This window comes from Marinobacter sp. AL4B, assembly GCF_019916045.1.
Lineage (GTDB): Bacteria > Pseudomonadota > Gammaproteobacteria > Pseudomonadales > Oleiphilaceae > Marinobacter.
In genome coordinates, this window is record NZ_JAILWZ010000010.1 from 346,030 (window position 1) to 461,102 (window position 115,073).

The 115,073-nt window shown below is 53.5% G+C and carries 105 protein-coding genes, 2 tRNA genes and 2 riboswitches (2 of these 109 only partly in view); of the genes, 72 read left to right on the top strand and 35 right to left on the bottom strand.

Annotated features, from left to right (window positions below; translation table 11 throughout):
- Nucleotides 1–199, top strand: partial view of a hypothetical protein gene (locus K5L82_RS03590; protein ID WP_223133291.1) — the 3' portion only. Its footprint begins 176 nt before the window's first position; 199 of the gene's 375 nt are visible here — the last part of the coding sequence; its start codon lies off the left edge, out of view; its stop codon occupies nt 197–199.
- A gap of 62 nt (nt 200–261) precedes the next feature.
- Here the strand turns inward: K5L82_RS03590 and K5L82_RS16720 are convergent, their stop codons facing one another.
- Complete coding sequence (locus tag K5L82_RS16720; protein ID WP_133005024.1) at nt 262–801, bottom strand: cold-shock protein; 540 nt, start codon at nt 799–801, stop codon at nt 262–264.
- A 167-nt stretch (nt 802–968) separates the two neighbouring features.
- Here K5L82_RS16720 and K5L82_RS03600 point away from each other — a divergent pair, with 167 nt between their 5' ends.
- The gene (locus K5L82_RS03600; protein WP_133005025.1) at nt 969–1,187 is read left to right on the top strand and encodes a SlyX family protein; all 219 of its coding nucleotides are present in this window, start codon (nt 969–971) and stop codon (nt 1,185–1,187) included.
- 63 nt (nt 1,188–1,250) lie between these two features.
- Here K5L82_RS03600 and dapE read toward each other — a convergent pair whose 3' ends face one another.
- From dapE to map, 6 genes are all read right to left on the bottom strand, one after another.
- Entirely contained in the window at nt 1,251–2,381 is a 1,131-nt protein-coding gene (gene dapE, locus K5L82_RS03605; RefSeq protein WP_223133200.1) for a succinyl-diaminopimelate desuccinylase, read from the bottom strand.
- A 64-nt stretch (nt 2,382–2,445) separates the two neighbouring features.
- Nucleotides 2,446–3,474, bottom strand: a complete 1,029-nt coding sequence (dapD, locus tag K5L82_RS03610; RefSeq protein ID WP_133005027.1) for a 2,3,4,5-tetrahydropyridine-2,6-dicarboxylate N-succinyltransferase — start codon at nt 3,472–3,474, stop codon at nt 2,446–2,448.
- A gap of 103 nt (nt 3,475–3,577) precedes the next feature.
- Nucleotides 3,578–3,919: an ArsC family reductase gene (locus tag K5L82_RS03615; protein ID WP_223133201.1), complete on the bottom strand. Its 342-nt coding sequence runs from the start codon at nt 3,917–3,919 to the stop codon at nt 3,578–3,580.
- Complete coding sequence (gene dapC, locus K5L82_RS03620; protein WP_223133202.1) at nt 3,916–5,118, bottom strand: succinyldiaminopimelate transaminase; 1,203 nt, start codon at nt 5,116–5,118, stop codon at nt 3,916–3,918. The genes K5L82_RS03615 and dapC overlap by 4 nt, the downstream gene beginning before the upstream one ends.
- On the bottom strand, nt 5,115–7,760 hold the full coding sequence (locus tag K5L82_RS03625; RefSeq protein ID WP_223133203.1) for a [protein-PII] uridylyltransferase: 2,646 nt from the start codon (nt 7,758–7,760) through the stop codon (nt 5,115–5,117). The genes dapC and K5L82_RS03625 overlap by 4 nt, the downstream gene beginning before the upstream one ends.
- A complete protein-coding gene (gene map / locus K5L82_RS03630; protein ID WP_223133204.1) occupies nt 7,761–8,531 on the bottom strand; it encodes a type I methionyl aminopeptidase in 771 nt (256 codons plus the stop codon).
- 250 nt (nt 8,532–8,781) lie between these two features.
- On the opposite strand from map, the gene rpsB reads away from it, so the two are divergent.
- The 16 genes from rpsB (at nt 8,782) to K5L82_RS03710 (ending at nt 23,527) form a co-directional block, all read left to right on the top strand.
- Nucleotides 8,782–9,531 (top strand): 30S ribosomal protein S2, encoded by a 750-nt coding sequence (gene rpsB / locus K5L82_RS03635; protein ID WP_133005032.1) that lies wholly within the window; start codon nt 8,782–8,784, stop codon nt 9,529–9,531.
- 92 nt (nt 9,532–9,623) lie between these two features.
- The gene (gene tsf / locus K5L82_RS03640) at nt 9,624–10,493 is read left to right on the top strand and encodes a translation elongation factor Ts (RefSeq protein WP_223133205.1); all 870 of its coding nucleotides are present in this window, start codon (nt 9,624–9,626) and stop codon (nt 10,491–10,493) included.
- A gap of 194 nt (nt 10,494–10,687) precedes the next feature.
- Nucleotides 10,688–11,422 (top strand): UMP kinase, encoded by a 735-nt coding sequence (gene pyrH / locus K5L82_RS03645; RefSeq protein ID WP_133005034.1) that lies wholly within the window; start codon nt 10,688–10,690, stop codon nt 11,420–11,422.
- A gap of 18 nt (nt 11,423–11,440) precedes the next feature.
- Nucleotides 11,441–11,998: a ribosome recycling factor gene (gene frr / locus K5L82_RS03650; protein WP_133005035.1), complete on the top strand. Its 558-nt coding sequence runs from the start codon at nt 11,441–11,443 to the stop codon at nt 11,996–11,998.
- A 62-nt stretch (nt 11,999–12,060) separates the two neighbouring features.
- Entirely contained in the window at nt 12,061–12,831 is a 771-nt protein-coding gene (locus K5L82_RS03655; RefSeq protein WP_133005036.1) for an isoprenyl transferase, read from the top strand.
- Between the two features lie 19 nt (nt 12,832–12,850).
- Nucleotides 12,851–13,702: a phosphatidate cytidylyltransferase gene (locus K5L82_RS03660; RefSeq protein WP_133007517.1), complete on the top strand. Its 852-nt coding sequence runs from the start codon at nt 12,851–12,853 to the stop codon at nt 13,700–13,702.
- A complete protein-coding gene (gene ispC / locus K5L82_RS03665) occupies nt 13,699–14,883 on the top strand; it encodes a 1-deoxy-D-xylulose-5-phosphate reductoisomerase (protein ID WP_223133206.1) in 1,185 nt (394 codons plus the stop codon). The genes K5L82_RS03660 and ispC overlap by 4 nt, the downstream gene beginning before the upstream one ends.
- Nucleotides 14,884–14,935: 52 nt before the next feature.
- Complete coding sequence (gene rseP / locus K5L82_RS03670) at nt 14,936–16,285, top strand: RIP metalloprotease RseP (protein ID WP_133005038.1); 1,350 nt, start codon at nt 14,936–14,938, stop codon at nt 16,283–16,285.
- Between the two features lie 45 nt (nt 16,286–16,330).
- Complete coding sequence (gene bamA, locus K5L82_RS03675; RefSeq protein WP_133005039.1) at nt 16,331–18,649, top strand: outer membrane protein assembly factor BamA; 2,319 nt, start codon at nt 16,331–16,333, stop codon at nt 18,647–18,649.
- Nucleotides 18,650–18,692: 43 nt separating this feature from the next.
- Nucleotides 18,693–19,190, top strand: a complete 498-nt coding sequence (locus tag K5L82_RS03680; RefSeq protein WP_223133207.1) for an OmpH family outer membrane protein — start codon at nt 18,693–18,695, stop codon at nt 19,188–19,190.
- A gap of 40 nt (nt 19,191–19,230) precedes the next feature.
- The gene (lpxD, locus tag K5L82_RS03685; protein ID WP_223133208.1) at nt 19,231–20,256 is read left to right on the top strand and encodes a UDP-3-O-(3-hydroxymyristoyl)glucosamine N-acyltransferase; all 1,026 of its coding nucleotides are present in this window, start codon (nt 19,231–19,233) and stop codon (nt 20,254–20,256) included.
- Between the two features lie 14 nt (nt 20,257–20,270).
- A complete protein-coding gene (fabZ, locus tag K5L82_RS03690; RefSeq protein WP_207924363.1) occupies nt 20,271–20,705 on the top strand; it encodes a 3-hydroxyacyl-ACP dehydratase FabZ in 435 nt (144 codons plus the stop codon).
- Nucleotides 20,705–21,496, top strand: coding sequence for an acyl-ACP--UDP-N-acetylglucosamine O-acyltransferase (gene lpxA, locus K5L82_RS03695; protein WP_133005043.1), 792 nt, complete (start codon nt 20,705–20,707; stop codon nt 21,494–21,496). The genes fabZ and lpxA overlap by 1 nt, the downstream gene beginning before the upstream one ends.
- Before the next feature lie 18 nt (nt 21,497–21,514).
- Nucleotides 21,515–22,693 carry a lipid-A-disaccharide synthase gene (gene lpxB / locus K5L82_RS03700; RefSeq protein ID WP_223133209.1) on the top strand — a complete coding sequence of 393 codons (1,179 nt, stop codon included), beginning with the start codon at nt 21,515–21,517 and terminating at the stop codon, nt 22,691–22,693.
- Entirely contained in the window at nt 22,693–23,376 is a 684-nt protein-coding gene (gene rnhB, locus K5L82_RS03705) for a ribonuclease HII (protein ID WP_133005045.1), read from the top strand. The genes lpxB and rnhB overlap by 1 nt, the downstream gene beginning before the upstream one ends.
- Before the next feature lie 74 nt (nt 23,377–23,450).
- Nucleotides 23,451–23,527, top strand: a tRNA-Met gene (locus tag K5L82_RS03710).
- Nucleotides 23,528–23,710: 183 nt separating this feature from the next.
- On the opposite strand, the gene K5L82_RS03715 is transcribed toward K5L82_RS03710, so the two are convergent.
- The gene (locus tag K5L82_RS03715; protein ID WP_223133210.1) at nt 23,711–25,465 is read right to left on the bottom strand and encodes a sigma-54-dependent Fis family transcriptional regulator; all 1,755 of its coding nucleotides are present in this window, start codon (nt 25,463–25,465) and stop codon (nt 23,711–23,713) included.
- Between the two features lie 362 nt (nt 25,466–25,827).
- Here K5L82_RS03715 and K5L82_RS03720 point away from each other — a divergent pair, with 362 nt between their 5' ends.
- The 16 genes from K5L82_RS03720 to K5L82_RS03795 all read left to right on the top strand — a co-directional run bounded on the left by K5L82_RS03720 (nt 25,828) and on the right by K5L82_RS03795 (nt 39,024).
- On the top strand, nt 25,828–26,079 hold the full coding sequence (locus K5L82_RS03720) for a phenol hydroxylase subunit (RefSeq protein WP_133005047.1): 252 nt from the start codon (nt 25,828–25,830) through the stop codon (nt 26,077–26,079).
- 58 nt (nt 26,080–26,137) lie between these two features.
- Entirely contained in the window at nt 26,138–27,139 is a 1,002-nt protein-coding gene (locus tag K5L82_RS03725; protein WP_223133211.1) for an aromatic/alkene monooxygenase hydroxylase subunit beta, read from the top strand.
- On the top strand, nt 27,136–27,405 hold the full coding sequence (locus K5L82_RS03730; protein ID WP_133005049.1) for an MmoB/DmpM family protein: 270 nt from the start codon (nt 27,136–27,138) through the stop codon (nt 27,403–27,405). The genes K5L82_RS03725 and K5L82_RS03730 overlap by 4 nt, the downstream gene beginning before the upstream one ends.
- Before the next feature lie 14 nt (nt 27,406–27,419).
- The gene (locus tag K5L82_RS03735; RefSeq protein WP_223133212.1) at nt 27,420–28,964 is read left to right on the top strand and encodes an aromatic/alkene/methane monooxygenase hydroxylase/oxygenase subunit alpha; all 1,545 of its coding nucleotides are present in this window, start codon (nt 27,420–27,422) and stop codon (nt 28,962–28,964) included.
- Nucleotides 28,965–29,028: 64 nt separating this feature from the next.
- On the top strand, nt 29,029–29,388 hold the full coding sequence (locus K5L82_RS03740) for a phenol hydroxylase subunit P4 (RefSeq protein ID WP_133005051.1): 360 nt from the start codon (nt 29,029–29,031) through the stop codon (nt 29,386–29,388).
- Between the two features lie 10 nt (nt 29,389–29,398).
- A complete protein-coding gene (locus K5L82_RS03745; protein ID WP_223133213.1) occupies nt 29,399–30,460 on the top strand; it encodes an NADH:ubiquinone reductase (Na(+)-transporting) subunit F in 1,062 nt (353 codons plus the stop codon).
- A 92-nt stretch (nt 30,461–30,552) separates the two neighbouring features.
- A complete protein-coding gene (locus K5L82_RS03750) occupies nt 30,553–30,768 on the top strand; it encodes a 2Fe-2S iron-sulfur cluster-binding protein (RefSeq protein ID WP_316933364.1) in 216 nt (71 codons plus the stop codon).
- A 144-nt stretch (nt 30,769–30,912) separates the two neighbouring features.
- Nucleotides 30,913–31,836, top strand: a complete 924-nt coding sequence (locus K5L82_RS03755) for a catechol 2,3-dioxygenase (protein ID WP_223133214.1) — start codon at nt 30,913–30,915, stop codon at nt 31,834–31,836.
- 26 nt (nt 31,837–31,862) lie between these two features.
- Complete coding sequence (locus K5L82_RS03760) at nt 31,863–32,054, top strand: 2-hydroxymuconate tautomerase (protein WP_223133215.1); 192 nt, start codon at nt 31,863–31,865, stop codon at nt 32,052–32,054.
- 40 nt (nt 32,055–32,094) lie between these two features.
- Entirely contained in the window at nt 32,095–32,988 is an 894-nt protein-coding gene (locus K5L82_RS03765) for a transporter (RefSeq protein WP_223133216.1), read from the top strand.
- 30 nt (nt 32,989–33,018) lie between these two features.
- Nucleotides 33,019–34,476: a 2-hydroxymuconic semialdehyde dehydrogenase gene (locus tag K5L82_RS03770; protein WP_223133217.1), complete on the top strand. Its 1,458-nt coding sequence runs from the start codon at nt 33,019–33,021 to the stop codon at nt 34,474–34,476.
- 9 nt (nt 34,477–34,485) lie between these two features.
- Nucleotides 34,486–35,271, top strand: coding sequence for a 2-oxopent-4-enoate hydratase (gene dmpE / locus K5L82_RS03775; RefSeq protein ID WP_223133218.1), 786 nt, complete (start codon nt 34,486–34,488; stop codon nt 35,269–35,271).
- Between the two features lie 29 nt (nt 35,272–35,300).
- Nucleotides 35,301–36,212, top strand: a complete 912-nt coding sequence (locus K5L82_RS03780) for an acetaldehyde dehydrogenase (acetylating) (protein WP_133005059.1) — start codon at nt 35,301–35,303, stop codon at nt 36,210–36,212.
- Between the two features lie 15 nt (nt 36,213–36,227).
- Nucleotides 36,228–37,256: a 4-hydroxy-2-oxovalerate aldolase gene (gene dmpG / locus K5L82_RS03785; RefSeq protein WP_133007518.1), complete on the top strand. Its 1,029-nt coding sequence runs from the start codon at nt 36,228–36,230 to the stop codon at nt 37,254–37,256.
- The gene (gene dmpH, locus K5L82_RS03790) at nt 37,256–38,062 is read left to right on the top strand and encodes a 2-oxo-3-hexenedioate decarboxylase (protein ID WP_133005060.1); all 807 of its coding nucleotides are present in this window, start codon (nt 37,256–37,258) and stop codon (nt 38,060–38,062) included. The genes dmpG and dmpH overlap by 1 nt, the downstream gene beginning before the upstream one ends.
- A gap of 26 nt (nt 38,063–38,088) precedes the next feature.
- Nucleotides 38,089–39,024, top strand: a complete 936-nt coding sequence (locus K5L82_RS03795; protein WP_223133219.1) for a ketopantoate reductase family protein — start codon at nt 38,089–38,091, stop codon at nt 39,022–39,024.
- 176 nt (nt 39,025–39,200) lie between these two features.
- Here the strand turns inward: K5L82_RS03795 and K5L82_RS03800 are convergent, their stop codons facing one another.
- Nucleotides 39,201–39,824, bottom strand: coding sequence for a TetR/AcrR family transcriptional regulator (locus K5L82_RS03800; RefSeq protein WP_133005062.1), 624 nt, complete (start codon nt 39,822–39,824; stop codon nt 39,201–39,203).
- 332 nt (nt 39,825–40,156) lie between these two features.
- Between K5L82_RS03800 and K5L82_RS03805 the strand changes: the two genes are divergently transcribed.
- Nucleotides 40,157–40,849 carry a TVP38/TMEM64 family protein gene (locus tag K5L82_RS03805; protein WP_133005063.1) on the top strand — a complete coding sequence of 231 codons (693 nt, stop codon included), beginning with the start codon at nt 40,157–40,159 and terminating at the stop codon, nt 40,847–40,849.
- A 183-nt stretch (nt 40,850–41,032) separates the two neighbouring features.
- Here the strand turns inward: K5L82_RS03805 and K5L82_RS03810 are convergent, their stop codons facing one another.
- Complete coding sequence (locus tag K5L82_RS03810) at nt 41,033–41,191, bottom strand: hypothetical protein (protein WP_165950584.1); 159 nt, start codon at nt 41,189–41,191, stop codon at nt 41,033–41,035.
- Nucleotides 41,192–41,421: 230 nt separating this feature from the next.
- On the opposite strand from K5L82_RS03810, the gene K5L82_RS03815 reads away from it, so the two are divergent.
- Genes K5L82_RS03815 through K5L82_RS03825 form a run of 3 tightly spaced genes read left to right on the top strand, consistent with a single transcriptional unit; the run spans nt 41,422 to nt 43,826 of the window.
- The gene (locus tag K5L82_RS03815; RefSeq protein ID WP_223133220.1) at nt 41,422–42,378 is read left to right on the top strand and encodes a sulfurtransferase; all 957 of its coding nucleotides are present in this window, start codon (nt 41,422–41,424) and stop codon (nt 42,376–42,378) included.
- 24 nt (nt 42,379–42,402) lie between these two features.
- Entirely contained in the window at nt 42,403–43,617 is a 1,215-nt protein-coding gene (locus K5L82_RS03820) for a YeeE/YedE family protein (protein ID WP_133005065.1), read from the top strand.
- A gap of 14 nt (nt 43,618–43,631) precedes the next feature.
- Entirely contained in the window at nt 43,632–43,826 is a 195-nt protein-coding gene (locus tag K5L82_RS03825; protein ID WP_223133221.1) for a hypothetical protein, read from the top strand.
- A 522-nt stretch (nt 43,827–44,348) separates the two neighbouring features.
- Here the strand turns inward: K5L82_RS03825 and K5L82_RS03830 are convergent.
- The gene (locus K5L82_RS03830) at nt 44,349–45,749 is read right to left on the bottom strand and encodes a patatin-like phospholipase family protein (RefSeq protein ID WP_262492490.1); all 1,401 of its coding nucleotides are present in this window, start codon (nt 45,747–45,749) and stop codon (nt 44,349–44,351) included.
- A 114-nt stretch (nt 45,750–45,863) separates the two neighbouring features.
- On the opposite strand from K5L82_RS03830, the gene K5L82_RS03835 reads away from it, so the two are divergent.
- Together K5L82_RS03835 and K5L82_RS03840 are read left to right on the top strand one after the other, a co-directional pair.
- Nucleotides 45,864–46,622 carry an alpha/beta hydrolase family protein gene (locus tag K5L82_RS03835; RefSeq protein ID WP_133005068.1) on the top strand — a complete coding sequence of 253 codons (759 nt, stop codon included), beginning with the start codon at nt 45,864–45,866 and terminating at the stop codon, nt 46,620–46,622.
- A 353-nt stretch (nt 46,623–46,975) separates the two neighbouring features.
- Nucleotides 46,976–47,395: a DUF6789 family protein gene (locus tag K5L82_RS03840; protein ID WP_133005069.1), complete on the top strand. Its 420-nt coding sequence runs from the start codon at nt 46,976–46,978 to the stop codon at nt 47,393–47,395.
- 118 nt (nt 47,396–47,513) lie between these two features.
- On the opposite strand, the gene K5L82_RS03845 is transcribed toward K5L82_RS03840, so the two are convergent.
- Both K5L82_RS03845 and K5L82_RS03850 read right to left on the bottom strand, forming a co-directional pair.
- Complete coding sequence (locus K5L82_RS03845; protein WP_223133223.1) at nt 47,514–48,893, bottom strand: DsbA family protein; 1,380 nt, start codon at nt 48,891–48,893, stop codon at nt 47,514–47,516.
- A gap of 291 nt (nt 48,894–49,184) precedes the next feature.
- Complete coding sequence (locus K5L82_RS03850) at nt 49,185–49,595, bottom strand: hypothetical protein (protein ID WP_223133224.1); 411 nt, start codon at nt 49,593–49,595, stop codon at nt 49,185–49,187.
- A gap of 100 nt (nt 49,596–49,695) precedes the next feature.
- Between K5L82_RS03850 and nrtS the strand changes: the two genes are divergently transcribed.
- From nrtS to K5L82_RS03915, 13 genes are all read left to right on the top strand, one after another.
- Nucleotides 49,696–50,058, top strand: coding sequence for a nitrate/nitrite transporter NrtS (gene nrtS, locus K5L82_RS03855; RefSeq protein ID WP_262492491.1), 363 nt, complete (start codon nt 49,696–49,698; stop codon nt 50,056–50,058).
- 323 nt (nt 50,059–50,381) lie between these two features.
- Nucleotides 50,382–52,565, top strand: a complete 2,184-nt coding sequence (locus tag K5L82_RS03860) for an FAD-dependent oxidoreductase (protein WP_223133225.1) — start codon at nt 50,382–50,384, stop codon at nt 52,563–52,565.
- A 91-nt stretch (nt 52,566–52,656) separates the two neighbouring features.
- The gene (locus tag K5L82_RS03865; protein WP_223133226.1) at nt 52,657–53,625 is read left to right on the top strand and encodes a radical SAM protein; all 969 of its coding nucleotides are present in this window, start codon (nt 52,657–52,659) and stop codon (nt 53,623–53,625) included.
- A 128-nt stretch (nt 53,626–53,753) separates the two neighbouring features.
- Nucleotides 53,754–55,157, top strand: coding sequence for a sodium:solute symporter family transporter (locus tag K5L82_RS03870; protein WP_223133227.1), 1,404 nt, complete (start codon nt 53,754–53,756; stop codon nt 55,155–55,157).
- A 2-nt stretch (nt 55,158–55,159) separates the two neighbouring features.
- Nucleotides 55,160–55,588 carry a hypothetical protein gene (locus K5L82_RS03875; protein WP_223133228.1) on the top strand — a complete coding sequence of 143 codons (429 nt, stop codon included), beginning with the start codon at nt 55,160–55,162 and terminating at the stop codon, nt 55,586–55,588.
- On the top strand, nt 55,575–56,531 hold the full coding sequence (locus K5L82_RS03880) for a hypothetical protein (RefSeq protein WP_223133229.1): 957 nt from the start codon (nt 55,575–55,577) through the stop codon (nt 56,529–56,531). The genes K5L82_RS03875 and K5L82_RS03880 overlap by 14 nt, the downstream gene beginning before the upstream one ends.
- 296 nt (nt 56,532–56,827) lie before the next feature.
- Nucleotides 56,828–57,934, top strand: a complete 1,107-nt coding sequence (locus K5L82_RS03885) for a M14 family zinc carboxypeptidase (RefSeq protein ID WP_223133230.1) — start codon at nt 56,828–56,830, stop codon at nt 57,932–57,934.
- Nucleotides 57,934–58,692: an alpha/beta fold hydrolase gene (locus K5L82_RS03890; protein WP_133005077.1), complete on the top strand. Its 759-nt coding sequence runs from the start codon at nt 57,934–57,936 to the stop codon at nt 58,690–58,692. The genes K5L82_RS03885 and K5L82_RS03890 overlap by 1 nt, the downstream gene beginning before the upstream one ends.
- 120 nt (nt 58,693–58,812) lie before the next feature.
- Nucleotides 58,813–59,571, top strand: a complete 759-nt coding sequence (locus K5L82_RS03895; protein WP_223133231.1) for a GNAT family N-acetyltransferase — start codon at nt 58,813–58,815, stop codon at nt 59,569–59,571.
- Nucleotides 59,568–60,371 carry a lysophospholipid acyltransferase family protein gene (locus tag K5L82_RS03900; RefSeq protein ID WP_223133232.1) on the top strand — a complete coding sequence of 268 codons (804 nt, stop codon included), beginning with the start codon at nt 59,568–59,570 and terminating at the stop codon, nt 60,369–60,371. Before K5L82_RS03895 ends, K5L82_RS03900 begins: the two co-directional genes overlap by 4 nt.
- Before the next feature lie 198 nt (nt 60,372–60,569).
- Nucleotides 60,570–60,656, top strand: a riboswitch (glycine riboswitch).
- Nucleotides 60,657–60,755, top strand: a riboswitch (glycine riboswitch).
- Between the two features lie 40 nt (nt 60,756–60,795).
- Nucleotides 60,796–61,395, top strand: a complete 600-nt coding sequence (locus K5L82_RS03905) for a trimeric intracellular cation channel family protein (protein WP_262492510.1) — start codon at nt 60,796–60,798, stop codon at nt 61,393–61,395.
- A 172-nt stretch (nt 61,396–61,567) separates the two neighbouring features.
- On the top strand, nt 61,568–63,316 hold the full coding sequence (locus K5L82_RS03910; RefSeq protein ID WP_223133234.1) for an alkaline phosphatase D family protein: 1,749 nt from the start codon (nt 61,568–61,570) through the stop codon (nt 63,314–63,316).
- On the top strand, nt 63,313–64,482 hold the full coding sequence (locus K5L82_RS03915; RefSeq protein ID WP_223133235.1) for a metallophosphoesterase: 1,170 nt from the start codon (nt 63,313–63,315) through the stop codon (nt 64,480–64,482). Before K5L82_RS03910 ends, K5L82_RS03915 begins: the two co-directional genes overlap by 4 nt.
- A gap of 84 nt (nt 64,483–64,566) precedes the next feature.
- Here the strand turns inward: K5L82_RS03915 and K5L82_RS03920 are convergent, their stop codons facing one another.
- Both K5L82_RS03920 and K5L82_RS03925 read right to left on the bottom strand, forming a co-directional pair.
- Complete coding sequence (locus K5L82_RS03920; RefSeq protein WP_223133236.1) at nt 64,567–65,277, bottom strand: haloacid dehalogenase type II; 711 nt, start codon at nt 65,275–65,277, stop codon at nt 64,567–64,569.
- 8 nt (nt 65,278–65,285) lie between these two features.
- The gene (locus K5L82_RS03925) at nt 65,286–65,738 is read right to left on the bottom strand and encodes an MgtC/SapB family protein (RefSeq protein ID WP_133005085.1); all 453 of its coding nucleotides are present in this window, start codon (nt 65,736–65,738) and stop codon (nt 65,286–65,288) included.
- Between the two features lie 265 nt (nt 65,739–66,003).
- On the opposite strand from K5L82_RS03925, the gene K5L82_RS03930 reads away from it, so the two are divergent.
- A complete protein-coding gene (locus K5L82_RS03930; protein ID WP_223133237.1) occupies nt 66,004–67,320 on the top strand; it encodes a YncE family protein in 1,317 nt (438 codons plus the stop codon).
- 38 nt (nt 67,321–67,358) lie between these two features.
- On the top strand, nt 67,359–69,839 hold the full coding sequence (locus tag K5L82_RS03935; protein WP_223133238.1) for a neutral/alkaline non-lysosomal ceramidase N-terminal domain-containing protein: 2,481 nt from the start codon (nt 67,359–67,361) through the stop codon (nt 69,837–69,839).
- A 23-nt stretch (nt 69,840–69,862) separates the two neighbouring features.
- On the opposite strand, the gene K5L82_RS03940 is transcribed toward K5L82_RS03935, so the two are convergent.
- Nucleotides 69,863–70,804: a sensor domain-containing diguanylate cyclase gene (locus tag K5L82_RS03940; protein WP_223133239.1), complete on the bottom strand. Its 942-nt coding sequence runs from the start codon at nt 70,802–70,804 to the stop codon at nt 69,863–69,865.
- 267 nt (nt 70,805–71,071) lie between these two features.
- On the opposite strand from K5L82_RS03940, the gene K5L82_RS03945 reads away from it, so the two are divergent.
- The 7 genes from K5L82_RS03945 (at nt 71,072) to K5L82_RS16605 (ending at nt 80,936) form a co-directional block, all read left to right on the top strand.
- Nucleotides 71,072–72,958, top strand: coding sequence for a monovalent cation:proton antiporter-2 (CPA2) family protein (locus K5L82_RS03945; RefSeq protein WP_223133240.1), 1,887 nt, complete (start codon nt 71,072–71,074; stop codon nt 72,956–72,958).
- Between the two features lie 250 nt (nt 72,959–73,208).
- Nucleotides 73,209–74,432: a serine/threonine transporter SstT gene (gene sstT / locus K5L82_RS03950; protein WP_223133241.1), complete on the top strand. Its 1,224-nt coding sequence runs from the start codon at nt 73,209–73,211 to the stop codon at nt 74,430–74,432.
- Nucleotides 74,432–74,941 (top strand): shikimate kinase, encoded by a 510-nt coding sequence (locus K5L82_RS03955; RefSeq protein WP_223133242.1) that lies wholly within the window; start codon nt 74,432–74,434, stop codon nt 74,939–74,941. Before sstT ends, K5L82_RS03955 begins: the two co-directional genes overlap by 1 nt.
- A gap of 37 nt (nt 74,942–74,978) precedes the next feature.
- Complete coding sequence (locus K5L82_RS03960; RefSeq protein WP_223133243.1) at nt 74,979–76,100, top strand: exonuclease SbcCD subunit D; 1,122 nt, start codon at nt 74,979–74,981, stop codon at nt 76,098–76,100.
- Complete coding sequence (locus K5L82_RS03965; protein WP_223133244.1) at nt 76,097–78,727, top strand: AAA family ATPase; 2,631 nt, start codon at nt 76,097–76,099, stop codon at nt 78,725–78,727. Before K5L82_RS03960 ends, K5L82_RS03965 begins: the two co-directional genes overlap by 4 nt.
- Before the next feature lie 115 nt (nt 78,728–78,842).
- Nucleotides 78,843–80,312: a succinylglutamate-semialdehyde dehydrogenase gene (astD, locus tag K5L82_RS03970; protein WP_223133245.1), complete on the top strand. Its 1,470-nt coding sequence runs from the start codon at nt 78,843–78,845 to the stop codon at nt 80,310–80,312.
- A gap of 132 nt (nt 80,313–80,444) precedes the next feature.
- Nucleotides 80,445–80,936, top strand: a complete 492-nt coding sequence (locus tag K5L82_RS16605) for a fibronectin type III domain-containing protein (protein ID WP_262492492.1) — start codon at nt 80,445–80,447, stop codon at nt 80,934–80,936.
- A gap of 16 nt (nt 80,937–80,952) precedes the next feature.
- Here the strand turns inward: K5L82_RS16605 and K5L82_RS03980 are convergent, their stop codons facing one another.
- From K5L82_RS03980 to K5L82_RS03995, 4 genes are all read right to left on the bottom strand, one after another.
- Nucleotides 80,953–82,836 (bottom strand): PAS domain-containing sensor histidine kinase, encoded by a 1,884-nt coding sequence (locus K5L82_RS03980; RefSeq protein ID WP_223133246.1) that lies wholly within the window; start codon nt 82,834–82,836, stop codon nt 80,953–80,955.
- Between the two features lie 32 nt (nt 82,837–82,868).
- Complete coding sequence (locus K5L82_RS03985; protein ID WP_223133247.1) at nt 82,869–84,512, bottom strand: FecR domain-containing protein; 1,644 nt, start codon at nt 84,510–84,512, stop codon at nt 82,869–82,871.
- Nucleotides 84,505–85,233 carry a response regulator transcription factor gene (locus tag K5L82_RS03990; RefSeq protein ID WP_133005096.1) on the bottom strand — a complete coding sequence of 243 codons (729 nt, stop codon included), beginning with the start codon at nt 85,231–85,233 and terminating at the stop codon, nt 84,505–84,507. Before K5L82_RS03990 ends, K5L82_RS03985 begins: the two co-directional genes overlap by 8 nt.
- A gap of 104 nt (nt 85,234–85,337) precedes the next feature.
- Nucleotides 85,338–87,509, bottom strand: a complete 2,172-nt coding sequence (locus K5L82_RS03995; protein WP_223133248.1) for a DNA topoisomerase 3 — start codon at nt 87,507–87,509, stop codon at nt 85,338–85,340.
- Nucleotides 87,510–87,629: 120 nt separating this feature from the next.
- Here K5L82_RS03995 and K5L82_RS04000 point away from each other — a divergent pair, with 120 nt between their 5' ends.
- Nucleotides 87,630–87,986, top strand: a complete 357-nt coding sequence (locus K5L82_RS04000; protein ID WP_133005098.1) for a BolA family protein — start codon at nt 87,630–87,632, stop codon at nt 87,984–87,986.
- A complete protein-coding gene (locus tag K5L82_RS04005) occupies nt 87,983–88,606 on the top strand; it encodes an L-threonylcarbamoyladenylate synthase (protein WP_223133249.1) in 624 nt (207 codons plus the stop codon). Before K5L82_RS04000 ends, K5L82_RS04005 begins: the two co-directional genes overlap by 4 nt.
- 34 nt (nt 88,607–88,640) lie before the next feature.
- Here the strand turns inward: K5L82_RS04005 and K5L82_RS04010 are convergent, their stop codons facing one another.
- Nucleotides 88,641–89,303 carry a hypothetical protein gene (locus K5L82_RS04010; RefSeq protein ID WP_223133250.1) on the bottom strand — a complete coding sequence of 221 codons (663 nt, stop codon included), beginning with the start codon at nt 89,301–89,303 and terminating at the stop codon, nt 88,641–88,643.
- A 253-nt stretch (nt 89,304–89,556) separates the two neighbouring features.
- On the opposite strand from K5L82_RS04010, the gene K5L82_RS04015 reads away from it, so the two are divergent.
- Entirely contained in the window at nt 89,557–91,173 is a 1,617-nt protein-coding gene (locus K5L82_RS04015; protein WP_223133251.1) for a methyl-accepting chemotaxis protein, read from the top strand.
- A 16-nt stretch (nt 91,174–91,189) separates the two neighbouring features.
- On the opposite strand, the gene K5L82_RS04020 is transcribed toward K5L82_RS04015, so the two are convergent.
- Entirely contained in the window at nt 91,190–91,837 is a 648-nt protein-coding gene (locus K5L82_RS04020; protein ID WP_223133252.1) for an MBL fold metallo-hydrolase, read from the bottom strand.
- A 171-nt stretch (nt 91,838–92,008) separates the two neighbouring features.
- On the opposite strand from K5L82_RS04020, the gene K5L82_RS04025 reads away from it, so the two are divergent.
- Genes K5L82_RS04025 through K5L82_RS04040 form a run of 4 tightly spaced genes read left to right on the top strand, consistent with a single transcriptional unit; the run spans nt 92,009 to nt 97,975 of the window.
- Nucleotides 92,009–94,948 carry a hypothetical protein gene (locus tag K5L82_RS04025; protein WP_223133253.1) on the top strand — a complete coding sequence of 980 codons (2,940 nt, stop codon included), beginning with the start codon at nt 92,009–92,011 and terminating at the stop codon, nt 94,946–94,948.
- Nucleotides 94,941–96,377: a hypothetical protein gene (locus K5L82_RS04030; RefSeq protein ID WP_223133254.1), complete on the top strand. Its 1,437-nt coding sequence runs from the start codon at nt 94,941–94,943 to the stop codon at nt 96,375–96,377. Before K5L82_RS04025 ends, K5L82_RS04030 begins: the two co-directional genes overlap by 8 nt.
- Nucleotides 96,370–96,975 (top strand): condensin complex protein MksE, encoded by a 606-nt coding sequence (locus K5L82_RS04035; protein WP_223133255.1) that lies wholly within the window; start codon nt 96,370–96,372, stop codon nt 96,973–96,975. Before K5L82_RS04030 ends, K5L82_RS04035 begins: the two co-directional genes overlap by 8 nt.
- Entirely contained in the window at nt 96,962–97,975 is a 1,014-nt protein-coding gene (locus K5L82_RS04040; protein WP_223133256.1) for a hypothetical protein, read from the top strand. Before K5L82_RS04035 ends, K5L82_RS04040 begins: the two co-directional genes overlap by 14 nt.
- On the opposite strand, the gene K5L82_RS04045 is transcribed toward K5L82_RS04040, so the two are convergent.
- From K5L82_RS04045 to K5L82_RS04060, 4 genes are all read right to left on the bottom strand, one after another.
- Nucleotides 97,962–98,930 carry an asparaginase gene (locus tag K5L82_RS04045; protein ID WP_223133257.1) on the bottom strand — a complete coding sequence of 323 codons (969 nt, stop codon included), beginning with the start codon at nt 98,928–98,930 and terminating at the stop codon, nt 97,962–97,964. The genes K5L82_RS04040 and K5L82_RS04045 overlap by 14 nt on opposite strands.
- Before the next feature lie 73 nt (nt 98,931–99,003).
- Nucleotides 99,004–99,080: transfer RNA gene (locus K5L82_RS04050), tRNA-Arg, on the bottom strand.
- A 42-nt stretch (nt 99,081–99,122) separates the two neighbouring features.
- On the bottom strand, nt 99,123–101,960 hold the full coding sequence (locus tag K5L82_RS04055; protein WP_223133258.1) for an insulinase family protein: 2,838 nt from the start codon (nt 101,958–101,960) through the stop codon (nt 99,123–99,125).
- 35 nt (nt 101,961–101,995) lie between these two features.
- The gene (locus tag K5L82_RS04060; RefSeq protein WP_133005130.1) at nt 101,996–102,295 is read right to left on the bottom strand and encodes a hypothetical protein; all 300 of its coding nucleotides are present in this window, start codon (nt 102,293–102,295) and stop codon (nt 101,996–101,998) included.
- Between the two features lie 389 nt (nt 102,296–102,684).
- Here K5L82_RS04060 and K5L82_RS04065 point away from each other — a divergent pair, with 389 nt between their 5' ends.
- Nucleotides 102,685–104,670 (top strand): SDR family oxidoreductase, encoded by a 1,986-nt coding sequence (locus K5L82_RS04065; protein ID WP_223133259.1) that lies wholly within the window; start codon nt 102,685–102,687, stop codon nt 104,668–104,670.
- 73 nt (nt 104,671–104,743) lie between these two features.
- On the opposite strand, the gene rnt is transcribed toward K5L82_RS04065, so the two are convergent.
- Nucleotides 104,744–105,400: a ribonuclease T gene (gene rnt, locus K5L82_RS04070; protein ID WP_114333941.1), complete on the bottom strand. Its 657-nt coding sequence runs from the start codon at nt 105,398–105,400 to the stop codon at nt 104,744–104,746.
- A gap of 37 nt (nt 105,401–105,437) precedes the next feature.
- A complete protein-coding gene (gene pyrC, locus K5L82_RS04075) occupies nt 105,438–106,469 on the bottom strand; it encodes a dihydroorotase (protein WP_223133260.1) in 1,032 nt (343 codons plus the stop codon).
- Nucleotides 106,470–106,624: 155 nt separating this feature from the next.
- On the opposite strand from pyrC, the gene K5L82_RS04080 reads away from it, so the two are divergent.
- On the top strand, nt 106,625–107,551 hold the full coding sequence (locus K5L82_RS04080; protein WP_223133261.1) for a flagellar protein MotY: 927 nt from the start codon (nt 106,625–106,627) through the stop codon (nt 107,549–107,551).
- Between the two features lie 12 nt (nt 107,552–107,563).
- Here the strand turns inward: K5L82_RS04080 and K5L82_RS04085 are convergent, their stop codons facing one another.
- Nucleotides 107,564–108,490, bottom strand: a complete 927-nt coding sequence (locus K5L82_RS04085) for a histone deacetylase family protein (protein ID WP_223133262.1) — start codon at nt 108,488–108,490, stop codon at nt 107,564–107,566.
- Nucleotides 108,491–108,709: 219 nt separating this feature from the next.
- Here K5L82_RS04085 and K5L82_RS04090 point away from each other — a divergent pair, with 219 nt between their 5' ends.
- Entirely contained in the window at nt 108,710–111,454 is a 2,745-nt protein-coding gene (locus tag K5L82_RS04090; RefSeq protein WP_133005135.1) for a GNAT family N-acetyltransferase, read from the top strand.
- Nucleotides 111,455–111,481: 27 nt separating this feature from the next.
- Here the strand turns inward: K5L82_RS04090 and rdgC are convergent, their stop codons facing one another.
- From rdgC to K5L82_RS04120, 6 genes are all read right to left on the bottom strand, one after another.
- Nucleotides 111,482–112,408, bottom strand: coding sequence for a recombination-associated protein RdgC (rdgC, locus tag K5L82_RS04095; protein ID WP_223133263.1), 927 nt, complete (start codon nt 112,406–112,408; stop codon nt 111,482–111,484).
- A gap of 100 nt (nt 112,409–112,508) precedes the next feature.
- Complete coding sequence (locus K5L82_RS04100) at nt 112,509–112,709, bottom strand: DUF2788 domain-containing protein (protein WP_133005137.1); 201 nt, start codon at nt 112,707–112,709, stop codon at nt 112,509–112,511.
- A 44-nt stretch (nt 112,710–112,753) separates the two neighbouring features.
- Complete coding sequence (gene yaaA / locus K5L82_RS04105; protein WP_223133264.1) at nt 112,754–113,527, bottom strand: peroxide stress protein YaaA; 774 nt, start codon at nt 113,525–113,527, stop codon at nt 112,754–112,756.
- A 13-nt stretch (nt 113,528–113,540) separates the two neighbouring features.
- Nucleotides 113,541–113,774, bottom strand: coding sequence for a glutaredoxin family protein (locus tag K5L82_RS04110; protein WP_133005139.1), 234 nt, complete (start codon nt 113,772–113,774; stop codon nt 113,541–113,543).
- Entirely contained in the window at nt 113,774–114,526 is a 753-nt protein-coding gene (locus K5L82_RS04115; protein WP_133005140.1) for a YciK family oxidoreductase, read from the bottom strand. The genes K5L82_RS04110 and K5L82_RS04115 overlap by 1 nt, the downstream gene beginning before the upstream one ends.
- Before the next feature lie 65 nt (nt 114,527–114,591).
- Nucleotides 114,592–115,073: the 3' portion of an HAD family hydrolase gene (locus tag K5L82_RS04120; protein WP_223133265.1), read on the bottom strand. It continues 184 nt past the right edge of the window; 482 of the gene's 666 nt are visible here — the last part of the coding sequence; its start codon lies beyond the right edge, outside the window — the gene reads right to left on this strand; it ends in the stop codon at nt 114,592–114,594.

Sequence of the window (115,073 nt, forward strand, 5' to 3'; positions counted from 1 at the left end):
AAAACGGTTCACGTCGCTGGTGATCGAGGGCGACGAGCTGCCGTGGAATAACGATCTGGAGTGCGCTCGAAGTGCCTGGAGAATGATAGAAGGCGAGATTCGCTGCAGTTTTGGCGAGTGGCAGGAAGGCGATTCAGTGGATGATGAAAAGTGGTGGCGATTAGATCATCGCGGGGAACAGCAGGTGGTATGGAATTAACCGCGCCCTGAACGTAAAAAGGCAGCCGATCAAGGCTGCCTTTTTGTTTTCGCAGGGAACGATCAATCGCTCAGGATAGACACGTTGTCTGCCTGCAGGCCTTTGTCGGCATCAACGACGTTGAAGCGAACCAGTTGGCCTTGGCGCAGCACGCGACGACCACGGCCACGAATGGCACGGAAGTGAACGAAGATCTCGTCTCCGCTTTCACGCACGATAAAGCCGAAGCCTTTTTTGACGTTGAACCATTTGACGGTACCTTCTTCGTCTCCTTCCGGAGTGTTGTCGTCAAAGTCGTCTTCGTCGTCGTAATCGTTCTGTGGCTGGCTGGCACGAGCCGGGCGGTTCTGGGTGCGAGCGGGGGCAGCAGGCGCTGCTTGCTTACCGGCAACTAAAACAGCGATAAAACCCACAATGGCGAAAACAGCAAACGCCATCACATACGCGGCAATACCACCTTGGCTACCCAGGGCTTCAACACCTTCGCCCATGGCGAGCAGTTTCAGTGGTGCCGGGGTGGCCGACAGTAACAGGCCCAGAACAAACGGTGCCGGAATTGCGATCAGGATAGCAACAAGGATCGCTTTGGCTGGATTACGCATTGGTTGGTTATTCTCCATAATTAAACACTAACGATAAAAAGCCGCACATCGGGTAAAATGGCATGTCCGGCAGTGAACACCGCCGCTGAATTCTGCGTTTAGAATATCTGGCGTTGGCGGTAAAAGGCGCCATGATACCAGATTAGAGAAAGGGCTGACCAAACCTCATGAGTAAAAAGACTCTCGAAGACCGAATTGCAGATCTGGAAATGCGACTTGCATTCCAGGATGACGTGATCAACACGCTGAGCGAGCAAGTAACCAAGCAAGAAATGGACATTCGGGAGCTATGGGAAGCGAAGCGGCTGATGCATCAGCAGCTAAAGGATGTGGCGCCTTCCCACATTCGGCGGGAGGATGAGGAGACCCCGCCGCCGCATTACTGAGTGTGGCGTTTGATTTCAAAATCGGGGTCAGACCTGCACGAGGTCCTGCCCCCTCATTTCAAATTACCCTAGCAGTTCTACCAGAATCTGTTCGTAGATGTCTGACAGTGTATCTAGATCTTCCGCCTTCACGCACTCGTCTACTTTGTGAATGGTGGCATTGATGGGGCCGAGTTCGACCACTTGGGCTCCGGTAGGGGCGATAAAACGGCCATCTGACGTGCCACCTGAGGTAGACAGTTCGGTTTCGCGCCCGGTAACGGTGCGAATAGCTTCCTGGCTGGCAGATACCAGAGCGCCTCGGTCGGTCAGGAACGGGCGACCGCTCAGGTTCCATTGCAGGTCGTACTTGAAGTTGTGGTGATCCAAAACCGCCACTACACGTTCTTCCAGGCTTTCGGCGGTGTTTTCGGTGCAGTAACGGAAATTAAAATGCACCAGGCATTCGCCGGGAATGATGTTGCTGCCGACGCCTGATTCAATTTTGGTGATCTGGAAGGTTGTGGGCGGGAAGAAATCGTTGCCGTTATCCCAGAATTCTTTTGCTAAGGCATCGAGTGCAGGTGCAACGGTGTGGACCGGGTTCTCGGCTAGATGCGGGTAGGCCACATGGCCCTGAGTACCGTGTACGGTCAGGTAGCCGTGCAGTGAGCCGCGGCGGCCGTTTTTGATAACGTCGCCCACTTCGTGGGTGCTGGAAGGCTCGCCGATCAGGCACCAGTCGATTTTCTCGTTTCGGGCTTCCAGTGTTTCAATCACTTTGACCGTACCATCGTGAGCCGGGCCCTCTTCATCACTCGTGATGAGCAGGGCGATAGATCCACGATGATTCGGATTCTTGGCGACAAAACGTTCGCAAGCTGTGACGAATGCCGCCAGGCTGCCTTTCATATCGGCTGCGCCCCGGCCGTACAAAAAGCCTTCCTCAATGACCGGCTCAAAGGGCGCGTGAGCCCAGTTTCGCTCGGGGCCGGTTGGCACCACATCGGTATGGCCGGCAAAGGCCAGTACTGGGCCGTCAGCGCCTTTTCGTGCCCAAAGATTGTCGGTTTCGCCAAATCGCAGGTTCTCGCCGGCAAAGCCGAGTGGGGCGAGGCGGGACATCATCAATTCTTGACAACCGGCATCGTCGGGTGTGACCGACTGGCGGCGAATGAGATCCATGGCGAGTTCGAGGGTAGGCGATAAGGTCATAGGGTGGCTCTTGCTTGGTCTGACATGGCCCCTCTCCGCCGCGGAAGAGGGGCTTGTGCGGGTCTTAGTTGTTGGCGTGCAGTTCTTCGTTCAACTCAATGGCCGTTTTGTTGGTTTTGCATTCAACCGCGCCGGTCTGGCTGTTGCGGCGGAACAGCAAGTCGTTCTTGCTGGCCAGATCGCGAGCCTTAACCACTTCAACCAGATCGTTGTTGTCATCCAGCAGTGCAACTTTGGTGCCCGCGGTGATGTACAGGCCTGCTTCTACGGTGCAACGGTCGCCAAGTGGGATGCCGATGCCAGCGTTTGCGCCAAGAAGGCAGTTTTCGCCCACGGAGATGATGATGTTGCCACCGCCAGACAGCGTGCCCATAGTAGAGCAGCCGCCGCCCAAGTCGGAGCCTTTGCCGATCATCACGCCTGCAGAAATACGGCCTTCGATCATGCTGGTGCCTTCGGTACCGGCGTTGAAGTTGATGAAGCCTTCGTGCATCACGGTGGTGCCTTCGCCTACGTAGGCGCCCAAACGAACACGAGAGGTGTCCGCAATACGTACGCCTGTTGGCACCACGTAGTCGGTCATCTGCGGGAACTTGTCGACTGATTTCACTTCCAGAGTACGGCCTTCAACACGAGCTTGTAGCTGACGAGCTGGCAGTTCATTCAGATCAATGGCGCCTTCGTTGGTCCAGGCCAGGTTTGGTAGCAGACCGAAGATACCGTCCAACTTCAGGCTGTGGGGCTTGGCCAGACGGTGAGAAATCAGGTGCAGCTTCAGGTACACCTCAGGCGTGCTGGACGCGGTATCGTCGGTTGCCAGTGCGGTCACAACGACCGGGCTTTTGCTTTCAGCCGCTTGCTCAGCCAGCTTGGCCTGTGCGGTTTCGCCCAGTTGGCGAAGGGAGGTGGCGAACTGAGTCAGTTGCTCTGCGCTCGCTTCGATGGCCTGATTGCCGCCTTTGTAGTTCAGCGCGGTTTCAACCACGTCGATCAGGTCTTTGCTTGGGGTCATAACCGGTTGCTGATAGAACACTTCCAGCCATTCGCCTTGGTTGTTCTGGGTGCCGATGCCGATGCCGAATGCAAAACTCATCTGGTGGTTGCTCCTATTTATAAAGTTTAAAAACTGAGTTCTTTTCCACCGCCTTTTGCCCCCCCTTTTTTTGTTTAAGGGGGCTCGGGCAGAGGTTAATCTGTTAGTTCGTCCACGCAGCCCATTCGTCTGCGTTAAAGCCCACAGTAACGGTTTCGCCGCGTTCAATAACCGGGCGCTTGATGATGGAGGTGTTCTCCAGCATGACCTCGTGAGCACTTTGGGCGGTCATGGTATCACGAACCTCATCCGGAAGTTTTCGCCAAGTGGTGCCACGCTTGTTGATCAGTGCTTCCCAATTCAACGCCTGCTCCCACTCGGTCAGCTTTTCACTGGTGAGGCCGTCTTTTTTGAAATCGTGAAATTCGTAGGCGATGCCGTTTTCATCCAGCCATTTGCGGGCTTTTTTGACGGTGTCGCAGTTTTTAATGCCGTAGAGCTTCATGCCTTGAACCCTTTTACAAACTCGACAATGCGGTGAGCGGCTTCTACGCACTCTTCTACGGGGGCTACCAGTGCCATGCGCACCCGGTTTTCGCCGGGGTTGTGGCCGTCGACGGTGCGGGATAGGTAACGGCCGGGTAGAACGTGTACGTTCTGCTGGGCCGACAATTCCCTAGCGAAGGTTTCGTCGTCGAACGGTGTTTCCGGCCAAAGATAAAAACCGGCATCCGGGAAGTCGACGTTCATAACTTCGCGCAGGATGGGTACCACTGCTTCAAATTTGGCGCGATACGCCGATCGATTTTCTTTTACGTGTTCTTCATCGTTCCACGCAGCGATGCTGGCCAGCTGATTGTGAATGGGCATGGCGCAACCGTGGTAGGTGCGATATTTCAGGTAACCCGCCAACACGTCGGCATCGCCGGCGACAAAACCGGAGCGCAGGCCGGGCAGGTTGCTGCGTTTTGATAGGCTGTGAAACACCACGCAGCGTTTGAAGTCATGCCGGCCAAGGGCTGCACAGGTTTGCAGAAGGCCTTCAGGCGGGTTGGCTTCGTCGGGATAGAGTTCGGAATAGCACTCGTCAGACGCCACAATAAAATCGTGACGGTCGGCCAGTTCGATTACTTTGGTCAGAGTTTCCCGGCTGACCACGGCTCCACTGGGGTTGCCGGGGGAGCACAGAAACAGTACCTGGCAGTTGGCCCACACGGACTCCGGAACCTTGTCGAAATCCGGAATGAAACCGTTGCTGGCATCGCAAGGCAAGTAAACCGGATCGGCGCCCGCGAGGAAGGCGGCTCCTTCGTACACCTGATAAAACGGATTCGGGCTGACCACGGTAGCGGGTTTGCTCGAGTCAACAACGGCCTGCACCAACGAAAATATGGCTTCTCGGGTGCCGTTGACCGGGACGACGTTGCGCGCCGGATCGAGTGAGCCTCCGCTCAAGTTGAAGCGGCGGGTCGCCCAGCTGGCAATGGTTTCGCGCAGCTCGTCGATGCCCTTGGTGGTGGGGTAGTTGGCCAGTTTATCCAGATTGTCGGCCACTGCCTGCTTTACAAAAGCCGGAGCTGGGTGTTTGGGTTCACCAATGCCCAGTGAAATCGGTGCGAGGTGCTCTGGCACGGTGATGCCGTTTTTCAGCTTCGCGAGTTTTTCGAATGGGTAAGGGTGCAGTCTTTCTAAGTTGGAATTCATTGAATCTCGTCCAGCATTTTGCAGAGGTGCTGTTGCAGGGCTTCGCACTCGGCGGGATCGCTTAGCGGCCGGCCTTGTTCGTCGGTAATGAAGAAAACGTCTTCTACTCGCTCGCCCAGGGTCGCGATTTTGGCATTGGTTAGCCGAACCCGGTGTTCGAGTAGGACCTGGCCAATCCGGGCCAGCAGGCCGGGACGGTCGGGTGTGATGACTTCCATCAACGTTCTTTGGTTGATGGTGTCATTGGAAAAAGTGACTTCGGTCGGGAAGGCGAAGTGTTTGAGTTGCCGCGGAGTACGCCGGTGAATGATGTCCGGATAGTCTTCCGGATCATCCAGCTCTTCAATCAGGCGTTTGCGCGCGCGCTCTTTGCGGGCCGGGTCGATGCCCAGCGGTTGTCCTTGCTCGTCCAGCACAATATAAGAGCTGATCGAGTGAGGCCCCTCGCTGGAATTGATGCGAGCATCGACAATGTTCAGGTTGAGCTGTTCGAGCACAGCGGTAGTCGCTGCGAACAGGGCAACCCGGTCCCGCATGTAGATGATAATCTGGGAGTAGCCGTCGGTTGGCCCGCCGCGGGTGTCTCGTATCAGCACCAGTGGGTCCGGGTTATCGCCATGGCGGATGATGGCCGCAGTCTGCCAAGCGATATCGACGGTGGAATCCTGAAGAAAGTATTCTTCGTCAACCGTGTCCCAGATCTGATCGATTTGCTCGTCGGTCATATTCTGGGCGTTAAGAATTCCCCGGGCTTCTTCGCGGGTAGCGTCAATCCACGCCTGCCGGTTGACCGGTGTGTCTATGCCTCGGCGCAGTGCCCGTTTTGCTTCGATGTAGAGCTGGCGCAACAAGGAGGCGCGCCAAGTGTTCCAAAGCTTTGGGTTGGTGGCGCTGATGTCGCACACGGTTAGAGTGTACAGGTAGTCAAGGTGCGCCTGGCTTGGGATGGCTCGCGCAAACGCCTGAATGATGTCCGGGTCTGAAATGTCTTTGCGTTGGGCGGTCATCGACATAAGCAGATGGTTCTCCACCAGCCAGGCAATCAGCCGGGTGTCCCGCTCACTTAAATGGTGTCGTTCGCAGAAGGCTTCGACATCAATGGCGCCGAGTTCAGAATGGTCGCCCCCGCGGCCTTTGGCAACGTCGTGGTACAAACCTGCGATAAACAGGGTGTCCATTTTTGGTAGGCGATGAATCAAACGCGAGGCGAGGGGGTACTCGGTTCTCGCTTCCTCAGTGGTTAATCTGACCATGTTACGGATAACGCGCATGGTGTGCGCATCCACCGTATAGATGTGGAACAGGTCGTGCTGCATCTGGCCGATGATGTCGCCAAACTCGGGTAGATACCGACCAAGCACATCGTACTTTTTCATTGCAGACAGCGTTTTGTGTAACGCATGGGGGGTGCGCAGGAGCTCCATGAACAGGCTGGTTACCGCCAGATCGGAGCGGAAAACATCGTCAATCAGGTGTCGGTGCGCCCGCAGTGAGCGAATGGTGGTTGCTCGAATGCCCTTAATTTCCGGATGCTGCGCCATCAACACGAATATTTCCATGATGGCGTAGGGCGCGTAAGCAAACACTTGATTGTTGATGGCTTCGATGTAGAAGTTGCGCATTTGGAAGCGCTTGTTCAGGGGTCTGATTTCATCTTCGCTGCCGCTGCCGAGAATCGCTTCGTCGTAATATTGAAGAATAACGTCGGTGAGCTCCGCCAATGCCAAAACAGTGCGGTAGTAAGACTGCATCATCAGCTCGACGCCGAGACGTTTGCCTTCGTCCTTGTAGCCTAACATTGCGGCGAGGGCTCGCTGGTGATCAAACAGCATTCGGTTTTCATTACGATCGGCGATGAGCTGAAGGCCGAAGCGCAAACGCCAGAGAAAGGTTTCGCCTTCCAGTAATACTCGGTGTTCTTCATCGGTAATGATGCTGAAGCGGGCTAGGTCGGCCGTACTTTCCAGCAAAAAGTGGCGTTTGGTGATCCATCCGATCGTTTGTATGTCTCGCAGGGCGCCGGGAGAGCCTTTGACGTTCGGTTCCAGGTTGTATTCAGTGTCGCCGTACTTTTTATGGCGTTTCTGTTGCTCTTCCCACTTGGCGACAAAGTAATCTTTGTCGGACATCACGTCGTCCAGATACACCTGCTCGGTCAGGTCTTCCCGAAGGCTGTCAGGGCCCGCGATCGTCCGGGTTTCCAGCAGGTTGGTTAGAATGGTGATGTCTTGTTTCGCGGCCGAAATGCATTCGTCAACATTGCGAACGCTGTGGCCGATGTCCAGTTTCAAATCCCACAACAGGGTGATGAAGGCGCTTAGGTCGTCTTGCCATGCGCTTTCGGTTCCCTTACGTGTCAGGATAAGCAGATCAATATCTGAGTGGGGGTGGAGTTCGCCCCGGCCGTAACCACCTACGGCAACAAGGGCGATGTCGGGCGAGCTGGAAAGAGGATAACGATTCCAGATCAATCGAAGCACGGTATCGACTGTCGCGGCTCTGGCGTGAACCAGAGCTCTGACGTCAGCGCCTTGTCGAAAGGCTTCGGCATCGGCTTGATAGTGATGCTGTAGAAATTCCTTTGCCGCAACAACCGGCGACGAGTCGTGACTGATGCGGTGTTCCAGCTCGCTTCGGTCCACTTAGAAAGACTCTTCTGAACGTTTGGTCAGAACTTCGTGGCCGTCTGCCGTTACCAAAATGGTGTGCTCCCACTGGGCCGACAATTTGTGGTCTTTGGTGACCGCAGTCCACCCGTCAGCCAGCAACTTGGTGTGGTATTTACCTTGGTTCAGCATCGGCTCGATGGTGAATGTCATGCCTTCTTTGAGTTCAAGGCCAGTACCCGGTGTGCCGTAATGCATGACTTGAGGTTCTTCATGGAATACAGCCCCGATGCCGTGACCACAATAATCCCGAACCACAGAATAACGGTGTTTCTCCGCGTGCTTCTGGATCACGTGACCAATGTCGCCAAGGCGCGCGCCGGGCTTCACCAGCTCAATGCCTTTATACAAGCATTCCTGGGTGATCTGAATCAGGCGCTCTGAGCCGGGCTTGGGCTTGCCGACAACCCACATCTTACTGGTGTCGCCGTGGTAGCCGTCTTTAATGACGGTTACGTCGATGTTGATGACATCGCCATCTTTCAGAACTTTTTTGTCGGTCGGGATGCCGTGGCACACCACATGGTTAACCGAGGTGCAGATGGACTTCGGGAAACCTTTGTAGTTCAGCGGGGCAGGAATGGCCTGCTGTTTATTCACAATGTAGTCGTGGCAGATGCGGTCAAGCTCTTCGGTGGTTACGCCAGGTTTGACGTGCTCGCCGATCATTTCCAGAACGTCGGCTGCCAGGCGGCCGGCTACCCGCATCTTTTCGATTTCTTCGGGGGTCTTAATAGATACTTGCATCGGACTTCCTGTTTATATGCATCAAGCCCGCATTTTAAGGGGCTGGAGCGATAGGTACAAGGAAGGTATTTGCCAAAAGTAATGGCGTTGCGGGAGTTGGATATGGTATAAACGCGCCCGCCGAAACAAAACTCGGTAAATTCACACACGTGTCAGCACGTTGTCCCAGGGTGCCAGCTCCTGCTTTAAGGAGACAGGTTGGGGCAATTGGATGCGTGGAGGCCTAACCCGAAGCTAAAAGGTAAATATCATGGCTCAGGTAAATATGCGTGACCTGCTTAAAGCAGGTGCTCACTTTGGACACCAAACCCGTTACTGGAACCCGAAGATGGGTAAATACATCTTTGGTGCTCGTAACAAGATTCATATCATCAACCTTGAGCAAACTGTTCCTGCGATGAACCAGGCGCTGGATTTCATTCAGCAGCTGACCGAAAGCAAGAACAAGATCCTGTTTGTGGGTACCAAGCGTGCCGCAGCCAAGATCATCAAGGAAGAAGCACTGCGTTCTAGCCAGCCTTACGTTAACCACCGCTGGTTGGGTGGCATGCTCACCAACTACAAGACCATTCGTCAGTCAATCCGTCGCTACCGTGATCTGGAAGCCCAGAGCAAAGACGGTACTTTTGACAAACTGACCAAGAAAGAAGCTCTTGAGCGTACCCGCGAGATGGATAAGCTTGAGCGTTCTATCGGTGGTATCAAAGACATGGGCGGCCTGCCAGACGCGCTGTTCGTTGTTGACGTAGACCACGAACGTATCGCTATCAAAGAAGCGAACAAGCTGGGTATCCCTGTTATTGGTGTTGTTGATACCAACAGCGATCCTGACGGCGTTGACTACGTAATTCCGGGTAACGATGATGCGATTCGCGCTATCCAGATCTACGTGAAGGCTGTTGCTGACACCTGCATGGAGTCTTCCCAGGCTACCGGCGGTGCTGACGAGTTTGTAGAAGTTAGCGAAGATGCCCAAGGCGCTGCTCCAGCTGCCGAGTAATGCTTGACCGTCAGGTTTAAGTTATAAGGCATGCCCCTTTTTATCCGGGCATGCCTTCCCACCGAATTTGTAACTGATTGAGAGGACTGAACATGGCTGCAATTACCGCTGCAATGGTCAAAGAGCTGCGTGAGCGCACTGGTCTTGGCATGATGGAGTGCAAAAAAGCACTGGTTGAAGCTGAGGGCAGTGTTGATGCTGCAATCGAAGAGCTTCGTAAGTCATCTGGTCTGAAAGCTGCCAAGAAAGCCGGTCGTACCGCTGCTGAAGGTGTGTCTTTGGTTAAGGTTTCCGACGACAAGACTGTTGCTTTCATCCTGGAAGTTAACTCTGAGACTGACTTCGTTGCCCGTGACGACAACTTCATGAACTTCGCTAACGACGTTCTGAACGTTGCGTTTGAAAAAGGCGAAACTGACGTTGCCAAGCTGATGGAAGGCGATCTGGAAAGCAAGCGTGAAGCGCTGGTTCAGAAGATTGGTGAGAACATCACTGTTCGTCGTCTGGTTAAGGTTGAAGGTCCGGTTGTTGGTGGATACGTTCACAGCAACAGCAAGATCGCCTCTGTTGTCGCACTGAGTGCTGGCACCGAAGAACTGGCTCGCGACATTGCTATGCACGTAGCTGCGGTTAACCCGCGTGTTGGCAAGCCGGAAGAAATGCCTGCCGACGAGTTGGCTAAAGAAGAAGCCATCATCCGGTCTCAGCCTGATATGGAAGGCAAGCCTGCCGAAATCGTTGAAAAGATGATGGGCGGCCGTATCAAGAAGTTCCTGGCTGAGAACAGCCTGATCGAACAGCCTTTCGTTAAGAACCCTGAGCAGAAAGTGGATGAGTTGATCAAGGCCGCCGGTGGCGAGCTGGTTGGCTTTACTCGTCTGGAAGTGGGTGAAGGCATCGAAAAAGAAGAAGTGGATTTTGCTGCTGAAGTGGCTGCGGCCGCTGGCACAGGCAAGGCCTGATCCATTTTTTGAGTGCATCTGTCGAAGACAGTAGCGCTACCTAAGTCTGCCACGTCAGCCGGGTTCGCCCGGCTTTCGTGGCGGGCTTGTATCTGAGATACCCCTTTTTTTGCGCTAGGATGAGAGGGATATGTCAGATACAAGCCTGCGAAGGGTTTGAAGCCGCACAGCCAAAAGACGAAAAGGGGATCACCATGCCGACACCGACATCTTCAACCAATCAACCTAGATATAAGCGTGTTCTGCTGAAACTCAGCGGTGAGGCCCTTATGGGGGAGCACGAGTTCGGTATTGATCCTAAAGTACTTGACCGCATGGCATTGGAGATTGGTGCCCTTGTGGGTATCGGTGTTCAGGTTGCTCTCGTAATCGGTGGCGGCAACCTGTTCCGCGGTGCAGCGTTAAGCGAGGCGGGCTTGGATCGTGTGACTGGCGACCACATGGGTATGCTGGCTACCGTGATGAATGGCTTGGGAATGCGCGACGCGCTTGAGCGTTCAAATATTCGTACCCGGGTTATGTCTGCGATTCCCATGAGCGGTATTGTTGAGCATTACGATCGTCGTCGCGCTGTTCGCGACCTGAAAGAAGGCGACGTGGTGATATTTAGTGCGGGTACAGGCAATCCTTTCTTTACGACTGACTCAGCCGCTTGTCTTCGCGGTATTGAAATTGAGGCGGATGCCGTTCTGAAGGCGACCAAGGTGGATGGTGTGTATAACGCGGATCCCAATCTGGACCCCACCGCAGTAAAATACGATCGCCTGACCTACGATGAGGTTTTGGATCGCAAACTTGGCGTGATGGATCTTACCGCTATCTGTCTGGCTCGTGACCACGGCATGCCGTTGCGGGTGTTTGATATGAACCAGCCAGGCGTTCTCACCCGTATTGTGACCGGTGAGAAAGAAGGCACATTGATTGAGTAACGAATTGAGGGTTTCGACGTGATTGACGATATTAAGACTGAAGCTGAATCAAAAATGCAGAAGAGCCTTGAGGCGCTGACCTCGGCTTTCAACAAAATCCGTACCGGTCGCGCTCACCCCGCGATTCTCGATAGCGTGATGGTGAACTACTACGGGCAGGACACCCCGCTTAAGCAGGTGGCCAGCGTGAACGTGGAAGACAACCGCACGTTGCTGGTTGCGCCTTGGGAAAAGAACATCATTTCAGCCATCGAGAAGGCAATCATGATGTCTGACTTGGGGTTGAACCCTTCCAGCAACGGTGATGCGATTCGCGTGCCTATGCCCATGCTGACTGAGCAGACTCGTAAAGAAATGGCCAAGCAAGCTCGTGCCGATGCAGAGCAGGGTCGAGTGTCTGTTCGTAACGCTCGTCGTGATGCCAACGGCATGCTGAAGGATCTTCTCAAAGAGAAGGACATCAACGAAGATGAAATGCGCCGTGGCGAGGATAATGTCCAGAAGTTGACTGACAAATACATCGCCGAGATCGAAAAGATGCTGAAGGCGAAAGAAGAGGATCTGATGGCGGTGTAACCGTCAGATCGAACAGGAACAGAGTCAGCAGTGGTTGAAAGTGCCACTGCGCAGAGGGTTTCATGACGGATCAAATAACCGCAGAAATCCCGGTGACGGCAAGTAGTCGTCCCCGGCATGTGGCCATTATCATGGATGGCAATAATCGGTGGGCGAAAGCCCGGCGGTTGAAGGGCGTCGCGGGCCATAAGGCCGGAGTGGATGCGGTTAAAGCCGTTGTTGAAACCTGTGCTCGGCAGGGTGTTGAAGTACTTACCCTGTTCGCCTTCTCCAGTGAGAACTGGCGTCGTCCGAAAGACGAAGTGTCGGCGCTGATGCGGCTGTTTGTGATGGCGCTTGAGCGCGAGGTTCGAAAACTTCACCGCAATAACATCCGGTTAAGGATTATCGGCGATCGCACTCCGTTTAACTCCTTGCTCCAAGAGCATATGGAAAAAGCCGAGGCGCTTACTCGCGATAATACGGCGATGACATTGGTGATCGCTGCCAATTATGGCGGGCACTGGGACATCACTCAGGCCACTCAGGCGGTTGCAGAAAAAGTTCGCGCCGGTGAGTTGGCACCTTCCGATATTACCGATGATTTGATTCAGCAAAATTTGAGTATCGGTGATTTGCCGATGCCAGATTTGCTGATTCGTACGGCCGGTGAACAGCGCATCAGCAACTTTCTATTGTGGCACTTGGCCTATACGGAGTTTTACTTCTCCGATGTTTTCTGGCCAGATTTCAAAGCTGAAGAAATGGTGAAAGCGTTGGAGGCCTATGGTCAGCGCAAACGTCGCTTTGGTCAAACCGACGATCAGCTTGACTCCCAAGCCACAAAACAATAACGACATAGCGATTATTACCGTGCTTAAAACTCGAATTATTACCGCTCTTATCCTGGCTCCGATTGCGATCGGCGGCATTTTCTTTTTACCCGCGTTCGGTTTTTCGCTCTTCACCGGTGCAATTATTGCTCTCGGTGCCTGGGAGTGGGCCAACATGTCGGGTATTGAGGGTCAGGGTGGGCGCATTGCATATGCTGCCGGTGTTGCCGTTTTGATGGCGTTGATATCGCAGCTCAATGTGTCTGCTGTGGTGGTTTTATCATTGGCGTTTGCCTGGTGGTTAGTGTGCTTGGGCCTGGTTAGTCGTTATCCGGGAGGTTCAGATACCTGGGGTTCTACGGCGGTCAGGGCGCTAATGGGGTTGTTTGTGCTTCTGCCAGCGTGGGTCGGTTTGAATCATCTGCGCACCGGCGGTTTTGAATTTGGCGCTTTGACCAACAGCTTGTTGGTGATTCTCTATATCTTCCTCATGGTTTGGGTAGCCGACATCGGTGCATACTTTGCGGGCCGGGCGTTTGGCAAGGCCAAATTGGCGCCTCGTGTGAGCCCCGGAAAGTCTTGGGCCGGTGTTTGGGGTGGCTTGGTCGCTGTGGGTGTGTTGGCTTTGGTTGCCAGCTATATCGCCAGTGCCAGCTTGCAAGATACGCTTTTGTTACTCATTGCCAGCTTGTTTACAGGTTTCGTTTCAGTGTTGGGCGACTTGCTTGAAAGCATGCTCAAGCGATTTCGTGGCATCAAAGACAGCAGCCAACTGTTGCCAGGACATGGTGGCATTATGGACCGGATTGACAGCCTCACCGCCGCGATTCCGGTTTTCGCATTGATCATTACGTTGCTTGGTTGGCTGGGCGCGGCCAGCGTGTCTGTATGACCCAGCGCAGCGTTACCGTTTTAGGGGCGACCGGCTCGATAGGGCTTAGTACTCTCGACGTTGTCCGCCGGCATCCGGAACGTTTTTCAGTGTGGGCATTGACAGCCGGCACGCGGGCGCAAGAGTTGGCGGCTTTGTGTCGGGAGTTCAAGCCTGCTTTTGCGGTGATGGCCGATGGTGATGCCGCCCGTGAGTTGGCAGAGTTGCTGGTAGATATGCCGGGAACAACCGTGCTCAGTGGCGAGCTAGGGTTGTGTCAGGTAGCTGCAGCAGAAGAAGCGGACACTGTGATGGCCGCTATCGTGGGTGCAGCCGGGCTTGCGCCCACACTTGCTGCGGTTCGTGCGGGCAAGCGTGTGCTGCTGGCTAACAAAGAAGCGCTGGTGATGTCCGGCAAATTGTTTATGGATGCGGTGGCTGAATCGGGAGCGGAGCTTTTGCCCATCGATTCGGAGCACAACGCCATCTTCCAGTGCATGCCGGCTGACAAGGTGCGTAACCCCGTTGCTGCCGGTATCACTCGCATTTTTCTCACAGCCTCTGGCGGGCCTTTCCGTACATTTACAGCAGAATCACTAAGTTCGGTAACACCGGCTCAAGCCTGTGCTCATCCGAACTGGTCTATGGGCCAAAAGATCTCGGTTGATTCCGCTACGTTGATGAACAAAGGGTTGGAGCTGATTGAAGCCTGTTGGTTGTTCAACACCACCCCGGATCATGTCGAAGTGCACGTTCACCCGGAAAGCATCATTCATTCGATGGTGGAGTACGCCGATGGGTCTGTACTGGCCCAGATGGGAAGCCCAGACATGCGCACACCCATTGCGAACGGTATGGCTTGGCCAGAGCGTATTGCAGCGGGTGTGGCTCCTCTCGATTTGTTCGCTATCGGTAAATTCCACTTCGAACGCCCGGATGTGCAGCGTTTCCCGTGTTTGCGTTTGGCGGCTGATGCGTTCGCAACCGGCGGAACAGCACCTGCCGTTCTTAATGCTGCGAATGAAATCGCGGTTGCTGCATTTCTTGAAGGTAAGCTGTCCTTTACCGATATCCCCGTTATCATAGAGCGAACGCTAGCCGTCACTCATGTGGTCGACGCCGATAGCTTCGAAACCATTTTCGCTAAAGATGCTGAGGCACGCGCGCAAGCCAGCGAGCAGATTGGCTTATTGTCGGCCTGATATCGTGTCGGCGTTTCATTAAGCTGTAGCCCAGACCAACACCGGAAGACCTATGCAGATTATTCAAAGCGTACTGGCATTAGCGCTGACTCTGGGAATCTTGGTTACCCTGCACGAGTATGGGCATTTTTGGGTGGCCCGACGTTTCGGTGTAAAAGTGCTTCGATTCTCGGTTGGTTTCGGTAAACCGCTTTTCTCCTGGTATGACCGCCAGGGCACCGAATACGCCATTGCGGCCATTCCGTTAGGTGGTTATGTCAAAATGCTGGATGAGCGTGAAGGTCCTGTTCCTGAAGAGTTGCGGGACCAGGCTTTTACCTCTAAGCCGCCTTCTCAGCGTATTGCCATTGCCGCTGCTGGACCGATAGCCAACTTTATTTTTGCGATTCTCGCTTATTGGCTGATCAGCGTTGTGGGTGTCACGACTGTCGCTCCTATCGTTGGTGAGGTGGCTACAGACAGTGCTGCTGAACGTGTGGGCTTGCAGGAAGGTATGGAAATACACTCGGTGGATGGCCATCGAGTAACGTCCTGGCGGGATGTGAATATGCGCCTGTTGGAGCGTGCTGGAGAGTACGGGCAGGTGTCATTGCAAATTTCCGAGCAGGGTTCTCGGGGTGTGGTGTCAGGGCCGTTGAATGGTTGGGCGCTGAGTGATGATGCTCCGAACCCGTTGGCAGAGTTTGGTGTGACCCCTTGGCGCCCTGAAGTTCCGGCCGTATTGGGGCAGGTGGTTGAAGACGGTCGCGCTCAGGCTGCCGGACTGCAGGCTGGTGACCGTGTATTCGCCGTAAATGGAGAGCCAGTAGACAATTGGTTTGCCTTGGTTGAGCGGATTCGTAGTGCACCGGAGCAGCCGTTAGTTCTGTCGGTCGACCGAGACAGTGGCCAGCTTGAAGTGGCGGTTACGCCCGGTGCTCGCACTCTGGACGACGGGCAGGTGATTGGTTTCGTGGGTGCGGGTGTGGAAGCTATTTCATGGCCTGACGAAGTGCTTCGGGAAGTACAGTTCGGGCCTTTGGCTGCGATACCGAATGCGTTGCATGAGACTTGGGCTGACACCCGTTTGACTCTGGTCGCCATCAAGAAGATGGTTACGGGACTTCTGTCACCGACGAATCTGAGTGGGCCGATCACCATTGCCCGAGTTGCCGAAGCCAGTGTCAGTTCGGGGTTTGAAGATTTTGTCCGTTTTCTGGCTTATCTCAGTGTAAGTCTGGGTGTACTGAATTTGCTACCAGTACCGGTGCTGGATGGTGGTCACATCGTGTATTACACGATTGAGGCTATTCGCCGGAAACCCTTATCGGAAAGGGCTCAAGAGCTAGGGTTACGAATTGGTATGGCTTTGATCCTGACTTTAATGGTGTTTGCTCTTTACAACGACCTGATGCGGTTGTGAGAATTGCGGGCTCCTTACCGCACATTAACCAGGCGATATAACTGAATGAGACGTTCTCTTCTAGCTGTAGCTGTTGGCCTCGCGATTACCGCAACCGGTATGAAGCCAGCGTTGGCGGACGAATTCACGGTTGCGGACATTGAGGTGGAAGGCCTGCAGCGGGTATCTGCGGGTTCGGTGTTTTCCGCGTTTCCGATTAATATGGGCGAGCAGATTGATGAAGCTCGTTTGGCGGCCGCCATCAAAGACCTGTTTCGGACGGGCTTGTTTACCGATATTGAGGTCAGCAGAGACGCTGGTGTTTTGATATTGACGGTGCGTGAGCGCCCCTCCATTTCGTCGATCGAAATTGAGGGCAACAAAAACATTGAAACCGATATGCTGACAGATGCCTTGGCTGGTGCGGGCCTTGATGAAGGGCAGGTCTTTCGCCGGGCGACCCTTGAGCGTCTGGAGCTCGAAATCCTGCGATCCTATATCGCGCAGGGGCGCTACAACGCACGAGTGAAGGCCTCGGCTGAAGAGCTGCCGCGTAACCGTGTTGCTATCCGACTGGATATCAATGAAGGCTCGGTAGCCGCTATTCAGCATATCAATATCGTCGGTAATCGCGAGTTCGACGATGAGACGTTGACGGATCTTTTCGAGTTGCGCAGCAGCAGTTGGTGGAACTCGCTTACCAACAGCGACAAGTACGCTCGCGAAAAACTCAGCGGTGATCTGGAAACCTTACGTTCGTTCTATTTGGACCGCGGGTACCTGGATTTCAATGTTGAGTCCAGTCAGGTGTCTATCTCGCCGGACAAGCAGCAAGTCTTCATTGCGATGGCCCTCAACGAAGGCCCTCAATACACCATCTCCGACATTCAGTTGCGCGGTAACCTCATTCTTGAAGAGGAAGAGTTGCGCAAGTTTATTCCGGTGGAGGAGGGGGATGTGTTCTCCCGTGCGCAGATGACGGCGATTTCTGAAGCTTTGTCGTTCCGTCTAGGCCGTGAAGGTTATGCCTTTGCCAGTGTGAATGCGGTACCCGAGCCTAACGAAGATGACACTGCGAAGGTAACCTTCTATATAGAGCCGGGCAAACGCGCCTACGTACGCCGTGTTAATTTCAATGGCAACGTATCCACCAAAGACGAAGTGCTGCGCCAAGAAATGACGCAGATGGAAGGGGGTGTTGCCTCTTCCGATCGAATCGAGTTCTCGAAAACCCGTCTTGAGCGCATGGGCTTCTTCAAAACGGTTGATGTGGAAACCGCGCCGGTTCCGGGTTCGGATGATTTGGTCGATGTTAATTACAGCGTCCAAGAACAGCCGACAGGGAGTTTGTCCGCCTCGGTGGGCTTCTCTCAGAACTCCGGTGTGATCCTGGGTGCGTCGGTTTCCGAGAATAACTTCTTCGGCAGCGGCAAGCGGGTTTCGTTCGGGGTGAACTTTAGTGATTCCGTCAAGAGTGCCAACGTTTCCTACATGGATCCGTATTACACCGTTGATGGAGTGAGCCGCGGCTTCAGCCTGTTCGCACGGGAAACGGATTATCAGGAAGAGGATATTTCATCCTACTTGCTGGATGAATACGGCGCCCGGATGACGTTTGGTTACCCGACGGATTCCATCACCCGGCTCAATTTTGGTGTGGGTGTTACCCGTTCAGATATCCAGAAAGGCGTTTTCTCTTCGGAGGAAGTCAGAACCTTTATTGAAGACGAAGGGGATTCATTTACCAACTACTTCCTGTTTGGTAGCTGGCGCCGGAGTACCTTAAACCGCGGTGTGCTTCCGACCAAGGGCTATAGTCACTCTCTGTCATTGGATGTGGCCGTACCAGTTAGTGATCTGACGTTCTACAAAGCCAGCCACCGCACGGACTTCTATTTCCCATTGGTTGACAGTCAGCGCTGGGTTGTTCGAGCGCGAACCGAAGTTGGGTTTGGTGATGGTTATGGCGACCGTTCGCAAATGCCGTTCTTCGAGCACTTCTACTCTGGGGGATATGGTTCGGTGCGCGGTTATCGAGCCAACTCTTTGGGTAACAAAGCGACAAACCAACCAAGCGATTTCTCCGATCCGGATCCGTTTGGCGGTAACCTGCTGACGGAAGCAGGCCTAGAGTTGATCTTCCCGACACCGTTCGCCGGTGATACCCGAAGCATGCGCACGTCGTTTTTCCTGGATGCTGGTCAGGTGTTTGATACGGACCGTGGTTTTGATCCTGAATTGACGGAAGTGCGGACCTCAGCGGGGGTGAGTTTCCAATGGATTACGGCCGTTGGCCCGCTGGCATTCAGTCTTGCTAAGCCGCTGAATGACAAGAGTGGTGATGATACTCAGGTGTTCCAGTTCTCGCTGGGGCAGACGTTCTGACACGTAATATAAAAACGAAAAGATGAAACAAAGGAGAGTTTTAATGAAACGTATTTCAGCAGTTCTAGGCTCGCTATTACTGGCCTTCTCTTTTCACGCCGCGGCAGAGACTCGCGTGGGCGTGGTGGATCTGCGTCAGGCGTTGTTTTCGTCAAATGACGCCCAGGCGTTCAGTGAAAAATTGCAGAAAGATTTCGCCGCCGATGAAAACAAAGTGCGCGAAGCCCAGGAGACCGCTCGCAAACTGAAAGATCGTCTGGAAAAAGACGGGGCGATGATGAATGAAAGCGAACGCACCAAGTTGGCGGCCGAGTTTCAGGAGAAGGTTCAGGAGTTTAACTTCCTTAAGCAGCGTCTTGACTCAACGGTGGCACAGCGCAAACAGCAGTTCCTGGAAAGTGCGCGCCCTGAGGTGGATGTAGCCGTTAAAGAGCTCTTGGATGAGCATGGCTTGGATTTGATTTTGCCGAGCGAGGCTGTTGTTTACGTGAAGCCGGAAATGAATTTGACTCCGCAATTGCTTGAAAAGCTGAACCGTTAAAAAAGCACGGCCTCCCCGTTCCGGATATTTGGAGATAACAATGGCAGAAACATCCTTTCGTCTTCAGGAAATTGCTGATGCGTTGGGGGCCAGCCTCCGGGGAGATCCGGACGCCAGGGTGTCTGGCATGGCAACTCTGCAGGCGGCAGGAGCCAGTCACATTAGCTTTCTGGCGAACCCTTCTTACGGTAAGTATTTGAGAGAGACCCAAGCCGGAGCCGTCATTGTGTCTCCCGCCACGGCTGATCAAGCTCAAACCAATGTCCTGATATTAGACAACCCATACATGGGTTATGCTCAGCTTAGCCATTGGTTCGACCGCACCCCTGTTGCTCCCGCGGGTATCCATCCCAGCGCGGTCGTTGATCCCAGTGCGACGATCTCCTCGACGGCCAGTGTTGGGCCTCAAGTGGTGGTGGAGGCCGAGGTGGTTATTGGTGAACAAGTGGTTGTCGGTGCCGGCTCTGTCGTTGGAGCCCGGTCTCGTATTGGCGACAGTACAGTACTCAACCCCCGGGTTACTCTGGCTCATGACGTTGTTGTTGGACGGCGATGCAGTATTCTGAGTGGTGCTGTCATCGGTGGTGCGGGCTTCGGTTTTGCGAACGACAAGGGCGAGTGGCACCGCATTGCCCAGCTAGGTGGCGTTGTTCTGGGTGATGATGTTGAAGTAGGTGCCAACACGACGATTGATCGTGGTGCATTGGAGCCCACGGTGATCGGTAATGGGGTGAAGCTGGACAACCTCATTCAAGTTGCTCATAACGTTCAGATTGGTGATCACAGCGCTTTGGCAGCTATGACTGCGATCGCAGGTAGCACAAGCGTTGGTAAATACTGTGTGTTCGGCGGCGCTTCAGCGGTAGCTGGACATCTCGATATTGCCGACCAGGTTCATCTGACAGGGATGAGTATGGTCACTAATGATATATCGGAACCGGGTGTGTATTCGTCCGGGCTACCTGCAGATAAAAATCGACAGTGGCGAAAAAATGCAGTTCGTTTCAGGCAGTTAGACGGCTTGGCGCGACGAATTAAAGAACTCGAAAAGAAATTTAAGGGCTGAGGCCGGTCATGACAATGAACATCGAAGAAATTCTGGAATACTTGCCGCATAGATATCCGTTTATGCTGGTCGACCGGGTAACCGAAGTCGAGAAGAATGTATCGATCAAAGGCTATAAGAACGTGTCGTTCAACGAGCCCTTTTTTACCGGACACTTTCCGGATAACCCGATCATGCCTGGTGTGTTGATTATTGAGGCAATGGCCCAACTTTCAGGCATTCTCGGGTTTGTGACAGTAGGACGGAAACCGTCAGACGGCGTGATACAATATTTGGCTGGTTCCGATAAGGCTCGTTTTAAACGCCCTGTGCGCCCCGGAGACCGCTTGGAACTGGAGTCCGAGCTTGTTTCCGCCAAGCGAGGCCTATGGAAATTTAATTGCCGCGCGTTGGTTGATGGCAACGTTGTCTGCGTGGCAGAAATACTAACCGCTGAGAGAGAAGTTTGATGGCGACAAATGACTGGTCGGGTGTCCATCCTCAAGCGATTGTGGACCCATCAGCCAAGCTGGGGGCCAACGTAACGGTAGGCCCTTGGAGCTATATTGGCCCGAATGTGGAAATCGGTGATAACACCGAGATTCTTTCCCACGTTGTTGTAAAAGGTCCAACGGTTATCGGCAAAAATAACCGGATTTTCCAATTCTCCAGTGTTGGGGAAGAGTGTCAGGACAAAAAATACGCGGGTGAGCCGACAACGCTCGTCATCGGCGACAACAACACCATTCGCGAGAACTGCACCATCCATCGCGGCACTACACAAGATCGCGGTGAAACTCGCATTGGTAACGATAATCTCCTGATGGCGTATGTGCACGTTGCCCACGACTGTGTGGTTGGCAACGGTACCATTTTGGCGAACTGCGCGACCTTGGCAGGCCATGTCACGGTCGGTGACTTTGCGATTCTCGGCGGTGGCACCATGGTGCATCAGTTCTGCCACATTGGTGCGCACAGTATGGCGGCAGGCGGCAGTATCGTTTTGAAAGATATTCCTGCGTATGTCATGGCCAGCGGCCAATCTGCTCAGCCGCACGGTATGAATGTTGAAGGCCTGAAACGCCGAGGGTTCAGCAAAGAAGATTTGTTGGCGTTGCGCCGTGCTTACAAGGTTATTTACCGACAGGGTTTAACCAGCGAGCAAGCGCTGGCGGAACTTGAGGAAAGTTACGCTGATACCCCTGTGATGAAGCCTCTGATTGCCTCGCTCCGGGGATCGGATCGCGGCATCATTCGCTAAGTCGGCAGGAGGCTGTCGGTGGCAAATGTTCAGGTTGAATCAGTCAGCTTTCGCAAAGTAACTATAGCGATTATCGCAGGGGAGGCATCGGGGGATATTCTTGGTGCCGGGCTTGTTCGGTCGCTTCGCTTACGATACCCCAATGCTCGTTTTGTTGGCATTGGTGGTGATGAGATGATTGCCGAAGGCTTCCATTCTTTGGTTCCCATGGAAAGACTTTCCGTGATGGGGCTGGTGGAAGTATTAGGGCGAATCCGGGAGCTGTTCAGCATCCGCGCCCGTCTTCTGGATTACTTCTTTACAACCCCTCCTGATGTTGTGATCGGCATCGATTCACCAGATTTCACCATTACTATCGAGCGCCGGTGTCGCGAGGCGGGCATTCCTTCTGTGCATTATGTCAGTCCCTCGGTGTGGGCTTGGCGTCAGAAACGTATTTTCAAGATAGCCAAATCGATCGACTTGATGCTGACGCTGCTTCCTTTCGAAGCCCGATTTTACGAAGAGCACAACGTACCCGTAGCCTTCGTAGGTCATCCGCTCGCTGACCGGGTGCCGATGGAGCCCGATACGTTGGCAGCCCGAGAAGCACTAGGCCTTGATGCAGATAGGCCGGTTTTGGCTGTCTTACCTGGCAGCCGGGGTGGCGAAGTTGAACGCTTAGGGACCTTGTTTTTGGAAGCGTCTCGTTGGCTGCAAGGTCGCAGGCCGGATATCCAGCTGGTTATTCCCTGCGTAAACCGTGACCGCGAGCGGCAAATTGAGGCGTTGGTGGAGTCGCTTGAAGTTAAGCTGTCGGTGACCTTGGTGCGTGGCCGTTCTCGCGAGGTGATGGCGGCCAGTGATGTGGTGATGCTGGCATCCGGAACGGCCACCTTAGAAGCTATGTTACTCAAGAAGCCAATGGTGGTGGGATACCGACTGAGTAATTTTAGTTTTAAGTTGCTGTCGCGTCTGGTCAAAGTGCCTTGGGTCGCACTACCAAACCTTCTCGCCAAGAAAGAGTTGGTGCCCGAATTATTGCAGGACGATGCCACCCCTGAAGCGCTTGGTGCTGCAGTATTGGAGCGGCTTGAAGATGAGGCAGGGCGCGCTCGCTTGAAAGAAGCATTCACCGAACTGCACATCGCTCTAAAACAAGACGCCGACGAGCGCGCTGCCGCGGCGGTTTCTCTGCTAATCGAGAGTAAGCGCTAATGGCTGCGAAAGAATTACCGCCGTTCGAATGCTCTTACCAAGGAAGGCTGTTAGCCGGTGTGGATGAGGTGGGGCGAGGTCCGCTGGTGGGCGCTGTTGTGACGGCAGCGGTTATTCTCGATCCAGATCGCCCGATCGCCGGGCTAGCCGATTCCAAGAAGCTGACCGAGAAGAAACGGGCAAAGCTGTACGAGGAAATTATCGAAAAGGCCGCCGCGTGGAGTCTTGGCCGCTGCGAGCCAGAAGAAATTGATCGCTTGAATATCTATCAGGCAACCATGCTTGCGATGCAGCGGGCGGTCGATGGCTTGGCGATTGCGCCGGAGTACGTTCTGGTAGACGGTAACCGTTGCCCGAAATGGCTGTGGCCATCCGAGCCTGTTGTCAAAGGGGATGCTCGGGTTGAGGCAATTAGCGCTGCATCAATCATCGCGAAGGTGACCCGGGATCGCGAGATGGATGAGCTTGAGGAAAAATACCCGGGCTTCGGGTTTGCCAAGCACAAAGGTTATCCGACCCCGATTCACCAGGAAGCCTTAAGGCGTTTGGGAGCGACCCCGGAGCATCGTCGCTCTTTCCGGCCGGTTCAGCTGGCGATAGAGACGGTAGGTATGTTTTCGCCAGAAGAGCCTCGCAGTGAAGATTTAAGCTATCCGACCGATTTGTTTGAAAATATGGGTTGACGCAACAACTTATCCTCTGTAATATTCGCGCCACGTTGATCGAGGTTGGCCTCGAAATAAAACGAACAGTTTGATGCGGGGTGGAGCAGTCTGGTAGCTCGTCGGGCTCATAACCCGAAGGTCGTTGGTTCGAATCCAGCCCCCGCTACCATATAAAAGAAAGGCAGATCAGTAACTTACTGGTCTGCCTTTTTTATTTTTGCAACTCGAAATTCCTCTGTGTCCCTTTTCTCTTCGCTAGAAGTCTTCGTTTGCCCCCGATTTGTCACTTCCGACCGTAGCTACATTATCTCGGGGAAATTAAATTGTTCCTGTATCGATTTTGAGGAGAAAATTAGACTCTAGAGCTAGGTTCGGACAGCCTTTCACCGCTGTTTTTTTCGCGATTACCTGATTTTTTGAGTCGGTAGGCGAGGGCCGGCCGAGTTAAGCCGAGTAAGCGTGCGGCCTCAGATACATTCTGTCTGCTCATATCCATAGCTCGGTGCATGAGAATCGCTTCTACCTTTTCTAAACTGATGTTGTTGGTAATGATGCTGTCTGCCCAGTGAGTTTTACCATTTGGTGAACCTCCATCCACGACCTGGCCGGAATCGCCAATTATTTGTGGGCAGTCAGACGAAGGCGGTTCGAAGTCGCTATCGGGGAACACCGCAAAAAGCGCTTCTTGACTGATTGTCTCGTTGTTTTCGGTAAGGATTATCCCCCGCTCAATTACGTTTTCCAGTTCTCGAATGTTTCCGGGCCAGCGATAGCGAAGGCAAACCTCCAGCGCTTTGTCTGAAAGGCCCAAGGTGTGTTTGTTATATTCCGCTTGGAACTTACGCAAAAAGTGTTCGGCCAGCAACGGAAGGTCCTCTAGGCGTTCGCGCAGCGGAGGTATGTGCACAGGGAAAACATTAAGGCGATAATAGAGATCTGCTCGAAACTTTCCGGCTTCAACGGCTTCTGCCAGGCTTTCGTTCGTTGCAGCGATAATGCGAACATTGATGGGACGGGTGCGATTATCGCCAACCCGCTCTAACTCCCCTTCTTGGAGCACTCTCAGTAACGAAGCCTGTGCGCGGGGAGTCAGCTCAACCACTTCATCGAGAAAGATAGTGCCATTGTGGGCCCTTTCAAAGCGGCCTGGGCGGGACTGGTTGGCGCCAGTAAATGCGCCTTTTTCGACGCCGAAGAGCTCAGACTCTATGAGATCTGGGGGTATCGCTGCACAGTTGACCGCAACAAATGGGCCCTCAGCTCGTTCGCTCCGGAGATGAACGCTGCGGGCGATGACTTCTTTGCCGACGCCGGTTTCGCCAAGAAGCAGCACTGACACTTTGCCTTGCGCTGCTTTATCAATCATTTTACAGACTTTGTTGTAGGATGCTGATTGCCCAATACCGTAGTATTGCCCCTGTTGCTTTTCGAGGCTACTACGAAGGGAACTGACTTGTGATTGCAGGTCGTAGAGCTCTTCGATGATAGGGTCTGCCTTGAAGTAACGGGCAAACTCCACTGCATCCTCCCATTGTTCTGCCGGTTTTCCGACAATCAGGCATTGCTCATCGCCACAGCCTCGACAATGGGTTTCGCGGAAGATGATTTCGCGCCCCATGAATGAAGATGTATAGGCGCATGCGTAGCCAAGTAAAGCCCAGCATGCTGGTTCCGTCATCTGTCCGAGTTCAGTCTGACAAATCTCTACTTCAAATGAATCAACCCATTCGATTTCCGCATAGAACATTCCTGATTCCTGGTCCAGATCCACCTTAATGGGATTTACTTTTACCATCCCTTTTAGTGCGTGGAGCTGGGGGCCTGCCAAAAAAATATCAATATCATCACAGTGGGGCCTGAGCTTACGGGCTAATTCGGCATCTCGTAGGCCCGATTGGTAACCGAGGCGCAAGAAAAAACCCTTCGCCCTTTCAATTCCCATACTGTTAACCATTTCTCGCCGGAATGCACCCATCGCGTTCACCGCCATTAGCAGCATTCGTTGTTCGCCGAGCCAAATTTTTCCCTCTGAGCTCAAGAAGCGAATTTGGTCTGTAAGATCCTGAAATTGCTTTTCTTTTATTCTCATCTTTTCACTGATTTTCATGCTCGGATCCCCTTTTTGTTGTTGTACGGGGTGAACGTACTCGTACGGAATGTTTGTGAGCATATATCCCCTGATTGGTGAAGGAAATCAACCAAATGCTTAAAAACAAGTGAATTGTCGTCGGTGTCACCAGGGAGTTCAGCAATTGCTCACTTCTTTATTCTTGTTTTATCAAATGATGAATTTTTCAAGTAATTATCTTATTTCAAGAACCTCGTCAGGAGCTTTTTAGATTTTTGGGGTGATTTTAAAGTCCCTTTTAAACAATGAGTTGAGGTGTTTTTGCTTGTTGTTTTTATGGTTTTGGCACAGTCGTTGCTCAAACCCTTTCAGGAAAAACAACAACGACGACGAGGTCACCGATGGAACAACGAAGAAAGACCTTTAACGAGTACACCCGCTATATCCGGGTTCGTAGCGCACCAGAGGATAAGTTTGTCGAGTTCGATTTTGCTATCGGCTACCCCGAGCTTTTTGTCGAGCTGGTGTTACCTCGGGATGCTTTTTTGGTTTTCTGTGAGCACAACAAGGTAGTGCATATGGATTCCGACATGATTCGCGAGGTTGATGACGACATGGTCAAGTGGCGCTTTGGAGAAAATGGACACCGTTAGGCGCACATATCAACAACGCCAACATCCACCTCATAACAACAACGATGGTAGGGCCGTTATGACTATTGAAATTAAAACCACATCAGTGGAACCCATTCGCAATACCTATTCTGCGATCGCGCGCCGATTCGGTGATAAGCCTGCGACCCGTTATCAAGAGGCTAGCTTTGATCTTGAAGCAAGAGCCAACTTTCACTACCGGCCGCTATGGGATCCAAAGCGCACACTGAACGATGCGAGTCGAACCTCTATTCGAATGGAAGACTGGTATGCAGTGACTGATCCACGTCAGTTCTTCTACGGGGCTTACGTCGGAAATAGGGCGAAGATGCAAGAGGCTGCAGAAAGCAACTTTGCGTTCTGTGATAAGCGTAACCTACTGACCCGCCTCCCTGAAAAGACTCAGCACCAACTCCTACGTCTCTTAGTACCTCTGCGCCACGTTGAGCTAGGCGCCAACATGAACAACAGCAAAATAGCAGGCGATGCTATCGCGACCACCGTTGCCCAGATGCACATGTTTGCTGCAACCGATCGCCTAGGGATGGGTCAGTACCTGTCCCGCATTGCTCTGCTGCTCGATGGCAGCACAGGCAAGGCGCTGGACGAATCCAAAACCTTCTGGATGGATGACGAGCTCTGGCAGCCCATGCGCAAACTAGTGGAAGACTTGCTGGTAATCGATGACTGGTTTGAACTCACGCTTGTGCAGAACGTCCTTCTGGACGGTCTTATGTACCCGCTTATTTACGATCATATGGATGCCTGGCTGGGAGAGCAGGGCGCCGAGGATGTGTCTCTGCTCACTGAGTTTCAGCGTGACTGGTACAAGGAATCCCAGCGCTGGACTAACTCTATGATTAAAACTGTCGGCGGTGAAAATGACGGCAATCGCGAACAACTCCAGCACTGGGTAACCCAGTGGGAGCATCGAGTCTATGAGGCCCTAATGCCAATTGCGCAGGCTACAACTGGCCTAGGCGCTCTGGATGAAACCCGCGCTGAGCTTTCCGTTCGGCTAAAGAAGGCAGGCCTTGAAAGTACAGGAGTTCAGGCATGAGCCAGAAAGTATTTATAGCATTTCAGGACAACGACAACGCCCGCTATCTGGTAGACGCAGTTATGCAGGACAACCCTGAGGCCGAAGTGCAGCACCAACCGGCCATGATCCGAATTGAGGCCGAGAAGCGCCTCGTTATCAACCGGGAAACAATGGAAGAAACGCTCGGCCGCGAATGGGATGTTCAGGAAATGTTGATCGATGTGATCAGTATTGGCGGCAATGTCGACGAAGACGACGACCACTTCATTCTTCAGTGGAACTGATTGGGAGATCCAGCATGGCTATCAAAAACAAGAAACTGAACCTTAAAGATAAATACCAGTACCTCACGCGTGATATGGCGTGGGAGCCCACGTATCAGAAAAAAGAAGACATCTACCCGGATGAGCAGTTTGAGGGTATCAAGATTACCGACTGGTCGCAGTGGGAGGATCCGTTCCGCCTGACAATGGACGCCTATTGGAAATATCAGGCCGAGAAAGAAAAGAAACTTTATGCAATTTTCGACGCTTTTGCGCAGAACAACGGCCATCAGAATATTTCGGATGCCCGTTACGTTAACGCGCTGAAACTGTTCCTCTCCGGAGTCTCGCCGCTCGAGTATGCAGCTTTTCAGGGCTATGCACGAGTTGGACGTCAGTTTAGTGGAGCCGGTGCGCGGGTGGCTTGCCAGTTGCAAGCTATTGATGAGCTGCGTCACTCCCAGACTCAGCAGCATGCGATGAGCCATTACAACAAGCACTTCAATGGTCTGCACGATGCGTCGCACCAGCATGACCGAGTCTGGTTCCTCTCGGTTCCCAAGTCATTCTTTGACGATGCCCGGTCTGCTGGTCCATTTGAGTTCCTAACTGCAATTTCATTCTCGTTCGAATATGTGCTGACTAACTTACTGTTCGTGCCATTTATGTCAGGGGCGGCCTATAACGGCGATATGGCAACGGTCACTTTCGGGTTTTCTGCGCAGTCGGATGAAGCCCGACATATGACACTTGGCCTTGAGGTGATCAAGTTCATCCTTGAACAGCACGAAGACAACGTGCCCATCATTCAGCGGTGGATCGACAAGTGGTTCTGGCGCGGCTTCCGCCTGCTGAGTCTGGTGGGAATGATGATGGACTACATGCTGCCTAATAAAGTGATGTCCTGGTCGGAAGCGTGGGAGGTCTACTACGAGCAGAATGGGGGGGCCTTGTTCAAGGACTTGGAGCGCTATGGCATTCGTCCGCCTAAGTACCAGGATGTTGCCAACGCTGCTAAGGATCATGTTAGCCATCAGGCATGGAGCACCTTCTATCAGTACAGTAAGGCGACCAATTTCCATACTTGGATGCCCGAAGAAGAAGAGATGGCTTGGTTGTCCGAGAAGTATCCGGAAACCTTCGACAAGTACTATCGTGCGCGTTTTGAACACTGGGACAAAGAGCATAAAGAAGGACGTCGTTTCTATAACAACACGCTTCCTCAGCTCTGCCAGGTGTGTCAGATACCGGTCATGTTCACAGAAAAGGACGACCCGACCGTGTTTAGCCATCGTCAGATTAAGCACGAAGGTGAGCGCTATCATTTCTGCTCAGATGGTTGCTGCGACATTTTCAAGAATGAGCCCGAAAAATACATCCAGGCGTGGCTGCCCGTGCACCAGATCTATCAGGGCAACTGCGGTGGTGCCGATGTCCCAACAGTGGTTGAAAAGTACTACCACATCAATCTTGGTGTCGACAATTTGGAATATCACGGGTCACCTGATCATGAGCGCTGGCTGGATATCAAAGGCCTGAAACCATTGAAGTCGAGCAGTGCCAAAAAGAGCGCTGCCTGATCTGATTTTCCCGCCCTGCGGGTATCGAGTCGGGGCGGGGTTCTATAACAAGAAGGAGAACATCATGAGTGTTAACGCCATATCTGAGTACCGCGCAGAACCCAAAGACCGCGTTGAGAATTTCAATGGCATGCAGTTGCTGTATGTCTATTGGCCTCATCATCTTATGTTCTGTGCACCCTTCGCCTTGCTGGTTGCGCCCGACATGACGTTTGGGACGTTTGTAGAGGATGTGCTTAAGCCTGCTGTTGCAGCGCATCCGGACGCTGAAAAAGCGGATTTCATGAATGCCCAATGGCGACTCAACGAAGAGGTCTTTACTCCGGATCACGCGGCTACGCTGATCGATAACGGTATTGACCACAAGAGCATGCTGACAATAACCACTCCGGGCCTGGAAGGTATCCGGGGTTCTGCATCCTGAGGGCTGAGCCATGAGCTACACAGTGACCATCGAGCCAATCGGCGAACAGATAGAAGTTGAAGAAGGTCAAACTATTTTGCAGGCAGCGCTGCGTCATGGAGTGTGGTTGCCATTTGCCTGCGGCCATGGCACCTGCGCAACTTGTAAAGTCCAAGTGGTCGACGGTGATGTGGATGTAGGTGAGGCCTCATCGTTTGCGTTAATGGACAGTGAGCGCGAGGAAGGTAAGGTTCTGGCCTGCTGCGCCACACTTGAAAGTGATGTCACCATCGAAGCGGATATTGACGTTGACGAAGACTTTGAGTGCTATCCCGTTGAGGACTATCAGGCGACTGTCATTGATATCGTCGACCTGTCGCCGACCATCAAGGGAGTACACCTCAAACTCGACCGCGGGATGACCTTTCAGGCTGGCCAATATATCAACCTTGACTTGCCAGGCGTTGAAGGGGTGAGAGCCTTTTCCTTGGCCAACCCTCCCAGTCGCCCAGACGAAGTTGAATTGCATGTCCGCCTCGTCGAGGGCGGTGCAGCGACTAGCTACATTCATCAGCAGTTGAAAGAGGGCGACACATTGAACCTTTCAGGCCCTTATGGGCAGTTCTTTGTGCGCGGTTCACAGCCGGGAGATCTTATTTTCATTGCGGGTGGCTCGGGTCTTTCAAGTCCCCAGTCGATGATTCTGAACCTGCTTGAGCAGGGTGATAAACGACAAATCGTGCTTTTCCAAGGTGCCCGTAACCGGGCAGAGCTCTATAACTACGAGCTTTTCGAAGGAATGGCTCGGGATCATGAAAACTTCACCTATGTGCCAGCGCTGAGTCAGGCTGATGAGGATGTCAGTTGGCAAGGATTCAGAGGGTACGTTCACGATGCGGCATCGGCCCATTTTGAAGGGCGGTTCTCTGGTCGGAAAGCCTATATGTGCGGGCCGCCTCCAATGATTGACGCAGCGATTACCGCCTTGATGCAAGGTCGCTTGTTTGAACGGGATATCTTCATGGAGAAATTCCTAACGGCGGCGGACGGCGCGGACGATGTTCAAAAGTCTGCCTTGTTCAAGAAGATATAACGGGGTGCGCCATGGCCGATTCGTACCAAATTACGGAGACGCGCAGTGGAATGACATTCCGCTGCACTGAAGAGCAGAGTGTCCTCGTCGCGATGACGCGGCAGGGATGCAACTGTGTACCGGTTGGTTGCAAGGGCGGAGGCTGCGGTTTTTGCAAAGTTGTGGTTCTCAGCGGGGAGTATGAGTGCGGAAAGATGAGCAAGCTCCATGCGCCGCCAGAAGCCATACAGCAGGGAAAAGTATTGGCCTGTCGCATTTATCCGCTCACGGATTTGGTCATTGAGCATCGCGCTGAGCCTGGTGATTAGACAGACGGGTTAGCTTGGAGTCTTCAAATGCGAGTTTTGGCCCTATTTTACCGGTTAAGGATCGCTATGCTGAGTTGAATGCGAAGTCTTAGTAAGTAACTGATTCACATCTTAAATAAAAACAATAGTAATGAGGTTATTGTCATGAGAAAAGGTGTAATTCGTCCTGGGCACGTCCAAATTCGCGTACTCGATATGGGTGAAGCGATTAGGCACTACACAGACCTTTTGGGTTTGATTGAAATGGACCGTGACGATCAGGGGCGGGTCTATCTAAAAGGTTGGACGGAAGTTGATAAGTTTTCTGTTGTCCTGCGCGAAGCCGATGAGCCAGGTATGGATTTCATGGGTTTTAAATGTATGAGCGAAGAGGTTGTCGATCAACTCCGCGAAGAACTGATCACGTTCGGTTGTGAGGTTAAGGAGGTTTCTGAGGAGGAGCTGAAAGACTGCGGGCGAAGGGTTCGTTTTGTGGCGCCTACTGGTCATACCTTTGAGCTTTTTGCAACCAAAAAGCAAACTGGGAAATGGGGGGTCGGCAATCACAATCCAGAGGCATGGCCCCGTGGTCTGGAGGGTATGAAAGCCACCCGTTTTGACCATTGTCTGTTGTACGGTCCCAACCTGGATGAAACCTTAAATCTTTTCCGTGATGTGCTCGGTTTTGACTTGGCCGAGCAGGTGATGGCACCGGACGGAAAGCGGGCAGCACAGTTCCTAACCGTGAGCATGAAGGCCCATGATGTTGCCTTTATTCATCACGAAGAGCTGGGCAAATTCCACCACGCCTCTTTCTTTCTGGAAACCTGGCAGGATGTTCTCAAAGCCGCCGATCTGCTGACTATGACAGACACCCCGATCGACATTGGGCCGACACGTCACGGGCTGACCCACGGCCAGACTATTTACTTTTTTGACTCCTCTGGAAACCGTAATGAAGTGTTTACGGGTGGAGATTACCACTACCCGGACCACGAGCCCGTAACCTGGGGTGCGGAAGAGCTGGGCAAGGCAATCTTCTACCACGACCGAGAGCTTAACGAACGTTTCCTGACCGTGCTCACTTAACCCGTATGGATTTTGGGGAGAAACTTATGCCGATTGCACAGCTTTATATTATTGAAGGTCGAAGTGATGAACAGAAGGAAGCGCTGATTCGTGAAGTGACGGAGGCGATATCCCGCTCACTTGAGGCCCCTGTGGAGCGAATACGGGTGATGATTACTGAAATGCCCAAGCAGCACTTCGGGATCGCAGGCCAATCTGCAGTAAAGCTCGGACGCTGATTCCAGGCTATTTCCAACAATTACAAAAAAGGAAACATCAATGAAATATAAAAATGCAATCGCTCTTGCCACTTTGTTGGCCGGAGCCACAGGTGGATCCCCTTTGCTCGCTGCCAACGGACACTATGTACCCGGTGTAGAAGGCATTGACGGGCCTGCAGTGCCCCCACCCGGTGCGTACTATCGTGGCTATCTGGTGCATTACGATATAGACAACCTGAGAGGCGGCCAGGGAACCAAAGCCCCAGGGGAAAACACGGGTGAGGTTACGGCGCTGGCTAATCGGTTTATCTGGATCACAGATGAAACATTTTTGGGAGCTAGTTACGGCGTAGAGCTGATTGTTCCGCTGCAGCATACCTCACTTGATTTTGAAGGGTTGGGCGTTCGGGACAGCGACAGCGGTTTGGGGGACGTTTTCGTTGGTCCGATTGTGCTGGGCTGGCACGGACAACAGTGGGATGCGGTTTTTGCGGCGGGTCATTGGTTTGACACCGCAAGCTATGAGCCCACCGAGCCCGCATCCATAGGCAAAGGTTATGGTACTACCATGCTGACGCTGGGTGGATCTTGGCATATTGATGCCGACAAACGCTGGTCTGTTTCAACACTGTCCCGTTACGAGATCAAGACCGAAGTCGAAAACAGTGATGTTACACCTGGAAACAGTTATCTAATTGAGTGGGCTCTGAACCATCGCCTGGATAGCGGCCTGAACGTCGGATTGGTGGGCTACGAAGCATGGCAGTTTGAACAGGATAGTGGCGCTGGCGCGGGTCCAGACAAAGCTGAAAAACATGCCCTGGGCGCGGAGGTGGGATACTTCTGGCCAAGTTACGGAGTGGGCTTTAACGGCGCTTTATATCACGAGTACAACAATAAAACAGGTCCGGAAGGGCAGCTTTTGCGCCTTCAGCTAACCAAGATGTTTTAAGACAGACGACGCTAACAAGAAAGGTGAGCCATGCAAGAGTTTAAGCATTTTATCAATGGTGAATATGTGGCCTCGGCCGCTGGCAAGACATTTGAAAATCGTTGTCCTGTCGATAACAGCCTCATTGGCCAGGTGCATGAGGCGGGTGAACTGGAAGTTGATGCCGCTGTCCGAGCCGCCAAAGCTGCGTTGAAAGGTCCTTGGGGCAAGTTGACCCAGAAAGAACGCTCCACAATGTTGCACAAGATCGCCGATCGAATTAATGAGCGTTTTGACGAATTCTTAGAAGCAGAGTGTCGAGATACCGGTAAACCTCGCTCGATGGCCAGTCACATCGACATTCCTCGTGGTGCGGCCAACTTTAAAGAGTTTGCTGACAGCTTGAATCATCCGACTGAGGGGTTCCGTATGGAGACCCCGGATGGCACCGGTGCCATCAATGTAGGTCAGCGAACCCCTAAAGGCGTGATTGCCGTTGTTTCTCCCTGGAATCTACCGTTGCTACTGATGACGTTTAAGGTTGGCCCCGCGCTGGCGTGCGGTAATACGGTGGTTGTTAAGCCGTCAGAAGAAACGCCTGCTACGGCTACGTTATTGGGTGAAGTGATGAATGAGTGTGGCGTACCGGCGGGCGTGTTCAACGTGGTGCACGGTTTTGGTCCTGACTCGGCAGGTGCTTTCCTGACCACTCATCCCTTGGTTGATGCCATAACGTTTACCGGTGAAACCCGCACCGGAGAAATCATTATGAAGGCTGCCGCGGTAGGGCTGCGCAACGTCTCGATGGAGTGTGGCGGTAAAAATCCCGGCATTGTGTTTGCCGACTGTGATCTCGAAAAAGCTGTTGCTGGCACCATGCGCTCAGCGTTTGTTAACTGTGGCCAGGTTTGTTTGGGTACAGAAAGGATCTATGTGGAACGGCCGATTTATGGTCGGTTCCTCGCTCGAATGAAGGAAGAAGTGGCGAAGCTGAAGCTCGGTCGGCCAGAAGATCCTGACGCTAACTTCGGACCTTTGGTCAGCCTTGAACATCGAGATAAAGTTAAAAGTTATTACGACCTGGCTAGAGAGGAAGGGGCAACGGTTGAGGTCGGCGGTGACATCCCGGATATGGGCGCCGAGCTGAATGACGGTGCCTGGATCGAGCCAACGATATGGACCGGTTTGCCTGAAAATGCTCGCGTTATCCGCGAAGAAATCTTTGGTCCCTGCTGCCATATTCGTCCATTTGATACCGAAGAAGAAGCGATCGCCCTGGCGAACAATACCGATTACGGCCTGGCCTGCGCGATTTGGACTGAAAACTCTTCTCGTGCAATCCGAGTGGCTGAACAGATGGAAGTAGGTCTGGCGTGGGTGAACTCTTGGTTCTTGCGAGATCTTCGTACCTCATTTGGTGGAGCTAAACAGTCTGGACTGGGCCGTGAGGGTGGAGTGCATGGGCTTGAGTTTTACTCCGAAACTAAAAACATCTGCATCAAACTCTGAGGAAGGGAAATGGATAAGCAACAGATTCAGGCCTGTGGTGATGAACTCTACCAAGCTATGCTCACCCGCACGGCTGTGCGCCCGCTGACTGAGCGTTTTAGCGATATCACCATTGAGGATGCTTACAACATATCTCTCCGAATTCTGGAGCGCCGTACCGAGTCCGGAGAAAAGGTGATCGGTAAAAAAATCGGACTCACCTCCAAGGCTGTGCAAAACATGCTTAAGGTTGGTCAGCCTGACTTCGGCCACCTAACAGACAAAATGGCTTTTAGCCAAGGCGAGGAAGTCCAGATATCGGATCGCCTGATGCAGCCCAAGGCTGAAGGCGAAATCGCGTTCATCCTGAAAAAAGATCTGATGGGGCCAGGGTTGACGGCAGCTGACGTACTGGCGGCAACCGATTGTGTGCTCCCTTGTTTCGAGGTGGTCGACTCCCGGATCGAAAACTGGGAAATAAAAATTCAGGACACCGTGGCTGACAATGCCTCCTGCGGCGTTTTTCTGCTGGGCGATAGGGCTGTGAATCCACGTAAGGTGGACCTGGCGACCTGCGGCATGGTGGTTGAAAAAAATGGGTCAATCATCAGCACCGGAGCAGGCGCTGCGGCTTTGGGTAGCCCGGTTACCTGTGTGACATGGCTGGCAAACACTTTGGGGCAATTTGGAATTCCGCTGAAAGCTGGGGAAGTGATTTTGTCGGGTTCACTGGTGCCATTAGAGCCTGTCCAGGCGGGCGACTTTATGAGTGTCAGCGTGGGTGGAATTGGCGGTGCGTCCGTCCGTTTTATCTGACCGGCCCCATTGATAAAAGGAATACGAATATGAACAAGAAACTTAAAGCCGCCATTATCGGCCCTGGCAACATCGGCACCGACCTACTGATGAAAATGCAGCGCTCCGAGTGGATTGAGCCGGTCTGGATGGTTGGTATCGATCCCGAGTCTGAAGGGCTCAAGCGCGCCGCCGAGATGGGCATTAAAATTTGCTCCTCTGGGGTGGACGGTATTTTGGAGCGTATCATCGAGGATGATATCCGCGTTGCTTTTGATGCGACTTCAGCATACGTCCACGCCGAGAACAGTCGTAAGCTAAACGAGCTGGGTGTCATTATGGTTGACCTGACACCGGCTGCTGTAGGCCCGTTCTGCGTACCACCGGTGAATTTGGCAGACCATGCCAAGAACTTGGAAATGAACGTCAACATGGTTACCTGTGGAGGCCAGGCCACCATACCAATGGTTGCAGCCGTAAGTCGTGTTCAGCCCGTGGCCTATGGAGAAATCATCGCAACTGTGTCTTCACGTTCTGTGGGGCCGGGTACACGCCAGAATATTGATGAATTCACCCGCACCACTGCTGGCGGCGTGGAAAAAGTGGGCGGCGCCAAAGAAGGTAAAGCAATCATCATTATCAATCCGGCTGAGCCACCATTGATGATGCGCGACACCATCCACTGTCTCACTGAAAGTGAGCCAGACCAGACCGCCATTACGGACTCCATTCACGCCATGGTAAAGGAAGTGCAAAAGTACGTTCCGGGTTACTCCCTGGTCAATGGGCCAATCTTTGATGGCAATAGGGTCAGTTGTTACATGCAAGTGGAAGGCCTAGGTGATTTTCTTCCCAAGTACGCTGGCAATCTGGACATCATGACGGCCGCCGGATTACGCACCGCCGAGATGTTTGCAGAAGAAGCAGCAAGTGGGACCATCAAACTACCGGCACGCGGCTAAGCGGGAGAAATGACGATGAATCTGAACGGTAAAAAAGTCACGTTGCACGACATGAGCTTGCGCGACGGTATGCACGCCAAGCGTCACCAGATCAGTCTGGACGAAATGGTGAACATCTCCAGGGCCATGGATGAAGCCGGAATGCCGCTGATTGAAGTTACCCACGGTGACGGCCTTGGCGGGCGTTCACTTAACTATGGCTTTCCGGCCCATAGTGATGAGGAATACCTCAGCGCGGTGGTGCCAAAGATGAAGAATGCCAAAGTTTCTGCACTGCTTCTGCCGGGAATCGGAACTGTTGATCATCTGAAAATGGCAAAGGATCTGGGGGTGTCCACTATCCGCGTAGCGACACACTGCACAGAAGCCGATGTGTCGGAGCAGCACATTGGCATGGCAGCCAAGATGGAAATGGACACAGTGGGCTTTTTGATGATGGCGCACATGGTTAGCCCGGAGAAGATACTAGAACAGGCCCGGCTAATGGTTGGCTATGGCGCAAATTGTATTTACGCGACCGACTCTGCGGGCTATATGCTGCCGGATGATGTGACGGCGCACATTGGTTTGCTACGAGCGGAGTTACCTCCCAGCGTTGAGGTTGGCTTCCATGGTCATCACAACCTGGGTATGGGGATTGCTAACTCGTTGGCTGCGATTGAGGCGGGTGCATCCCGAATCGATGGCTCGGTTGCAGGGCTGGGTGCCGGAGCGGGTAATACGCCCCTTGAGGTGTTTTGTGCAGTACTGGATCGCATGGGAGTTGAAACCGGTGTTGATCTGTACAAGATCATGGATGTGGCTGAAGACCTTGTGGTACCGATGATGGATCAACCTATTCGTGTGGACCGCAACGCATTGACTCTGGGGTATGCGGGGGTTTACTCCTCGTTCCTGTTGTTCGCGGAACGAGCTGAGAAAAAGTATGGCGTTTCAGCCCGGGATATTCTGGTAGAGCTTGGCCGTCGCGGCACTGTGGGCGGGCAGGAAGATATGATTGAAGATCTGGCGCTGACCATGGCTAAAGAAAAGGGATTGATCTGATGACTGAAGCATATGAGAACAAACTGACCCAGGCACAGATTGAAGAGCTGGCGGCCCACTGCGAGAAGGCCGAACTCGAAGCCTATGAAATCACCAAGATTACGGACGACTATCCGCAAATGACCTACAAGGATGCCTTCGATATCCAGTGGGAAATGCGTCGGCGCAAGGAAGAGCGCGGCCATAAAATCGTAGGCATGAAAATGGGGCTCACTTCCTGGGCAAAAATGGCGCAGATGGGTGTTGAACAGCCTTGTTACGGCTTTCTGGCTGATTACTTCAGTGTACCTGAGGGTGGCGAAATCAAACATGATGAGCTGATTCACCCTAAGATTGAGGCAGAACTGGCTTTCGTGCTTAAAGATGAACTTAAAGGCCCGGGTGTACACATTGGCGATGTTCTGCGCGCCACCGACTTTGTAATGCCGGCCGTAGAAGTGATTGATTCCCGTTACAAGGATTTCAAATTTGATCTTAAAAGCGTGATCGCCGATAACTCTTCCTCGAGCCGTTTTGTGTCCGGGGGCTGTATGGCAGACATTGCAGATCTGGACCTTAAAAACATCGGGGTCGTGATGGAAATAAACGGTGACGTGGTTCAGACCGGAGCTGGTGCCGCAGTGTTGGGGCATCCGGCTGCTTCCGTCGCTATGTTGGCGAATATGATGGGAGAGCGTGGTGAAAGCTTGCCGGCTGGCAGCTTTGTTATGATCGGTGCTATTACCGCTGCGGTTCAGGTTGAAAAGGGAGACGCGTTCACCGTGCGCTACCAGGGTCTGGGGACCTTGAGCGGCAAATTTGTTTAGGGTTCTGTTTCGGGGGGCCACGGGTCATGCTCAACATACTCATTATCGGTGCAGGCGGTATTGGTGGGTATTACGGTGCCCGGCTGGCTGAGGCCGGCCACCGGGTTATACTGACCGCTCGGGGTGCACATCTTACTGCCCTGCAGGAACGTGGGTTGCTGGTTTATCACGAAAGTCAGCGAATAGAGTGCGTGGCTCCGGCAGTTGATCACGCCACGTTGGTGCAGAACTATCAAGCCCGCGACTTTGATGTAGCTGTGATTGCACTGAAATCAACGGCGACAGAGTCCGTATTGGTTGAACTTGGCCGCTGGCTTCTGGAAGACGATGTGCCGGTATTGTCGTTACAGAATGGCGTCGACAATGAACCAATACTTGCTGAGCAATTCGGTGATAACCGCGTTCTTGGTGGGCTCGCTGTACGTATTGGTGGCCATACTATAGAGCCTGGTGTTATTCAGGCGGAAGGAGCAGCCCAAGTTGTCATGGGCGCGTGGCCATACCATTCGAAACAACAGGATGCCCGTCAGCGACTTCTGACAACCCTACGCAATGCATTTGATGAGGCAGGTATTCCAACGACGGTTTCAGATAATATTCGACACGAACTCTGGCGTAAGCTGGTAATCAACAATGGTGTCAATCCCATCTCCGCACTGACGGGGCTGGATACTAAAAGCCTGACTCGGCACCCGCAATTTAGTCAAATTGTGTATGGAATGATGATGGAAACTGCTGCTTCGGCAAAGGCTGACGGCGTGGATCTTCGCACTAGCGATGTTGATGAGATGTTTGGACTGATTAGCAGTTTTAACGCAATCAAAACTTCAATGCTAGTTGATAAGGAAAAGGGGCGTCCGTTGGAACTGGATAGCATATCGGGGGCGGTACTTCGCCGTTCTGAAGCTCTCGGCATCGAGGCGCCCTATACTGCCACCGTTTATGCTCTTCTGACTCTTTGAAAGATGTCCTAACGAAACGGCGAGAGGAGAAGAGCGTTGCCATCGATGGGCTACGCCAGCAGGATGTAGGTTTCACCTTATAGGTCCGGATACTGCGAATAGTTGCTACTGAGGCCGGTTAAGCGGTCAAATATTAGGCAGGCTAGTCTCCCTGCCATTTCCTGAAGTATGTCTTTTCAGTTCAGGTTGCTTCCATTTATTGGTGCTCGATAGGCATCAAGTATGTGGGCCATATCATCACCTAGTGCGGTCAGATCCGAGGCAGAGAGATTCCGTTCTGCAATCGAGCGTAAGCCCATTATCTGGCTTTGCATCAGTCTGGCCAGGCGGGTGCAATTCGTTGATTCTTTCAGTTCGCCTCGTTGTTTGGCCTCCTCCAGAAGTTCTGAGAAAGATTGTTCGATGGCACTGAGGATTTCCCGGGCCTGGTGTGAATGCCCCTGGTGGGTATTGCTGGCCTCTAACAGGGTTTTGACGATGAGGCAGGCGCGGGAGGGCACGGCGTTTTCGTCGGCACAGCCATTTGCGATTTTCCGGAGGTAGCCTTTGAGACCCTCCAGAATAGAATCGTAACCCGACATATGTGCGGCCAGTTCAGCTCCGCCAGCCTCGGCATAGCGCGCCAAGGCTTCAGAATAAAGCTTGTCTTTGTTCCCAAATGTTGCATAGATGCTACCGGGGCGCATATCCAAAGCCTGCTCAAGTTGCTTTAATGAGCTGCCGTGATAACCCCTTCTCCAAAAAAGGTCCATGGCCTGACTAAGGGCTGATTCGCGTTCAAAACTAGGGGTTCTCGCCATGAGAATTACCGTAAATTGCGACTTTTAATAAGGACTCAATTATAGTTTGAATGATCGTTCATTAATAGTTGTGGTACTCCAGTGTCTGAACGGTCACTCAGAAATGTGAGGGGGGATGAACATGACTGATTTTAAGAAGCACGATTTTCACAGCGCACCGGAAAGAGCCGGACCACTCCTGGAACACTCACAGAAGAACATGGATATGATTCATAGGGTAATGCCGGAATCACCTTATGTGCTGGAGGTGAGTCTGGGGCTGTCCAGAAAACGATGAGTAACAACACAAACCATAACCCATCCGCCTTCAACATGACCTGTAGAATACTCTGATGAACCGTTCCCCATGGGTTTTCCGTCTCACTATTTTGGTCATTGCCGCACTCGTGATGGGGGCCATTTGGCTGGTCCTTCGCCACTTGGGCATGCCCGGAAGCCTGGCGCCCGTTGCGCTGGCTGAATGGCTTAACGAGCAGGGCATGTTCGGCCCACTGTTGCTTATGTTATTGATGATCCTCGCGGTAGTTGTCGGGCCTATTCCGACATTGCCCATCAGCGCTGCATCCGGGCTGGTGTATGGCATGTTTGCCGGAACGGCCATTGCAGTGATTGGCGCGCTCGCCGGGTCGCTTATTGCCTTTTACCTGGCGCGGATGCTTGGGCGCGATGCCGTTCAGAAGAAATGGGAGCACAATCCGATGTTCTCGGCACGGGGCTCGCAACGATTCCTGTTTTTCGCGGTGCTGCTGACCCGGCTGATCCCTCTATTCTCCTTTGCCTTGGTCAGCTATGCAGCCGGAGTCACCGCAATACATCTTTGGCGTTACGCCCTTGCGACTACTCTGGGCATGCTGCCAATGACCTTCGTTTTTGCAGGGCTTGGCCAAAGCTTTGAATTCAATCCGGTGCTGACGGTAATAGCCGCTGTTGTTGTTCTGGTGTTTATGAGTACCCTGCCGATTTATCTTGGCCGGCACCCAAATTCCAGGCTGGCTCGCTGGCTGCATTTGAATAACGTCATTTGAGCGGAAGAGCTTTGCTATCGAAGGGCAAGCCTACAGTTTCAATGAGATGGTAAAGGAAGTTCTGCCAGCGGCTTTCTGTTCTGAACAGCCTGGTCGATTTTCCCGAGTTGCGTTAACCCCGTTCTCGGAAACGGGTACAAAAAGGCCACTAACTCGGAGATTAGCAGCCTTTTCCGTTCCTGATTATTTGGCAGCGACTTTCACATCTACAACCTTGTCAGTGGTTGTTGTCGAAAAGCTCCTTGCTTCGTTGTATCGGTCTGCTTGACCATTCATGGCCAGTGCAGAAGAAGCAGAGAACGACAGGGCAATAGCGGCGAGTATCAGTGTCAGTTTTTTCATGGTTTGCTACCTCATTCGGGGTGATGCACGGGGTCTGTCCGATGCTCGGTCAGGCCGCGCTTACGAGGTATAGACAACCGGCTGGCTCTTTATGTTACAGATTTTTTGGAAGTGGCAAAAAAATCGGGGATTTTCATATAGCCAGACGTCATAGAAACAGGGCTACCCATTACTCAGCATAGAATTCATAATGATCGCTCAAAAACTGATAGTGATTAAGGAGAAGCGTCATGAGCCGCATATTGGCCATTGTCCTGCTGATTGCCAGCTCACTTGCGTGGGCGGACGGTGATAGAACGCCGCCCCTAGTTGATGCCAACTGGCTTGAAGCGAACCTCGAGCGAGATAACCTGGTCGTGCTGGATGTCCGTTCAGGTATTGATAATGGTGGTGACCGAAGCAGCTTTCAGAATGCTCATATCCCCGGAGCTGTTTACAGCAGCTATACCGGTGATGGCTGGCGTGAAAGCCGGGATGGTGTCAGGGGCCTATTGCCTCCTGTTGCGAATATGGAGCGCCTGATTGGTAGCCTGGGGATCAGCAACAACGATACCGTTGTGGTTGTGCCTGCGGGCACGGGCGCAACCGATTTCGGAAGTGCCGCCCGTGTGTACTGGACCTTCAGAGTGCTGGGCCACAACGAGGTGACCATTCTCAATGGTGGCTTTGCGGGCTGGAAGGCTGCTGGTTACCAAGTAGACAGCGGTGAGGGAGAGCAGCGGGATGTAGTGCAGTTTGAGGGTACTCTGCAGCCGGAATTGCTTGCAAATCTAGAGGAGGTTCAGGAAGCCCGAGATAGCCAGGCACAGCTGGTGGATGCGCGCCCGAGCGACTATTTCAGAGGCGAAAACCAATCCCCGGATGCCAAAGCCCCTGGCACGATTCCCGGTTCCCGCAATTTGCCCCATGCCGGCTTTCTTGGTGAGCAAGACGCAGTCTGGTTTTTGAACGAAGAAGGTATCACCGCGCAGGTTAATCAGGCCGAGCTGAATCCCGGCACTCGCACCATTGCTTTTTGCAATACTGGCCATTGGGCGGCTACAGACTGGTTCGTGTTGAGTGAATTGGCAGGGTTCAAGGAAGTGGCGCTCTACGATGGCTCCATGGCTGAGTGGTCTCAAGACAGCAGTCGGCCGATGCAAGTGGCGAAAAAGGGCCTTGGCAAACTTCTCGACCTGTTTAACTAACCCGTTTAACCGAGTGGACTCGTAATGACAGATTCTGCAATTCTCCAGCGCGGGCTTCAGCAGCCCGGCTGGCAGATGGATCGATTTATTGTAGCAACTGCGCTGGCAGGCTTTGCTTTGCTGGGAGGGCTGATATGGTTGGAAACAGCGCCCTTCATGGTGGCGCTGTTTGTAATTGGTACTGTGTTGGGCATAGCCCTGTATCACGGGGCGTTCGGCTTTACGGCAGGTTGGCGCAACCTGGTCGTTAAAAAGCGCGGTGCCGGTATGCGTGCACAACTCATGCTGTTTGGGCTTTCTTCCCTGATTATGGTGCCCATGCTCTACAGTGGGCAGGCCGGGCTTGTGGGTGCTGTTGCTCCGGTAGGTACCTCTCTGGTTGTGGGCTCCTTTATTTTTGGGCTCGGTATGCAACTTGGTGGAGGGTGTGGCTCCGGCACCTTGTTTACGGTAGGTGCCGGCAATATCCGCATGGTGGTGACGCTGGTGTTTTTTATAGCGGGTACTGTACTTGGATCCATCCATCTGCCCTGGTGGCTGGATCAGCCGGGCTTCGACCCGGTGCCACTGGTCAACACCTTTGGGGTCAGTGGAGCCATTATTGTTCAGCTTCTGGGGCTGGGCCTGATTGCCCGCTGGGTTAACCGGGTTGAGCGCAAGGCTCACGGTAATCTTGAGCGGGATGAATTGCTCTGGAAAGGCCAGGGGCATGGGGTATTCAAAACCCTGCTTAGTGGCCGCTGGCCGTTTACCTGGGCGATTCTGATCCTGGCTGCGGGCAATGCGCTGACCTTGGCGATCAGCGGTGCCCCCTGGAGCATTACCTTTGCTTTTAACGTGTGGGGCGCCAAAGCCCTGGAAATGATGGGTGTGAATATGTCCCAGTTCGAGTTCTGGACTTGGGAATACCCTGCTATGGCCTTAAAGGATTCGGTGCTCACCAACGCTCCCTCTGTGATGAATTTTGGGCTGTTGCTCGGCGCCATGCTGGCGGCAGGCCTGGCCAACCGTTTTAATGAGGCGAGCCGTAATCGGCCGGAAGGTCGACAGTTTTTGGCCTCCGTGGTAGGTGGTTTGCTGCTGGGTTATGGTGCCCGTTTGGGCTTTGGCTGCAACATCGGGGCGCTGTTTTCGGGCATAGCCTCAGCCAGCCTACACGCTTGGATCTGGTTTGCCTGTGCCTTCGCTGGGTCTCTACTGGGAATACGTCTGCGGCCCTGGTTCCGGCTGCCAAACTGATGCGGGAGAAGAACATGGAACGAGCTTATAGCCCCGCCCGCATCTTAGTGATGCTTGGGATTATTCTGGTGCTGATCATGGTCGACCATCTGAACAGTCCCACCTTTGCGTTCAATTCCGGGCAGGGCAACGTCGAAACGGCATTGAGTCAGCGGGATGAAACGGCCTGCGCGCCTTGTGGAGCACCTTGCCCTTCAACACGAGACTGACCGACAAACGAGCCCGTTACTCTTGCACTCGGGGTTGGTGGCCAGAATTCCCCAATTCTGGCCACCTGACACGAAGGCGGGTTAAGCGTTTGCTCTGTCTGCCAGGCAGATCTGATCAAGGATCTCTCTCGCTCGTCATGATCAGAATTTGAGATCGAGAAAGTTGCCCTTGGCTCTTCGGAGTAGTTCTTTTTCGGTCATCCGGGAGCTGGAGATGCTGTCCTCCCACTGTCTACGCCCCTGTGCCAGATTATAGGGGCAGCTTCGTGGAAAGGACGATGCATAGGCCGCAGGGTTTGCATCGAAGGCATCCTTCTGGGCGGCACCGGTGAACCAGTAAACATTTCCTTGATAGGTGCTCTGATGGTCCCCTATCGTGAAAGTTGGGTGCTGGGTCAGAATATGCAGACCCCGGCGGACATTGAAAACCCGGCGCGCATTTGAGCCTCTGGCTGTCCACGGATACGGTTGACGACCGAAACCTGTCAGCAAGCGAAGACCCTAGAAACAGCTTTGGCTCTTTTATGGCGGAGTATCGGTTTTAGTACCGCCCGATGTGTCGGGCAGGGTTTTCGTGTCAATGAGAAACTGTTGAAACGGCTCTGATTGGCGCAGAAGCTCCCCACCAAGTTCAATTAGGGCGTCGACGTCATCTGCAGTTAGCGCTGCCGTGGGAAGTGCATTGTAGTGGGCCCGCCTGGCAGGATCTTCCACCTGGTTGAATGTCAGGGTTGAAAAGTAGACGTTAACAAGTGGCTTGTCGGATGGGCGGATGAGGTTGAGGCTTTCGCCCCATGCCAGGAATTCCCGGCGCGCCTGGGAAATGTTTTCGGTGGTTAGTGTATTGAACGCCGCATCAAAGGAGGCCGCAAGGGTATCGATCGTTCCCGGTTCCGCGCCGGATGCCGCCCAGGGGTAGGATGAATAAACCTGGGCATTGACCAGAACGACGAGAACTTTCTCAACGCTCTCGAGGGCGCGGGGGTTAAAAGCACCAGCCATTTGTTGGACGTCGCCACGATGGGCAACCGGGCTCATCATGGATCCTCGTACTCCTATGTTGTCGGTAATGCCCCCGTCGGCCAGGCTCAGATACGGCATTTGTGCCGGATCAAGGTAGCGTGACAGCCCCTGGGCAACGGCAAATTTCCTTGATAGCAGGTTGCGGCTATTTAGTGCCTCGGTGACCCAGAATTTGTTCTTTGTTTCACAACCAGGGTAGTTATGGAGCCTCATGGACGCGAACGCGGGTGGCACGGTCGAAGAGGCCATGACGGCGTTGGCAACAGGATAGTTGCTCAAGTCAGAGCAGAGAAAATCAAACTGTTGCTGTATGAAGGAAAAGGTCAGCGCATTGTTCAAATCCGTGGCATTGATAATCACAAATGGAAGTTGCCCAACCGACAGATCGGCAAAGGTTTTATCCTCAAAAATCTCTGTGCCCAGAAACTCTGCCATCAGATCCGAGCGGTTGAAATCAGGAGAAATCAGTCGGGCCACGTTGTAAGGGTTCGCCAGCATCCAGCCATAAGTACGTGGCCAGTTACGACGCAGGAAACGGTCCTCGAAATCGTCAAACAGTCGATCGCCGAAAAGACCGTAGTAAGCTGCGGTATAACTACCGCCCGAAACGGCGGAAATCACATCAACCTGATCCAGTAGTCGGGTGGGCTGGTTGTCAATCACCAGTTGCTCATGTCGAAGTGCATTCAGAACACCATAGGAAAGCGCTGCGGCCCGGGTTCCGCCTCCGGAAAAGGCAAGTACAACAAACAACCGTTCGTCGTTGGCGGGCAGTCGCGACTGGAAGTCATAGTGGGCGGCAGTGGCAGTGTCGACCAGCTTGGTATTGATTATGCCCGTCGAGCAGCCACCCAGCAGAAGCGGGAGTGTCGCCAGAATGCCGAGGAGCGGTAATGGCATAAGGCAGCTATTCTTACGAAAGAAAAACGCCATTTCATGGCCTTTGCTGTAACAATTGGCACTGCTTGGTAGTCCATTAAGAGTAGACCATCTTAATGGGCAAGGAAAAACATTATGACAAGATCCAAAGTGCAGTTCGCAAATGCTCAGGGCCAGAGCCTTGCGGGCTTGTTGGAGTTGCCGGGCGAGGGCAAGCCTTATGCTATGGCCCTGTTCGCCCACTGTTTTACATGTGGAAAGGATATTGCTGCAGCGTCCCGGATAGGGCGCGCCCTCGTGAAGCAGGGTATTGGTGTGTTGCGTTTCGACTTTACCGGGTTGGGCAACAGTGACGGGGATTTTGGCAATACCAATTTCTCCTCCAACATCGAGGATTTGCTGGCGGCCGGTGAATTCCTCGAGCAACACTACGAGGCGCCGCGAATGATCATTGGTCACAGCCTGGGAGGCGCCGCGGTTTTGGCAGCAGCCCAGCGCATGCCGTCCCTTGAAGCCGTTGCCACCATCGGGGCACCGGCTACCGCCCATCACGTCCAGCATCTTTTCGACAGCAAGGCCGACGAGATTCGTGAGTCCGGTGAAGCCGAAGTGACCCTGGCCGGTCGGACATTCAATGTAAAATCGCAGATGCTGGATGATCTGGTGCAATGGAATACACCGGACCACATCGGTAATCTGCGTAAGGCACTGATTATTTTCCATTCGCCGGTTGATGAGGTTGTGGGTATCAACGAAGCGGCCACTATCTATCAGGCGGCCAAGCATCCCAAAAGCTTTATATCCCTTGATAATGCCGATCATCTGTTATCAAAAGCTGCGGATGCGGAATATGTTGCGGATATGCTCGTGGCCTGGTCCAGCCGGTACCTCTAACGTTACGGCGTTAATCCGGCATTCGGCGAAACGGGCAAACACCTTGGCAGTGGTCTTCTGATGGGGGGCGGGTCGGCACTTGCGCTTTGGGGGAACGATTTCCAGTTGTTGTTGGCTTTGCCCGCACGCCGAAGGCGCGGCCATTCCGCCTCAAACAATGCAGTCCAATGACCACGCCTGCGGCGTCGCGTATCGAACTCACAAACGCTATCCGTCTGTTTTCTTGTAACACTTTTCTCTGAGCAGTGTCTGTAGGGTGTAAATATTGCAAACCCTTGGGGGCTCTTGACCAAATTGGTCGCGGGGCTGCCAGTCCCATTCAGATAACTTCACATAGACTGAGAGGTATTGAAATGAGTAACAATTTGAGAGGAATTATCGCCGGGCTGATTGCAACCGTCGTTCTCTCCATACTGATGTTCGTCAAGAGCATGATGGGTGTGATGCCCGATCTTAATGTTATCGAGATGTTGGCCAGTCAGATGGGTGGCAGCATAGTGATAGGCTGGGCCGCGCACTTTATCATCGGCGCGATTTTCTATGGCCTGGCATTTGCGAATCTGGGCAGCATGATTCCGGGCGGCTCTGCCATTGGCCGGGGTATCGTACTGGGCGTGATCGGCTGGCTGATGATGATGGTGGCGCTGATGCCGATGGTGGGCGCCGGCTTCTTCGCGCTGAACATGGGTATTATGGCGGCGGTCGCGACGTTGGTGCTGCACGCTATCTTCGGCTTTGCGCTCGGCCTTACCTATAAAAAACTTGGCTCCTGACATTGTCATCCCGGGTGAGTGAGGAACGAGCTCGTGGGTGGGTAAAAAGCCGGCACTGATTCTGTGAAAATATACAGGTTCGCCTGTCAGTAGATCATGAGATATAGAACGACTTGCCTTAATTGCCGCGCTGGCCCTCTGTAACCTTTGCGTTGTTGGTCGGGTTGTAAACCCCTTGGGTGGAGCTGGTCTCCACCCTTTTTTTGATTGCCTCCTCAATTATCCAGAGTCTGTCCTGACCCCAACAGCTGACGGTTCCATAGCGGAAACTCGGAACGCCCCAAAGCCCGCAGTCATACATTGCCTTACGGTTTACTTCCGCCCATTCACGCCAACTCTGGTTATCTAACAGAGTCTCTGCCTTCTGCCATTCTAAGCCAGCGCGCTCTACGATAATTTTCAGGCCTGCATCGGTTTCCGAGCGTATGCCTTCGGCATTGACGGCTCGGGCGTAGCTAAGCATGTACTCGATTTCACGGCCCAGAGAGCGGGCGTATTCAAACAGGGCATAACATCTTTCCACGCCAGGCCCGAGAGGGTCAGCGACAAAGCCATAAGGAATGCCCAGCTTATCGGCTTCCCTTTTTGTGTCGTGGAAGATGTACCACTTCTTGGCATCGGGCACCGATTGCCCGCGCATTACCATGGGGAGCACCGGCCTCAGTTGCAGAGGTATATTCCACGCCTTCGCCAGTAGGATTGCCCGTTCCAGGCCGAGGTAGGAGTAGGGGCTGCGAATGGAAAAGAACACATCCAGAGGCGTCTCGGCGGCCGGATGGCCATCGGGTAATCTAGTGGAGGTATTTGTTAAATCAGCCCAGGTGCGGGTATAGGTTATCGCCCTTGAGGCGTCCCGATTCAGCCCTTGATCGGTGAGGCTTCGTTCAAGATGGTCCAGCCGGTCTACGCCCCAGAACCACTCACCCAGATGCCAAATCATGCTGCCTTGGTAATGGCCGAGCCGCCGAAGCATTTTTTCATTATCGAGCAGAGTTTGATTATCAAGATCTGTAGGTTCCGGACCTAGCTTGCTTTGGGAATCGGAACTCCAGAGATCCGTCAATAAACGGACAGCGGTATTGAGTCCGTCGTTGGCTTGTTCGGCCTGAAGTAGCTGGGTGGTGGCGGCCTTGAGTTCGGCTTCCGAGAGTGGCGTTGGCCGGTCAGGCGGCGTGAGGTTATACAGTTTGGCGATCAGGGTGGCGTCCTGTTGAGCCCACGAGGCCCACAGCGCCGGCTCGGGGAACATTTCTTCATCCAGTTGCCAAACAGTATGGAGCCGAATGCGCACCTCAAAATGCTTTTGCAATTGGACAAGCGCCTGCAACAAAGGGAGTCCGAAAGGGTCTCGAGGGTTCACGAACACCCGAACAAGGTCGCTCTCGCCCCGCAGCTTTGCCCGAGCTTTGTGCATGGATCGTTGTAGAGCATGTCGGTATGGACTGGAAAATGCGCGGGCGAACCAGGGCATAAGATCCGCTTTGACCGGGAGACGCATAAGAAGGAGTCTCTTTATTTGTTATTGATTGATCAGAAAGTTCTTTACGTACTGTAACAGTTGCACTTCTTCTGTGTCTCTATCCGTGAAATGCGAATATTCAATGCCTTGGAAGGTACCGAAGCAGTGAGTGATTTTTTTAATGACCCGCAACCTGCCAGGAAAGGTAGGCAGCCAAACGCCTCGACAGCCAATTAAGAAACATTCAGTACCCCGGTCGCAAGTCTGTTTATATTGAAAGCACAGACAGACAATCGGGGCACCTGTTACGCAAGCCGCCAGTGCATGGTGCTAGGCTAGGGCGGGAGTCGGCTGCCGTGAAAGCGTAAGGGTATCGTAGTCCCTTAGTAGGAATAACGCGGCACAAGCAGCCAGCATTGGCCAGGCAGCGAAGAATATGAGGTTGTCGAAAGGTTGGAGGTATTTGCTGAATGCCGCGAGGGTGGAAACCCCGTGGAACACCAGAATGGCACCGTAGGTCCAGGTTTTAAAGAGCCCTGTGACGAAGGCGAGAATCAGTGCCAGTTGGGCGACACCCATTGCATAAAAAGCGCTTTCCCCAAGACTTCCCAGCCCATAGAACGCGGTAAAGACTTTGGCCGCGTGTTCGGGTTGCACCAGTTTGTCCAGGGTCCAGAACAGAAATACAATAAAAACGCCGAGTCTGAGAAGCAGCAGGGCAAGGGGTAACTGTTTGGGCATTCTTTTCTCCTTCGTGGTTTTTGAACGATCGCTCCAGTGACAGGGATGATCATGCAGAGTTCCACCCAAGAGATCATTTTAGTAACAGCCAGGCAGAGCTATGTCTGGCAGAACGCCAAATATTGTTGAGGTGATGATGTCTTTTATCGAGATTTTGCGTAAGCAAGCTCTCCATTGCAGCGAAGCCGGTTTACTTGCCATAAGCGATGGCACGCCGCGTCGTGCCGCAAAGTTGGCGGCGGTGGTAGGTACTCTGCTGGTGGTGATTAATCAGTGGGAAGCGGTCACCGGAGCGGGTTCAATGGATTGGCAGAAGGTTGCGTTAACCTATTGCGTGCCTTACTTCGTCTCGACCTATACCAGTGTAAGCAAGGACATGCATTTACTACGGGAAGCCGAAATGGCAAGACAGAGTGTGCATGAGGAAGCTCAAACGACCCAGGTTCGGCAAGGCACGTTGTAACAAATTCGTTGAACGGATGTCTGACAGCTCTGTGAGCGGCAGGCTTTATCCTGTTATTCGCGAACGTGGCCCCTACTCCGACGGCTTCGGCGACCCGTTTATCGATTTTTTAACTCAGCTCCTCATTTCCTGTCCGGATGAATGCACCTTTAACAAATCGGTAATCGCGCTCAGATTGCCGATGAAGGTCCGGCGAAGTAGAGTTTCGAAATTCTTTAGTGATTGCTCAAAAATTTTTGTTCATGGAAGATGTAACATCCAGTCGGTGATCGTGTCATAACGATAACAACGTATTGGTTTAAACACTCCTAATAGGCATGGATATGAATCGCAGTAAGTTTCTCCTTATTATTGTTATCGTCGCGATCGTGGCTGTTTTCATCGGTTTCGACGGGCACAAACTCCTCACGCTGGAAAATCTCCAAGGCCATCAGGGGGCACTGGCGCAATGGATTGATCAGAATCTGTTGCTGGCGGTTGCAGGCTATGCCGGGATTTATGTGGTCGTAACGGCACTGTCTTTGCCCGGTGCGACGATCATGACTCTGGCCGGTGGTGCATTTTTTGGTAACCTTTATGGTCTGGCTGCTGTTTCCATTGCCTCAACCGTGGGTGCGTCCCTTGCATTTCTCGTAGCGAGATTTCTCATGCGTGACACGCTGCGTAAGCGATACGCTGAAACGGTAGCGAAGATGGACCGGGGAATTTCGAAGGATGGCGCTTTTTATCTGGCAACCCTGCGCCTGGTACCGGTGTTTCCCTTTTTCCTGATTAACCTGGCCATGGGCCTGACCGCCATGAAGCTGCGCACCTACGCTCTTGTAAGCTGGGCAGCCATGTTGCCGGGCACATTTGTGTTTGTGAACGCCGGAACCCAACTTGGGCAGATCGAGTCCACCGCTGACATCGTTTCCGCTGATCTGCTGCTTTCTTTCGCGTTGCTCGGGCTTTTCCCGCTGATTGCCAAGTTCGTGGTGGGTCTCATCCGCCGCCGCAAGGTATATGCGGGCTGGCAGAAGCCTGAGAGCTTCGATTACAACCTGCTGGTGATTGGCGGTGGTTCAGCCGGTCTGGTCTCTGCCTACATTGCTTCCGCGGTTAAGGCGAAGGTCGCGCTGATTGAAAAACACAAGATGGGTGGTGACTGCCTGAACACCGGCTGTGTGCCATCGAAAGCCCTTATCCGCAGTGCCAAGGCCGCGGATACCATGCGCCATGCCAACCGCTATGGGCTAGAGTCGGTGCCGGTGAAAGGCTCCTTCAAGAACATCATGAACCGTGTTCAAGAGGTGATTGCCAAGGTAGAACCCCACGATTCCCCCGAGCGGTACCGCAAGCTGGGTGTGGATTGCATCTCGGGCGAGGCGAGCTTCGTATCTCCGTGGGAGTTAGAAGTCCGGCACAATGATGGTCGTACCGAGCGGTTGACCGCTCGCAGCATTATTGTTGCCACGGGCGGAAAGCCGGCGATGCCACCGATTCCGGGGCTTGCCGAAATGGAGCCTTTGAACTCTGACAATCTATGGGAATTGCAGGAGCAGCCGGAGCGTTTGCTGGTTCTGGGTGGCGGACCAATCGGTTCCGAGTTGGCCCATGCGTTTGCTCGCTTGGGGAGCCAGGTGATTCAGGTAGAAATGGGCGACCGGTTGCTGGCGAAAGAAGACAGCGATGTGTCAGAGCTGGTAAAAGCGCAGTTCGAAAGCGATGGCATTGACCTTCGTCTGGAGCATGCGGCCAGGGAATTCGCCATCGAAGAGGGTGAGAAAGTCGTTTACTGCGAGCACAAGGGCGAGCGGGTTCGTATTGCCTTCGATCAGGTGTTGGTTGCAGTGGGTCGCGCCCCGAACACCAAAGGCCTGGGGCTTGAAAAAATTGGTATTGAAACTCTGCGCAATGGAACCGTGCCAGTTGAAGACGATATGAGCCTTCGCTACCCCAACGTGTTTGCGTGTGGTGATGTGGCAGGCCCCTATCAGTTTACCCATGCGGCGGCTCATCAGGCCTGGTATGCGGCGGTAAACGGTTTGTTCGGCCAGTTCAAACGTTTCCGTGTGGATTATCGGGTCATGCCCTGGGTGACTTTTACTTCGCCCGAGGTGGCGCGGGTTGGGCTCAGCGAAGCAGAAGCTAAAGAGCAGGGCGTCGCCTACGAAATTACCCGTTATGGGTTGGATGATCTGGACCGCGCTATTGCCGAAGGCGAAGACTACGGCTTCATAAAAATCCTGACAGTGCCAGGTAAGGACAAGATCCTCGGTGTGGTAGTGGCTGGCTCTCACGCAGGTGAAATCCTCTCGGAATTTACTCTGGCGATGAAGCATGGCCTGGGTCTGAACAAGATTCTGGGCACCATTCACCCCTACCCGACCTGGAACGAGTCGGCCAAGTATGCGGCTGGCGAGTGGAAACGTGCCCATGCTCCTGAAGGTATTCTGAAATTGTTGGAGAAGCTGCACGACTGGCGCCGGGGTAAAGGCCAAGCTCACGAACAAAACGTAAAGAAATAACTACGGGCTGAAAAATGTGGGGCGATGGCTGCAACCAAACGGCTTCGCCCATGTCCGAGAACCCTTATTCCTGAACCATCAAGGAGCCTCCATGCCCCTGATTGAACCCCGACCTGCCAGAAAGCGCATTCCGGCGGTAGAAGTACTAGAGTCCAGAGCTTTTGATAGCTGGACTCACACCCGCAACGGCGACCCTCGCGGATACATCGACGCCGTCAAGCTGAAAGAGTTGTGGATTCACACGGGTACTGCCTGCAATCTGGCCTGCCCGTTCTGCCTGGAAGGCAGCCACCCGGGCGATGGTCGTATCCCCGGCATGAAGCTGAGCGATGTGAAGCCGTTTATTCACGAAGCCATCGATATGGGTGTGGAGCAGCTTTCGTTCACCGGTGGCGAGCCGTTTGTGATTCGTGATTTTGTGAACATTCTGGATTATGCCAGTCAGCATCGGCCCTGCTTTGTGCTGACCAACGCCACGGAGCCGTTACTTAAACGCCGGCATCAGGTGTTGCCGTTGCTGAATAACCCTTACCCGATTCACTTCCGTGTGAGCCTCGATTTCCCGGATCAAGCTCGCCATGACAAGGATCGAGGTGAGGGGAGTTTTGATCAGGCGCTGGAGGGCATTCACTGGCTGGTTGAGCAGGGGTTCAAGGTGTCTATTGCTCGCCAAACGGATCCGGATGAAATTCCGGCTGATGTGGAAGCTGCGTTTCAGGAGATTTTCCGTGAGTGGCAGATTCCCGAAACTCTGGCGTTTACTGCGTTCCCGGATCTGGGTACGCCGGGATCAGAAGATGGTAGCCCGGAGATTACCGAGAACTGCATGGAGAAATACCCAACGGTTCAGAGTCAGTCGCACTTTATGTGCACGTATACGCGCATGCTGGTTAAGAAGGGCGATGCGGTGCGGGTTTATGCGTGCACGTTGGTAGATGATGATCCTCAGTATGACCTGGGCGGATCGCTGGCAGAGAGCATGGAGGAGCGCATTATGCTGCGGCACCATCGGTGTTTTTCCTGTTATCGGTATGGGGCTAGTTGTTCGGCGCCTAGTTGATTTTTTCAGGACTGGTCGTTGGGCCTCGCCCCCATAACCGCGGTTGAATTCAGTGCGGGTCTCTAGGAAGTCTTTGAGGCTTGAAAAGCCGAAACGAGCCCCGGACCACAACGAGGAAGTAAACAACAGTGAACATCACGGAAGCCTCCCTTTTTTGGGGGTTCTTGCTGGTTTATGGCGTGGTTATGTACGTTCTGTCGCCGAAAAGCAGGAATTCGGAGTCTTTTTACAGAGGCGCTGACGACCAGGGAAACCCGGTGAGTCAGTGGTCGTTGACGGCCAGTATTTTTATCAGCTGGATTTTCGCCAAGTCGGTGACCAATGCGGCGAATCTTGGCGCGACTTATGGCGTGACCGGAGGGCTGGCTTATGCCAGTTATTGGCTGTCGATTCCGGTGGCTGGGTACATCATTTATCTCATTCGGACACAGACTGGCGCGCGCAGTCTGCAGGATTTTCTTACCTCGCGGTTTGGACGTTTTGCTGGGTTGGCATTTGCGGCGGCGATTCTGATTCGGTTGTATAACGAGGTCTGGAGTAACACGGCGGTTGTGGGTGGTTACTTCGGGTTGCCCGGGGAGTGGGAATATTACGTTGCGGCTATGGTGTTCACGGCGTTTACGCTGGCTTATAGCCTGAAAGGCGGGCTTCGCTCTTCGATTTTTACCGATGTGATTCAGACCTTCGTGTTCGTGTTTTTCCTGGGTGCGGTGCTGTTCATGATTATCCCGGCCAACGAAACCTCGGCTTTGCTGAGCGAAGGTGAGTTCCGGTTAAATGCTGGGTTTGATCTGTTGTTGGTGGCTTTGTTACAGATGTTCAGTTATCCGTTTCATGACCCGGTGCTGACGGATCGGGGTTTCGTGAACAAGGAAAAAACCATGCTCAAGAGCTTTGTGGTTGCAGGCTTGTTGGGTTTTGTGGCGGTGTTTTTGTTCAGCCTGGTGGGTGTTCACGCTCGCCTGAATGGTATTGAGGCTATGGGCAATGCGCCCGCAGCAGTGGGTCAGTCCCTGGGGTTGGCAGCACTGTTTTTCATGAGTGTGGTGATGATGACGTCTGCAGGTTCGACGCTGGATTCTACGTTTACCTCGCTCGCCAAGTCTCTGGCGGTTGACCTGCCACGGTTGGCAAAACGGGCAAAAGACCGGCTGCCCAGTGTGCGGGTGGGTGCGGTAGTGATGATTGTGTTTGCGGTGATTGGCAATCTGCCCATGTTTGTCGGCACGGATATTCTCAAAGCTACCACCGTTTCCGGCACTATGGTGATGGGGCTGGCACCGGTGTTTCTGTTTTACGGATTCACCCGCTGGTCGCCCTGGAGTTTTCACCTCAGTTTTTGGATCGGTTTGGTGCTTGGTGTGCTGATGGCGGCGGGGCTGATTCCTGCCAGTTGGGCTATTGGTGACGGCGGGTATGCCTTGCTGCTCGGAACGAACGCCTATGGTTTTCTGATTTGTACCTTCGGATTTTTCCTGCCTCTGGCGTTAAAGCGCCTTGCCGGCAAGTCTCTTGCAACCAGTGGAGTGTGATTTTGACTGAACTGAATATTTTAGGACGGCATCTGGATAGCTGGCGATCCTTTCAAAGCCTGCCGCTGTGGGTGCAAATATGGGTAGCAGGTATTCTGGTGCCGGTAAACGCAGCAGCTTTTCTTTTTCTGGATACGACGGCTGGTAGGTGGGCGGCAGTGGCTGCGGTTCTGGTTTTGCTCAGCAACTACCCGATTATGCTGGCTTGCCGGGGAATGAGCCGCCTGATGGCCCTGCCACACTTGGCCATATGGGGGCCTTTGCAGATTCTGCTGCTTCACCGGCTTGTTGTAGCCGACCTTGTCCAGCCCGAGTTCGGGTTAATCCTTGTAATTCTTGTTGTGAACAGTGTGTCTCTGTTGTTCGATACCATTGACAGTTGGCGCTGGTGTGCCGGGGAGCGTGAGGTGCCGGGGCATGACCGACTCTGAGGGCCGCAGTTGTCCCTTGGGTTACCGCTATAACCCTGCATCCTTGTGCGAGACCGTCACGCCTGTAAGCGAAGACGTTCTGTATGTAATCGGTGGTCTTTACGGTAACCCTTTTGCGCTTGATGAAATTGAGCAAATGGCGAGGGCAGAAGAGTGCCAAGGGCGCAGCGTGAAATTGGTGTTCAACGGCGATTTTAATTGGTTTAACGCCAGCGATGAACTGTTCCGCGACATCAATAATCGGGTGCTGAGTCATACCGCCAGCCTGGGTAATGTGGACTACGAGCTGGCTAAGCCGAGTACCGGTGCCGGGTGCGGTTGTGCCTACCCTGATTTTGTTGATCAGGGTGTGGTTGAGCGATCTAACCAGATCATGACTAGGCTGCAAAATACGGCCGAATTGCATCGGGATATTCAGCAACGCTTAGCCGCTCTTCCCAGATACTATAGCTTGTTGTTTGAAGGCCTAAAAATTTCCATATTGCATGGTGACCCGGAGTCTCTAGCTGGTTGGGGGTTGGCACACGAATCCTTTGATGCGGGTAACGGGCACCAGCTTGCAGAGTGGTTCCGGATGTCGGGTGCAGATGTGATGGCTTCGGCCCACACCTGTCTCCCTGTGCTTTGGTCTGGTTTGGTTGATGGGCGCTCTCGATTGGTGGCTAATAATGGCTCAGCCGGCATGGGTAACCTGAACGCCGACCCTCGTGGGTTGATCACCCGTATAAGTCGTGCCGCACCAACGGTTGAGCCGGTCTCAGGTTTCGAACATGCTGGGTTGCAGGTGCATTTGATGCCTGTAGATTATGATGTTCATGCGTGGCTAAAACAGTTTGATCGCCTTTGGCCTGAGGGTTCAGCGGCTGCGCACTCCTACCGCGACCGCATTCTTGAGGGCACATTCCTTTCGCCCGATAATATCGTTTTTCCTCCTGCTTTATAGTCGCTCTATTGTTGGCGAATGAGAGGCATGCGGGAACCATATAAACATCCCTGTTTCAGTTGCATCGCTGATTAGAGCAAAGGGTAACGGTCATGAGTTTCTCAAAGGACATAAGCTGCTGCGCTGGGCTTGTGCAATTCATGGCGAGGTTTGTCACCTATTTGTAGGAGTGCTGACACCTGGACTTCATCTGGTTCCGTTATGTTTGACGAAATTGCCAGAGGTAAGTTTGATGATGTCAGCAATGACGCCGCTCGCCGGCTGCAGGGGCGCACCGAATGATGTGAGATGGGTCTATGACGGAGCTTAGCGATCTCACTCACATCAAAGTGGTGCCCGAGCAACAGGGATTGCGTGATGGAAAGCAGCGGCGGCAGTTACGCAGGCGCTTACCTGAGCTGATCGAGTTGGAGCGCACCCTCGCCGAATCACCAAAACAATTTTCAGTGCAGGTGAGCGCGCGCATTCCGGTGGGCTCGCATGAGTTACCAATTTACCGTGTTGACGTTGGCGATGCGCCAGCGGACCGTCCTGCGCTGCTGTTGCTGGGCGGTGTGCACGGGCTGGAGCGCATCGGCACCCAAGTGGTTACGGCATGGCTGCAAAATCTGGCCAACAGGTTGCGCTGGGATGAACATCTGGCTGAGCTTCTGCAGCAGGTACGGCTGGTGGTTGTGCCCCTGCTCAATCCTGGCGGTATGTATCTGGGACGGCGTAGCAATCCTGCCGGGGTGGACCTTATGCGCAATGCGCCCATTTCAGCCCAAAGCCCGAGTACCTTTCTGGTGGGCGGGCAACGACTATCACCGTTACTGCCTTGGTACAGAGGAAAGCTCGATCAAGGGATGGAGCCCGAGAACCTGGCTTTGCAGAGCATTATCGAAGAAGTGTTGCCGGGCAGGCCATTCAGCGTATCGCTTGACTGCCACTCAGGCTTCGGCTGGCGTGATCAGATCTGGTTCCCCTACGCTTACCGGCGCCGCCCAATGCGTAATATTTCGTCTGTGATGGCGCTGAAGCTGCTTTGGGAGCAATCCTGCCCCCATCACGACTATCAGTTCGAGCCGCAATCGGAACATTACGTTACCCATGGAGATTTGTGGGACTACTTTTATAAACACCATAATCGGCAGGCCAGTGCCCCGTGGCTTCCGCTGACTCTCGAGATGGGCTCGTGGCGCTGGTTGCGTAAGCGTCCCCGCCAGTTGTTCAGCCGGGAAGGGCTGTTTAATCCGCTGGTGACTCATCGCCATCATCGGGTTCTTCGCAGCCATATGCTGTTGTTTGATTTCCTGCTCAATGCAAGCGCGAATTACGGCAACTGGCTACCCACCCCTTCCGAAGGCGAGTGGTTGCGGGCTGCTGCCAGAGCGCATTGGTACAGTAAGGGCGAGAAACTGTAATGGATTGGTTGTTAATTCGAGGGCTGGCAAGGGAGAGTGCTCATTGGGGTGACTGGCCAGAGCAGCTTCGACGGGCACGCCCAGAGGATACATTTCATACAGTTGACCTGCCTGGCACTGGGCTAGCTCTGGATTCGCGCTCGCCCACCTCCATTGCGGAGGCACGCCAGTTCGCTGACCGGGTGACTCGGGAGTTGCCACGTCCGCTAGGGTTGATCGGACTGTCTCTCGGAGGAATGGTGGCCTTGGATTGGGCGCTCAATCGGCCTGAGGATTGCGTGAGTCTGGTGCTGATTTCGTCCAGTTCCAGATTGAGCTCGCCATGGAGGCGCATGCGCCCAGCTCAATGGGCGCCTGTTATGCGTCTATTGGTACAATCTGACAGTGATGTGCGGGAACGCGCCATTCTGGCTCTTACGAGTAACCGCCCCATTAGTGATGAGGTTGCTCGGCAATGGCAGGCAATTCAGCGTGAGCGCCCGGTTCAGCGGGGCGATGTGATTCGTCAGCTCTATGCGGCCTCCTGCTATAAACCACCCCTTAAGGCTCCAAAAATGCCAACCCTTGTATTGGCGAGTTATCGCGATCGCCTGACAGACTGGCGTTGCAGCCGGGATTTGGCCAAGTCGCTTGAGTGTCCTCTGGAACTGCACCCTGACGCAGGTCATGACTTGCCATTGGACGATTCACTGTGGTTGATCGAGCAATTGAATGCCTACTTTCCAGTCGATGAATGCGTCTCGGCTTGCATTGACTGAACTGTCATCGCTTCATCGTAAATTCTTCATCTGGTTGTAAAGCTCCGTCTTTAATCTCGGCTTAAATCGGTCTGCTGTTGGTCAGCAGGCAGCGAGTCAGCCAGTGGAAGGGGTTAACGAATGCAGAGTCAGTCCAGGGCATCCAGCAGCAGCCGAAAGCTTACCTCCGGCGTAGCAAAGGAACCGGCCCAGATTATTGCGGCCCAACAGCTAAGGTATGAGGTTTTCACCAGCGAATATGGCGCTGATATGAAGACGGATACCGGTATTGACGAAGATCACTTTGACCCCTGGTGCAAACACTTCGTGGTAATGAATCAAAACGGCGAGGTAGTGGCAACCACGCGGCTTCTGCACGGGGAGATGGCTGAAAAAATTGGTGGTTTCTATTCTGAAGACGAATTCAATCTTGATCGTCTGAAACAGAATCCCGGCGTATTTGCGGAGCTAGGTCGAACCTGTATTCGCAGCGATTTCCGCTCGGGAGCGGCGCTAAGCATGCTGTGGAGCGAAGTGGCGCGGTATCTGGTTCAGGAAGGTATTGATTACCTGCTGGGCTGCGCCAGCATCAGTATGCGTGATGGTGGCTACAAGGCATGGCGAGTCACCCAGCAGATACAACAGGAATACCTGACTGCAGAGCCGTTCCGAGTCATTCCCAAGCGCACATTGCCGCACCTTGCCAGCCAGAATACGCAAACAGACAAGGTGGTGATTCCACCGTTGATCCGCAGCTATATGCGTTTGGGTGCCGAGGTGTGCGGTGATCCTTGCTGGGACCCAGCTTTCCGCTGTGCGGATCTGCTGGTGTTGTTGAACGTGGACAACCTGGCCGCCCGTTATGCGCGGCGCTACAACCTGGAGGCCAAGATCGCTTGAACAAACTAGAACAGATGGTCGAGAGTGTTCGGTTCTTCACCCGCCTGAGTGCGTTTGTAGTCTTTTTGTTGCTCAGTATGGCAACCCTCGGTTTGGTTCGAATTATTGAATTTTTTAGCAGGCAAAGAATCGATCGAACCATTCTGGTGAATGGGTATTCGGCTGGTTTATGCCGGTTGTTGGGCATGCGTATTCAGACTCACGGTTTGGTGATGGAAGGCCCGGCTTTGCGTGTGTGCAATCATGTTTCTTGGGCCGACATTCCCATTCTGGCTGCGGGCCTTCCTCTACGATTCTTAGCCAAACGCGAGGTGGCCTTCTGGCCCATCATTGGCTGGATTGCGCGTGAAATCGGTACGATTTTTGTGCAGAGGGGCGCCGGAGATTCCGCAAAGGTGCGGCAAACCCTGGTGTCGGCTCTGGAGAGCGGGAGTTCAGTGTTGGTCTTTCCTGAAGGAACCACCACCACCGGTGCAAGCGTGAAACGATTTCACCCGCACATGCTCGGGGCGGCCATCGAGGCTAGGTGCCCGGTGCAGGCGATTACGATTGCTTACCACCGGGATGGGCAGCCCGACGGGTTGGTGCCGTTTACGGGTGACGATGACTTTGTTGCACACCTATGCCGCCTTCTCAAAAAGCCTGCGGTGCGAATGGATGTTCTGTACCACCCACCTGTGACAGTTTCCGCCAGTGATAGTCCCGCCGACTTAGCTGAAATGCTCCACCAGCAAGTCAGCCAAGGGCTGGTGACTTTGCGTGAAGAGCATGAGAACGCGGGGCTCGTCGTGCACCTCTGAATAATAGCGAAAGTGCTACCGAACCCGGATAGAAACAGGTGCTTTGTAGCAAAACTGTCATCATTGCTCTCTAGGCTCGTCATGAATATTTTGAAAGGCAGTTCACGCTATGAGTCTTACGGTCCGTCAGCGGTTAGTGAGCAGATAACGGGTTGCCTTCTGAGTTGCTCGACGGCTTGCCGGTATCTATTTATAATGCTGCGCTCCGCAGGAGAGAGGGCCCTCTAGCCCCGCCGAAGGCGCAACCTCCCATAAACGCTCAGGCACATGTACTGCGGTCACCATTCAAAGCCGTCTGGAGAGAGGCTGCCGAGGCAGTCCACCGAAGGGGCAAGCAGAACCGGGTTCTGTAAACTCTCAGGTATCAGGGACAGGGGGAGAGGCGACAGAAACGCAGGAGCCCTGTGTGTTGACCTCTATCTATATGATTGCCATTACCGCTGAAGCCATGTCTGGAGCTCTTACCGCTGGCCGAAGGAATATGGACTTGTTCGGCGTTGCCGTGATTGCTTTTTTTACTGCCTTGGGCGGTGGCACAGTCCGAGACATTCTTCTGGGTAACTTTCCGGTGACCTGGACTCAACATCCCCGCTATATCTACATGACCATTGCTGCTGGTCTGGTGACGGTTGTGCTTGCGCGTTTCATGCGGCACCTCAACCAGCTTTTTCTCATTCTGGATGCTGTTGGCCTGGTGGCCTTTACTGTGATCGGTTGCAATGTCGCACTGAGTTTGGGGTATGACACCGTCGTCGTTGTGATGGCTGGAATTATTACAGGCATCTTTGGCGGTATTATTCGAGACATCATGTGCAACCGTACCCCTCAGGTACTGCGTCATGAACTCTATGCCAGTGTTTCCTTGATTGTCGCTTTGCTCTACCTGTTTCTAGTTCACGAAGGCGTGAGTGAAAACATTACGCTGCTGGCCGCCTTCAGCGTTGGTCTTTTGATGCGTATGGCGGCCATTCGTTGGAGCGTTTCGCTACCGGTGTTCAGTTATTCACCGGCCCGCTGGGAATAGCTTCAGGTTTCATATCTGCTCGACGTAATTGGCCTAAGCGCGCCCTGTCTTCGTCTCTATTACCATTCATAAAAAACGTGACATAGGGTCACATTAATCCCGCTCGAGTCATAAAGCTGACACATCTTCGGGTCATGCTTGCGGCCAATCGAAATCATCGCGGGAGTATTTGATGAAGCGTAGGGACTTTTTGGTGAAAAGCAGCGCTGCCGGCGTATCGCTGGTGGCTTTATCTGCTTGTAACGGAGCGGGGTCTGGCGGAACTGATGTTGTTGCAGCGTCCCCTAACGGTAACAGTGGCTCTTCTGGCGGCGTTGGAGAGCAAGGTTTCGTAAAGCCGGCTATGCCGGAATGGGGTGGCCCTTCACCTTTTCAGCATGGCATTGCAAGCGGCGATCCCTTAGCACGACAGGTGATTTTGTGGACCCGGATTACGGCTGACGGGCTGGATGAAGTTCCGGTTATTGTCCGTGTCTCTCGAGATCCCGAGCTTAACGATGTGGTATACGAAGGCGTTGGTTATGCTCGCTCACCAGCGGATTACACCGTCAAAATCGACGCGATGCTTCCTGATGCGGATGCCACTTGGTTCTATCAGTTTGAGTCTCTGGGCTACTTCTCGCCGATAGGGCGTACCAAAACAACGGCGTACGCTCATGAATCCGTTGAGCATGTGCGACTGGCTGTCATGGCCTGCGCGAATTATTCGTACGGATTCTTTAACGCGTATCGAAAAGTGGCTTTTCGCCGTGATCTGGACGCCGTTCTTTTCCTTGGTGATTACATCTACGAATACGGTCCCGGTGAATACGGTGATCCCGAGGTTGAAAAACTTCGCCCACTCGATCCCCCCCATGAAATCGTTACTTTGTCAGATTATCGGCGCCGATATGCGTTAAACCGTACCGATGTCGATTTGCAGGAATGTCACCGCCAGCACCCGTTTATTTGTGTCTGGGACGATCATGAAATCACGAACGATGCATGGTCTGGAGGTGCAGAGAACCATAATGAGGGCGAGGGCAGCTATGCGGACCGCAAGCGGGCTGCCGTGCAGGCCTACTATGAATGGATGCCGATAAGGCCCGTGTTGCCTGACCGGCAAGTTCGCATCTACCGGTCGTTCGAGTTTGGCCAGCTTGCTTCGTTGATGATGCTGGATACCCGTCTGATCGGCCGCGATCAACAAACCGATTCCCCGGTCACAGCTCGTGACCGAAACCGCTCATTGCTGGGGGATGACCAGCAGAAGTGGTTGTTCGAACAATTACAGCATTCTCAAACCAGAGGTGCCCAGTGGCATTTGTTGGGCCAGCAAGTGATGTTGTCTCCGCTGACGCTGGGCGCTTTGCCCGATATGCCCAACCTGGATTTGGGCGGTGGAGCGCAAGTGAATTACGACCAATGGGATGGTTATGAAGCCAGTCGCCGCGCTTTGTTGGGGCGTATCGAGGCGATGAGCCTGGATAATGCAGTGGTGTTGACGGGTGATATTCATTCCTCATGGGCGATGGATGTAAGCCTCGATCCCGGCAACGTGTTCGCCTATAACCGGTTCACAGGTGAGGGTTCTTTAGCGGTTGAGTTTGTTACCCCGGCCGTTACGTCTCCTGGGGCACCGACTAAAGGAATCTCGGACTTGGCGAAGGCTTTCCTAATTCCCGCTAACCCGCACATCAAATGGCTCGATTTTTACCATCGCGGCTACATGGTTTTGGATGTCACGCCAGAGCGGTGCCAGGCCGATTGGTTCCATTTGGAAACCGTGTCAGAGCCTAGTAACCAAGAGAAATTTGCGATGGGTTGGTATACCGCCAGTGGTGAAAACCACATTCAGTCTAGCAAGGTTCCCTGTGCGCCGAAGCGCAATGCGCCTCCGTTGGCGCCAGAACATAATGTACAAGAGGAGGCTCTGGCATGAGTAATGATCGCCGCGCTTTTTTGCGCCAATTGTTGATTGGTGGTGCCAGTGTTTCCGCTTTGGCCGCGTGTGGAGGGCAAGGTGGTTCAAATGGGGGAGAAGATCAGCCTAACGATCCGCCAAAGGTGAACCCCGGAACGGATCTGCCGCCTGTTGAACCGGAGGGTGAAACGAGAACGGAGTCACTGAGTTTTATTGCTATCGGAGACATGGGTACCGGCAATATTGGCCAATATCACGTGGCAGAGGCCATGCGACAGATTATCCGAGATCAGGGGTGTGATTTCGTGCTTGGTGCCGGGGATAACATCTACGAAGATGGTGTTACTTCTGTCGACGACAGCGGGTTTATGGACAGCTTTGAATACCCGTATCAGAATTTGGATGTTCCGTTTTATATGTGCCTGGGTAATCACGATTGTGCGAGTACGATATTCGGGGGTGGTTCCGATAATCGTCGTGGCGATTATCAGGTGGATTATCACTACAGTGAGAGAAAGTACTCGACTAAGTGGCGGATGCCAGCTCGTTTTTATAGGGAGTCCTTTGGGCAGCTGGCGCAGGAAAAGCCATTTTTAGATCTGTTTGTGGTGGACTCGAATCCGTTGACCAGCTTTTATCTCGACTTCGACGAACGGTTCAACTGGCAGAATTATGGCTACCCTCAGCAGCTATGGATGAAAGAGGCGGTCAACGAAAGTCAGGCCCATTGGAAAATTGCGATGAGCCATGTGCCGTACCTTTCGAATGGTAAGCATGGCAATGCCGGAAACCTGGATGAAGGTATGCGAGTGATCTTTAGCAACCCGGATGCGGATGGGCAACGCTATAAGTTGTTCCTGGAGGAGGCGTTTAGTAATAAGGTAGATATGTTGGTAACCGGTCACGATCACTCGTTGCAGTGGATTAAACCGGTAGAAAGCATGGGGCCGGCACACATCATCGTTTCTGGGGCTGGTGGCAAAACCGATGAGTTTCAGGATCCGGATCGCAACCCGACTCAGTACCAGGCCGAAAATGAACTGGGCTTTGTGTGGGTTAATCTGACAGAAGAGCGCATGCTTTTGGAATTCTACCTCGTCAACGAAGACACCGGCGAGTTTCGCTTGGGGTACTCCAGAGAAGAGACAAAGCCTGTTTCGGTAAAGGCACCAGTGCCTGCGTGACGTGCCGATAAATCGTTGTTTATCCAATTGGATCGATCAGGCGGATGCGCGAATCTCTTCTTCTGGCGGGATTCTCGCACCCGCTTAGGTGCGGTCTGATTGCACGCGGGAGCCTAGCATTATCTGCTCTGCCAGCTCGCCCAATGTTGAGGCCATAAAATCGGGATACGGAACATCCGGCGCGGGCAGAAACGAGTTATGTGGGCGGGTAAGAAAAGCGCCTTGGCAGCCCGCAGCCTGAGCGCCTATGGTGTCCCAAAGATGGCAGGCGACAAGACACAGATCCGACGTGTTAACCGAGAGCTCTTGTGCAACGTACTGATAGGTTTCGGGCGCTGGTTTGAACTTGCTTGTTGCTTCAACGCTGAACGTACGCTCGAAATAATCGCTCAAACCGGCTTCATCCAACGGAGTGGGGGAAGCGCTAACGGGGGAGTTGGTGAGCGTGACCAATCTATGGCCCGCGCTTTTTAACCGGGTGAGAGCAGGAGCAACATCCGGATGTGCAGGCATGTGCCGCATTCGTTCCCCAAGTTCTTCAACGTCGTTGTCTGTACAGGCAATCTGATGGTTAGATGCGGTCATTTTTAGCGCCGCTGCGCCAAGCTTGTTGAAGGGGATATAGAGGCCCGATAACGTCATCGTCTGGGAATAAAGTACGAGCTGTGCGAACCATTCCCTGAGCATGACGGCATTTCCAAACATGCGCTCAAACAAAGGCTCAAGGGTGGTAATGTCGAGCAAGGTTTCGTTGACATCGAAAACGATGACGGACGGAGTTGTCTTATTGATCATGCTGCACCTTAATCCTCGATTATTTCCCGTTCAAACCGTCCCAGAATAACCACGGTTACGAGTGCAAACCCTGTCAGCAATCCGGCCAGCACCAAGGTGCCCAGTCCGCAGGCTACCCCGATGGCACCGGCGATCCAGATTGACGCTCCAGTGGTGATTCCCTGAACATTGCCGCGGCTTTGAATGATGCAACCCGCACCCAAAAAACCAATGCCGCCGACCACGCCTTCCACGATGCGGGTTGGATCTATTCGAGCTGAGGGGTCGCCTTCCGCTGTTGCCATCAAAATGTGCATCCCCATCATAATGAAAGCAGAAGCCCCCAGCGAGACTAACATGTGAGATCGCAGCCCTGCAGGTTTTCCTCTCAATTCCCGCTCCAGCCCTATCAAAAATGCAAGCCCGGCTGCCGAAAGAAGTCGAATGGTCATGTCCAGCAGAGAAATTTCGCTCTCGTCCATAGTCTTGTCCAATGGTGGTGGAAGGTTGGGTACTACCTGAAAAGGATAGCAGTTCCGGGTTTGCTCGTATAAGGACGCGGTTTCAAAGCCCTATGGGCGGGCTCAAAAATAATCGGTTGTCCGAATTGACGTTTATGCCGGCGGCTTCGTCATTTTTGCCATAGCCGAAAATGTGACGGGGTACTCATAATATAATGCGATGGACTATCACGTTTAGCTGTGATGTCGGCAACAAAAACAAAGATAATAATACGGAGCCCTTGCGATGCGTTTAACTGCCCACCTACCACCACTTTTTATGGCGCTGATTCTCGCCGGCTGCATGGGTGAAAATGACAGTGCGGGTGAAACGAACGGCCCCGCTGAGTCCCAGGATTCTACGGTACAAAGCGAGTCCGGCGAGCCGGAGAACGATTCTTTAGTAACCATTCCCGTTGAGGATGGCGCCAAGCCCGTGGTGTTTGTTGGCAGCAACTGGGATGGTGTTATCGATGTCATTGACGGTGAAAGCTACGTAAAGATTGGCCGCATTAACGGCATTCCGGATAAAGATGAGCGGATGCGAGAAATATGGCTCAACCCAATCAAACTGGCGGCGTTTCACGGCATCGCGTTGTTGATCGGGGAGGGGCATAACCAATACGTCGATGATATGTACAGTACCCGCAACGGGGAGCTGTTGATCGTTTCCCGGCCAAGCTTTGCGGATGTGGTAGCCATTGATATTGCCTCGAACACCATCGTATGGCGGTTTGAAGTTGACGGTATTCGCTCTGACCACATGGCGTTGTCGCCGGATGGCGCGGAGGTGGCTGTCTCAGCTTCAACAGGCAAGGTGGTGCACATTTTGGATGTGTGGACCGGTGAAGAAAAAGCCCGTTTTCCGACCGGTAATTCCCCTCACGAAAACGTGTACTCGAAGGACGGTAATAAAATTTATCACGCCAGTATCGGGCATGTTTTCACCGCAGCAGACCGTGGCGCACTTAAAAATATAAAAGGCGAGCGCATCTTCAAGGTTGTGGATACGCAAACCTGGGAAGACATCAAAAGCTTCGATATCAGCGAAAAGCTGGCGGAAGCGGGTTATCCCAACATGAGCCCGGCCATTCGGCCGATGGCGCACACCGAGGATGAAAAGTTCTTCTACTTCCAGCTTTCATTCTTACATGGGTTTGTCGAATACGATATGGAGAACGACAAAATTACGCGGGTCGCGAATCTTCCGAACCGGGTGCCGGATTTACCCGTTGAGTTATACGTCAATGACTCCGCACACCATGGCATCTCGATGGGCGCCGATGATGAAAAGCTGTGTGTTGCCGGCACCATGAGTGATTACGTGGCCATCGTTGATCGCAAAACCTTTGACTATGAACTGTTGGAAGGCTTGGGTGAGAAGCCCTATTGGATTACCCGTGATGCGTCAGGCGAGAACTGTTTTGTGTCCTGGAGTGGCACGGATCAGATGTCGGTGATCAGCATTGAGCGGGCAGAAGAAGTGGTTCGAGTCGATGTCGGAGATCATCCACAACGTATCCGGGAAGGCAGTGTACCAGACGGCTGGACAACACCGTTCTAACGCGAAAAAAACATCGTCAACGATCAACAGGAAGTGTCATGAAAAATAATAAAGTGGATTTGATGTCTCGTCATTTGGGACTGGCGTTCGCTAGTGCCTTATTAATGGCTTGCGGCGGCGATCAAGGTAGTTCTGACGTTGTTTCTCAATCACCCGTCAATGAGCCCGGCTCCTCCGTTGAAGTTGAGCCAAACGTGGCGGCTTTTGCCAATCCTGAATTGGCGCAGTGTGTGATGGAAAGCCCGCTGCGTGAGGTCGGCAAAGGGATGGATGCGCCCTCGATGGAGAAGCCTGCTGCGAAGAGTGTTCAGGCGCTAGCGCAGGAAAGTGCCGGATCGTGCACCGCTAACCGGGAATTCCGGTTTGGTAGTGGGTTGTCGGATATTACCGGCCCCGTTGCCCTGAAAAGTGGCGCGGGCTGGGAAGATTCCGGGCAGGTGATGCACGGCCTTCACCAGCGCCAGTATGCACGGGCGTTCGCCATAGAATCGCCCTGCAACGACAAACGGGTGATGTTTGTTTCTGCCGATATTGGTTTGATGTGGGGATCCATCCGTAACGGAGTGCTTGCCGCTTTGGCAAAAGATCCTGAGCTGGCGGCTGAATATACCGCTGACAACCTCATGCTGTCGGCGACTCATACCCATAATGGGCCCGCTGGCTATGCTCATCACGAGGCCGGAAACGCGCTGCATTTGGGGTTCGATTCACTGGTCTACGAGACCATTGTCGGGGGAATTGTTGATGCCATCGTTCGCGCACATCGGAATATCGAAGCCAACGAGCAAACCGCTCCGATCGAAATGGCCGTAGGTGAGCTGTTGGACACCAACATCAACCGCTCGCGCCCCGCTTATGCAATGAACCCCGAAGACGAGCGGCAGCAGTACCGGAATGTCCGGGGCGAAGAAGTGGATGTGGCTAAAACCATGGTGCAATTAAATCTTCGCCGCAAGAGCAGTAGCCCGGTGGGTGTGATTAACTGGTTTGGTGTGCACCCAACGGTTATGGGGCCAGAAGTGCCCTACGTGAGCTCCGATGTGAAAGGGTTTGCATCGCTCGGTTTCGAGCAGATCATGGCCACGGAGTATCGGGCTGATCCAGACAAAGACAGCTTCGTGGCGGCGTTTGCTCAAGCGGATGAGGGTGATGCTTCACCGAATATCTTTATTAACGATTTTCCGCACCCAGACCCTCGCCGTGGAGGCGGGGAGACCCCCATGGATTCGAACGCCATTTCCGGTACCAAACAATTGGCTCGTGCGCTCGAACTTTGGCAAGACGGCCAGCCATTATCGGGTGGGGTGGATTACCGTTTGATGCATGTGCAAATGAACAAGGTCACTGTCACGGATCCGAACGTTCTTTCTCGACTTGAGCATCCTCCTGAACTGGATGAGGCTAAAAAACAAACCTGCAATGCAGCCCTCGGCGTATCGTTCCCGGCGGGTGCGGAAGATGGCCCGGGGCCCATCAGTCAGGAAGGCCTGACCTGCAGCGCTTCACCCGATCTGCTGCGCAGTGCCGCCGCGGATTTTGCAGGCTTGACCGAAATGGCCATGCCACTGAAGCTGGTAAGTGATCTGTTGTTGTGCAACGTGCAACATTTACCCGTGCTAGGACTGGGTTGCCATGCCGAAAAGCCTATCTTGCTTCCTACCAACCTTGGTGAAATTGCCGGTGGGTTACCGAACAAGGTAGCCGGCTTGTTGGGCTTAACGTCTAATTTCGAACCGGCTGTGCATCCGTTGCAGATATTCCAGCTTGGCAATCTAGCGTTGGTAGGTTTGCCATGGGAAGTCACAACCATGTCCGCCCGGCGCTTACGGGACATGGTTCAGGAAGAGCTGGCTCCTGCGGGCGTTGATACCGTGGTGGTTGCCGGGCTTGTCAATGGATATGTGCATTATCTGACTACCCGGGAAGAATACGCCAGCCAGCAATACGAGGGTGCATCAAACGCGTTTGGCCCCTGGAGCCTTGCCGCCGTTACCCAGGAACTCCGTAAATTAGCGGATTCGATGGTGCTGGGTACGGTTTTACCTGTCGGACCGGCGTTGCCAAAGGTGAAACCTGTGCTGCGCAGGCTCCCCTACATTCCAAGCGATAGCCCCGGTGAACAAGCGTTTGGAACGGTGCTTGAGGATGTACCTGCTTTAGCTGCTCCGGGCGACGAGGTCACCGCCCGGTTTCAGGCCAGTCACCCTCGTAACGATCTGATGCTGAACGACAGTTATGTCTATGCAGAACGGCTCAACAAAAATGGCCGTTGGAATGTCGCAGCAACAGACCGTTCGCCGAACCTGTTGTACACCTGGCACCCGAAATTCTTGCCTGCGTTTACCATGGAGCTGCCTTATACAGGCGCATCGGAAGCGACGGTGGCTTGGCAGTTGCCAAGAAACCTGGAACCTGGAACTTATCGCCTGAGAGCGAAAGGTGTGGCAAAACCGGGCGGTGCCTGGGAAGGAGTGAGTGGGGCGTTTGAAGTGGCTGGGAAGAGCGGGGCTTGTCCGTAGCTTACGTGAAATGCCGGGGCGAGTTAGCCGGTAGAGTCGGTAGACAACAAAGCGTTTTGCGATACCGTACAGTTACGCCTTGCGGCTTTTCCCATATACAGAACGTTATCGGCTCTTTTCATCAATGAATCGTATGAGGTATCGGTCGGCAGAAACGTGGCTACCCCCATAGTGGCGGTGGCCCTAAAGCTAACCTTATCGAGTTTGAATTCTGATTGTTCTATTAACTTGCGTATGCGTTCGGCCAGCGTTACCGCATTTTCCAGATTCGTGTTTGGCAGAATGATCGCAAATTCTTCTCCGCCAATTCGGCACCCTACATCCAGTGGCCGGAGTACTTGCCGAACCATTTTTGCGGTACTGGTCAGTACCAAATCGCCAGCGGCGTGGCCATATTGATCATTTATCTTTTTGAAGTGATCAAAATCGAACATGATCACGGAGGTGGGCAACCCCCAGCGAACGTACCCTGAGAATTGTGCGTTTAGCTGGGTTTTGAAGTGTTTCCGGTTGTAGAAACCCGTCATCTCATCAGTTAACGACTCTAACGTCAGACGGGCTTCTAACTCACGTTGGTAGGTGACATCTCTGACCAGTGCCATGGCTACTTTCGCGCCATCTAAAACAATGGTATTGATCATAATGTCAACCGGTACTTCTTGACCGTTTGAGCGAACGCCCGAAAAACGTTTTTCTTCCCCCATTGGCCGCAGAACCGGCTTTTTGAAATAGCCGTTGACGTGTTTCCGGTGCGCGTTGCGCAGGGGCATGGGGATAATCGTGCTTAGATCTGAACCCTTAAGCTCGTCTACTGCATAACCAAACATGCTGCCTGCAAGTGCGTTAACGAGCACAATCTTATGGCTTTGATCAACGATAACCACCGCATCTGGCAACGACTCGATAAACGGCAACAGGTTGTCGGACGTTGTGGTGAGCGAAGCGTTAGTGTTGATGGCTGTCATAGGCAGCGGTATCCGGTCGGGGAACCTTAAATATGTGTACTCTTGAAGTATATATTGCGAACCTGTGAATTCCTATTCATTTTCATTGGAGTACCGAACGGGTGGAAGGTGGACTGAATATTCTCAAAGTCGGGCGCCAGGAACTTCAAAGAAAAAGACTTGTAAGGTACTGCTTTGTTGCGTCTTTTCCTCGTTAGTTGTGCTAGTTTTCAGGGGAGCTGGAAGGAATAGCCGTATCGTAAAACCATAACGTGGTACTCATAACAGATGACCTCCTACTTCATTCAAGCATTTATCTATCTCCTGGCTGCGGTCATTGCCGTGCCCTTAGCAAAACGTCTTGGCCTGGGCTCTGTGCTTGGCTATCTGGTCGCAGGTGTTGTAATAGGGCCTGTACTGGGCCTTGTTGGCCAAGAAACCACCACCATTCAGCATTTTGCCGAGTTTGGTGTGGTGATGATGCTGTTTCTGATAGGGATGGAAATCGATCCGAAAGCACTCTGGGCAATGAAAGTGCGGTTGTTGGGGCTCGGCGGTTTGCAGGTTTCTCTGACGGCTGCTGCTGGTATGTCTGTAGCCTGGTGGCTGGGCGTTGTTTGGCAGACTGCGCTGGCCATTGGGCTTATTTTTGCACTGTCGTCGACGGCGATTGTGCTGCAAACACTGGATGAAAAGGGGTTGGCGAAAACGGAGGGTGGGCGTAACACGTTTTCGGTTCTGTTGTTCCAAGACATAGCCGTCATACCGATGCTTGCCCTTATTCCTTTACTGGCACTGCCTAACCTTAAGGAAAGTGCGAGCTCCGCGACGCACTCGGAGTCGGGGCTGAGCCTCGTCGAGCACCTGCCCGGTTGGGGGCATGCATTGGTTGTGGTGGGGGCTGTGGCGTTTGTTATTGTCGGCGGCTACTACCTGAGCCGACCGTTGTTTCGTTATGTGGTGCAGTCCGGGTTGCGTGAGGTGTTTACGGCCACAGCACTGATGTTAGTGATCGGCATCGCGGCATTGATGAGCGTGGTGAACCTATCTCCAGCCCTCGGGGCTTTTCTCGCGGGGGTGGTGCTGGCCAACAGTGAGTTTCGTCATGAGCTAGAGGCCAATATCGAGCCCTTTAAGGGGTTGCTGCTGGGGCTGTTCTTTATCACAGTTGGCGCCGGTATCAACTTCGAGGTGTTGGCGGCCGAGTGGGGCACGGTGGTGTCTCTGGGTATAGCCGTCATTGTTGGCAAGGCATTGGTGCTACTTGCGCTTGCTCAATTGTTTGGCGTGAGCAGCACCAATGGCTGGTTGTTTACCCTAGGGCTGGCGCAAGCGGGTGAATTTGGTTTTGTGCTGCTCACCTATAGTGTGCAAAGCCATGTAATCCCGTTGGAAATATCTCAGGTTCTGTCGTTGGTTGTTGCGCTTTCCATGTTCCTGACTCCTCTGCTGTTCATCGTATACGACTACGTTGTATTGCCACGTTACCGGCGTGCCAAAAGCGATGAGCCTGAAGCCGATACGATTGATGAAGAAGCCCCTGTTATCGTAGCCGGGGTAGGGCGTTTTGGCCAAATCGTGTGCCGTTTACTGCGGGCAAATAACGTTCCCATCGTGGTGCTCGATCACGAGCTTGAGCAGATTGAAAACGTTCGCCAGATCAATATCAAAAGTTTCTTCGGGGATGCCAGTCGGCCCGATTTGTTGGAAAAATCCGGTATCGCCAAAGCGCGGTTGCTGGTGGTGGCGATTGATGACAGGGAACGCACAGTGGCTATGGTGGAACATGTAAAGCGGTTCTTCCCCGGTGTTTGGGTGTTGGCCCGGGCATTTGATCGCGGCCATGGTTATCAACTTAGGGTTGCCGGTGCGGATGATGTCGTCAGTGAAACCTACCATTCGGCGCTCGAGCTCGGCAGCCATGCGCTTACCGCTATGGGCGTACATCCATTGAGAGCAAGGCAGATGACCTGGACCTTCGTTGATAACGAGCGAGCTCATGAGGATGAGTTGTTCGAGGCCTGGAAGGAAATCGAAGAGGGCATTCATTTCAGTCCGAGGTATGGCGAGTTATTCATGAAGCTGGAGGGGGCCTTGAACAACGCGATGGATCGCGAATGGGAAGAGCCCAAGCCAGAAGATGTTCCAATTTGGACGCCACCGAAAACCCACTAGGTGCCCGTTGCCTCTCGCGGTCATGTCTGGAATAATTCATTTCACATATGGATATACAGAAAAGTTTCGCCGGAAGGCGAGACAGACGTGGGTCGGCGATTTTTGCATTTCAACGAAATGCCGGCGATCACATAAAAGGGCAGATCAGTAACAGGCTGATCTGCCCTTTTGTTTTCTGGGTGGCAATTGTTCCGGTGGCGCATGAGTGCCGGGAGTGCGCCCGTTTTCGAATACTCAACAGGAGCTTGTTATGTCCGCTCGGCTATACAGTATGTTTCGCCCGCTTCTCCAGCTGGGCCTGATTACCCAGATTGCCATCGGCATCGTTGCTGGCGTTATCCTGGCGATCTCCCTGCCAGAGATGGCACAGTCGTTCTCATTGCTAGGCCAGTTATTCATTAATGCTTTGAAGGCGGTTGCACCGATTTTGGTATTCGTGCTTGTGATGACGGCTATCTCGGGTCACCAAAAGGGGCAGCCCACCAATATTCGCGATGTGATCGTGCTCTATGGTGTGGGTACTTTGGTTGCCGCACTGGTGGCGGTAGCGGCCAGCTTCGCCTTCCCAACGGAGCTGGTTCTGGATATTCCGGAAGTCAGCGGTAATCCTCCGGGCAGTATCGTCGAGATTCTGAACAACCTGGTGCTGAGCGCCGTTACTAACCCGGTTACTGCGCTGATGGACGCGAACTTTATTGCCATTCTCGCCTGGGCTATTGCGCTGGGCCTGATGCTGCGACACTCCAGCGAGGCAACCAGAAATGTACTCACTGATATGTCAGACGCGGTATCTGGTGTTGTGCGTATGATTATCAGTCTGGCGCCGCTGGGTATTTTTGGCCTTGTAGCCAATACCCTTGCCACAGCCGGCATTGGTGCGTTGCTGGGCTTCGGTCAGCTGCTCTCGGTTATCGTGGGCTGTATGTTGTTTGTGGCGTTGGTGACCAACCCGTTGATTGTGTTCTTCAAGTTGCGTCAGAACCCCTACCCGCTGGTTTTCGCTTGTCTTCGTGGCAGCGCCATCACAGCGTTTTTTACCCGAAGCTCTGCAGCTAATATTCCGGTTAACCTTGAGCTCAGTGAACGCTTGAAGTTGGACGCAGATACCTACGCAATTTCAATCCCTCTGGGTGCGACCATCAACATGGCGGGCGCTGCGATTACGATCTCTGTGATTACTTTGGCGGTGGTCAACACGCTGGGTATCCCCGTGGATTTCCCGACGGCATTGTTGTTGTGTGTGGTGTCGGCACTGGCGGCTTGTGGCGTATCTGGGGTGGCCGGTGGTTCGTTGTTGTTGATCCCATTGGCGACTAGCCTATTCGGCATTCCAACAGAAGTGGCCATGCAAGCGGTGGCGATTGGTTTTGTAATCAGCGTGGTGCAAGACTCCACGGAAACGGCATTGAACTCGTCAACCGACGTACTGTTTACCGCGACCGCCAGCCGAGCGGCTGAAGCAAAAGGTAAGTGATGGTGGCGGATACAAGAAATCTTGTGTTTATCGGCATGCCGGGCAGCGGCAAGAGTACCGTCGGCGTATTGGTTGCTAAGCGCCTTGGGCTCGGTTTTGTTGACACCGACCTGCTGATTCAGCAAGAGGCGGGGCGCACTCTGCAGGAAATTGTTGATCAGGATGGCTACGTAGCCCTACGTCATATCGAAGAGCAGGTCTTGCTAGGGCTCGATGTTCACGGGCAGGTCATCAGTACCGGCGGCAGCGCGGTTTACAGTGAAGCGGCGATGAAACACCTCAAAACCAATGGTACGGTGGTGTTTCTGGATATCCCTCTGGAGTGTGTCGTCGAGCGCATTGGCGATTACAGTCTTCGGGGCATTTCCCGGCGTCCTGACCAATCGTTGTCGAATCTGTTTGATGAGCGATTTGCGTTGTACACGCAATACGCGGATTTGACGATTCAGAGTGAAGGAATGAATCAGGATCAGGTTTGCGAGGCAGTCATCACAGGGCTCGGAGCCTGAAACGCCCACATTATCGGATTTCTCTAAGGAAGGTAGTATGCCGAGGTTTTTGCACACAGCGGACTGGCAAATGGGGCGTTCCTACAGCCGGTTTGAAATCGAAGACGGTGCTGCGCTGGTAGAAGCCCGCTTTGCGGGGATTGAAAAGCTTGCACAGTTGGCTAATGAGCATCAGTGCGATGCGGTGTTGGTGGCCGGAGATGTCTTTGATGCGCAAACGGTGTCTGACCGCACCATTCGCCGTGTGTTTAATGCTACCAAAGACTTTACTGGCCCTTGGGTGATGTTGCCCGGCAATCACGATGCCGCACTGGCGGAAAGCGTGTGGACCCGGGCCCGGCGTTTGGGTGCGGTGCCAGATAACATGCATCTGGCGCTGAAGCCCGAAGTCATCGTCCTGGAACCTCAAGGGTTGGCGATACTGTGTGCACCTCTGACCCAGCGTCACACCTACGGCGACCTTACCGAACCCTTTTCTCAATACGAAACCCCGAATGATTTGCTCCGGATAGGTTTGGCTCATGGCAGTGTGCAAGGCCTGCTGTCTGAAGACATTGACGCCACCAACCCGATTGCGCCCGAGCGCGCGGATGCGAGTCGGTTGGACTACCTCGCCTTGGGAGACTGGCACGGGACCAAGCAAGTCAACGAGCGTACTTGGTACTCCGGGACTCATGAAGCTGAGCGGTTCCGGAACAACGATGCTGGTAATGCTCTTATTGTTGAAATTGCCACCCCCGGCGCTACTCCGTCCGTCGCTCGGGTGGCGACCGGCCAATACCAATGGCACCAGTGGCGGGAGATTCTGACGGTGGAGTCTGATCTTGAGGAGCTTCTCAAGCGGCTGGAAGCTTTGCCGGATGCGTCGGTGGTGGATCTTCGTCTTGAAGGCGCGATCACCTTAGCCGGCGAAGATCGGCTTCTGGATGCGCTCTCGGTGGCTGAAGCCCGGTTTCGCAGCATTCAATGCGACCGCAGTAACCTCCAGCTTGAACCTACTGATGATGATATCGCTGCATTGCATGCAGATGGTTATGTCGGTGAGGTGATTGGAGAGCTTCGGCAGCAACAACAAGAGCAACAAAGTGAAGAAGCGCGGGATGCGCTGGCGATTCTTGCCGGCTTGCTGAAAGACCGAGAGCAGGAGGCGGGCCAATGAAACTGCAAAACCTGCGTGTTGAGCAGCTGCGTCAATTCCGGAATCCTTTTGTTCTGGATAACCTGCAGCCCGGTTTGAATCTGATACACGGCCCGAATGAATCGGGCAAAAGTACGCTGGTTCGAGCGATTCGTGGTGCGTTCTTCGAACGTTACCGATCAACGGCGGTGGATGATTTGCGTCCGTGGGGAGATTCTGCCGCCGCTCCCACGGTGACCCTGGAGTTCGAGCACCAAGGCGAGGCGTGGCGATTGACCAAAAGCTTCCTGCAGCGCAAACGGTGTGACCTGACCATTGGTACCCGCAGTTTCAGTGAAGACGATGCAGAAGAGAAACTGGCGGAACTGTTGGGTTATAAATATCCCAAGCGCGGCGCCAGTAAAGCCGAGCATTGGGGTATTCCAGGGTTGCTCTGGGTTGAACAGGGCACCGGGCAAGATCTGGAACAGTCGGTTGAGCACGCCGGGGATCACCTGAAATCGGCTTTGAATTCACTCGTGGGAGAAGTGGCCAGTTCCGGCGGAGACGAGGTTATCGAGGCGGTTCGCGTCCAGCGTAATCAGCTTCTGACCGGAACGGGAAAGCCTCGAGGCGAATACGCGCAACTGGATAAAGATCGCTTGGAAGCGGAGCAGACGATCAGCGAGCTGAAAGAACGCATTCTGAGGTATCAGGAGCAGGTAGACCGCTTAGGCAAGCTCACCAAGGAATATGAGCGCACAGAAGCCGAGCGTCCATGGGAAGACGCGCAGCGGCAGCTGGACGAAACTCAGGTGCGTTATCAGCAAGTTCAGCAGTTGGAACAGGCGCAGGCTCAGGAGAAAGCGACGCTCGAACAACTGCAGCAGAGCCGGCGTTTGTTGGAGCAAAACCAAGAGTATCAAGAAAACCTGAGTCGGCAATTGGCAGCCCGCAAAGTCGATTTGGAAAAAGCGCAGGCCGATGTTCAGCGGCTGGAGTTGCAAGCGCCTGCTAATGCGGCCCGGTTACGCGAAGCCAAGGCCGGTTATGAAATGGCCGAGCAGCACGTTAAACAAGCCCGCCTGCATGAGGCCCGAACCCGATTGGAGCAGGACGCAACGCGTCTGCAACAGCGTGTCCAGCAGCTGGCTCAGAATCTGACTAAGGCCCGCGACTATCAACAGCAGGTTGAACAAGCGCGTCAGCAGGTACGGGACAACCGGATCGATGCGGCAGCGGTGCAGCGCCTGAAAATCGCAGAGCGTCAGTTGAACGAAGAGACGATCCGTTCAAACGCGATCGCCACCCGCTTTAGTTGGAACCTTGAGCCCGAACGATCTGTCGCCTTGAACGGCGAGGTACTGCATAGCCAAGGCGAACAGCAGTTGTTGGAGGAATCCAATGTCGTGATTCCGGGGGTGGGAACCTTGGGAATTACCCCGGGCGGTGAATCACTGGCCAGCACCCGGCGAAACCTCGCTACCTTGCAGCAGACCGTGGCTGAGCTCCAGAGCACGTTGGGTGTCGATTCGGTGCTATCAGCTGAGAACCGGTTGTCGGCTTTCGAAACGGCCGGGCGGGCGCAACAACACGCTGAAGAATTGCTCAAATCGGTCGCTCCAACGGGCATTGATCCACTTTTGCTCGAACAGAGTGAAGCACAACGAGAGCTGGAAAGTGCCACGGAGCAATTGTCGGCTACGCCCAAGCCTGATGCCTCTAAAGAGGTGCTCGAGTTGGTTGCGGCGGACGCTGCGTTTGAACGTGCAGCGGCTGCTCTAACCGCCGCGGAAGCGCAAGATCAGAAACATCGCAGCGCAATGATGTCGGTTCAGCAGGCCAGAGGCACCGCGCAAGCGGAGTGGCAACGGTTAGCCGATGAAGAGCAAAGCCCGGAGCGACAGCAGAAACTGAAGCAAATTGCGGAAGAATTGCTTGGCCTTGGGCGCAAAGCTAAAGCGCTGGAAGAAAGCATAGAGCGTCGTTCACGAGAAATCCTGAACGCTCGCCCAGATATACTTAAGCAAGACATAGAGCGTTATCAACGCACCATTGCCAACCTCCGCCAGACCCACGAGGCGCGCGGACGCGAGCTTCGGGATATTAAAGTCCGATTAGAAGCCTGGGGCGCGGAAGGATTGGAAGAACAGCTCAACGATCAAACGGCAGAGTTTGAGCGGTGCTATCGCCGTTATCAGGAGTTGCACCGCCGTGCGCGGGCGCTGGATTTGTTGCTGGCCTCGCTGACCGAGAAGCGACAGGCGTTAACCCGAAGGCTACAAGCACCGTTACAAAAGCACCTTCATCACTATCTATCGGTGTTGTTTCCTCAAGCCACTCTCGAAGTGGATGAGCACCTGCGCCCCGGAACGTTCACACGGGGAGCGGAACTTGGTCAGGTGACAGAGTTAAGTTTTGGTGCCCGGGAGCAAATGGGCTTGATCAGCCGTTTGGCCTACGCGGATTTGCTGCGCGAAGCCGGCCGCCCGACCTTGATCATTCTGGATGACACACTCGTCCACAGCGATCAAGAACGACTAGATGACATGAAACGTATCTTGTTCGATGCCGCCACACGCCACCAGATACTCCTTTTCACCTGTCATCCTGAGAAGTGGCAAGACCTTGGCGTACCGCCGGTGGATATTCAGGCGTTGAAAGTGTAATTCACCGGCGTCTCCTCTGATTTGCTCAAGGCTGTACCGCCTATAGCCTGCTACGCTTATTCCAAATGCAGCAAGGCCTGCTATTCAATTCCCTTCTGTTAACAAGGAGTTTCAAATGACGCTTCCGGTAATGATTAACGGCGAATGGCTCAAAGGGCAGGGCGCTCCGTTTTCGTCGCTGAACCCGGCCACCGGTGAGTTGTTTTGGCAGGGGAATGCAGCCGATGACACTCAGGTTTCGTCGGCTGTGGTGGCTGCAAGAAAAGCCAGTTCCGAATGGGTGGGGGTAGGTTTTGAACAACGAGTGAGCATCGCCCGAAGGTTTGCCGAATTGCTGGGTGAGCAGAAAGAGACGTTTGCCAATTGTATTGCCGCTGAAACCGGCAAACCCCTTTGGGAGGCACGAACGGAAGTAGGAGCGATGATCGGGAAAATCGAAATTTCCGTTAAGGCCTATAACGAACGTACTGGCCAGCGCAGCAGCGAAGTTGCCGGCGCGCGGGCGGTGTTGCGCCATAAACCCCATGGCGTGGTCGCCGTGTTTGGGCCTTACAATTTTCCAGGCCATCTACCGAATGGGCACATAGCGCCCGCACTGATTGCTGGCAATACCGTCGTGTTCAAACCCAGCGAGTTAACGCCTGCCGTGGCGGGGAAAATGGTGGAGTTGTGGCTGGAAGCCGGCTTACCTGAAGGAGCGTTGAGTCTTGTGCAAGGTGCCAAAGAAACCGGCATCGCGCTGGCGAACCATCGAGATATCGATGGCTTGTTTTTTACCGGCAGCTCCGCCACCGGACAGATACTGCATAAGCAGTTTGCCGGGAATCCCGGCAAAATTCTTGCGCTTGAAATGGGGGGCAACAACCCACTGATTGTTGATGAACCAGCCGATATGCAGGCCGCGGTCTATGAAACCATTCAGTCGGCTTATATTACCTCGGGCCAGCGTTGTACCTGTGCGCGACGTTTGCTGGTGCCGGAAGGTACCTGGGGAGACGGCTTCTTGTCTGCACTCACGAAAGCGGTAGAGGCGATCAAAGTGGGGGGTGCCTTTGATGACCCCGCGCCCTTTATGGGGAGCGTGATATCGGAATCGGCTGCCGATGGTGTTCTGGCGGCTCAGGACCAACTGTTGAATCGCGGCGCTGTGGCGTTGGTTTCAGGTAAAAAGCTTCAGCCAGGAACCGGCTTGCTGTCACCAGCACTCATTGACGTTACTTCGGTCGCCGACATCGACGATGATGAGATCTTCGGGCCGTTGCTGAAAGTTACTCGTTATGGTGATTTTGATGAGGCCGTTCGGCTGGCTAACGATACCCGTTTCGGATTATCAGCGGGTCTGTTCAGCGACAGCGAAGAGCGCTTTGAGTATTTCTATCAGCGCATCCGAGCCGGCATTGTGAATTGGAATAAACAGCTCACTGGCGCATCCAGTTCCGCGCCTTTTGGGGGTGTGGGCGCCAGCGGTAATCATCGGGCCAGTGCCTGGTACGCGGCCGACTATTGTTCCTACCCCGTCGCCGGCATGGAGGCGACCAATCTTTTACTACCAGATACATTTGCCCCGGGTTTGAAACTTAACTGAACGATTTGCCGGCTTTTGTAACTGGAATGGCGAAAAGTTGACGAATTAACAACAAAAAGACAGACGTTTCTCGTATTAGTGGTTCCGTCGATTTTATAGAATTTCACAAATTCGACGAAAAGCTGGTGCGAGATGAACGAAAAACGCGTCATTAAAATGTCAAAGGCATGGATTGCCGCGTTTGCTCTGGGATTGGTTTTGACGGGTTGTGGAGGTGGAGGATCTGGTGGTTCTGATTCTCCTGTATCGAACTCATCCGGAACGAATAGTTCCGCCTCGGCTGAGACGGGCAAGGGCTCGTCAGCGAACACCGGTGAGACAACGGAGTCAGAGTCGGCGGAACAGCCTCGTTCAGCTATATTGAGTTGGTCTGCCCCCGCTACCCGCGTCAATGGTGATGGCATCGCCATGGGTGAGCTGGATAAATACGTGATCCGCTACGGCCAGAATATCGAAGATCTCAATGAAGAAATCGTGCTGGAAGAGGCTGAGTCGTACGCTGAAATGTCTCATACCGTAGAGAGTCTCGGTACTGGGACTTGGTATTTCACGATTCAGGTTCAGGATAAACAAGGGCTGATCAGCGAGCCTTCAGAGCCTGTAAGCAAAACCATCCAATCTTGACGTTCCGGTCGCCCCGTTATCCCATTGGATCGGCAATCGGCAGCTTAAGGGTGAAGGTGGTGCCTTCACCCGGCATTGAATCGACGTAAATCTTCCCCTTATGTTTTTCCACGACGGTTTTGACGAACGCCAAACCCAGTCCCGTGCCGTGGTTGCCTGCAATTTCGTTATGGCGCGGACGATGGTAACGATCGAACAGATAGGGCAGTTCTCGCTCATCGATTCCTGAACCTTCGTCGGCAATGGCAAGTCCGGCAATGTGGCCAGCCTGGTACACCTGGATGGTAATCGTGGTGTTCGGAGCGCTGTACTGGATGGCGTTAGTAAGCAGGTTAATGACGGCCCGCTCCAGCAGTTCTGCATTCCCCTGCAACCACAGATCTTCGGTGTCATTCAATTCCAGGCGAATGTGTTTCTCGTAGGCCTGTTCGCTGACGCTGTCTCTTGCGTTTTCAACAATAGCCAGCAGGTCGCAATCATAAAACCGGGTTTCGGATAGCTGTTCTGCGCGAGCCAGGTTTACGAACTCTTCTGCCAGCGAATAGCTGCGCCGTGCCAGTTTGCCCAACTGTTCAATCTGGTATTCGTTGATGTTCGACGGGTCCCGCTTTAACTGTTCAATTAACGCGAGTTGAGACACCAGCGGCGAGCGCACATCGTGGGATATGAAGTCGATCACTTGTCGATGTTGACGCTGTTGTTCGCGGAGTTCTGAAATGTCAGAGATGTTGGCGATAATGCCCGATTGTGCGTCTCCGGGAAGAGTTACGGGCGCCAAATGAAGGATAAAATCTCTGCCGTGCACCTTTAGATTGACCGCGCGGCTTTCACTCAGCGTCAGGGTTTCTGAGACAATTTCGTGCCAAGAAGGATTCTCTTGCGGGTCGTGGCCCTGAAGCAATTTAATCAGAGGCATGCCGCTGAGACTTGGCATCGGTTCACGAAACCAGTTTTCAATATGACGGTTAGCAAACCGGATAACGGCAAGCTCATCGGTCACGATGATGCCGTCTGGCATGTGCTCGAAGCTGTGTTGAATGAAAGATTGCATCTGGCTAAGGCGTTTGTTTGCCAGCTGTACTTTCTCTAAACGAGGTGAGAATGCCTGAACGGAGTGCTGGGTGGGCGTCATGATTGTCTCGCTTTCGAGCTCAAGACCACGCAAATATTGTTGGGTCACCTCGCGGCTCAGGTCGTTTTTCAGGGACAGTCCTAGAACATAAGTCGAGCTACCCCGCTCGAGTTTTACCCAGCTTTGATTCAACTGATGAACCCAATGACCTGGTTTGGGCAAATGGGGGGCTTGCGCCATGGTCATACCATGAATTTGAAGCAGTTCCCCGTTCTCCCACAGCAACCATCCTTCGGGTTCAAGAAATGCTTGAAAATGTTCCAGCAATTGAGCCGGTTGCCGTTTTGTCGATTGCGGCAGTGACAGATGAGGTGTGCTCGCCATATCATCCAGCTGTTGGTTCAAAAAGCGGTTGGTCATGACAAGCCGGTATCCAGTGGCAATGGGGACGGCAAAAAGTATCAACAGCAGAGTATCGATAATGGGTAGCTGAATACGCAGATAAAACAGCAGCAGAAGATAGCCGGCGATAAGAAGGCCAAATATCGCCATACAGGTGATCAGCGTATAGGAATGTGTGAGTCGTGGTAGCAGAACCGCCAGAATGATCAATACCAGAACGCTGAGGGTGACGCTGGCCCAATCGCCAATGGCGGTCACTGCAACTTGATGGTTTACCAGTGTTGGCCACGTGGTGATTGTCTGATCGTAAAGCCAATGCTCTAGACGATCAGATAACCCGTTGCCCTGAAATAGAAACAAACTCAGGATCAGTAAAAGGCCTAGGGCCCACGGCGCGTTTTTTATGGTAAGCCAGTCCTTGGTCATGGGCCTCGTGCTATTGCAGGTTCAGTCGGTGATTAGTCGAGATACAGCTCGCGGCCGGGGCCCCAGCGGCTAGCAACCGGCCCCTCTGAAACCGCCTTCACGCGCACAAAATACCGCCGCCCGGGAATCAGGCGCAACGAGGCTGCGGTGTCTGGCACGTCGGCTTCTTTGATAATGTTCTGAAAGCTGGGTTCTTCAGAAAGCTGCAATCGATATTTGTCAGCAAAATCAGCCTGCTCCCAAAATACCCGAACCTGACTGTCCAGATAATTGATGTTGATGATTCGAACCGGTGGCAGGGTGCCATTGACGGTGAGTTTTCGGGCTTCGGAGGCTGCGAATGATGTGCCGCCGGCTTCAGTCGTCACCCGCCAGAAATAGGTACCCGGGCTTAGAGCTCGTGAAGGTAGCGCACGAGTTTCTGGAGCCCATTCACTGGTGCTCATCAGGTTCTCGAACGTTTGGTCTTGTGAAATCTCGACACGAGCCACTTCGTTTGACCCCTTCAGCTGCCAACGAAACTCCGGCATGTCATCGTCGACACTGGCATCGCTCTCAGGGCTTATAAGTACCGGAGTTTTGGCATGCAGCTCCACTTCGATCGGAATCACCGAAGGTAATCCCGCAATACCACGTTTATCAAGAGCGGCAACATGGACTTCGTATTGCCCGTTGTCGAGTTGATCTATCGGGAATTGGTTGCTGGTGACACTGCGGCTTTGTACCCATCCACCCGAGAAGGTCTCAAAAATATCGATTCGATGGGCGGGAGCGAGCGTTGTTTGCCAAGATAGTTTCAGCGGTAGCTGGCTGACCAACGGTTCTACGGGGTTAATTTCGGGGCGCGGTGGCAGCTGGCGGATGTGCAGACGCTCTGAGCCTGTCGTGGCGACGCTTGCGCCATAACCCGCTGGAATTCTTTGTGCCTTACCGGGGCGACCAAAATCTACAGCGCCCTCTTGTACTTGGACGCTGCTGTCGTTGGCATTCGCCTGCAGAGTAAACGCGGTGCCACGCACGGCAACTACGGCCGATGGCGTTGTGATTTCAAACCGGGAGCCATTTCCACGAAGGGGTTTTACGCGGGAATGCACTTCACCTTTGTGTAACCTAAGCCGAGTGTCTACCATGCCCGTTTTACCGTACTGGGTCAGCCGGTTGAACATTAGCCGGGAGTTGGGCGAAACCCGCAATTCGGAGCCATCGGCTAGTGTCAGTGTGGCTGAACCGGCGCCTAACAAAAGCTCGTCACCGACTCGAATCAAAGACTGCTCAGTCAGAGCGATTTTACGAGCATCGGACCCCGAGATGTGCTGAACGTTGCCGCTGACGGACGATACTCGCACAGGCTCGGGTTGACGCTTTAGCCAGGCAGTCGGGATGCGTAGTGATTGTCCCGCCTTGAGGCTGGTGTTGCCGGGTAATCCGTTGTGTGCGAGTAGCCGGTAGCTGTCTCTGGGGTTCTGCAGTAACGACTCGGAAATGCTGGCCAACGAGTCCTTTTTTTGAAGGGTGTAGACCCATTCCGACATTGTTTCTGCAGAATGGGAAGGCACAGGCGCAGAACCCTGAGCAACCGTCCACTCTGCCAGCGCAAGGCCGGGCATGAGGGTGATTGCCAGTGCAAACCAGTAGGCCAGACTGTTGCGCAAGGTAGGCACGATCGGCTTAGGCATTGGAGGTAAGGTCGCTCGCGGGTGCCGTTGCTTCGGTTGCTTGAACGGCCTCCAAGCGATACCCCCGCTGATAGATGGTTTTAATCCGAAAGCCGTTGTCCGGATTGAGCCCCAGCCGACGGCGTAGTCGGCTGATGTGAGTGTCGACGGTGCGTGTGTTGATGTCTCGTGCCACTCCCCATACTCGTTCCAGAAGAACGTCCCGTGTGAGCAGGCGGCCCTGATTTTGGAACAGGAACAGCGTCAGATCGAAATCCTTATCGGTCAGGGTCAGGAGTTCGCCGTGCAGGTGAATGCTGCGCTGATTCATGTTGACCTCGAAGGGGCCGAACACCAGCAGCTCTTTATCGCTCTCAGGGTTGCTGCGACGTGCCAGAGCGTTCAGTCGGGCGATGAGTTCCGCAGCGCGTGCTGGCTTTGCCAAGAAATCGTCTGCACCGGCATCGAGCGCACAAACAATGTCACTTTCGCTATCGTGCTGGGTCAGGAATATCGCCGGAATAGCCCAGTCGAGGTGAGTGCGTACGCTTTTTAAAACGTCGATGCCTGTCATGTCCGGTATCTGCCAATCCAGAATGATCAGGTCGTAACTGCGGTGTAGTACGGCGCTGAGAAAGGATTGACCGGTGGCAAAGCTATCGCATTCGTGTCCTTTGTCGGACAGTATTGCTTGAATGTTTTGCGCTTGTTCAAATTCATCTTCAAGCAGAGCAATGCGCATTGAGCTTAGCCTCTATCGTGATACTTGGTGCGGGGCGTTTTTGCAGAATGAAAAAATAATGAACTCTGCAGCAACGCCAATTATCCCAGAAAAAGTGCCGTGTTTCAGTGACGATATGTACTATTCCGTAACACTAAAGCGGGTTTACCATTGTCGTCATTAACTGTTTGTCGGCACGCTGGGAAATTACTGCAGCCCCAGAACCAACCTTTTTTGCTTTGGCGGCGCACCAATGGTGAAAAACAGTGCGGGCAAGGCACCGGTTTTTGGCTGGTCCCATCCTGAGGCTGGCTGTCTTCCATAGGGCGCGTGCCCGTGCATTTTGGGTAACGGGTGCAGGCGTAGAATGGCCCGAATTTACCCTCTCTCTGCACCATCGGCGTTCGGCACTTGGGGCAATGGATGCTTGCCTCGCCCTGTGGTCCGCCTTTAGGTACTTCCAGCTGGTGAATAAAGCCCCGTATTTCATTCTTCAGGGTTTCAAGGAACGCTCGGGGATCGTCTTCGCCTCGGCGAATGCCTTCCAGCGTGGCTTCCCATACCGCTGTTCGGTCTGGTGTGCGGGCGGAGTCCGGTAAGGCGGCAATCAGTGCTTTGCCTTTCTCGGTGGCACGAATGAACCGCTTTTCCCGCAGCAAATAATCTCGCTTGAATAACGTATCAATGATCGCAGCCCGAGTTGCTTCGGTGCCTAGACCATCGGTTTCTCTCAAGGTCTTGCGCAGCTCTGCATTCGCCACAAATCGTGCAATGTTAGTCATTGCAGAAAGCAGCGTGGCATCGGTGAAGTGCTGGGGAGGCTGAGTCTTTCGCTCTTTCACCTCGGCCTGTCGGCAGATGGTTGGCTCGTCATGTTCGAGCCGCGGTAGCGGAGGCTTCTGGGGCTCACTGGCTTTATCTTTGAGCTTCAACTCCAGCGCTTTCCAGCCCGGGCTGAACAACGCTGTTTCCGTAGCGCGGAATTTGTGCTCCTGCACTTGCACCGTGAGCTTGCCTTCTCGGTGGACGGCATCCTCACTGAACTGCATCAAGTAGTAGCGGCTGACCAGACCGTAGATTTTCTGTTCTGACGGAGTGAGTTTACCGTTCGGCGAGGGCCGAACGGTGGGAATAATGGCATGGTGTGCATCGACTTTTTTGTCGTTCCAGGCTGCTGACCGGCGGCTGCTGTCGAGTCGTTCCGTATGGGGTGCCAAATCGGGTGCGGCCCGGCCGATGGCCCTTATCACTTGTTCGCGCTGATTAAAGTGCTCTTCGGGCAGGTAGCGTGAGTCTGAACGCGGATAGGTAATAAGCTGATGGCGTTCGTAAAGGTTCTGGGCTGTATCCAGCACCTCTTTCGCCCCCATGCGGAACAATCGGCCGGCTTCAATTTGTAGGGCCGAGAGTGACAGGGGCAGCGGTGGGGGCTCTGGTCGGTCCCGGAAGCGCGATTCCACAATTCGTCCGGGCCGACCGTCTACGGCGTTGGCTATGTCGTTCGCGATATCACGATTGAGCAATCGGCCCTCTTCGTCCAGGTGGTCCTGGAATTGGCCGTCCGGCAGCCAGCGCCCGGTAAACGGGCGTGGATCTGATTCCTCCTCCGCTGCTTGAAACACACCTTCAATTCGAAACCAGGGTTTGGGCTCGAAGTTTTCGATGGTGTTGTCTCGATCGACCACCAAGCCTAGAACCGGTGTTTGCACACGGCCAACCGAATAGACGCCTTGCTCGCCTTGTTGCTGATAGGTGAGCGTGTAAAACCGCGTGAGGTTGATGCCGTAAAGCCAGTCCGCTCTTTGTCGGGCTAAGGCGGAGTGAGACAGGCTCCGGAATGCGGTGTTTTCTTTCGGGTTGGCAATGGCCCGAGCGACTGCATTGGGGGTCAGGTCGTTTATCAGTACACGTTTGACCGGTACCTTTGAACCCACAAAGCGAATGACCTCGTCTACCAGCAACTGACCTTCCCGGTCCGGGTCGCCGGCGTGAGTGATCAGCTTGGCGTTACGGATGAGCGATTCGAGAACCTTAAATTGCTGCTTAACGCTGTCCTTCGGGGTCAGCTGCCATTGATCCGGAACCAGCGGCAAATCTTCCAGACGCCAGCGTTTCCAAGCAGGGTTGTAGTTGGCTGGTTCTGCCGGCTCAAGCAAATGGCCAATGCACCAACTAACGGTGACCGAATGATGCCCTTCGCCACAGCGAATCCACCCCTGGCCTTTTTGGTAAGGGCCGGGTAAGGCGGCCGCAATGGCTCGTGCCAAACTGGGTTTTTCAGCTATATACAGGTGCATGGTATACGGGTTCTATAAATGGCTCCGGAATGTGGCCCTTTCGCTCCTTGGTGTCAAGGCTCTGGGCTGGCACGCTTTGTGTAGTAGACTGGGGTTATATTGATGGGAGGGTAAGTGACTATGCAAGTTCAGAATGCCATTGAAACTAAGCTTGCCGATGCATTCGAAGTGCAGCATCTGATGGTGGAAAATGAAAGCCACATGCATTCGGTACCGCCGAATTCCGAAACGCATTTTAAAGTGACCTTGGTTTCTGGCGCGTTTAACGGGACGATGAAAGTAAAGCGTCACCAGTTGATTTATAAAGTGTTGGCCGACGAGCTTGCCGGGCCAGTACATGCCTTGGCGTTGCATTTGTACACGCCAGAGGAGTGGGCGAAAACCGGGCAGGCAACACCTGATTCGCCAAATTGTATGGGCGGTTCCAAAGGCGATGCCTCGATGGCCGCTAAGTTGAAACAGGGAGTTAATTCATGAGCCAGTTTTTTCAAATTCATCCCGAGAATCCGCAAAAGCGTTTGATCAAGCAGGCAGTGGACATCATCCGTAACGGCGGTGTGATTGTGTACCCAACCGACTCCGGCTATGCGCTGGGTTGTCATCTGGGGGATAAACAAGCCGCCGATCGGATCAAGCGTATTCGCAAGCTGGACGACAAGCACAACTTCACTCTGGTGTGCCGTGATCTCTCTGATATAGGCGTGTACGCCAAAGTCGATAACACTCAGTATCGGCTCCTGAAAACATTCACCCCGGGGGCTTACACCTTTATTTTGGATGCCACCAGTGAAGTGCCTCGCCGTTTATTGCATCCCAAGCGTCGTACCATAGGCGTTCGTGTTCCAGACAACGCCATTGTGCGAGAGCTTTTGGGTGAATTGGGCGAACCGATCATGAGCAGCACGTTAATTTTGCCGGATGAAATCGAGCCCATGACGGACCCCGAAGAAATTCGTGATGCTTTGGAGAAGGAGCTGGATTTGATCATCGATGGCGGGTTCTGCGGTATGGAAGCCACAACTGTGGTGAACTTCACCGGAGATGTACCCGAAGTGACTCGGGTCGGCAAAGGCGACCCGGCACCGTTTGAGGGATAATGTTCTAAGGTGTGCTTGTACGCCCGGCTTGAGATCAGGCCCGGGCGTTCAAGTTAAATGCATAGCGCTGTGAGTCACCCGCGGGCACGGATTGATTGGCGCTGGTGTTTCGGCGAAGGCTGTCATACCGATGGAGTACATCCTGCAGGCCGTTAAATTGCTGGTTTTCACTCACCAGTGCGCTTAGCAATGAGTTGCGAACGCCATAAGCCTGATTCAGCTTCAAAGCGTTATCCATGAAATGCAACGTCGGCTCGCTGACGCTCAGGCGACTGAAGGCGTCTGTAAAATCCCGATTGTTGTTTAAATCCTGCTCTATTTTTCCGCGAATCTCGTCGGGTACCTTTCCTTCAACAACTGTGTTTCCGTCTTCGCCTTTGCTGACGTTTAGGGCAGTAGCGGGATGTAAGTTGTACTCGGCAAGTTTGTGCCGCAACGTGTCTCGGATGTAGGAAAGATCCTGCGCTACGGTTTGCTTATATTGATTCAACGGTATTTTTTGTACCTTTACGTCGGCAGGATCCAGTGCCTTTTGCTCCGACGGCGTGAAACGGTCACCGTCTGGGCTGCCGGTAGCTTGGGGCTTCGGAGTTTCAGTCGTCACACCATCGTCGGTCTTACCCGAGGGAGCCTGGCGGGTGTCCATGGTTTGCTGAAAGCGAGTGCTGGCTTGGATCAATGATGTCAGCAACGACATGGTGTGTTTCCTCCTGGGTGGCAAAATTCTGCCGGATTTCCGATGCCTGAGTGAGCTATTAGGTAAGCAGCAGTTTTCATGCCAGATAGTGCGGATTTGGTTTTAAGAAAAGTCTTTCTTTGTAAGGAAGCTATTTAATCATCCGATTGAATGACCTAAGTCACTAAAAATCAGAGTAGAACCTATAAAGTTATGGCTCGACCTGCCGTCATATCCTGTATCCCATCTTTTGATGATTCGCCGCCGGAGACACATGAAAAAACACTATTCCATTCGTTTTCTATTGCTAGCTGCATTGGCAACGGCATTCTCCGTGATATTGGTATTCACGGTGCTTTTTAGCGCCCAATCTCAGCGTGCGCATCTAGAAGAATACAGTCAAAAATACGTCGAAGGCTTAGCGAAATCGTACTTTGATGGCCTTAATACCATGATGCTGACAGGTACTATTGGTAATCGGGACATGTTACGTGACAAAGCGATAGCGTCTGACGAGGTTCTGGATGTTCGGGTTATTCGCAGCGATCAGTTGAATGCCATGTTTGGTGCTGGCAGTGCGTCGGAGCGGAAACGCGAACCACTGGATAGACGCGCTTTAACGGGTGAACGCGTGGAACAGTTTTCCAGTAATGAGAAGGGTCGAGTGTATACCTTGGTTGAGCCGGTCATTGCCCGATCAGATTACCAGGGTGTGAATTGCCATAGCTGCCATCAGAGCCAGGAAGGTGATGTTCTGGGCGCTATTCGGGTGGATTACTCACTGGCTAAAAGTGATGCACGACTTCAGACGCAGCTACTCTTCGGTGGTGGAGTGCAAGTCGCTATTTTGCTGGCGATCTTCATACTGACCGCTCTAGTGTTGGGCCGGTTGGTCTTCTCGCGTTTGCGTCGATTGCACGACAGCATGGATGAAATCTCCCGCAATTCCGATTTGACGGTTGAACTCGAAGTTTCTCGCAACGATGAAATCGGTTCTGTTTCCCGCGCCTTCAATCGTATGATGGCCAAGATTCGCGAGAGTATGCACACCGTCATGGAAAATGCGGCCGAAGTGGAATCCGCAGCGCGCTCTATCTCTGCAAAAGCTGAAACCACGGAACACGAGGTACTTGCTCAGAAAGACAATACCGATCAGGTTGCCAATGCTACGACCGAGATGGCGGCATCGGCTGTGCAGGTTCGAGAGAACGCGGCGGATACCGCGCGAAAGTCGGCAGATACGGCTGCATCGGCAGAGGCGGGCGAGCAGTTAGCCCGTAACGCCGTTCAGGGCATTGAACTGCTCAACGCCGAAGTGCAGAACGGAGCAGGGCGTATTGAGCAGCTTGATCAGCGCACCAGTGAAATGGCATCACGCTTGGCGCTCATTTCTGAAATTGCTGATCAGACCAACCTACTTGCTCTAAACGCGGCGATTGAAGCAGCTCGAGCGGGTGAGCAAGGGCGTGGCTTTTCTGTTGTGGCAGATGAAGTTCGTGCACTGGCCTCTCGTACTCAGGATGCCACGGAAGACATTCGCAAAACCATTGATGGCCTGAAACAGGAAGTTGTGGATTGCGTGGGAACGATGCGCCATGCCTCAGAGCTGGCACAGAATCAGGTAGACGCCATTCTTAAAGTTGAACGTGAGTTGCAGGGCATTGCTGCTGCAGTGAGGGAAATCACTGGCTTGAACGAGCAGATGGAAAACGCGTCTTACGAACAGAGCTCCGTCTCGGAGTCGATCAACCAAAACGTCATCGAAATCAGCCGTTCAGCTGAGCAAACCTCCAGTGATGCGCAAGACACCGCCCGCATTGCCGGGGACCTTCTGGAAATGGCGGAAACCTTGCGCAAAACCGTGGAACAATTCCGTTTAACCCGGCTATGATCTAGCCGGGGGGGAATTACCCCCGGTGGTCAGATACGAACGGGTTGGTGGCTTTTTCATGGCCAAATGTCGACATCGGTCCGTGGCCCGAGATGAAGGTAATGCTGTCGCCCAGCGGGAAGAGCTTTTCACGGATAGATCGGATTAGCGTGCCGTGGTCACCTTTCGGAAAGTCGGTTCGGCCGATGGACCCGTTAAACAGAACATCACCTACCAGCGCCAGGTCAGAATCCCGGTGATAGAATACGACATGGCCTGGTGTGTGGCCCGGGCAGTGCAGGACTTCCAAGGTCTGGTTGCCTACGGTTGCCGAGTCACCATCTTCCAGCCAGCGGTCGGGAGTGAATACCTCTGGGGTTGCAAACCCGAACATCTGGGCTTGCATGGGTAGCCCCTGAATCCAGAAGTTGTCTTCTTTATGTGGCCCAACAATGGGAATGTCGGCGGTTCGGGCCAGCTCGGCTGTGCCGCCTGCATGGTCAATGTGAGCGTGGGTCAGTAAAATTTTCTCAACCGTGACGCCTTCGGCTTCAATGGCTGCCTGAATACGGTCAAGATCCCCACCGGGGTCAACCACGGCCGCTTTCATGGTGTCTTCGCACCAGATCAGTGTGCAGTTTTGTTCGAAAGGCGTTACCGGCACAATTCGGTACTTAAGGGACATAATCGGCCTCAACTTGTATGGTTGGCAGTATGGTAATGGTATTTGGCCGCAGGCTCGAGTTTTCAAGCTGGTTTACAAAAGCCGTCTTGCTCGCGGAAGATTTGGGGTTTGTTGGTTTGGCTCGGGCGTTTCGCGGTCCGGGTAACTTTAAGGAACAGGAGATGATTCTGGATGACTGATTCACAGACGAGTCCTAGCGCGTTCACCTTTGGCGTTCGCCGCTTGGTGTTGGTGGATTCGGCCGGCTTCTGTTACGTGGAGATTCCCGTGACTCATCACGGCCTAATTTTGGGGCCGGGGAACCTAGGTAAGTCCAGTTTGTTGAATTCTCTGCGTTTGTTCCTGTTGCCTGAAAATAACTTCAAGAACAGCCGGAAGAAGTTTGCTTTCCGGAACGCCAGCGCCGGTAGCTTCTACAGTAACGAAGAAAGCTATCAACATTATTTTCCCAGCAAATACAGTTTTCTGATCATGGAAGCTGAAAACCCTGCGGGCACCCATTGCCAGATTTTGTATCGCGATAATAGCAGCCAGTTGAGCTACGGCCGTGCGTTTGTGCCGGTGTCTTATGAGCAGTTACGGCCACTATTCTGGAATGGTGATGACCCAGAAGGTATTGGGCAGGCGGTTCCGGAATTATCCTTTAGCCGGCTATCCGAATCTCTGAAAAAGCTGTCGAAAGACACTCGTTTTGTGAGTGATCCGGCTCGGTTGAAATCGATGCTGTATAGCAGCGAGCTGATGAACGCAGACGCTGTTCGCTACTCCGTGCTGCCCTTGGGCGAGTCGGATGAACGGAAGGTGCAATCACTGCGTACCTTGATTTTGCTGCTGTTTGAAATGAAGGCGGATGATCGTGCCATGGCCAACGCAGTGGCCAGTATTGTCGAGGCCGATAAGAAGTTTTCGGACGATGCCTTTGATTTCAATATCGATGAGTTCCTGAATCATCATGACCACCTTAAACAGCAGCAAAATCAGCTCAATCGGATTGAAAAAGAACGCCCGCGCTTTGAAAAACTGAACGGTGCCTATCAGAAGTATCAAGCGCTGTTGCGAAGCCAGCACGACTTTGCGGCTTTCCGGGAAGGACTCACCGCTGCACTGGAGCAAGTAGGCGCACAGCGACGAACCGAGGTTGAAGTCTATAACGAACAGAATGAAATCCTGAAGCATGTTGTACAAACCCTGAAAAAGCTGGAGCAGGAAGCCAGTAGTTTCAAAGGGGAAGTGCGTGCAGCAGAACGAAACTTGAACCGTGCTGTGCAGGACAAGCACAATGGTGAGTTGCTGGTGGCTCAATACGGTTCCATGACGCTGCAGGAAATTGATGAAGTCTTAAAAGACGACCGGGAAAACAAACAGAGCCACCTGAACGCTTTGAAAAGCGCCGCTCAGGCAGAAATACGCCTAGCGAAGATCGATGCTCAGAAGCGTGATTTGGAAAGTAAATTGGTGGCGCTGGCGGAACGGGAGAGCAAGCAGCAGTGGCAACTGCAGAACCAACTGGATGAAGCTGTCGCTGCGCCCCTGCGTGCCGTGAATTTGAAACTGATGATGGCCAGCCCCGGGCAAACATTGGATGCGGAAAGTAAGGCCGTCATCGAAGCGTTTGCAAACTTGTTCACGCCCAATAACAGAGGGTATGACTGGTACGATATCGAATACCCGGGGCAACCGGCCAGGCAAGAAAACTATGCGGAACAGCGCCGGCTTTTGGAAGGTGAGCTGAACGGCTTAGAGAAAGAGCGTGGGGAATTGGCAGACACCACGGGCAACGAACAAGATCGCCCCAGGTTGATTGAACGCACGGAAAAAGAAATTCGTGCCATCGATAAAGACCTGGATACTCTGGCCCGTTACCCTGCGGCTGAAACCACTCTGCGAGATGCGACCGAGGAGCGTAAAGCTGCGGAAGAGGGGTTGGCCAAGCTGGACGAACAAGCCCGGCTGGAGCAGGAAAAGATGGAAGCCGTTCAGCAAAAGGTTGCCAAGGCCCGGGCTGACAAAGAGCGCATCGAAGAGCGGGAGCGGGAGCTGGCGCAATTGAGCCGCAGTGTTGGCACCGCAGAACATCGATTCCAGCACCTGAAAACGGTTCAGGCTGAACAGGCGCTGGCGGTGGAAAAGGTTTCCGTGGCGGCCTTTGATGACCTGCAAAACCGACTGGATGAGCTGGACACCCTGCGCCGGAACATTCTCGATCACTTGCGCCAGTTTGTGTATGTGGGCGTTTACGAAGACACTGCCGGTGAGCTGCAAAAAGACAGCCCGTCTTCGGCGGTTATCCGTGACACATTCAAAGGTCTCTCAGATCTGTTTGCTGCGTTGACTGAGCGCTGGCGAGTGCTGAACGAACAGATCTCGGTTCACAACGAAACTGTGGCCAGCTACGTGCAGGCGCTGACCTCCAATCACGAATTTATCAGCCGCTTTGAAGCTCAGCTCAACCGTGAGCTGGAAGGGGTGCAGATCAACGATCTGGTGGAAATTCGGGTGGATATTCACACTGACCCGAAATTCCGCAATCTGGTGGAAGAAGCCAACAACATCGATCCCTATGGCAATCAGCTCCAGTCCGAAGCCTTCTATGATCGTCTACGGGTGTTTGTGGCGGACTTCTTTGGAGAGCATGGTAGCAAACGCCTGACCATGGATAAGGTGATCACCGGGATCTCCTATCGAACTCGTAAAGAAAACGCTACCAGCTTGGATAAAAAAGGCCAGTCGACCTCTACGACAGCGCTGATTAATCTGGAGCTGGTGTACCGTTTGCTCAAGCGAGTGCTGTACCCAGGTGTGAAACTGTCGTTCCCGCTGGTTCTGGACGAACTGGCCAGTGTGGACGTCAGTCAGATGCCTGGGTTGCTTGATCGGTTGAGTCAGCAGGGTTTTAACTTGTTTTCTGCGGCCACCCACAGTGCCAGTGCTGAAGTGATTTATCTGATTGGACGCCACCTGGAAGTGGGCCAGATGCGTACGTCGCGTCCTTATAGCCCGCAACGCACATTGGTGTTCTGGGGCGGTGCCGAAGGCTTCACCGGTGGCGAGCCGGTGAGTCATTGGGCGGACCATACTCAGAACAGTTTGTTGGAGCTGGCGGATGAGTAAGCGTTTCAGCACGCTGGATACGACGCGGCTGTTGTTCGATCACCCCAAAATTCTGTTTCGATTGATCGAACGAATGGATCGGTACGAAGCCCGTTACGTGCGTGAGAGTGATCTGGTGGCTGAGGTAATGGAGTACTCGCGCAGCTTGTCCGGCGCCGATCGCGATCGCGTGCGATTGGCCATGAACACGGAAAATCTGTTCCGCTCCGGACTGGTAATCGACATCATCAAAGCAGACGGCGAACGGCGACTGGTGTTTCAGGATGCGCTGATCAATCTGATGCGAGCCTGCAATGCTTCGCTGTATCAAGAGTTGACCGATGCACGCCTGCGAGGCCATTTGGTGACCTTGCGGGATGTTCGAAACCGGCTGGAAATCAGCAGTTTTAGTGAAGCCGACCCGGATTTCACCGAATTGAGGGATGACCTCAACGAGCGAGTCAGCCAGCTGATCGGCCTGTTACGCCAGAATGTGCTGCGTATGCAGACCATCAGCGCCCAGTTTGCGGAGTTGTCCGGTGACGCCAGCCGAGCCCCGGAGAAGTTTCTGGAATTCCGGCAGAACCTGCTGGAGCAGATCGTTACCCTCTATGAACGTCACATCAAGCCTACGCTGGTGTTTCTGAATCCGGATACTCGCCTGCCCGATGGCAGCAATTTGTTTGAAACTCTGGATGCGATGGTTCGCCTTCTGGAAAACCACGGCGATCACGGCCTGGCGGACCAGCTGTTTCGTTCGTCTCTCAGTCTTAATGCGCTCTACAAACCGATTCAAAGCGTTGCGCACGAGGTAGAGCATTTCCTGCGCAAAACCCGCAAGGGCATGGTGCAGTACAACGCTATGGAGCATTTCTACGGCAAGCTTCGGGACCTTAAGGGAGAGACCGAAACCCTGAGCTTGCGCCGGAAGTGGCTGGAAGGCGGTGACTTCGCCCGAAGCACGGGTTTTCTGGTGGGGCTGCGGGCACAGCAGCGCCCGAAGCATTATGCTTTCGGCAATTCGTCCAGCTATTACCAGTTACTGTTCAGCGAACTGGATTTGCGCCTGGCGGATCTGCGCCGCAAAGCGGAAGTGCCCGTGTTGCAGGAAGTGGCCGGGGCTGGCCGTTCGGCCCGCGTGGATATGCAGCGCATCAATCAGCTCTACCAATGGCTCGAAACTCTGACGCTTCGGCCAACCAATGATCTGGTGCGAGAGCTTCATGGCCGTTTGGAAGGGTTTCTTCCTGGGTATCGATTCCAAGATTTGTTGGCTGCTCTCAATCGCATGGTGAACACTCCGCCAGGTGGTTATCAAGTAGTGACTACCAATCGTTTCCGCACATTGGAAACCTCGCTGGAAACAGAGAAAACGAGTGAGCCTGCCATTGAGCAGTTCGTGTACCGAAAGCGCCGATTGGAACCACAAGTAGAGAGCAATCATGACTGACTTAAACAGCCCGCAACCGGATCAACCCACCAGCAGCTTCGATGAGATTTTGCCGGCGCATAGCACCGCTTTATACCGGGAGTTTCAGGCGGGCCGTGTCATTGTTCGGGAGTTATGGGACAGCAACCGTTCCGAATTGGTGGCGAACCCTTTGTATAACCTGCTGTACAACCAACTGTCACATTTCCGGACTTTCTACGAACATCTGGGATGCGAGCTGGTGTTTAACGATGAAGGCTCCTTTTTCTTCCTAAAGGAAAGCAGCGACGATGAAATCGAAGAACACGATGAAAATGCTTTTCGGGTGCAGGTAGTGCTTCTGCTGATAGGTCGTTACTTTGCTCGAAGTGGCCGTGATCTCGAGTATCTGGCGCGCCCTGAGGCGGGGCTCGGGGAGCAGGATCTGGAGCAGATAACCGCGGATGAAGAATACCTCGAAATTCTGCGTGCGGCGCGATTTGAGAAAGGGTTGCCAGACGCTTTGGATTATCTCGGTAAGCGTAATTTGATGTTCCGCAGTGGAGCAAACCGATATTTCTTGAGCTCGGCCGGGATGCACTTTCTGGAAGCGTTGGTCGGGGAATATGAACAAGCTTAAGCTTGTTTGGCCTGCGGCACTGGCTTTGCTGATTGCGGCCCTGATTGCTGTCTTTGCCAAGTCCATGATGGTTGAAGAGCGGTTAGTTTCTATTGCTGCCCACGATCAGTTAGGACACCATCCCGAATTACTCGAGCAGCCGCTGCCGATACAAGCGCTGCTGCTCGATTACCAAACAGATTCCCTGCTGTGGCTAAAAACACTATCCGCCCTGCATGTGTACCCCGAGCACACGCCCATGCTGCTTGAGTTTTTTGGTGAAGAGCCCGAGTTCAGGCGGGCATTGAGGGCGCAGGGTGAAAACCTCATTCCGCCGGTTATTCACTTCTATCGAAACCCCGTGACCACCATTGAAGTATTGAACCGTATAACCGGTGGAGAGGCATCGTTGAGCCCTGAGCAGCGTGCCTGGTACGCAGTGAACTTTGCCAATAAAGAAGGCGACGACTTCACTGGCCAGTTTCGTGTGGCACCGGATGGTAGCATTGAATGGATCTGGACCGACCGAATCACCGAAGGAATTACTCAGTTCTTCACTAGCGGCATTCGCACGTTGGAAACCCGATATCGAACCGATCAGGAGATCCGGGCCAGCGATTTGGGGTGGGCGGCCGTAGACGCGGTGATCATTGGCAGCGCAGTGAAGTTCCTCAAAGCGGGCAGGGTGGCGGCGAACACGGCTCGCACCGCGTCTGTGTCAACACGAACAGCCAGCTATTCCGCTCGGCTGGCGCGTGCCGGACAAATAGCTTCTGTCGTAGTAAGCAACGCCAAATGGCCTGCGCTGATAGCACTGGCCTATGTAACGGTGAACCACCCTGCCATCCTCAATGACCTGTTCGCCGGAGCTGCAGCGGTTTTGGGGGTTCCTGCATGGGCAGTGCAACTGCCGGGTTGGTTTCTTGTTCTTTTTCCCTTGCTCGTCGGGGTAAGTTGGCTGGCCAGAATGGTGCATAGAATGTTTGCTCCACGCGACATCAGGGGCGTCAGGCAAAAATAGATTGCTCGATAGGCGTGTTCCCGGATAGGGCGCACATCAACCTGAGGCGCGCCTTCCGAGCATTCAAGTGAATCGCCTTCAGAACGCCCAGAGAAACCTGTTCCTCCAGCGAGCCCGGGTACTCATAAACTTCTGCAATACGCCCCCAATGGGTTGAAGATGCGACTACTACCGGTATTCCAGCATTGATGGCCTTGCGTAAGGGCTCCATCCAGCTGGGCGGAATATGGCCCCGACCGATAGCATCAAGTACCAGACCTTGTGCGCCACTGGCCACCGAGGCTTCAAGCAATGCTGGCGAGGCATCGATCGCGACCGGTAAAATATCAACTCGGGGCAATTGCTCGCCCGGAACAATCGTGGACGAGCGGAGTTGTTTATGATGAAGGCGCACTTCATCGCCGTCGACGAAGCCCAGAGGGCCAAGGCCCGGCGAACCAAAGCCGTTTAGCTGATAGCTGCTGACTTTGCGTACAGATGCTGCCGCATGGATTTCTTCATTGAATACAACAAGTGTGCCTGTTCCACGGGCTGCGGTGTTGCCAGCTACTTTTATGGCATCGCGTAGGTTGGGGCCCGCATCGGAACCGGGTGCATAAGGCACCCGCTGGGCACCGGTAACCACCAATGCAGTGTCGGTCAGCGCCAGAGTGGTATCCAAAAAATAAGCCGTATCTTCCAGAGTATCAGTTCCTTGCGAAACAACTAATCCAGCAACCTCTGGGCGCTCTGCCAGCTCCAAACACAGGGTTCTGAGCTGCAACAGATCGGCGGTGGTAAGGGCGTTGCTGGGTTTTTGGAAGAGTGTAATAACTTCAACCGGGCCATCACTCTCGATCTTGAGCGTCTCCATTAACTCTTTGCCTGAAAGAGCGCCAGCAATGGCACGCCCGGAGCTGTCAGGAAGACTGGCAATAGTGCCGCCCAGAGAAATGAGTACGACGGTATTTTTCATGCGACATCCTATAGTTGATTGCTGGGTCAGCTGGTGGCGTCGAAGAACTATCAGGGGATCATAACAAGTGGGATGGTACCCCCGGCAGGACTCGAACCTGCTACCTTCCCCTTAGGAGGGGGACGCTCTATCCAGATGAGCTACGGAGGCATTTCAGAAGAGGCGGTATAATAACGGGCATCAGCCCGTGGCTCAAGGGGCCACAGGCTGACGCTTAAGCAGCTGGTTCAGAATTGCTTGCTGATTGGTTTCTCCTTTTGCCGTCACCACCTTAAACGCTCGTTGCCTTTCAATGATGGCCTCTTCAAAGGTGCTGGCCAGCTCATCCAGTGAAACCTCCCGAATCGCTGCCGCAAGCTTTTCGCGGCTATTGAATTCGTTGTTTTCCCGGTCAATCTCTTGCCAGTACCGGCCAGAAACATCACCCAGCTGCCGGTCGCGGGCCATCATTTTGCTGATAACGGCTTGTTTTTCACGGTTCAGCTGCTCGGGAGACAGCTCGGCGAGCCTATCTTTAAAACGTTCAGCAAACTCGGTGACGGCATCGTCTACCTCAACGCCACTGGCTTCCGGGGACTGAACAATCAGCCCAAGGGCGGGGGTTTCCAGAATTTCGAAGGCGGTGGCGTACACAATGTAGCCGAGTTGTTTGGTGGTTCTTATCTCTTCGTAGAACGGGCTGCTGATGATCTGGGCCAGCAGCCGGTAGCGGGCGCGTTCTTCGTACGATCTGTCTTTGCCTTGTAAGTACAAGGTATACCCCGTGTCTGGGTGCTCTACGTTGAGAATCGCTTCGGTTTCGCCTGAAGGCAACTGCCTGACTCGGGAGCGTTGTACGTCTACCTGTTCACTGTTTCGAAGCACAACCGCTTGTACCTGATTGGCCAGGTTTAGAGCGGTCGCTTCGGTCAGGTTGCCGTGCGCCAGCATCACCGGGTCCATGGCTTTGGTGAACTCTGAACCAAACTGCATCAGTTCGTCGAGCGTGATGGCTTTAGCGGCCGCGAGTTTCTCGCTTACTGGGTGCGTGCCGTTCAACAAAGCGGTTTGAATAAACTCGGAGGTTTGCTGAACCGGGCGGTTTTTCGATTTGTTCTCAAGGTCATCGATCAACCGCTGGCGGGCAATGCGAAAACGTTGCTCGGTGATCATCGGGTCGGCAAACTCCAACAGAATACGATTCAGCAACTCGTGAAGTTTGTCGTTGTATCCGCCCACCCGAATGGTCACACCGCGTAGGTGAGGGTACACGCTGTAATTTAGGCCAGCGAGCTGCGCGGAATAGGCCCAGGCATTGAGATTGGTTTTGATGGCATCGACCAACAGTTGGGTTAGCACCGTATTGCGAGCGGACGCGCGAGCAATGGGGCTGCGCAGGCTGATGAAGACGTTGGCTTTGGGCGTGTTGAACCGGGTGTCCCGGGCGTACCACACCTGCATGCCGTCAGAGCCGCGGAGTAATGTAGGGTGAGGCACGCTATTGCCGGCAACCATATCCAGGTTTTCGGGCACGAGCGGGTTGGCGGGCGGCAAAGCCAGCTGATCAGCCAACGTTGGATTGACCGCTTTTGGCGTCTTTAAGGGCTCTTGCTTCCAAGGCGTTTCATACCACTTGGTCAGTTCGGGATCTTGCAGGTTTTGATCGGGCGCAGACACCATGACCGCCACATTGTCGGGTGTCAGGCGACCCAGGATTGCTTGGTACTGCTTGGGTGCATAACGCTCCATTAAATAGGGGGCGCTCAAAATCTCGTTTGCCGGATAGTCTCGGAGCAGGCTGGACAAGCGCATGGCTTCACGTACCGGTTCGCCGCGTTCATGAAAGCGGAAATCGATCAGCGCCAATTGCTTCATCTCGTCGAAACGTTCGTGGCTGATGCCGTTTGTTTTGATTGAGTCGATGTAGCGGAAGACAAGAGCCAGAATGTCATCTTGCTGTTTAAGACCTTCACGGGTAAGTGACATGTTGATGTTAAACGTTGCGTGGCTGCCGGTGTCCATGCCCAATCCGGCCGAGAGGGTTTCTACCAAGCCGGCGCTCTTGAGTACATCGAACAAGCTGCCAGGACCTTCGTGGCCTAACAGGCTGGCTACATACGAGGCTGGTTTTGTAGCGTAGTTGACCCGTTGTGACGGGATTGGAAATGCGAGTGACAAGCTTCGGCTGTCTTTGAGGGTTTCGGCGAGAATACGTTTCGGCAACTTTTCCGGGCTGTACAAGGGCTCAGGGTGCTTGATTACTTCCAGGTTGCGGTTCGCTATGGCGCTGAAGCGCTGCTTCACCATGCGTTCAAGCTCAGCCAGAGACTGCGGCCCGTAAACGGCCAGAGACATTACGTCAGCCGAATAATTTTGTTCCCAAAACCGGACAAGGTCAGGGCGTAGCGGGTTAGCATCGGTGTTCTCGAGCGTGGTCAGGTTGCCCACAGCGAATTTGCTGAAGGCGTGATCCGGATTGCCGGCTGCTTTCCTGACCGACAGCAGGCGTCGTCCGTCTTCTTTCAGTTTGGCGCTGAATTCGGAATGAACCGCGTTACGTTCACGGTCTACCAGTTCGGCCGTAAAGAGCGGATGTGAAAACTGCTGGGCAAAACGATCCAGTGCGGCTTCCAGGAATTCACTTTCAACATCGAAAAAATAGTTGGTGTTTTCGAATGCGGTGAATGCATTGTGGCTTCCGCCGTGACTGCGAATAAATTGCTGATACTCGCCTGCATCTGGGTACTTTTCTGTGCCCAGAAATAACATGTGTTCAAGGAAATGGGCCATGCCTTCGCGGTCGCTGGGATCGTTGCCACTTCCGACCGCTACGTTAAGAGAGGCCGCGGCTTTATCCGCCTCGGTATCCGACACCAAGATGATGCGCAGGCCGTTCTCCAATTCCAGATATCGATAGCTATTGGGATCATTGGGGCTTTTGCGGGGCTCGGTTTCCGCATGGGAGTACGGGCTAGGAATTAAACTCGCGAGTAAAAGCAACAATGGCGGCAATCGATACAAGCGTCGGAGCAGGGGGCGTTTAACGGTCATGGGGCCTCATCGAATCGGTGTTCGTTTGTTATGGCTTAGTGAACTTGGCCGGAATTGCTGCTGTCGGGCTTTTGGGACAGGGTTTTCTTGGCCAGGTCAGAAGCTTGGTCTGCATCGAGCTCTCCGGACGCGATGCGCTCTAGCACGGTCGCCATGATGGCAACAGATTGACGGTAGTCCGCGAATTCTTTCTGAAATGCTTTGTCGATAGCTTTATAAACGGCTTCGATTTTTTCTTCTCTTGAACCTTTGTCGGCAGCGGTATCGTTGATCGCCTTCAAACAGGCACGGGCAATGGCGATGTAGCGTTCGGTGTTTGGGTTGTCTTTCGGCATGGCTGCTTTAGTAAACCTTGGAATGATTGGGTGACTGTTAAAGACGCCGAGAGGCGCCGGAAGTTCCCGATTATCGCATTGCCAGCGGCTGGTTGCATTTCTCTGCCGTAATTTACGATATTCGGGCCATCAGTGTTGAAATCCTGTGCTAGTCTCAAGTTCAGTGTGTCGAATAATGGGGCATGATATCGGTTGGCTTTCTGCTAGAGATAGAGTAAATGCTCTAATAAAAACAAGGGGTTAAAGAGCAAAAGCTCTAATAAAGTTCGATACATGTAAGCTGCAATTAAGTAGAATGCGTGCGTTCCATAACCGGACTACGACTTTGGTCGTAGTGGTGTGGTGTGGCGATATGACAACAAATAAGTAACACGTAGGACGGATCTTCTATGAATTATTTCCTTACAGGTGGCACCGGTTTTATCGGTCGTTTTTTGGTGGAAAAACTGTTGGCCCGGGGTGGTACGGTGCATGTTCTGGTGAGGGAACGGTCCCAGAGCAAGCTGGAAGAACTCCGCGAGCGGCTGGGTGTGGACGATAACCGAATCAAGGCGGTGGTTGGCGACCTGACCAGCAACAGTTTAGGGATCGATAATGCTGCCATGAAAGCCTTGGAAGGAAAGGTTGATCATTTCTTCCACCTTGCTGCTGTGTATGACATGGGGGCAGACGAAGAAGCTCAGGCAGCGACCAATATTGAAGGTACTCGCGCCGCGGTGCAGGCCGCTGAAGCGATGGGGGCTAAACATTTCCACCACGTGTCCTCTATTGCAGCGGCTGGTTTGTTTAAAGGCATTTTCCGTGAGGATATGTTCGAAGAAGCGGAAAAGCTCGACCACCCTTATCTGCGGACCAAACATGAATCCGAGAAGGTGGTGCGCGAAGAATGCAAAGTACCGTTCCGCATTTATCGCCCGGGCATGGTGATCGGCCATTCTGAAACAGGCGAAATGGATAAGATTGACGGGCCTTACTACTTCTTCAAGATGATCCAGAAGATCCGCCATGCGTTACCCCAGTGGGTGCCGACCATTGGTCTGGAAGGCGGCCGACTTAACATTGTGCCGGTGGACTTCGTGGTTAATGCCATGGATCACATCGCGCATTTGGATGGCGAAGACGGCAACTGTTTCCACTTGGTGGATTCGGATCCTTACAAAGTTGGTGAGATTCTTAATATCTTCTCAGAAGCTGGTCATGCACCTCGCATGGGCATGCGTATTGACTCCCGGATGTTTGGTTTTATCCCGCCGTTCATTCGTCAGAGTGTGAAAAACTTGCCGCCGGTAAAGCGCATCACCGGCGCGCTTTTGGATGACTTGGGCATTCCGGCGTCAGTGATGTCCTTTATTAATTATCCGACCCGCTTTGATACCCGTGAGCTTGAACGCGTGCTGAAAGGCACCGATATTGAGGTTCCGCGTTTGCCGAGCTACGCGGCCGTCATCTGGGATTTCTGGGAGCGTAATCTTGATCCCGATCTGTTCAAAGATCGAACCCTGCAAGGTACGGTCGAAGGCAAGGTTTGCGTGGTAACGGGTGCAACCTCCGGTATCGGCCTGGCGACAGCTGAAAAACTGGCGGAAGCCGGTGCGATCCTGGTCATCGGTGCCCGCACCAAAGAAACATTGGATGAAGTTGCTGCACAGCTTGAAGCCAAAGGTGGCAATATTCACGCTTACCAATGTGACTTCTCCGATATGGAAGATTGCGACCGGTTCGTCAAAACAGTTCTGGACAACCACGGACATGTGGATGTGCTGGTTAACAACGCTGGTCGTTCCATCCGCCGCTCCTTGTCATTGGCGTTCGACCGTTTCCACGATTTCGAGCGCACCATGCAGCTGAATTACTTTGGCTCAGTGCGTTTGATCATGGGGTTTGCGCCAGCCATGTTGGAGCGTCGTGGTGGTCACGTGGTGAACATTTCATCCATCGGTGTGCTGACTAACGCGCCTCGGTTCTCTGCGTATGTAGCCTCTAAGTCGGCGCTGGATGCGTTCAGTCGTTGTGCGGCCGCAGAATGGTCCGATCGCAACGTAACGTTTACCACCATCAACATGCCGTTGGTGAAAACGCCGATGATTGCCCCGACCAAAATTTACGATTCTGTGCCTACGCTGACGCCAGAAGAAGCCGCAGACATGGTGGCTGATGCCATTGTGCATCGTCCGAAGCGCATTGCGACTCGTTTGGGCGTGTTTGCTTCGGTACTGCACTCACTGGCACCAAAGGTAGGTGAAATTGTCATGAACACGGGTTATCGGATGTTCCCGGATTCAGCCTCGGCTGCGGGCACCAAGACAACCGAGAAACCGAAGGTGTCTACTGAGCAGGTTGCGTTTGCGGCCATCATGCGCGGTATTCACTGGTAAGGCGAAACGCAGTGCAACAAAAAACCCGCCTTGTGCGGGTTTTTTTGTTGGCTTGAAATAGCGTCTTCCAAGATTATTCGTCGCTGCTTGGCACCGGGGGTGGCGGAAAGCCTCCCAATTCCTGCCAGCGGTTCACTATGCCACAAAACAGGTCCGCAGTTTTCTCGGCATCATAGGCAGCGGAGTGCGCTTCTTTGTTATCGAACGGAATCCCGGCTAGCTTACATGCTTGCGCCAGCACCGTATGGCCATAGGCCAGTCCGGCAAGTGTGGCGGTATCAAATGTAGAAAACGGATGGAAAGGGTTGCGTTTGATGTCCGCGCGCATGGCGGCGGCAAACACAAAGTTGTGGTCGAAGGTGGCGTTGTGGCCAACTAACACAGCCCGTTTGCAGTCGAACGCTTTGACCGCTTTGCGGATCGGTGAAAAGATCTCGCTCATGCCTTCGCGCTCGGGAACCGCTTCGCGCTCGGGATCCCAGGGGTCGATGCCGGTGAAGTCCAATGCGGACTGCTCAAGGTTAGCGCCTTCGAACGGATCGATTTGCTGAAGATGGGTTTCGCCACGGTGTAGTTTGCCGTCTTCATCCATAGTGAGCATCACAGCTGCGATTTCCAGCAAAGCGTCTCTTTCCGGGTTGAAGCCGGCTGTTTCAACATCCACTACGACCGGCAGGAAGCCACGGAAACGCTGGGACATAGGGTGAAGCGGTTTGTTTTCGTCAGACACGCGAACTCCAATGTTCGTGTTGTAAATTAAAAGATGATCAAGCCATACGCCAGTGAACGGTTTCACCGGCTTTTAGTGGCACGATGGTTTCATCTGCCAGCGGCAGTTGCTCAGGCATGGTCCAAGGATCGCGAACCAGAGTAATGGTGTCGGTGTTCCTCGGTAAGCCGTAGAAGTCGGCACCGTTGAAGCTGGCAAAAGCTTCCAGCTTGTCCAGTATGCCTAGTTCTTCGAAGATTTCAGCATACAACCCAATGGCGCCGTAAGCAGAGTAGCAACCGGCACAGCCGCATGCGGCCTCCTTTTTGTCACGGGCATGGGGTGCTGAGTCGGTGCCCAAGAAGAATCTTGGATCGCCACTGGCCACCGCTTCTCGTAGGGCTTCCTGGTGCTTGTTGCGCTTGAGGATGGGCAAGCAGTACAAGTGCGGTCGAATGCCGCCAACCAACATGTGATTGCGGTTATACATCAAGTGCTGCGGGGTCAGTGTCGCAGCAAGGTTGCCGCCGGTATGACGGCGCACAAACCCGGCCGAATCTGCGGTGGTGATGTGTTCGAGTACCACTTTCAGGGTCGGAAAGGCTTCCAGCGTAGGTGCCAGAACGCGATCCAAAAATACCTTTTCCCGATCGAAAATGTCGATATCAGCATCGGTAACTTCGCCGTGAACCAGCAACAGCATGCCGCATTCGACCATAGCTTCCAGTACGGGGTAGATATTGCGGATATCAGTAACACCCGATGCAGAATTCGTCGTTGCGCCAGCGGGGTAGAGCTTCGCGGCCACAACACCCGCAGCTTTGGCTTCGCGGATGGTTTCTGGCGATGTGCTTTCGGTCAGGTAGAGCACCATCAACGGTTCAAAGTTTGTACCCTTTGCGGCCGTCAGAATGCGCTCCCGATAAGCGGTAGCGGCGGCTGCATCGGTTACCGGTGGTACCAGGTTCGGCATAATGATGGCGCGACCGAAACAAGCGGCGGTCGCCGGTACAACACTGTTTAATACCTCGCCATCTCGAACGTGCAAATGCCAGTCGTCTGGGCGGGTGATGATCAGTTGTTTGCTCATGAAGTATTCGCCAAGCAGCTCTTAAAAATTTTGCGAATTATATCAGAAGGCCGCCTGGAATGTTTTCGATCTGAATGTGTTTCTGGGGCTCAAGTATTGTTCAAGCTGGCCGATAAGCAATAAGCGATTGAGTTAACGTGTGTTGGGGCGTTTCTATGAAGAAGTTTAAGCGCAGGTCTACAGCAGAGGGCGTGGCAGCCATTGCGAGCATGTTTCTGGTGTGGACGTTTACTTCCCCGACTGCGGCATCCAGTTATGGCGCGGGTATCGAGAACAGTCGTTGGTACCTTTCAGAATCGGTCTTTGAGTGCTCTTTGGTACAGGAAGTGCCAGGGTTCGGGCGAGCGGTCTTCAGCCATCGAGCCGGAGAAGATTTGGCGTTCTATCTTGAGTCCACGGTCGCACTGATGAAGCCGGGCAAGGGGCAGCTTGTGGTGGAGGCACCTGTCTGGCGGCCTGGCGTTGCGCCAAGACCGGTAGGCGCTGTCAGTGTTTCGGATGACAAACGCGCTGTTAGCGTGGGTGCCAAAGAGGCGAGCATCATGGCTCAGGGGTTGTTGCAGGGAATGCAGCCAACGCTGACCCGAACCTCCCGTTATGATCAAGGCTCGGTGCGAGTCTCACTTTCGAATGTGAATTTTTCTGCGCCTTATTCGGGCTACATGCAGTGTGTCTCGGGCCTGTTGCCGGTGAATTTTGACCAGATTCGTCGCTCCCGCGTTCCCTTTGCCAGCGGAGGGGCAAAACTCTCTGAAGCAGATCAAACACTGTTGGACAACATCGTGACATACGTGATGGCGGATTCTACTGTCGAGCGCATCTTGGTGGATGGCCACTCAGACAGCGTAGGCAGCAGAATCGACAATCGCGCCCTTTCAGAAGATCGAGCGAACGTGGTTGCGGAGTATTTGAAAGCTCAAGGTCTTAATGAAGAGCTGCTGATTGTTCGCAGTCATGGCGATCAGTTTCCGGTATCGCGTCGCCAGCGAGATAACCGCCGAGTCACCATCCGTCTGCAACGACAGGGAGAACGCCCTGAATTTCAGCAGGCAAGCGGAAGCCGTGAGAACGTCTCAGGTTAAGCCTCGAGTCGTTTAATAGACTGCGTCCAGTACCTCCAGGTGAGCAACCACACTTTCACCGAGAGCCCTCAGGTGATAGCCGCCTTCCAGCGTTGAGATAACCCGATCGTTGGCATGGTCATGGGCAACACTGACGATCATTTCGGTTAGCCAGCGATAATCCTCTGTTTCCAGATTTGTTTCCGCCATTGGATCAAGTCTGTGGCCGTCAAAGCCTGCGGATACCAACACCAATTGCGGCCGGAAATCCTGGAGTTTTTTCAGCCAGCTCGCTTCCACCCGTTTGCGGTATTCTGCGGAAGAGCAATTTGCCTCAATCGGCGCATTGATGATGTTGTCGGGCTGGCGGTGCACATGACTGTGAGGGTAAAGCGGATGCTGAAAGCTTGAACACATCATAATGCGCTCGTCACCGCTGACGATGTCTACGGTCCCATTCCCTTGGTGAACATCGAAGTCGATAATGGCAACCCGCTCGAGCTGATGAAAATTCAGTGCACGTAACGCAGCTAAAGCAATGTTGTTGTAGAAACAAAAGCCCATGGATTTGGTGCGTTCGGCATGGTGCCCTGGAGGTCTTGCGCAAACAAACGCATTGGTGACCTGACTGCTCATAACCATATCAACGGCTTGAATGTTCCCGCCGGCGGCTAATCTGGCGGCTCTCAAGGTGTCGGGCATCAATGACGTGTCTGGGTCAGTAAACACTCGGCCCCGCGTGGGTGCCATTAAGTCCAGTTGTTGCAGGTATGACTCGGGGTGAACCATCAGCAACTGGTCACGAGTGATCTCTTCGGGCCGCACCCAATCGAGGTTTTGCTGAAGTTCGGTGTCAGCAATGTGCGCCAGAATGCTTGTAATACGTTCCGGGCTTTCCGGGTGCTCCGGGCCCATGTTGTGTTTCAGGCAATCATCGTGAGAAAAAAATGCGGTGGTCATGCTGAGAGTCTAAGCCTGAGTCCGGTTGCTATTGTGGTCATGTTAACAAGGATACTAGGTCGATGTGGGCTACTTTCGTCTAATAAGCGGCGGCTGACCGACAAGATCGTGGATTTACATCAGGAAATACCGATCTAAGATAAGGTATACATTGATAAGTAGTCTGTTTTATTGAGATTCTTATCTACGTCGCCACCGCTTGGATCAGGGAGAGTTCTCTTGAGTACCCGTTATTTGGAAAGTTTGTTCAATCCCGACTCCATCGCTGTCATCGGTGCCTCCGAGCGGTCAGATAATTTGGGTGGCATGGTTTTGCGGAACATGCTGGGTGGCGGTTTCCCTGGTCGTATGGTGGTGGTTAACCAGAACGATTATGACAACGTTCACGGTGTTCTTTGTGTTGCGAAAGTGTCGCAACTGGATTTCACGCCTGATCTTGCCATCGTCTGTACCCCGCCCGATACCGTTCCAAAGATGATTCGTAAGCTCGGCGAAAGTGGCGTACGAACCGCCATCGTGATGACCGGTGGTATGTCTCGTACACACAGTAAAACCGGTCAGCCTTTGATGTATTCGGTGCGTGATGCGGCAAGAGAAACCGGCATTCGGGTATTGGGGCCAAACACCATTGGTCTGATGGTGCCGGCCCGGCAACTGAACGCAACGTATGCACACATGGGGGCTATCCCCGGGCGTGTGGCGTTTATCGGCCAATCGGGCACCATCGCAAGTTCGGTTTTGGACTGGGCCTTCGCTCGGGGGGTGGGCTTCTCCTACTTCTTGACGTTAGGTGATGGCATGGATATCGATCACGACGATTTGATTGATTATCTTGCTCAGGACAGCCAAACCCGAGCCATCTTGTTACATATGGAGAACATCCCCAATCCTCGCCGGTTTATGTCGGCCGTCCGGGTTGCATCGAGAACGAAGCCGGTGATTGCGGTTAAATCCGGGCGTGTGCCGGAATCGGAATGGATTTCTCATGGACTTCCCGCCGGAGTCTCTCACAGCGATCCGATATACGATGCAATGTTGCAGCGGAGCGGTGTGTTGCGAGTGGATGGATTAGGGCAGATGTTTGATGCCTTGGAAACCCTGACCCGCATGCGTCCCTTAAGGCGGGAATCCTTGGCGATTATCGCCAACGGTGTAGGCCCCGGAGTGTTGGCGGTTGACCGGTTATCCCATTTGGGTGGGGAGTTAGCCGAGTTGTCGGATACAACCGTTGAAGAGTTAGGGAAGCTGTTGCCGCCTTACTGGACGCGCAAAAACCCCATTGATTTGAACTACGACGCGTCCCCCGAGTTGTATGGGAAAGCGGTTAAAATATTGGCCAAAGACCCAAACATTGCGAATGTTCTGGTGATGTACGCACCAACGTTGGTTCAAGACAGTCTCCAGATTGCCGATGCCGTTGTGCAGGCATCCAAGGGAACCCGGCTGAATATTTTCACCTGTTGGCTGGGGCAAAGTACGGTGATGGACTCTCGTGAGGAGTTTTATCGGGCTGGCTTACCGTCGTTCTTCAACCCGGAAAAAGCCGTTACCGCGTTCATGCAGCACGTGAAGCATCAAAGGGTTCAGCGGCTTTTGAGTGAAACGCCAGAGTCGTTCACTGACCACTTTGCAGATAGGGCAAACACGCGTTCTCTCGTCGCCAAAGCACTTCGTGATGGCCGCAAGCATTTGTCCAGCCGTGAAGCTCGGCAGGTGATCCGGGATTACGGGATCGACGCCATCGAAACCGTGTATTGCGATGATGTTGAAGAAGTTCTGGAAATGTTTGCGGTCGAACGTCGGCCTATTGACCTGACGATTGTGCATGAACAGGTCTGTTACCCCTTCCTCGACCTGACTCCCTCGCAGCGCCGCTATAAAGGCACGATCAAAAATCTCAATAGCGAACAGGCGATTATCGATGGTTGTCGGTTCCTGATTGAAGAGTACAAGGAGCATTTCCCCGATAGTGGCTTTTTGGGCTTTGGCACGCAGCACTCTTACCAGCATATCGGTGGTATTGAGTTCAGCGTGGGCATCACACGGGACGAGGTGTTTGGCCCTTTGGTAGTTTGCGGTGCCGCGGGCGCTCAGATCAACATCACAACCGACCGCCAGATTGCGTTGCCGCCCTTGAATATGGTGCTGGCCCGCGAGCTGTTGCGCCGGACCTATATGTACAAACTACTCAAAGAGCACAGCTTGCATCCTCAGGAAGACATACGGGCGGTGTCCGAAACATTGGTGAAGCTATCTCAAATCGTCATCGACATTCCAGAAATTCGCGGGTTGGAAATCTCACCACTGCTGTTCAATGATCAGGGTGCCATAGCCGTCAGTATCGCAGTCGATCTGGATGAAAAACCAAGCCGACCCATTATTCAGGCCTATCCGAGAGAGCTTGAAGAATGGATCGTAATGCCCAAGTCCGGGCGACGAGTCATTATTCGTGCGGTTTTGGCGGAGGATGAGCCGGCGCATCGAGCCTTTCATGAATACCAATCACCGGAATCAATTCGGTACCGATTCTTCCAGTATCGCAAGCACTTCTCTCGTGAAGACGTTGCCCAGATGGTGCAAATCGATTACGACCGGGAGATGGTGTTCATTGCGAACGCCAAAAAAGAAAACGGTGAGGGAGAGGAAACGCTCGGAACGGTTCGAGTATGGACCGATGCCGATAATCTTCGCAGTGAATTCGCGGTTATGGTTGATGATCGAATGAAGGGCGAGGGATTGGGCGTTGCGTTGATGCAGAAAATGATCGAATACTGCCGAAGTCGAGGAACCATGGAGATGGTGGGTGACGTGTTGCCCGAAAACCGACCGATGCTACAGCTTGCCGAACATCTTGGGTTCGATATTAAATTCAACCCTACGGAAGAGGTGATGGATCTTCGGCTGGTGTTGAATGAACCAGAAAAAGACTGGCAGAAAGAACGATTGAAAAAGCGGGGGAGCTAATCCCCGCCGCTTTCGAGTGTTTGCTGCTTAGTCTTCGACAATCGCGGAGCGGTCTTCGCCACCAAGGGCTTCCAGCAAGCCAGGGATCATGCGAGACAGTTCCAGCGTCATGATCGTAAAGGCCGCATCGAATTTGGCTACGGCATCGTCTACATCGACATCGTCCAACTGCTCCTGCAGTGTCTCGCCAAACTTCAAGCGACGAATGCCCAGTTCCTCATCAAGAACCAGCTGTACGTTGTTGTCCCAGGTTACCGCCAGCTTGGTGACTTGCATGCCGGTTTCCAGGTGATTGCGGATCTCGTCGGCCTTCAAGTCCAGGCCTTTGCAGCGAACAACACCGCCGTCTTCAGACGGATCTTTCAGTTCGCATTCGTTGCCTAATTCAATCGTGGCGGGCAGGTCGATGGTTTCGTTCAGCCAACCGGTAAACGTAAAGGCCGGGGCCTGCTCTACCACGGGTGGGCGCACGGGTAGCGACCCCAGAGTTTTTCGAAGGGTGGAGGCCAAGTCTTCGGCTTGTTTTGCCGAGCCAGCGTCTACCACCAGCACGCCGTCTTTCGGCGCCAGATAGGCATAGCAACGGCGGTTGCGGGAAAAAGCTTGTGGCAGCATTTCCAGCATCACCTGTTCTTTGATTTCGTCTTTTTCTTTGCGGCGAACCTTGCGGCTCTGCTCAAGCTCAATGGCTTCGGCGCGCTCTTCCACGGCTTCTTTAACAACGGGGCCAGGTAAGATCTTTTCTTCTTTACGCAGTGCAATCAGATGGTAGCCGTTGGCACTGTGCACCAGCAGTTCGCCGTGCTTGCCAAGTGGCGGAACCCAACCCTGACGCATGGTTTCTTGGGGGCCGCAGGGCTTGAACGCATCGGCTTGTAGCTTTTCTTCTAAGGCTTCGGCCGTAATGTCGAACGGCTTGGTAAAACGGAAAACTCGGGCGTTACGAAACCACATGGGTTGTATGTCCTTGCTAATTGTTTGGGGCGTTTCGGAAAAGAGGGGAGGGATAATACGGCTACCGACAGGCAGCCGTAAAGTTACCGGCAGGGTATGTTTAGATTTGCAGAATCTCGACCACAACTGTCTTAATCACAAAACCGAGAACACCGGTACCGAGGACGGCAAATAACGCAATGGTGCCGAATTTGCCCGCTTGTGATTTTTTGGCAAGATCCCAAACAATAAACCCCATCCAACCAATCAGGCCTGTCACCAGCACCAGCATGGCGATCTGGGAAAACACTGCTTCGTTCATGTTTACTCCGATATCAACAAAAATGTGCGAGTGCGCGGTTGTACTTAGCTCTGCTCTTCGCGCAGGAAAACCCAGTTGTTCTTATCGGATTGTTCTTCACTGAAGTAGTAGCCATCCCAATCAAAGCCCTTGAGATCTTCCGCTTGGGTGATCTGGTTTTGAATGGCATAGCGGCACATTAAGCCGCGTGCTTTTTTAGCGTAAAAGCTGATGATCTTGTATTTGCCGTTCTTAAAGTCTTTAAACTGAGGCGTGATCAGCTGACCCTGCAGATTCTTCTTTTGGATGCTCTTAAAGTATTCGTTGGATGCAAGGTTTACGAGCACCTGATCGTCTTTCTCCAGCAGTATGTTCAAGGCTGATGTTATCTTGTCGCCCCAGAACGCATAAAGATCTTTACCGCGTTGGTTCTCGAACTTGGTGCCCATTTCAAGGCGGTAAGGCTGCATCAGGTCCAGTGGTTTCAATAAGCCATAGAGGCCAGACAGCATGCGCAGGTGTTTTTGGGCAAAGACGAAGTCGTCTTGACTGAAGCTTTCGGCGTCTAGCCCCGTGTACACATCGCCTTTGAACGCCAGAATGGCTTGGCGCGCGTTGTCGGGTGTGAACGGAGTATGCCAATTGCGGAAACGGTCGGCGTTCAGTTGGCCCAGTTTATCACTGATGCTCATTAGATTACTGACCTGATGCGGTTCCAGTTCCTTCAGTTGATCAATCAGCTCACACGCATCGTCCAGATAGTCCGGTTGGGAGTAAGTTTCTGTGGTCAGAGGGCTCTCGTAATCCAGAGTTTTAGCGGGGGAGATGATCATCAGCATGTTAGCGGATCCTTTATTGCAAAAACGTGAGTAGCTGGGCCTGGGTAAAGGGCCAGCCTAATTCTTCGCCGGTGTCTTGTCGGCGCAGAACCGGAATGCGCGTGCCGTAGCGTTCAACCAGCGCTTCGGACTGGGCGATATCCACCACATCCACGGGAATCGGCTCCGGCATCGGGGTATTAACCAAGAGCGCTTCGGCCAGTTCGCAAAGGTGGCAGTTAGATGTGGTGTAGAAAATCAGTTCCATTAGCTTTTCGGCTGTGCGTCAATTTGCTGGCCGGTCACACCTTCGCTGTCTTTACCCATCAGGTAGAGGTAGATAGGCATGAGTTGCTCTGGCTCGGGGTTTTTCTGCGGATCTTCGGCCGGGTAGGCGAGAACGCGCATTCCCGTTCGCGTTGCACCTGGGTTCAGGCTGTTCACGCGAATGTTGTTGCGCTCGTCGTCCAGCTCATCGGCCAACAATTGTGAAAGCCCTTCCACGGCGAATTTGGATACCGCGTAGGCTCCCCAGTAAGCTCGTGCCTGGCGGCCAACACCGGATGAAGTAAAGATCATAGAAGCAGCATCCGACTGTCTGAGCAGAGGGATCATAGCCCGGCTAAGCATGAAGGGCGCCGTGGCGTTAACCTGCATGACCTTGTTCCAGGTTTCAGGATCGTAAAGCTCTACAGGGCTCCGTGTGCCCAGAACGCCTGCATTGTGGAGGAGGCCATCGAGACGTCCGAAGTTTTCTTCGATGGTCATTGCCAGTTCTTCGTAGTCTTTCATGGCTGCGCCTTCGAAGTTCATCGGCACCAGCGCAGGCTGTGGGTGTCCGGCGGCCTCGATTTCATCGTAAACTTCTTCCAATCTGGACAGGGTGCGTCCCACCAGAATGACGGTGGCACCATGAGCCGCGTAGGCTTTTGCGGCCGCTCGGCCTATGCCGCTACCAGCTCCGGTAACCATGATAATGCGGTCTTTTAGAAGATCGGCGGGTGCCTGGTAATCATGCATAACCTGTCTCCGATATCTGGCCAATACCGGCCACATCTTGGCCGGTCAATGAAAGAATTTGAGCGCTATTGTAACAGCTTTACTAAGTCGCTGACGGTGTCGGCGATGGCATCGGCTTGCCACAGATCAACGGTTTCCGGTACTTCAATGTAACCGTACCTTACGGCAATGGTGTACATGCCAGCGTTACGGCCAGCCTCTATATCCCGTACGTGGTCACCTACGTAAATAGCCTGATCCGGAACAGCGTTGATTTCCTTGCACGCTAGGAACATAGGTTCCGGATGGGGTTTGCGCTCGGCCACATGATCCGGGCAGATTAGGGTCGCGCAACGCTCCTGCAAGCCGAGCGCCTCAATCAACGGTGCTGCAAATCGCACAGGCTTATTGGTGACGATGCCCCAGGGGATGTTTTTGGCTTCGAGTTCCAGAAGTAGGTCATTCATGCCCTCAAAAAGGGTGGTTTCTGCAGCCACTCCCGCTTCGTAAAGATCCAAAAAGGCAGCGTGTTTGTCCAGATAGCCATCGTGCTCGGGCTCCAGATTAA

Excerpts from the sequence above, each read along its gene's own strand:
- K5L82_RS03935 (WP_223133238.1), top strand. The coding sequence starts at position 67,359 with ATGAAAAATAATAAAGTGGATTTGATGTCTCGTCATTTGGGACTGGCG.
- K5L82_RS04020 (WP_223133252.1), bottom strand. The coding sequence starts at position 91,837 with ATGTCCCTTAAGTACCGAATTGTGCCGGTAACGCCTTTCGAACAAAAC.
- K5L82_RS04030 (WP_223133254.1), top strand. The coding sequence starts at position 94,941 with ATGAGTAAGCGTTTCAGCACGCTGGATACGACGCGGCTGTTGTTCGAT.
- K5L82_RS03920 (WP_223133236.1), bottom strand. The coding sequence starts at position 65,277 with ATGATCAATAAGACAACTCCGTCCGTCATCGTTTTCGATGTCAACGAA.
- K5L82_RS04110 (WP_133005139.1), bottom strand. The coding sequence starts at position 113,774 with ATGGAACTGATTTTCTACACCACATCTAACTGCCACCTTTGCGAACTG.
- K5L82_RS04025 (WP_223133253.1), top strand. The coding sequence starts at position 92,009 with ATGACTGATTCACAGACGAGTCCTAGCGCGTTCACCTTTGGCGTTCGC.
- K5L82_RS04080 (WP_223133261.1), top strand. The coding sequence starts at position 106,625 with ATGAAGAAGTTTAAGCGCAGGTCTACAGCAGAGGGCGTGGCAGCCATT.
- K5L82_RS03965 (WP_223133244.1), top strand. The coding sequence starts at position 76,097 with ATGAAACTGCAAAACCTGCGTGTTGAGCAGCTGCGTCAATTCCGGAAT.
- K5L82_RS03840 (WP_133005069.1), top strand. The coding sequence starts at position 46,976 with ATGAGTAACAATTTGAGAGGAATTATCGCCGGGCTGATTGCAACCGTC.
- K5L82_RS04060 (WP_133005130.1), bottom strand. The coding sequence starts at position 102,295 with ATGCCGAAAGACAACCCAAACACCGAACGCTACATCGCCATTGCCCGT.
- K5L82_RS03820 (WP_133005065.1), top strand. The coding sequence starts at position 42,403 with ATGACAGATTCTGCAATTCTCCAGCGCGGGCTTCAGCAGCCCGGCTGG.
- rdgC (WP_223133263.1), bottom strand. The coding sequence starts at position 112,408 with ATGTGGTTTCGTAACGCCCGAGTTTTCCGTTTTACCAAGCCGTTCGAC.
- K5L82_RS03770 (WP_223133217.1), top strand. The coding sequence starts at position 33,019 with ATGCAAGAGTTTAAGCATTTTATCAATGGTGAATATGTGGCCTCGGCC.
- K5L82_RS03890 (WP_133005077.1), top strand. The coding sequence starts at position 57,934 with ATGGATTGGTTGTTAATTCGAGGGCTGGCAAGGGAGAGTGCTCATTGG.
- K5L82_RS03720 (WP_133005047.1), top strand. The coding sequence starts at position 25,828 with ATGGAACAACGAAGAAAGACCTTTAACGAGTACACCCGCTATATCCGG.
- K5L82_RS03755 (WP_223133214.1), top strand. The coding sequence starts at position 30,913 with ATGAGAAAAGGTGTAATTCGTCCTGGGCACGTCCAAATTCGCGTACTC.
- tsf (WP_223133205.1), top strand. The coding sequence starts at position 9,624 with ATGGCTGCAATTACCGCTGCAATGGTCAAAGAGCTGCGTGAGCGCACT.
- K5L82_RS03795 (WP_223133219.1), top strand. The coding sequence starts at position 38,089 with ATGCTCAACATACTCATTATCGGTGCAGGCGGTATTGGTGGGTATTAC.
- K5L82_RS04040 (WP_223133256.1), top strand. The coding sequence starts at position 96,962 with ATGAACAAGCTTAAGCTTGTTTGGCCTGCGGCACTGGCTTTGCTGATT.
- lpxA (WP_133005043.1), top strand. The coding sequence starts at position 20,705 with ATGGCGACAAATGACTGGTCGGGTGTCCATCCTCAAGCGATTGTGGAC.
- dmpH (WP_133005060.1), top strand. The coding sequence starts at position 37,256 with ATGACTGAAGCATATGAGAACAAACTGACCCAGGCACAGATTGAAGAG.
- K5L82_RS03615 (WP_223133201.1), bottom strand. The coding sequence starts at position 3,919 with ATGAAGCTCTACGGCATTAAAAACTGCGACACCGTCAAAAAAGCCCGC.
- K5L82_RS03915 (WP_223133235.1), top strand. The coding sequence starts at position 63,313 with ATGAGTAATGATCGCCGCGCTTTTTTGCGCCAATTGTTGATTGGTGGT.
- K5L82_RS03600 (WP_133005025.1), top strand. The coding sequence starts at position 969 with ATGAGTAAAAAGACTCTCGAAGACCGAATTGCAGATCTGGAAATGCGA.
- astD (WP_223133245.1), top strand. The coding sequence starts at position 78,843 with ATGACGCTTCCGGTAATGATTAACGGCGAATGGCTCAAAGGGCAGGGC.
- fabZ (WP_207924363.1), top strand. The coding sequence starts at position 20,271 with ATGAACATCGAAGAAATTCTGGAATACTTGCCGCATAGATATCCGTTT.
- K5L82_RS03845 (WP_223133223.1), bottom strand. The coding sequence starts at position 48,893 with ATGCGTCTCCCGGTCAAAGCGGATCTTATGCCCTGGTTCGCCCGCGCA.
- rpsB (WP_133005032.1), top strand. The coding sequence starts at position 8,782 with ATGGCTCAGGTAAATATGCGTGACCTGCTTAAAGCAGGTGCTCACTTT.
- K5L82_RS03925 (WP_133005085.1), bottom strand. The coding sequence starts at position 65,738 with ATGGACGAGAGCGAAATTTCTCTGCTGGACATGACCATTCGACTTCTT.
- K5L82_RS03930 (WP_223133237.1), top strand. The coding sequence starts at position 66,004 with ATGCGTTTAACTGCCCACCTACCACCACTTTTTATGGCGCTGATTCTC.
- K5L82_RS03850 (WP_223133224.1), bottom strand. The coding sequence starts at position 49,595 with ATGCCCAAACAGTTACCCCTTGCCCTGCTGCTTCTCAGACTCGGCGTT.
- ispC (WP_223133206.1), top strand. The coding sequence starts at position 13,699 with ATGACCCAGCGCAGCGTTACCGTTTTAGGGGCGACCGGCTCGATAGGG.
- K5L82_RS04010 (WP_223133250.1), bottom strand. The coding sequence starts at position 89,303 with ATGTCGTTGCTGACATCATTGATCCAAGCCAGCACTCGCTTTCAGCAA.
- K5L82_RS04115 (WP_133005140.1), bottom strand. The coding sequence starts at position 114,526 with ATGCATGATTACCAGGCACCCGCCGATCTTCTAAAAGACCGCATTATC.
- rseP (WP_133005038.1), top strand. The coding sequence starts at position 14,936 with ATGCAGATTATTCAAAGCGTACTGGCATTAGCGCTGACTCTGGGAATC.
- sstT (WP_223133241.1), top strand. The coding sequence starts at position 73,209 with ATGTCCGCTCGGCTATACAGTATGTTTCGCCCGCTTCTCCAGCTGGGC.
- K5L82_RS03835 (WP_133005068.1), top strand. The coding sequence starts at position 45,864 with ATGACAAGATCCAAAGTGCAGTTCGCAAATGCTCAGGGCCAGAGCCTT.
- nrtS (WP_262492491.1), top strand. The coding sequence starts at position 49,696 with ATGTCTGGCAGAACGCCAAATATTGTTGAGGTGATGATGTCTTTTATC.
- K5L82_RS16605 (WP_262492492.1), top strand. The coding sequence starts at position 80,445 with ATGAACGAAAAACGCGTCATTAAAATGTCAAAGGCATGGATTGCCGCG.
- K5L82_RS04055 (WP_223133258.1), bottom strand. The coding sequence starts at position 101,960 with ATGACCGTTAAACGCCCCCTGCTCCGACGCTTGTATCGATTGCCGCCA.
- lpxD (WP_223133208.1), top strand. The coding sequence starts at position 19,231 with ATGGCAGAAACATCCTTTCGTCTTCAGGAAATTGCTGATGCGTTGGGG.
- K5L82_RS04045 (WP_223133257.1), bottom strand. The coding sequence starts at position 98,930 with ATGAAAAATACCGTCGTACTCATTTCTCTGGGCGGCACTATTGCCAGT.
- K5L82_RS03895 (WP_223133231.1), top strand. The coding sequence starts at position 58,813 with ATGCAGAGTCAGTCCAGGGCATCCAGCAGCAGCCGAAAGCTTACCTCC.
- K5L82_RS03655 (WP_133005036.1), top strand. The coding sequence starts at position 12,061 with ATGACGGATCAAATAACCGCAGAAATCCCGGTGACGGCAAGTAGTCGT.
- pyrH (WP_133005034.1), top strand. The coding sequence starts at position 10,688 with ATGCCGACACCGACATCTTCAACCAATCAACCTAGATATAAGCGTGTT.
- K5L82_RS03985 (WP_223133247.1), bottom strand. The coding sequence starts at position 84,512 with ATGCCTAAGCCGATCGTGCCTACCTTGCGCAACAGTCTGGCCTACTGG.
- K5L82_RS03780 (WP_133005059.1), top strand. The coding sequence starts at position 35,301 with ATGAACAAGAAACTTAAAGCCGCCATTATCGGCCCTGGCAACATCGGC.
- map (WP_223133204.1), bottom strand. The coding sequence starts at position 8,531 with ATGCAAGTATCTATTAAGACCCCCGAAGAAATCGAAAAGATGCGGGTA.
- K5L82_RS03715 (WP_223133210.1), bottom strand. The coding sequence starts at position 25,465 with ATGAAAATCAGTGAAAAGATGAGAATAAAAGAAAAGCAATTTCAGGAT.
- K5L82_RS03980 (WP_223133246.1), bottom strand. The coding sequence starts at position 82,836 with ATGACCAAGGACTGGCTTACCATAAAAAACGCGCCGTGGGCCCTAGGC.
- K5L82_RS04000 (WP_133005098.1), top strand. The coding sequence starts at position 87,630 with ATGCAAGTTCAGAATGCCATTGAAACTAAGCTTGCCGATGCATTCGAA.
- bamA (WP_133005039.1), top strand. The coding sequence starts at position 16,331 with ATGAGACGTTCTCTTCTAGCTGTAGCTGTTGGCCTCGCGATTACCGCA.
- K5L82_RS03945 (WP_223133240.1), top strand. The coding sequence starts at position 71,072 with ATGACCTCCTACTTCATTCAAGCATTTATCTATCTCCTGGCTGCGGTC.
- K5L82_RS03825 (WP_223133221.1), top strand. The coding sequence starts at position 43,632 with ATGGAACGAGCTTATAGCCCCGCCCGCATCTTAGTGATGCTTGGGATT.
- K5L82_RS04005 (WP_223133249.1), top strand. The coding sequence starts at position 87,983 with ATGAGCCAGTTTTTTCAAATTCATCCCGAGAATCCGCAAAAGCGTTTG.
- dapC (WP_223133202.1), bottom strand. The coding sequence starts at position 5,118 with ATGAATTCCAACTTAGAAAGACTGCACCCTTACCCATTCGAAAAACTC.
- K5L82_RS03990 (WP_133005096.1), bottom strand. The coding sequence starts at position 85,233 with ATGCGCATTGCTCTGCTTGAAGATGAATTTGAACAAGCGCAAAACATT.
- K5L82_RS04065 (WP_223133259.1), top strand. The coding sequence starts at position 102,685 with ATGAATTATTTCCTTACAGGTGGCACCGGTTTTATCGGTCGTTTTTTG.
- K5L82_RS03730 (WP_133005049.1), top strand. The coding sequence starts at position 27,136 with ATGAGCCAGAAAGTATTTATAGCATTTCAGGACAACGACAACGCCCGC.
- K5L82_RS03865 (WP_223133226.1), top strand. The coding sequence starts at position 52,657 with ATGCCCCTGATTGAACCCCGACCTGCCAGAAAGCGCATTCCGGCGGTA.
- K5L82_RS03760 (WP_223133215.1), top strand. The coding sequence starts at position 31,863 with ATGCCGATTGCACAGCTTTATATTATTGAAGGTCGAAGTGATGAACAG.
- dapE (WP_223133200.1), bottom strand. The coding sequence starts at position 2,381 with ATGACCTTATCGCCTACCCTCGAACTCGCCATGGATCTCATTCGCCGC.
- K5L82_RS03810 (WP_165950584.1), bottom strand. The coding sequence starts at position 41,191 with ATGAAAAAACTGACACTGATACTCGCCGCTATTGCCCTGTCGTTCTCT.
- K5L82_RS03750 (WP_316933364.1), top strand. The coding sequence starts at position 30,553 with ATGACGCGGCAGGGATGCAACTGTGTACCGGTTGGTTGCAAGGGCGGA.
- K5L82_RS04100 (WP_133005137.1), bottom strand. The coding sequence starts at position 112,709 with ATGAACGAAGCAGTGTTTTCCCAGATCGCCATGCTGGTGCTGGTGACA.
- K5L82_RS03725 (WP_223133211.1), top strand. The coding sequence starts at position 26,138 with ATGACTATTGAAATTAAAACCACATCAGTGGAACCCATTCGCAATACC.
- K5L82_RS04015 (WP_223133251.1), top strand. The coding sequence starts at position 89,557 with ATGAAAAAACACTATTCCATTCGTTTTCTATTGCTAGCTGCATTGGCA.
- K5L82_RS04035 (WP_223133255.1), top strand. The coding sequence starts at position 96,370 with ATGACTGACTTAAACAGCCCGCAACCGGATCAACCCACCAGCAGCTTC.
- K5L82_RS03680 (WP_223133207.1), top strand. The coding sequence starts at position 18,693 with ATGAAACGTATTTCAGCAGTTCTAGGCTCGCTATTACTGGCCTTCTCT.
- K5L82_RS03885 (WP_223133230.1), top strand. The coding sequence starts at position 56,828 with ATGACGGAGCTTAGCGATCTCACTCACATCAAAGTGGTGCCCGAGCAA.
- K5L82_RS03815 (WP_223133220.1), top strand. The coding sequence starts at position 41,422 with ATGAGCCGCATATTGGCCATTGTCCTGCTGATTGCCAGCTCACTTGCG.
- dapD (WP_133005027.1), bottom strand. The coding sequence starts at position 3,474 with ATGAGTTTTGCATTCGGCATCGGCATCGGCACCCAGAACAACCAAGGC.
- K5L82_RS03745 (WP_223133213.1), top strand. The coding sequence starts at position 29,399 with ATGAGCTACACAGTGACCATCGAGCCAATCGGCGAACAGATAGAAGTT.
- K5L82_RS16720 (WP_133005024.1), bottom strand. The coding sequence starts at position 801 with ATGCGTAATCCAGCCAAAGCGATCCTTGTTGCTATCCTGATCGCAATT.
- pyrC (WP_223133260.1), bottom strand. The coding sequence starts at position 106,469 with ATGAGCAAACAACTGATCATCACCCGCCCAGACGACTGGCATTTGCAC.
- K5L82_RS03800 (WP_133005062.1), bottom strand. The coding sequence starts at position 39,824 with ATGGCGAGAACCCCTAGTTTTGAACGCGAATCAGCCCTTAGTCAGGCC.
- K5L82_RS03740 (WP_133005051.1), top strand. The coding sequence starts at position 29,029 with ATGAGTGTTAACGCCATATCTGAGTACCGCGCAGAACCCAAAGACCGC.
- rnhB (WP_133005045.1), top strand. The coding sequence starts at position 22,693 with ATGGCTGCGAAAGAATTACCGCCGTTCGAATGCTCTTACCAAGGAAGG.
- K5L82_RS04085 (WP_223133262.1), bottom strand. The coding sequence starts at position 108,490 with ATGACCACCGCATTTTTTTCTCACGATGATTGCCTGAAACACAACATG.
- yaaA (WP_223133264.1), bottom strand. The coding sequence starts at position 113,527 with ATGCTGATGATCATCTCCCCCGCTAAAACTCTGGATTACGAGAGCCCT.
- K5L82_RS03765 (WP_223133216.1), top strand. The coding sequence starts at position 32,095 with ATGAAATATAAAAATGCAATCGCTCTTGCCACTTTGTTGGCCGGAGCC.
- K5L82_RS03955 (WP_223133242.1), top strand. The coding sequence starts at position 74,432 with ATGGTGGCGGATACAAGAAATCTTGTGTTTATCGGCATGCCGGGCAGC.
- dmpG (WP_133007518.1), top strand. The coding sequence starts at position 36,228 with ATGAATCTGAACGGTAAAAAAGTCACGTTGCACGACATGAGCTTGCGC.
- K5L82_RS03910 (WP_223133234.1), top strand. The coding sequence starts at position 61,568 with ATGAAGCGTAGGGACTTTTTGGTGAAAAGCAGCGCTGCCGGCGTATCG.
- K5L82_RS03905 (WP_262492510.1), top strand. The coding sequence starts at position 60,796 with ATGATTGCCATTACCGCTGAAGCCATGTCTGGAGCTCTTACCGCTGGC.
- K5L82_RS03940 (WP_223133239.1), bottom strand. The coding sequence starts at position 70,804 with ATGACAGCCATCAACACTAACGCTTCGCTCACCACAACGTCCGACAAC.
- K5L82_RS03860 (WP_223133225.1), top strand. The coding sequence starts at position 50,382 with ATGAATCGCAGTAAGTTTCTCCTTATTATTGTTATCGTCGCGATCGTG.
- K5L82_RS03880 (WP_223133229.1), top strand. The coding sequence starts at position 55,575 with ATGACCGACTCTGAGGGCCGCAGTTGTCCCTTGGGTTACCGCTATAAC.
- K5L82_RS03735 (WP_223133212.1), top strand. The coding sequence starts at position 27,420 with ATGGCTATCAAAAACAAGAAACTGAACCTTAAAGATAAATACCAGTAC.
- K5L82_RS03960 (WP_223133243.1), top strand. The coding sequence starts at position 74,979 with ATGCCGAGGTTTTTGCACACAGCGGACTGGCAAATGGGGCGTTCCTAC.
- K5L82_RS03805 (WP_133005063.1), top strand. The coding sequence starts at position 40,157 with ATGAACCGTTCCCCATGGGTTTTCCGTCTCACTATTTTGGTCATTGCC.
- K5L82_RS03995 (WP_223133248.1), bottom strand. The coding sequence starts at position 87,509 with ATGCACCTGTATATAGCTGAAAAACCCAGTTTGGCACGAGCCATTGCG.
- dmpE (WP_223133218.1), top strand. The coding sequence starts at position 34,486 with ATGGATAAGCAACAGATTCAGGCCTGTGGTGATGAACTCTACCAAGCT.
- K5L82_RS03830 (WP_262492490.1), bottom strand. The coding sequence starts at position 45,749 with ATGCCATTACCGCTCCTCGGCATTCTGGCGACACTCCCGCTTCTGCTG.